Source organism: Microvirga terrae, from assembly GCF_013307435.2.
Lineage (GTDB): Bacteria > Pseudomonadota > Alphaproteobacteria > Rhizobiales > Beijerinckiaceae > Microvirga > Microvirga terrae.
The window spans coordinates 1408769-1520265 of record NZ_CP102845.1 but is presented as its reverse complement, the minus strand read 5'-3'; the positions used below and the strand labels follow the sequence as shown (position 1 = coordinate 1520265).

General features: G+C 65.8%; 108 protein-coding genes and 1 tRNA gene (2 of these 109 running past the window's edge). 61 read left to right on the top strand and 48 right to left on the bottom strand.

All coding sequences use genetic code 11. The annotated features are described in order from the left end of the window. A protein-coding gene (locus tag HPT29_RS07210; RefSeq protein WP_173947836.1) for a DEAD/DEAH box helicase crosses the window boundary here: on the top strand, positions 1-1068 show its 3' portion. Its footprint begins 768 nt before the window's first position; 1068 of the gene's 1836 nt are visible here — the last part of the coding sequence; its start codon lies beyond the left edge, outside the window; its stop codon occupies positions 1066-1068. Positions 1069-1181: 113 nt separating this feature from the next. On the opposite strand, the gene HPT29_RS07205 is transcribed toward HPT29_RS07210, so the two are convergent. Beyond that, on the bottom strand, positions 1182-1307 hold the full coding sequence (locus HPT29_RS07205) for a hypothetical protein (protein ID WP_259060508.1): 126 nt from the start codon (positions 1305-1307) through the stop codon (positions 1182-1184). 333 nt (positions 1308-1640) lie between these two features. Between HPT29_RS07205 and HPT29_RS07200 the strand changes: the two genes are divergently transcribed. Next, a complete protein-coding gene (locus HPT29_RS07200) occupies positions 1641-2855 on the top strand; it encodes an extracellular catalytic domain type 1 short-chain-length polyhydroxyalkanoate depolymerase (RefSeq protein ID WP_173947835.1) in 1215 nt (404 codons plus the stop codon). A 78-nt stretch (positions 2856-2933) separates the two neighbouring features. Here the strand turns inward: HPT29_RS07200 and HPT29_RS07195 are convergent, their stop codons facing one another. Next, positions 2934-3746, bottom strand: a complete 813-nt coding sequence (locus HPT29_RS07195) for a DUF1194 domain-containing protein (RefSeq protein WP_173947834.1) — start codon at positions 3744-3746, stop codon at positions 2934-2936. A 307-nt stretch (positions 3747-4053) separates the two neighbouring features. Between HPT29_RS07195 and HPT29_RS07190 the strand changes: the two genes are divergently transcribed. Next, positions 4054-4281 carry a hypothetical protein gene (locus HPT29_RS07190; protein WP_173947833.1) on the top strand — a complete coding sequence of 76 codons (228 nt, stop codon included), beginning with the start codon at positions 4054-4056 and terminating at the stop codon, positions 4279-4281. Positions 4282-4319: 38 nt separating this feature from the next. On the opposite strand, the gene HPT29_RS07185 is transcribed toward HPT29_RS07190, so the two are convergent. Beyond that, positions 4320-5069 carry an extensin-like domain-containing protein gene (locus tag HPT29_RS07185; protein WP_210272136.1) on the bottom strand — a complete coding sequence of 250 codons (750 nt, stop codon included), beginning with the start codon at positions 5067-5069 and terminating at the stop codon, positions 4320-4322. A gap of 200 nt (positions 5070-5269) precedes the next feature. After that, positions 5270-5575, bottom strand: coding sequence for an HU family DNA-binding protein (locus HPT29_RS07180; RefSeq protein ID WP_490722749.1), 306 nt, complete (start codon positions 5573-5575; stop codon positions 5270-5272). Here HPT29_RS07180 and HPT29_RS07175 point away from each other — a divergent pair. The 4 genes from HPT29_RS07175 to HPT29_RS07160 all read left to right on the top strand — a co-directional run bounded on the left by HPT29_RS07175 (position 5556) and on the right by HPT29_RS07160 (position 9496). After that, positions 5556-6146 carry a hypothetical protein gene (locus tag HPT29_RS07175; RefSeq protein WP_173947832.1) on the top strand — a complete coding sequence of 197 codons (591 nt, stop codon included), beginning with the start codon at positions 5556-5558 and terminating at the stop codon, positions 6144-6146. The two genes, HPT29_RS07180 and HPT29_RS07175, sit on opposite strands and share 20 nt — an antisense overlap. A gap of 64 nt (positions 6147-6210) precedes the next feature. Beyond that, complete coding sequence (locus HPT29_RS07170; RefSeq protein ID WP_285892603.1) at positions 6211-7077, top strand: sugar kinase; 867 nt, start codon at positions 6211-6213, stop codon at positions 7075-7077. Positions 7078-7103: 26 nt separating this feature from the next. Beyond that, entirely contained in the window at positions 7104-7769 is a 666-nt protein-coding gene (gene eda / locus HPT29_RS07165) for a bifunctional 4-hydroxy-2-oxoglutarate aldolase/2-dehydro-3-deoxy-phosphogluconate aldolase (protein ID WP_173947830.1), read from the top strand. An 86-nt stretch (positions 7770-7855) separates the two neighbouring features. Continuing rightward, complete coding sequence (locus HPT29_RS07160; RefSeq protein WP_173947829.1) at positions 7856-9496, top strand: acyl-CoA synthetase; 1641 nt, start codon at positions 7856-7858, stop codon at positions 9494-9496. Positions 9497-9511: 15 nt separating this feature from the next. On the opposite strand, the gene HPT29_RS07155 is transcribed toward HPT29_RS07160, so the two are convergent. Beyond that, positions 9512-10312, bottom strand: a complete 801-nt coding sequence (locus HPT29_RS07155) for an enoyl-CoA hydratase (protein ID WP_173947828.1) — start codon at positions 10310-10312, stop codon at positions 9512-9514. Positions 10313-10436: 124 nt separating this feature from the next. On the opposite strand from HPT29_RS07155, the gene HPT29_RS07150 reads away from it, so the two are divergent. Next, positions 10437-11009 (top strand): peroxidase-related enzyme, encoded by a 573-nt coding sequence (locus tag HPT29_RS07150; RefSeq protein ID WP_173947827.1) that lies wholly within the window; start codon positions 10437-10439, stop codon positions 11007-11009. Positions 11010-11014: 5 nt separating this feature from the next. On the opposite strand, the gene HPT29_RS07145 is transcribed toward HPT29_RS07150, so the two are convergent. Together HPT29_RS07145 and HPT29_RS07140 are read right to left on the bottom strand one after the other, a co-directional pair. Further along, positions 11015-12403, bottom strand: coding sequence for an FAD-binding oxidoreductase (locus HPT29_RS07145; protein WP_173947826.1), 1389 nt, complete (start codon positions 12401-12403; stop codon positions 11015-11017). Positions 12404-12511: 108 nt separating this feature from the next. Continuing rightward, complete coding sequence (locus tag HPT29_RS07140) at positions 12512-13300, bottom strand: SDR family NAD(P)-dependent oxidoreductase (RefSeq protein ID WP_173947825.1); 789 nt, start codon at positions 13298-13300, stop codon at positions 12512-12514. A gap of 417 nt (positions 13301-13717) precedes the next feature. On the opposite strand from HPT29_RS07140, the gene HPT29_RS07135 reads away from it, so the two are divergent. The 9 genes from HPT29_RS07135 (at position 13718) to HPT29_RS07095 (ending at position 22606) form a co-directional block, all read left to right on the top strand. Then, entirely contained in the window at positions 13718-14806 is a 1089-nt protein-coding gene (locus HPT29_RS07135) for an ABC transporter ATP-binding protein (RefSeq protein ID WP_173947824.1), read from the top strand. 10 nt (positions 14807-14816) lie between these two features. Then, positions 14817-15917, top strand: a complete 1101-nt coding sequence (locus HPT29_RS07130) for an ABC transporter ATP-binding protein (RefSeq protein WP_173947823.1) — start codon at positions 14817-14819, stop codon at positions 15915-15917. Beyond that, positions 15914-16810 carry a carbohydrate ABC transporter permease gene (locus HPT29_RS07125; RefSeq protein ID WP_173947822.1) on the top strand — a complete coding sequence of 299 codons (897 nt, stop codon included), beginning with the start codon at positions 15914-15916 and terminating at the stop codon, positions 16808-16810. Before HPT29_RS07130 ends, HPT29_RS07125 begins: the two co-directional genes overlap by 4 nt. Before the next feature lie 104 nt (positions 16811-16914). Then, the gene (locus HPT29_RS07120) at positions 16915-17691 is read left to right on the top strand and encodes a carbohydrate ABC transporter permease (RefSeq protein WP_173947857.1); all 777 of its coding nucleotides are present in this window, start codon (positions 16915-16917) and stop codon (positions 17689-17691) included. A 10-nt stretch (positions 17692-17701) separates the two neighbouring features. Further along, positions 17702-17983, top strand: a complete 282-nt coding sequence (locus HPT29_RS07115) for a DUF2160 domain-containing protein (RefSeq protein WP_173947821.1) — start codon at positions 17702-17704, stop codon at positions 17981-17983. Positions 17984-18137: 154 nt separating this feature from the next. Continuing rightward, entirely contained in the window at positions 18138-19841 is a 1704-nt protein-coding gene (locus tag HPT29_RS07110; RefSeq protein ID WP_432807298.1) for an ABC transporter substrate-binding protein, read from the top strand. A gap of 130 nt (positions 19842-19971) precedes the next feature. Further along, positions 19972-20892, top strand: coding sequence for a S1C family serine protease (locus tag HPT29_RS07105; RefSeq protein ID WP_173947819.1), 921 nt, complete (start codon positions 19972-19974; stop codon positions 20890-20892). A gap of 277 nt (positions 20893-21169) precedes the next feature. After that, on the top strand, positions 21170-21466 hold the full coding sequence (locus HPT29_RS28805; RefSeq protein WP_173947856.1) for a response regulator transcription factor: 297 nt from the start codon (positions 21170-21172) through the stop codon (positions 21464-21466). 114 nt (positions 21467-21580) lie between these two features. After that, positions 21581-22606 (top strand): S1C family serine protease, encoded by a 1026-nt coding sequence (locus tag HPT29_RS07095; RefSeq protein WP_173947818.1) that lies wholly within the window; start codon positions 21581-21583, stop codon positions 22604-22606. A 35-nt stretch (positions 22607-22641) separates the two neighbouring features. Here HPT29_RS07095 and HPT29_RS07090 read toward each other — a convergent pair whose 3' ends face one another. The 4 genes from HPT29_RS07090 to HPT29_RS07075 form a co-directional block, all read right to left on the bottom strand. Continuing rightward, positions 22642-23892: an adenylate/guanylate cyclase domain-containing protein gene (locus HPT29_RS07090; RefSeq protein ID WP_173947817.1), complete on the bottom strand. Its 1251-nt coding sequence runs from the start codon at positions 23890-23892 to the stop codon at positions 22642-22644. A 98-nt stretch (positions 23893-23990) separates the two neighbouring features. Further along, positions 23991-27173 carry an efflux RND transporter permease subunit gene (locus HPT29_RS07085; RefSeq protein WP_173947816.1) on the bottom strand — a complete coding sequence of 1061 codons (3183 nt, stop codon included), beginning with the start codon at positions 27171-27173 and terminating at the stop codon, positions 23991-23993. Between the two features lie 23 nt (positions 27174-27196). Further along, complete coding sequence (locus HPT29_RS07080) at positions 27197-28351, bottom strand: efflux RND transporter periplasmic adaptor subunit (protein ID WP_173947815.1); 1155 nt, start codon at positions 28349-28351, stop codon at positions 27197-27199. Positions 28352-28633: 282 nt separating this feature from the next. Further along, positions 28634-29698, bottom strand: a complete 1065-nt coding sequence (locus HPT29_RS07075; protein WP_173947814.1) for a patatin-like phospholipase family protein — start codon at positions 29696-29698, stop codon at positions 28634-28636. A 182-nt stretch (positions 29699-29880) separates the two neighbouring features. Between HPT29_RS07075 and HPT29_RS07070 the strand changes: the two genes are divergently transcribed. Next, positions 29881-30498: a MarC family protein gene (locus tag HPT29_RS07070; RefSeq protein ID WP_173947813.1), complete on the top strand. Its 618-nt coding sequence runs from the start codon at positions 29881-29883 to the stop codon at positions 30496-30498. Positions 30499-30550: 52 nt separating this feature from the next. Here the strand turns inward: HPT29_RS07070 and HPT29_RS07065 are convergent. Beyond that, positions 30551-30626 (bottom strand) — tRNA-Ile (locus HPT29_RS07065). Between the two features lie 316 nt (positions 30627-30942). On the opposite strand from HPT29_RS07065, the gene HPT29_RS07060 reads away from it, so the two are divergent. Then, entirely contained in the window at positions 30943-31929 is a 987-nt protein-coding gene (locus HPT29_RS07060) for a glutathione S-transferase family protein (RefSeq protein ID WP_173947812.1), read from the top strand. Here the strand turns inward: HPT29_RS07060 and HPT29_RS07055 are convergent. Further along, on the bottom strand, positions 31917-33092 hold the full coding sequence (locus HPT29_RS07055; protein ID WP_247654259.1) for an adenylate/guanylate cyclase domain-containing protein: 1176 nt from the start codon (positions 33090-33092) through the stop codon (positions 31917-31919). The two genes, HPT29_RS07060 and HPT29_RS07055, sit on opposite strands and share 13 nt — an antisense overlap. Before the next feature lie 177 nt (positions 33093-33269). Here HPT29_RS07055 and HPT29_RS07050 point away from each other — a divergent pair, with 177 nt between their 5' ends. Next, complete coding sequence (locus tag HPT29_RS07050) at positions 33270-33890, top strand: TIGR02466 family protein (protein ID WP_173947811.1); 621 nt, start codon at positions 33270-33272, stop codon at positions 33888-33890. Positions 33891-34084: 194 nt separating this feature from the next. On the opposite strand, the gene HPT29_RS07045 is transcribed toward HPT29_RS07050, so the two are convergent. Beyond that, complete coding sequence (locus HPT29_RS07045; RefSeq protein ID WP_173947810.1) at positions 34085-34744, bottom strand: Fe2+-dependent dioxygenase; 660 nt, start codon at positions 34742-34744, stop codon at positions 34085-34087. 120 nt (positions 34745-34864) lie between these two features. Between HPT29_RS07045 and HPT29_RS07040 the strand changes: the two genes are divergently transcribed. From HPT29_RS07040 to HPT29_RS07025, 4 genes are all read left to right on the top strand, one after another. Next, on the top strand, positions 34865-35722 hold the full coding sequence (locus tag HPT29_RS07040; protein ID WP_173947809.1) for a 4-helix bundle domain-containing protein: 858 nt from the start codon (positions 34865-34867) through the stop codon (positions 35720-35722). A gap of 100 nt (positions 35723-35822) precedes the next feature. After that, positions 35823-37151: a cytochrome c peroxidase gene (locus HPT29_RS07035; RefSeq protein ID WP_173947808.1), complete on the top strand. Its 1329-nt coding sequence runs from the start codon at positions 35823-35825 to the stop codon at positions 37149-37151. An 82-nt stretch (positions 37152-37233) separates the two neighbouring features. Continuing rightward, complete coding sequence (locus tag HPT29_RS07030; RefSeq protein ID WP_173947854.1) at positions 37234-38298, top strand: bifunctional transcriptional activator/DNA repair enzyme AdaA; 1065 nt, start codon at positions 37234-37236, stop codon at positions 38296-38298. Beyond that, the gene (locus HPT29_RS07025) at positions 38295-39056 is read left to right on the top strand and encodes an isocitrate lyase/PEP mutase family protein (RefSeq protein ID WP_173947807.1); all 762 of its coding nucleotides are present in this window, start codon (positions 38295-38297) and stop codon (positions 39054-39056) included. Before HPT29_RS07030 ends, HPT29_RS07025 begins: the two co-directional genes overlap by 4 nt. Positions 39057-39211: 155 nt before the next feature. On the opposite strand, the gene HPT29_RS07020 is transcribed toward HPT29_RS07025, so the two are convergent. Continuing rightward, on the bottom strand, positions 39212-40432 hold the full coding sequence (locus HPT29_RS07020) for an MFS transporter (protein WP_173947806.1): 1221 nt from the start codon (positions 40430-40432) through the stop codon (positions 39212-39214). A 278-nt stretch (positions 40433-40710) separates the two neighbouring features. On the opposite strand from HPT29_RS07020, the gene HPT29_RS07015 reads away from it, so the two are divergent. Continuing rightward, positions 40711-41925, top strand: a complete 1215-nt coding sequence (locus tag HPT29_RS07015) for a CAP domain-containing protein (protein WP_173947805.1) — start codon at positions 40711-40713, stop codon at positions 41923-41925. 40 nt (positions 41926-41965) lie between these two features. Here the strand turns inward: HPT29_RS07015 and HPT29_RS07010 are convergent, their stop codons facing one another. Next, the gene (locus HPT29_RS07010) at positions 41966-42925 is read right to left on the bottom strand and encodes a cation diffusion facilitator family transporter (protein ID WP_173947804.1); all 960 of its coding nucleotides are present in this window, start codon (positions 42923-42925) and stop codon (positions 41966-41968) included. A 100-nt stretch (positions 42926-43025) separates the two neighbouring features. Then, complete coding sequence (locus HPT29_RS07005) at positions 43026-44300, bottom strand: dicarboxylate/amino acid:cation symporter (protein WP_173947803.1); 1275 nt, start codon at positions 44298-44300, stop codon at positions 43026-43028. Positions 44301-44497: 197 nt separating this feature from the next. Between HPT29_RS07005 and HPT29_RS07000 the strand changes: the two genes are divergently transcribed. After that, the gene (locus tag HPT29_RS07000) at positions 44498-45604 is read left to right on the top strand and encodes a serine hydrolase domain-containing protein (protein ID WP_173947802.1); all 1107 of its coding nucleotides are present in this window, start codon (positions 44498-44500) and stop codon (positions 45602-45604) included. A gap of 159 nt (positions 45605-45763) precedes the next feature. On the opposite strand, the gene HPT29_RS06995 is transcribed toward HPT29_RS07000, so the two are convergent. From HPT29_RS06995 to dnaG, 5 genes are all read right to left on the bottom strand, one after another. Further along, positions 45764-46207 carry a DUF1801 domain-containing protein gene (locus HPT29_RS06995; RefSeq protein ID WP_173947801.1) on the bottom strand — a complete coding sequence of 148 codons (444 nt, stop codon included), beginning with the start codon at positions 46205-46207 and terminating at the stop codon, positions 45764-45766. A gap of 59 nt (positions 46208-46266) precedes the next feature. Beyond that, positions 46267-46989, bottom strand: a complete 723-nt coding sequence (locus HPT29_RS06990) for an LrgB family protein (RefSeq protein ID WP_173947800.1) — start codon at positions 46987-46989, stop codon at positions 46267-46269. Beyond that, complete coding sequence (locus HPT29_RS06985) at positions 46986-47393, bottom strand: CidA/LrgA family protein (RefSeq protein WP_173947853.1); 408 nt, start codon at positions 47391-47393, stop codon at positions 46986-46988. The genes HPT29_RS06990 and HPT29_RS06985 overlap by 4 nt, the downstream gene beginning before the upstream one ends. 56 nt (positions 47394-47449) lie before the next feature. Beyond that, positions 47450-49444 carry an RNA polymerase sigma factor RpoD gene (gene rpoD / locus HPT29_RS06980; RefSeq protein WP_173947799.1) on the bottom strand — a complete coding sequence of 665 codons (1995 nt, stop codon included), beginning with the start codon at positions 49442-49444 and terminating at the stop codon, positions 47450-47452. 195 nt (positions 49445-49639) lie between these two features. After that, the gene (gene dnaG / locus HPT29_RS06975; RefSeq protein WP_173947798.1) at positions 49640-51532 is read right to left on the bottom strand and encodes a DNA primase; all 1893 of its coding nucleotides are present in this window, start codon (positions 51530-51532) and stop codon (positions 49640-49642) included. 224 nt (positions 51533-51756) lie between these two features. On the opposite strand from dnaG, the gene HPT29_RS06970 reads away from it, so the two are divergent. Next, positions 51757-52095, top strand: a complete 339-nt coding sequence (locus HPT29_RS06970; RefSeq protein WP_173947797.1) for a hypothetical protein — start codon at positions 51757-51759, stop codon at positions 52093-52095. 105 nt (positions 52096-52200) lie between these two features. On the opposite strand, the gene HPT29_RS06965 is transcribed toward HPT29_RS06970, so the two are convergent. After that, entirely contained in the window at positions 52201-52422 is a 222-nt protein-coding gene (locus tag HPT29_RS06965) for a hypothetical protein (RefSeq protein ID WP_173947796.1), read from the bottom strand. A 156-nt stretch (positions 52423-52578) separates the two neighbouring features. Here HPT29_RS06965 and HPT29_RS06960 point away from each other — a divergent pair, with 156 nt between their 5' ends. Further along, positions 52579-52983: a VOC family protein gene (locus HPT29_RS06960; RefSeq protein ID WP_173947795.1), complete on the top strand. Its 405-nt coding sequence runs from the start codon at positions 52579-52581 to the stop codon at positions 52981-52983. Positions 52984-53012: 29 nt separating this feature from the next. Here the strand turns inward: HPT29_RS06960 and HPT29_RS06955 are convergent, their stop codons facing one another. The 3 genes from HPT29_RS06955 to HPT29_RS06945 form a co-directional block, all read right to left on the bottom strand. Next, on the bottom strand, positions 53013-53441 hold the full coding sequence (locus tag HPT29_RS06955) for a low affinity iron permease family protein (RefSeq protein WP_173947794.1): 429 nt from the start codon (positions 53439-53441) through the stop codon (positions 53013-53015). A 75-nt stretch (positions 53442-53516) separates the two neighbouring features. Then, complete coding sequence (locus tag HPT29_RS06950) at positions 53517-54140, bottom strand: LysE family translocator (protein ID WP_173947793.1); 624 nt, start codon at positions 54138-54140, stop codon at positions 53517-53519. A gap of 892 nt (positions 54141-55032) precedes the next feature. Then, positions 55033-55491, bottom strand: coding sequence for a GatB/YqeY domain-containing protein (locus HPT29_RS06945; RefSeq protein WP_173945626.1), 459 nt, complete (start codon positions 55489-55491; stop codon positions 55033-55035). A gap of 142 nt (positions 55492-55633) precedes the next feature. Between HPT29_RS06945 and carA the strand changes: the two genes are divergently transcribed. From carA to HPT29_RS06930, 3 genes are all read left to right on the top strand, one after another. After that, on the top strand, positions 55634-56845 hold the full coding sequence (carA, locus tag HPT29_RS06940) for a glutamine-hydrolyzing carbamoyl-phosphate synthase small subunit (protein ID WP_173945627.1): 1212 nt from the start codon (positions 55634-55636) through the stop codon (positions 56843-56845). Between the two features lie 121 nt (positions 56846-56966). Next, complete coding sequence (locus HPT29_RS06935) at positions 56967-57341, top strand: hypothetical protein (RefSeq protein WP_173945628.1); 375 nt, start codon at positions 56967-56969, stop codon at positions 57339-57341. 81 nt (positions 57342-57422) lie between these two features. After that, the gene (locus HPT29_RS06930) at positions 57423-57971 is read left to right on the top strand and encodes a cupin domain-containing protein (protein ID WP_173945629.1); all 549 of its coding nucleotides are present in this window, start codon (positions 57423-57425) and stop codon (positions 57969-57971) included. 64 nt (positions 57972-58035) lie between these two features. Here HPT29_RS06930 and HPT29_RS06925 read toward each other — a convergent pair whose 3' ends face one another. Beyond that, positions 58036-58455 carry an organic hydroperoxide resistance protein gene (locus HPT29_RS06925; RefSeq protein ID WP_173945630.1) on the bottom strand — a complete coding sequence of 140 codons (420 nt, stop codon included), beginning with the start codon at positions 58453-58455 and terminating at the stop codon, positions 58036-58038. A 151-nt stretch (positions 58456-58606) separates the two neighbouring features. Between HPT29_RS06925 and HPT29_RS06920 the strand changes: the two genes are divergently transcribed. Both HPT29_RS06920 and HPT29_RS06915 read left to right on the top strand, forming a co-directional pair. Further along, positions 58607-59068 carry a MarR family winged helix-turn-helix transcriptional regulator gene (locus HPT29_RS06920; RefSeq protein WP_173945631.1) on the top strand — a complete coding sequence of 154 codons (462 nt, stop codon included), beginning with the start codon at positions 58607-58609 and terminating at the stop codon, positions 59066-59068. A gap of 23 nt (positions 59069-59091) precedes the next feature. Continuing rightward, positions 59092-59814, top strand: a complete 723-nt coding sequence (locus tag HPT29_RS06915) for a class I SAM-dependent methyltransferase (protein ID WP_173945632.1) — start codon at positions 59092-59094, stop codon at positions 59812-59814. Here HPT29_RS06915 and HPT29_RS06910 read toward each other — a convergent pair. After that, a complete protein-coding gene (locus HPT29_RS06910; protein ID WP_371823142.1) occupies positions 59778-61016 on the bottom strand; it encodes an MFS transporter in 1239 nt (412 codons plus the stop codon). The two genes, HPT29_RS06915 and HPT29_RS06910, sit on opposite strands and share 37 nt — an antisense overlap. A gap of 221 nt (positions 61017-61237) precedes the next feature. Between HPT29_RS06910 and HPT29_RS06905 the strand changes: the two genes are divergently transcribed. Continuing rightward, positions 61238-62113, top strand: coding sequence for a formate/nitrite transporter family protein (locus tag HPT29_RS06905; RefSeq protein ID WP_173945634.1), 876 nt, complete (start codon positions 61238-61240; stop codon positions 62111-62113). Between the two features lie 10 nt (positions 62114-62123). Here the strand turns inward: HPT29_RS06905 and HPT29_RS06900 are convergent, their stop codons facing one another. Both HPT29_RS06900 and HPT29_RS06895 read right to left on the bottom strand, forming a co-directional pair. Continuing rightward, positions 62124-62519 carry a GtrA family protein gene (locus HPT29_RS06900; RefSeq protein ID WP_259060506.1) on the bottom strand — a complete coding sequence of 132 codons (396 nt, stop codon included), beginning with the start codon at positions 62517-62519 and terminating at the stop codon, positions 62124-62126. Positions 62520-62550: 31 nt separating this feature from the next. Next, entirely contained in the window at positions 62551-63342 is a 792-nt protein-coding gene (locus tag HPT29_RS06895) for an SDR family NAD(P)-dependent oxidoreductase (protein WP_259060505.1), read from the bottom strand. A gap of 200 nt (positions 63343-63542) precedes the next feature. Between HPT29_RS06895 and carB the strand changes: the two genes are divergently transcribed. The 3 genes from carB (at position 63543) to HPT29_RS06880 (ending at position 68139) form a co-directional block, all read left to right on the top strand. Next, a complete protein-coding gene (carB, locus tag HPT29_RS06890) occupies positions 63543-67013 on the top strand; it encodes a carbamoyl-phosphate synthase large subunit (protein ID WP_173945636.1) in 3471 nt (1156 codons plus the stop codon). A gap of 106 nt (positions 67014-67119) precedes the next feature. Beyond that, positions 67120-67596 carry a transcription elongation factor GreA gene (gene greA / locus HPT29_RS06885; protein ID WP_173945637.1) on the top strand — a complete coding sequence of 159 codons (477 nt, stop codon included), beginning with the start codon at positions 67120-67122 and terminating at the stop codon, positions 67594-67596. A gap of 48 nt (positions 67597-67644) precedes the next feature. Then, the gene (locus HPT29_RS06880; protein WP_173945638.1) at positions 67645-68139 is read left to right on the top strand and encodes a hypothetical protein; all 495 of its coding nucleotides are present in this window, start codon (positions 67645-67647) and stop codon (positions 68137-68139) included. Between the two features lie 43 nt (positions 68140-68182). On the opposite strand, the gene HPT29_RS06875 is transcribed toward HPT29_RS06880, so the two are convergent. Continuing rightward, positions 68183-68668, bottom strand: coding sequence for an Lrp/AsnC family transcriptional regulator (locus tag HPT29_RS06875; protein ID WP_173945639.1), 486 nt, complete (start codon positions 68666-68668; stop codon positions 68183-68185). A gap of 174 nt (positions 68669-68842) precedes the next feature. On the opposite strand from HPT29_RS06875, the gene HPT29_RS06870 reads away from it, so the two are divergent. The 3 genes from HPT29_RS06870 to HPT29_RS06860 all read left to right on the top strand — a co-directional run bounded on the left by HPT29_RS06870 (position 68843) and on the right by HPT29_RS06860 (position 71824). Beyond that, positions 68843-69856 carry a mitochondrial fission ELM1 family protein gene (locus HPT29_RS06870; protein ID WP_173945640.1) on the top strand — a complete coding sequence of 338 codons (1014 nt, stop codon included), beginning with the start codon at positions 68843-68845 and terminating at the stop codon, positions 69854-69856. Further along, entirely contained in the window at positions 69856-70818 is a 963-nt protein-coding gene (gene trxB / locus HPT29_RS06865; protein WP_173945641.1) for a thioredoxin-disulfide reductase, read from the top strand. Before HPT29_RS06870 ends, trxB begins: the two co-directional genes overlap by 1 nt. Before the next feature lie 115 nt (positions 70819-70933). Continuing rightward, the gene (locus HPT29_RS06860) at positions 70934-71824 is read left to right on the top strand and encodes a LysR family transcriptional regulator (RefSeq protein WP_114945399.1); all 891 of its coding nucleotides are present in this window, start codon (positions 70934-70936) and stop codon (positions 71822-71824) included. A 275-nt stretch (positions 71825-72099) separates the two neighbouring features. On the opposite strand, the gene HPT29_RS06855 is transcribed toward HPT29_RS06860, so the two are convergent. From HPT29_RS06855 to HPT29_RS06845, 3 genes are all read right to left on the bottom strand, one after another. After that, a complete protein-coding gene (locus tag HPT29_RS06855; protein ID WP_173945646.1) occupies positions 72100-73836 on the bottom strand; it encodes an AMP-binding protein in 1737 nt (578 codons plus the stop codon). A gap of 199 nt (positions 73837-74035) precedes the next feature. After that, positions 74036-76075 carry an elongation factor G gene (locus HPT29_RS06850; RefSeq protein WP_173945642.1) on the bottom strand — a complete coding sequence of 680 codons (2040 nt, stop codon included), beginning with the start codon at positions 76073-76075 and terminating at the stop codon, positions 74036-74038. Between the two features lie 281 nt (positions 76076-76356). Beyond that, positions 76357-76830: a DUF992 domain-containing protein gene (locus tag HPT29_RS06845; protein ID WP_173945643.1), complete on the bottom strand. Its 474-nt coding sequence runs from the start codon at positions 76828-76830 to the stop codon at positions 76357-76359. Positions 76831-77378: 548 nt separating this feature from the next. Between HPT29_RS06845 and HPT29_RS06840 the strand changes: the two genes are divergently transcribed. After that, positions 77379-79871: a hypothetical protein gene (locus tag HPT29_RS06840; protein ID WP_259060504.1), complete on the top strand. Its 2493-nt coding sequence runs from the start codon at positions 77379-77381 to the stop codon at positions 79869-79871. 335 nt (positions 79872-80206) lie between these two features. Here HPT29_RS06840 and HPT29_RS06835 read toward each other — a convergent pair whose 3' ends face one another. Together HPT29_RS06835 and HPT29_RS06830 are read right to left on the bottom strand one after the other, a co-directional pair. Continuing rightward, the gene (locus HPT29_RS06835; RefSeq protein WP_173945074.1) at positions 80207-80482 is read right to left on the bottom strand and encodes a cyclase; all 276 of its coding nucleotides are present in this window, start codon (positions 80480-80482) and stop codon (positions 80207-80209) included. A gap of 172 nt (positions 80483-80654) precedes the next feature. Beyond that, positions 80655-81857, bottom strand: a complete 1203-nt coding sequence (locus tag HPT29_RS06830) for a pyridoxal phosphate-dependent aminotransferase (RefSeq protein ID WP_173945073.1) — start codon at positions 81855-81857, stop codon at positions 80655-80657. A gap of 249 nt (positions 81858-82106) precedes the next feature. Between HPT29_RS06830 and HPT29_RS06825 the strand changes: the two genes are divergently transcribed. From HPT29_RS06825 to HPT29_RS06805, 5 genes are all read left to right on the top strand, one after another. Then, positions 82107-83087, top strand: coding sequence for a Bug family tripartite tricarboxylate transporter substrate binding protein (locus HPT29_RS06825; RefSeq protein WP_173945072.1), 981 nt, complete (start codon positions 82107-82109; stop codon positions 83085-83087). Between the two features lie 121 nt (positions 83088-83208). After that, positions 83209-83616 (top strand): VOC family protein, encoded by a 408-nt coding sequence (locus HPT29_RS06820; protein ID WP_173945071.1) that lies wholly within the window; start codon positions 83209-83211, stop codon positions 83614-83616. 147 nt (positions 83617-83763) lie between these two features. Continuing rightward, entirely contained in the window at positions 83764-83955 is a 192-nt protein-coding gene (locus HPT29_RS06815; RefSeq protein ID WP_173945070.1) for a hypothetical protein, read from the top strand. Positions 83956-84038: 83 nt separating this feature from the next. Continuing rightward, positions 84039-85181, top strand: a complete 1143-nt coding sequence (locus tag HPT29_RS06810) for a PQQ-dependent sugar dehydrogenase (protein ID WP_173945069.1) — start codon at positions 84039-84041, stop codon at positions 85179-85181. Positions 85182-85452: 271 nt separating this feature from the next. After that, a complete protein-coding gene (locus tag HPT29_RS06805) occupies positions 85453-87708 on the top strand; it encodes a hypothetical protein (RefSeq protein WP_259060503.1) in 2256 nt (751 codons plus the stop codon). Positions 87709-88032: 324 nt separating this feature from the next. Here HPT29_RS06805 and HPT29_RS06800 read toward each other — a convergent pair whose 3' ends face one another. After that, complete coding sequence (locus HPT29_RS06800; protein ID WP_173946186.1) at positions 88033-88374, bottom strand: DMT family protein; 342 nt, start codon at positions 88372-88374, stop codon at positions 88033-88035. 291 nt (positions 88375-88665) lie between these two features. Beyond that, complete coding sequence (locus tag HPT29_RS06795; RefSeq protein WP_173946185.1) at positions 88666-89418, bottom strand: C13 family peptidase; 753 nt, start codon at positions 89416-89418, stop codon at positions 88666-88668. Positions 89419-89563: 145 nt separating this feature from the next. Between HPT29_RS06795 and HPT29_RS06790 the strand changes: the two genes are divergently transcribed. The 3 genes from HPT29_RS06790 (at position 89564) to HPT29_RS06780 (ending at position 94201) form a co-directional block, all read left to right on the top strand. Next, entirely contained in the window at positions 89564-89953 is a 390-nt protein-coding gene (locus tag HPT29_RS06790; RefSeq protein ID WP_173946184.1) for a DUF3775 domain-containing protein, read from the top strand. A 164-nt stretch (positions 89954-90117) separates the two neighbouring features. Continuing rightward, entirely contained in the window at positions 90118-90348 is a 231-nt protein-coding gene (locus HPT29_RS06785; protein ID WP_173946183.1) for a hypothetical protein, read from the top strand. A 319-nt stretch (positions 90349-90667) separates the two neighbouring features. Further along, a complete protein-coding gene (locus tag HPT29_RS06780) occupies positions 90668-94201 on the top strand; it encodes a class I SAM-dependent DNA methyltransferase (protein WP_173946182.1) in 3534 nt (1177 codons plus the stop codon). Between the two features lie 84 nt (positions 94202-94285). Here the strand turns inward: HPT29_RS06780 and HPT29_RS06775 are convergent, their stop codons facing one another. Then, the gene (locus HPT29_RS06775; RefSeq protein WP_173946181.1) at positions 94286-96466 is read right to left on the bottom strand and encodes an esterase-like activity of phytase family protein; all 2181 of its coding nucleotides are present in this window, start codon (positions 96464-96466) and stop codon (positions 94286-94288) included. Positions 96467-96668: 202 nt separating this feature from the next. Between HPT29_RS06775 and HPT29_RS06770 the strand changes: the two genes are divergently transcribed. Both HPT29_RS06770 and uvrB read left to right on the top strand, forming a co-directional pair. Beyond that, positions 96669-97721 carry a DUF808 domain-containing protein gene (locus tag HPT29_RS06770; RefSeq protein ID WP_173946180.1) on the top strand — a complete coding sequence of 351 codons (1053 nt, stop codon included), beginning with the start codon at positions 96669-96671 and terminating at the stop codon, positions 97719-97721. Positions 97722-97768: 47 nt separating this feature from the next. Then, entirely contained in the window at positions 97769-100474 is a 2706-nt protein-coding gene (gene uvrB / locus HPT29_RS06765) for an excinuclease ABC subunit UvrB (RefSeq protein WP_173946179.1), read from the top strand. 111 nt (positions 100475-100585) lie between these two features. Here the strand turns inward: uvrB and HPT29_RS06760 are convergent, their stop codons facing one another. Together HPT29_RS06760 and HPT29_RS06755 are read right to left on the bottom strand one after the other, a co-directional pair. Next, complete coding sequence (locus tag HPT29_RS06760; RefSeq protein ID WP_173946178.1) at positions 100586-100870, bottom strand: hypothetical protein; 285 nt, start codon at positions 100868-100870, stop codon at positions 100586-100588. Positions 100871-100955: 85 nt separating this feature from the next. After that, positions 100956-101765, bottom strand: coding sequence for a nickel-binding protein (locus HPT29_RS06755; protein WP_173946177.1), 810 nt, complete (start codon positions 101763-101765; stop codon positions 100956-100958). A 284-nt stretch (positions 101766-102049) separates the two neighbouring features. Here HPT29_RS06755 and HPT29_RS06750 point away from each other — a divergent pair, with 284 nt between their 5' ends. Next, a complete protein-coding gene (locus tag HPT29_RS06750; RefSeq protein WP_173946176.1) occupies positions 102050-102415 on the top strand; it encodes an ArsR/SmtB family transcription factor in 366 nt (121 codons plus the stop codon). Continuing rightward, positions 102412-102960 carry an SRPBCC family protein gene (locus tag HPT29_RS06745; protein WP_173946175.1) on the top strand — a complete coding sequence of 183 codons (549 nt, stop codon included), beginning with the start codon at positions 102412-102414 and terminating at the stop codon, positions 102958-102960. The genes HPT29_RS06750 and HPT29_RS06745 overlap by 4 nt, the downstream gene beginning before the upstream one ends. Positions 102961-103111: 151 nt before the next feature. Here the strand turns inward: HPT29_RS06745 and HPT29_RS06740 are convergent, their stop codons facing one another. Both HPT29_RS06740 and HPT29_RS06735 read right to left on the bottom strand, forming a co-directional pair. Beyond that, entirely contained in the window at positions 103112-103879 is a 768-nt protein-coding gene (locus HPT29_RS06740; protein ID WP_173946174.1) for a ZIP family metal transporter, read from the bottom strand. 254 nt (positions 103880-104133) lie between these two features. Next, on the bottom strand, positions 104134-104394 hold the full coding sequence (locus HPT29_RS06735) for a hypothetical protein (RefSeq protein ID WP_173946173.1): 261 nt from the start codon (positions 104392-104394) through the stop codon (positions 104134-104136). A 305-nt stretch (positions 104395-104699) separates the two neighbouring features. On the opposite strand from HPT29_RS06735, the gene HPT29_RS06730 reads away from it, so the two are divergent. Beyond that, entirely contained in the window at positions 104700-104984 is a 285-nt protein-coding gene (locus HPT29_RS06730; protein ID WP_173946172.1) for a hypothetical protein, read from the top strand. Positions 104985-105206: 222 nt separating this feature from the next. Here the strand turns inward: HPT29_RS06730 and HPT29_RS06725 are convergent, their stop codons facing one another. Continuing rightward, entirely contained in the window at positions 105207-105365 is a 159-nt protein-coding gene (locus HPT29_RS06725; protein ID WP_173946171.1) for a DUF3309 family protein, read from the bottom strand. 229 nt (positions 105366-105594) lie between these two features. Between HPT29_RS06725 and HPT29_RS06720 the strand changes: the two genes are divergently transcribed. Next, positions 105595-105822: a NepR family anti-sigma factor gene (locus HPT29_RS06720; RefSeq protein WP_173946170.1), complete on the top strand. Its 228-nt coding sequence runs from the start codon at positions 105595-105597 to the stop codon at positions 105820-105822. Next, positions 105819-106367 carry a sigma-70 family RNA polymerase sigma factor gene (locus HPT29_RS06715; protein ID WP_173946169.1) on the top strand — a complete coding sequence of 183 codons (549 nt, stop codon included), beginning with the start codon at positions 105819-105821 and terminating at the stop codon, positions 106365-106367. Before HPT29_RS06720 ends, HPT29_RS06715 begins: the two co-directional genes overlap by 4 nt. Positions 106368-106432: 65 nt before the next feature. Here HPT29_RS06715 and infA read toward each other — a convergent pair whose 3' ends face one another. The 3 genes from infA to HPT29_RS06700 form a co-directional block, all read right to left on the bottom strand. Next, positions 106433-106714 (bottom strand): translation initiation factor IF-1, encoded by a 282-nt coding sequence (gene infA / locus HPT29_RS06710; protein WP_009494617.1) that lies wholly within the window; start codon positions 106712-106714, stop codon positions 106433-106435. Between the two features lie 91 nt (positions 106715-106805). Beyond that, on the bottom strand, positions 106806-107015 hold the full coding sequence (locus tag HPT29_RS06705) for a cold-shock protein (protein ID WP_009494616.1): 210 nt from the start codon (positions 107013-107015) through the stop codon (positions 106806-106808). A gap of 234 nt (positions 107016-107249) precedes the next feature. Continuing rightward, entirely contained in the window at positions 107250-107504 is a 255-nt protein-coding gene (locus tag HPT29_RS06700; RefSeq protein WP_173946168.1) for a hypothetical protein, read from the bottom strand. Between the two features lie 227 nt (positions 107505-107731). On the opposite strand from HPT29_RS06700, the gene HPT29_RS06695 reads away from it, so the two are divergent. From HPT29_RS06695 to HPT29_RS06680, 4 genes are all read left to right on the top strand, one after another. Further along, positions 107732-108607, top strand: a complete 876-nt coding sequence (locus HPT29_RS06695) for a BON domain-containing protein (RefSeq protein WP_173946167.1) — start codon at positions 107732-107734, stop codon at positions 108605-108607. Positions 108608-108743: 136 nt separating this feature from the next. Then, positions 108744-109118 (top strand): hypothetical protein, encoded by a 375-nt coding sequence (locus HPT29_RS06690; protein ID WP_173946166.1) that lies wholly within the window; start codon positions 108744-108746, stop codon positions 109116-109118. A gap of 169 nt (positions 109119-109287) precedes the next feature. After that, positions 109288-110103 (top strand): nucleotidyltransferase family protein, encoded by an 816-nt coding sequence (locus HPT29_RS06685; protein ID WP_247654352.1) that lies wholly within the window; start codon positions 109288-109290, stop codon positions 110101-110103. Further along, complete coding sequence (locus HPT29_RS06680; RefSeq protein ID WP_173946165.1) at positions 110096-110821, top strand: metallophosphoesterase family protein; 726 nt, start codon at positions 110096-110098, stop codon at positions 110819-110821. The genes HPT29_RS06685 and HPT29_RS06680 overlap by 8 nt, the downstream gene beginning before the upstream one ends. Before the next feature lie 49 nt (positions 110822-110870). Here the strand turns inward: HPT29_RS06680 and HPT29_RS06675 are convergent, their stop codons facing one another. After that, complete coding sequence (locus HPT29_RS06675) at positions 110871-111092, bottom strand: hypothetical protein (RefSeq protein WP_173946164.1); 222 nt, start codon at positions 111090-111092, stop codon at positions 110871-110873. Between the two features lie 138 nt (positions 111093-111230). Between HPT29_RS06675 and HPT29_RS06670 the strand changes: the two genes are divergently transcribed. Then, positions 111231-111497: the start of a type 1 glutamine amidotransferase domain-containing protein gene (locus HPT29_RS06670; protein WP_173946163.1), read on the top strand. The gene runs 315 nt beyond the window's last position; the window shows 267 of its 582 coding nt (coding positions 1-267); the start codon lies at positions 111231-111233; its stop codon lies off the right edge, out of view.

Below are 111497 nucleotides of genomic sequence, written 5' to 3'. Positions count from 1 at the left end.
CGGCATCTGCACGCCAGCCTGATCGAGCGCGGTTTCGCGGCCGTTGCCATTTCCGGCGAACTGACCCAGAACGAGCGCAGCAATGCCCTTCAGTCCCTGCGCGACGGGCGGGCCCGGGTCTGTGTCGCCACCGACGTGGCGGCGCGCGGGATCGACCTTCCGGATCTCGGCCTCGTGATCCATTTCGATCTGCCCAACGATCACGAGACGCTTCTGCACCGCAGCGGCCGCACGGGCCGTGCAGGCCGCAAGGGCGTCTGCGTCATGCTCGTGCCCTACACCCGCCGCCGCAAGGCGGAGCGCCTCGTGGACATGGCGGGCGTCGACGTGACCTGGGCCGGTCCGCCCTCGGCCGACGAGATCCGCCTGCGGGACCGGGACCGGCTGATGCAGGATCCGATCTTCGCTGAAGAGGTGACGGAAGACGATCTCGCCATGGCGCAGGCGCTGCTCGCTCAACGGTCGGCGGAGGAGATCGCGAACGCTCTGGTTCGTTTCCATCGCGCGCGTCTGCCCGCACCGGAAGAGATCGTCGATACGGGTCCGGACCGCGAACCCCGCCAGCGCAAGGACAAGCGCGAGCGGCAGGAAGAACGCCTGCGCGGCTTCAAGGACAAAGGACGGGATTCGTCCGAAGGAGGCTTCGAGCGCTCCTCCGAGGACATGGTATGGTTCCGCATGAGTGTCGGGCGGCGCAACAACGCCGATCCCCGCTGGCTGCTGCCGATCATCTGCCGCCTCGGCCATGTGACGAAGAAGGAGATCGGCTCGATCAAGATCTTCGACCGCGAGACCAAATTCGAGATCGTCAAGTCACACGCGCCGAAATTCGCGTCCGCCGTGCGCAAGACGAACGACGAGGATATCCGCATCGAGCCGGCCGATGCCGGCCCAGGCAAACTCCGCGACACGAAGGCACGCGACGGCAAGCCGTGGGACCGCCCGAAGGGCAACGGTCCCAAGGACAAGGGCGGCCCTCCCGCGCACAAGAAGCAGAAGGACAGCCGGGGCCCCAAGGACGGAAAGCGCGCGAAGTCCAAGGAACGCTCGTCGGACAAGCGCCCCTGATGACCGGAAGAGGCCGGGGCATCCCATGTCCCGGCCTGTTGCAGGAGAGCCGCGGCAAGGAGACACGCGTCGGACTTCTCCACCCCCCGGATGGGATACCGTCTGTCGTGGTTTCAGGCTCTCGCCATCAGCCGTCCGAGGGCGACGCCTACCACGAATGCTGCCGAGGCGGGCGCCAGCCGATATTCCCGCACGAAATCGTCGACGCTGCCCGGGTGATCGGACAGTCTCTTTCCCAAGTCGCGCAGGTGCTCTTCCGATGAACTCCTGGCTGCGGAATGAACCGGGTGCTGGACCCCTTCATGAGCAGAGTTAAATCGATCGACGGGTCTTGCGCAGGCCTGCATCGTCTGGATCCTCGCTAGGGCGTCCTATCCCAGGGTTAGGACAGATCCCCTCTAGCCGGAGCCGATCCTCCCAGCATTGATCTCCCTCAAGAACGGCCAAGCTTTTGCCTTGGCCGGACCGACATGCGATCGGCGATGCTGCATTGCAATAAAGGTATTGTGCGACGCAACATGAGCCCCATATGGAGAGTTGGTTTCAGGACAACTCCTTACCCGGAAGGGCCCATGACTACGCAACGTTTAGGGAAAATGATTCGGCAGCTGGCCCATTACCGCCGCCAGTGGGAAACCGTCATGAAGGCATCGAACGCCGCCGCTACCGCGTTCGATGCCACACCGGCGCCAAGCCGGCTGGCCGAGACCACGGGCTTCGGGTCCAATCCCGGCAATCTCCGCATGTTGACTTACGTTCCGGACTATACCCCCGCCTCCCCGGCTCTCGTGGTCGTCCTGCACGGATGCACGCAGACCGCAGCCGGATACGATCACGGGTCGGGATGGTCGGCACTCGCGGATCGCTATGGCTTCATTCTGCTATACGCCGAACAACAGGACGCCAATAACCCGAAGCGCTGCTTCAACTGGTTTCAGGCTGGCGACATCGAGCGCGACCGCGGCGAAGCCCTGTCGATCCGCCAGATGGTCGAGCATGCCGTTCGACAGCATGGGGTGGATCGCGGCCGCATTTTCGTCACCGGTCTCTCGGCTGGCGGCGCAATGACCTCGACCATGCTTGCGGCTTACCCGGATGTCTTCGCCGGCGGAGCCATCATCGCGGGACTTCCCTATCGCTGCGCGACCAGCGTGCCGGAAGCCTTCGAGTGCATGTTCCAGGGTCAGACGCGCTCGGCAACCGAGTGGGGCGACCTCGTGCGCGGCGCTTCATCCCACCGGGGGCCTTGGCCCAAAGTCTCGGTGTGGCACGGCAGTGCCGACGCGACGGTCAAGCCGATGAATGCAGGCGAGATCATCAAGCAGTGGACGAACGTCCACGGCGTGCCGCCCGCCCCCGGCCGCAGCGATACAGTGGATGGATACCCGCGACGCGCCTGGACGGATGCGGCCGGGAACGAGGTCGTCGAAGAATACGTCATCACCGGCATGGCGCATGGAACGCCCCTGGCCGTCGGCACCGACGAGAACAGCTATGGAGCGGCCGGTCCGTTCCTTCTCGACGTGGGTATTTCCTCGAGTTACCGGATCGCGGCCTTCTGGGGATTGACGGAGCCTTCCGAGAGAAAGGCCGGGATCCGACCCGAACTCCGAGAGATCCCGAAGACCTCGGAAGCGGCTCCCCGACCGTTCCTGGCTGCCCCGGAAGCCCCGGAACCAAAGAGGGCCGCGCACGAGTCGCAGCAGGACCGACAATCGGCTTCCTCGCCCCTGGACGTCGGCGCGGTCATTACGAAGGCCTTGAGGGCGGCAGGTCTCATGAAGTGACCCGTTGGAGGTCTCGAAAAGGGTCGCGGCTTCGTTGAGCCACGGCCTCCTTGGCGGGCTTGCTTGCACGCGTGCCCGTCAAGGCTTCTTCTCCTGGCTCAGCAGGTCCTCCTGCTTGCGTCTTTCGCCCGTGATGCAGTTCATGCTGCCTTGCTGAGCCGGGATGATCAGCGGCCTTCCGTCACCGATCCCGGCAATTTCACGCATGATCTTCGTCCGGATGACCATGGCGAACTGCTCGGGGTCGTGCAGGGGCAGCACGAACGAGCCGACGCCACCGATGACGCACTCTCTGAAGTACAGGTCGAGATCTTCCATCTCCGGAGTACCGGCAGCCCGCCTGAACATGATCGGCAAGCCGTTGATGATGATGCCGTCTGCAACGGCCTCGTCCCGTGCGTAGGTCACGTGGCGGCCGTCGTTGTTGGGGCCGTCGCCGGACACGTCGACGACGCGGCGAACAGGAGCTCCGCCCAGCTGCTCGAAGAGCTTGCGGCTGTAGTCGATGACTCCCGAAATGGACGTCATCCCCGCTTGGCGAAGGGGTTGATAGGCAAGCTGATTGGAAAAGGACACCGCTCTCTCGGGACTGTCGATCAGCGTCCAGGGCATGATGACCCGTTGATCCTTCACGCCGGACCACTCGACATAGGTCACGGCGATGCGTCCATTGACGCCGTTCTCGATGGCCTCGTGGACGAGGGACGAGCGGAAGGCATCGATGAAGCCCTCGCGCTGCAGCCCCTGCTCCTCGCTTTCCATGGAGGACGATACGTCGACCGCGATGACGAGAGCAACGTCGAGTTGGGCTTCCGAGAGGCTGGGGCCGGCTGCAAGAACGTCACTGGCCAGCAGGCAAAACGCGAGAGTACTCAGGAGCCTATTGACCATGACCACCTCCGCTCCAAGGTCCTCATCCGCCGACGGCTGCCACGATTGCTGTCTGTCAACGCTTCAGCCGGGGTTTTGGTACGCAAGCGTGGCCGATAAATCGGCGCGGCTCCCGTCCCAGGCGGACGATCCAGGCACCTCGTGAGAGTGCTGGCCGGGCCGCCTCCAGGCCCTCCTGCGGGGCCCTGCCGATCGGGCCTTCAGTAGACGTAACAAAATCCACTCTCTATACGCAGAGCAGACAGGGGTCCGGTCTTTCGGTAATGATTTCTTACGCTACGCAAGGGGCACAGCCATGAAACCGGATATGGATCTGATCGGCGCACTCACCAGCTTCTCCGTCGGCACCCTCGATGGCTGCGACGCAATGATGATGATCGAACTCGCGACCACACCAGAAGAATATGAGAGCGGCATCCGCCGTCAGATGCCGATCGCAATGACGCCGGAGCATGCGCGCGAACTCGGCCAAGCGCTGCTGCTCGCCGCCAGGGCCGCCGAGATGGGCGACTCCCCGAGCTACGCCTTCAACTGATTCCCGCGGACGGTTGAAGGAGGCGAGCCAGCCTTCTCTCATCGACATGCCCGGTGAGAGCCCATGTCGAAATGGAAATGATCGTGGTGCACCTCGTTGTAGTCGGGGCTGAGCACGACATCGAACACGTTGCAGGCTCCATTCCTGAGCGCGCGGAGAAACGCAGACCGCCGTGAATTGCCGCCGACCCAATCGGCCTGCACGGTAACCTGCTGCCCATCCGCCAGCACGAACCCTGCCACGTCGATGGCATTGGCCGTCGCATGTTCGCTCCGACGGCCCTGGGCGCGATGATTGATGTTGCGGCAGGCATACGTCCCGAGATGCACGACCCGCACCACGTCCTGCCCGAACTGCTCGCGGGCCACCGGGCGCAACACATGCGTCTCGAACAACGACCAGGCGACCGCGAGCGGACAGGTCGCCGTGAACTCGCGGTTCAAGCCGATTGAAGATCGCGACACCTCGACGGCGTCGGACAAACCGCATCCCTTGTCCAAGGGGCGATCGGCCACCGATCGGTGCACGACCGGTGCATCCGCCAGAACCGCGCGGCATTGCTCCCTGTCCCGCTCAAGACGGGAGAGCTTGAGCCGCGTCAACCAGTTGACGTCGTCGGCGACGCGCAACGGCGTGAAAGGGTTGAGCCGGTTGGGGATGGCAACGACGTCGCCTAGGATCAGCCCGGCGACGATCCCGAGGCCCAGCAGAAGCGACAGGGCCAGCCGTCCAAGGATGACGCGAACAAGTCTGGAGCGGCGAGACGGCCGGGGCTGATCGGTCTGCACGATTCTATTCTAGAGCCCGTTCGCCACCAAACCAGTCGAGGGTTGATCAAGGCGCATCCAATTGGAGGCTGTTCATCGCCGATAACGGGCGCTGCCTCCATACAAAAAGAGCAAGGCCGATTTGATCGGCCTTGCTCTTTGCCCTGAAGGGCTGCCGGCTCACCCGCGAGCGGACGAGCGCGGCCTCATGGGCTGGACGATCAGATGGCTTCCTTGAGGTCCTTGGCCGCGCGGAAGGCGATCTTCTTCGATGCCTTGATCTTCACCGGCTCGCCGGTTTGAGGATTGCGACCCATGCGGGCGGCGCGCTTGCGGACTTGCAGGATGCCGAGGCCGGTCAGGCGGATCTTGTCGCCCTTCTTCAGGCTCTTGGCGATCATGTCGACGACCTGGGTGAGCATCTCGTTGGCCTGACGCTTCGGGAGCTCGTGCAGTTCGGAGAGCTTCTCCGCGATGTGGCGCAGCGTCAGGATCGGCGAGGACGTCGTGGAGGAAGCCTTCGCCACCTTCTTCACAGACGTTTTCTTCGCCGGGGCCTTGGATGCAGCCGCCTTGGACGCGGCAGCCTTGGAGGCTGCAGCCTTGCTGGCGGCCTTTGCAGGCGCCTTGGCGGCCTTCGACGATGCCTTTGCTGCAGCCTTAGGCGCCGCAGCCTTCTTGGCCGGGGCCTTCTTTGAAACTTTGGTTGCAGTCTTGGCCATCAGAAACTCCTTTGTAGATGGTGAATGCATAAGACAGCAGACTCTCAATAACGCTTTCAGCCAAGAATTAAAGATGCGATCGCTCGCTTTCCGCACAATAGTAACGGTTACTTGTCGATTTCTCGTCAATGGCCGGCCGAATGCTCGCCGCGCGGTCCCTCGAGCCCGCCGCGCGTTCGGGCCGGAGGTGGGCGGCAAGCAGCCTGAAATTCGATACAGGGCGCTGGCCATGCTGGTTTCGGTGATCGTCCGCGGAATCCAGCGGGGCAAGATCTTTTCCGGCTGTCTTTGTACGGGGCGCCGATGGATGATCGGATGGCACTTTCCCTGTCGCAAAATCGCAGTATTGACGGTATTGGATCGACAAAGAGCTTGAGCTCACCATATTCGGGAAGCGCCACGGTGAAAGCATGACACGGGTTGCCTGCATCGGAGAATGCATGATCGAGCTGAGGGAGGAGGCCGACGGCCGCCTGTCCCGCGGCTATGGCGGCGATACGTTCAACACCGCCGTCTATCTCTCCCGCCTGGGAACGGACACGGATTACATCACCGCCCTCGGAGACGACAGCTGGAGCGACGAGCTGATCGAGGCCTGGACCAAGGAAGGTGTTGGGACGCAACGGGTGCTGCGCCTGCCCGGGCGTCTCCCGGGTCTCTACATCATCCAGACGGACCCGAAGGGCGAGCGCCGGTTCTCCTACTGGCGCGAAACCGCCGCCGCGCGCCTTCTGTTTCAGGCGCCGGAGGCGGAGACCGTCATCGACGCCATTGCCGCCTATGATCTGATCTATCTGTCGGGGATCTCTCTTTCCCTCTACGGGGAGAAAGGACGCGAACGCCTGTTCGCCGTGCTCCAGGACGCACGGGCCAAAGGCAGGCGCGTGGCCTTCGACACGAATTTCCGTCCGCGGGGCTGGACCGATCCGGAGATCGCGCGGGCCGCCTTCCGTCAGGCTTTCGCATGTGCCGATATCATCCTCGCTTCGACGGAGGATCTCGACCTGCTGTTCGGCGCTGGCGGCGTGGACCAATTGCTGGCCTTTTCGGACCGGGCCGAGATCGTCCTCAAGCACCCGGATCTGACATGCCGCGTCCTCTCGCAAGGTGAGGACATCGTCGTGCCCGGCACGCCCGTTGACGACGTTGTCGACACCACCGCTGCGGGCGACAGCTTTGCGGCCGCTTACCTCCATGCGCGACTATCCGGCGAGGGGCCCCGTTCCGCCGCGGCGGCGGGGCATCGCCTGGCCGGACAGGTGGTGCGCTATCGCGGCGCGATCATTCCGCGCGACGCGATGCCATAATCGATGCCATCCAAGGAACTCCTCCCATGCCCCAAGACCTGAAGGATCTCGCCAACTCCCGCAGCAAGAAGCTGGCCGACATCCTCCGCGCCGGCCCGATCGTTCCGGTGATCACGCTGGAACGTGTGGAGGATGCGGTTCCCCTCGCCCGGGCCCTCGTTGCGGGCGGGTTGCGCCTGCTCGAGATCACCCTGCGCACGCCTGCCGCCGCAGATTCCGCAGCGGCCATCATCCAGGATGTGCCCGAGGCGATCGTCGGCATCGGGACCGTTCTGACGCCGAAGGATCTGGAGCGTGCTCGGGCCCTCGGCGCACGCTACGCCCTGAGCCCCGGCGCCACGCCCGACCTGCTTGAGGCCGCGAGCGGGGGCGAGTTGCCTTTCATTCCGGGCATCGCGACCGCGTCCGAACTCATGGCGGCGCTTGCCCATGGCTTTCCCGTCGTCAAATTCTTTCCGGCGGTTGCCGCCGGCGGCATTCCCGCCATGAAGGCCCTTGCAGGCCCGTTTCCGCAGGCGCGTTTCTGCCCGACCGGCGGCATCGACGAAAAGAACGCCCGGGACTGGCTTGCGCTGTCGAACGTGGTGGCCGTGGGTGGATCCTGGGTATGCCAGACCTCCGACATCCGGGCCCAGGCTTGGGGCGAGATCACCGCGAAGGCACAGCGCGCCGTTATGTCGGTGAAGGAATGACCGCATTGCGGCCTGGCCGCCGATAGGTCGGAGGGTTGTCAGCCCGCCCTCCCCTAGCGATACTCGACGCCAGGGGAGGAACGACAGTGGCTTCGACGATCTACGACACCGACCTCGACAAGAATCAGGCGAATTACCAGCCGCTGACGCCGCTCTCGTTCCTGGAGCGCGCCGCCCGCGTCCACCCGGACCGCCCGGCGCTCATTCATGGCTCCCTGACCCGCAGCTACCGCGACTTCTATGCCCGATCCCGGCGTCTCGCCTCCGCCCTTGCCCGGCGAGGCATCGGGCGTGGCGACACCGTTTCGGTGATGCTCCCCAATACGCCCGCCATGCTGGAATGCCATTACGGCGTGCCCATGGCCGGCGCGGTGCTCAACACCCTGAATACCCGCCTCGACGCCAAGATCATCGCCTTCTGCCTGGAACACAGCGAAGCCAAGGTGCTGATCACCGACCGGGAGTACTCGGCCACCCTCAGGGCAGCGCTCGAACTGACCTCCGCCAAGCCGCTCGTCATCGACTACGACGACCCGGAATTCACAGGATCCGGCGAGCGGCTGGGATCCATGGAATACGAGGAGTTCCTGGCGACAGGCGATCCGGATTTCGCCTGCAGCCTGCCCCAGGACGAATGGGACGCGATCACCCTGAACTACACCTCCGGCACTACGGGCGATCCCAAAGGCGTGGTTTATCATCATCGCGGCGCCTACCTGCTCGCCATGGGCAACATCCTCACCGCCGGGATGGGGCAGCACCCGGTCTACCTGTGGACGCTGCCCATGTTCCACTGCAACGGCTGGTGCTTTCCCTGGTCGCTCTCCCTCGTGGCGGGAACCCATGTCTGCCTGCGGGCCGTCCGGGCGAAGCCCATGTATGATGCGCTCGCCGACCAGAAGGTCACGCATCTGTGCGGCGCGCCCATCGTCATGTCGACCCTGCTCAATGCCCCTGCTTTGGAAAAGCGCCCCCTGCCCCATACGGTCAAATTCATGACGGCCGCCGCGCCGCCGCCGGAAGCGGTGCTCGCTGCCATGAAGACGGCAGGTTTCGACGTGACGCATCTCTACGGCCTGACGGAGGTCTACGGCCCGGCGGTGGTCAACGAATGGCATGAGGAATGGGATGCGCTCGACCCGGGCGGTTATGCCGCGAAGAAGGCCCGGCAAGGTGTGCGCTACCCCGTGCTGGAGGATCTCGACGTGCTCGATCCGGAATCCATGCAGCCGGTGCCGGCCGATGGAAAAACCCTCGGCGAGGTCATGTTCCGCGGCAATGTGGTCATGAAGGGTTATCTCAAGAACCCAGCCGGAACGGCCAAGGCCTTCGAAGGCGGCTGGTTCCATTCGGGGGATCTCGGGGTCAAGTACCCCGACGGCTATGTGCAACTCAAGGACCGCTCCAAGGACATCATCATTTCCGGCGGCGAGAACATCTCGTCCATCGAAGTGGAGGATGCCCTCTACAAGCATCCGGCCATTCAGGCGGCAGCCGTCGTGGCGATGCCGGACGAGAAGTGGGGCGAAACGCCTTGTGCCTTCGTGGAGCTTAAACCGGATCAATCGGCATCCGCCGACGATATCATCGCGTGGTGCCGGCAGCAGCTTGCGTCCTACAAATGCCCGCGCACCGTCATCTTCACGGAACTCCCGAAAACATCCACGGGCAAGATCCAGAAGTTCCAGCTGCGCGAGATGGCGCGGGCCCGGAAGGCGGGAGCTTGATGGAAGAGCGCTCGATCAGCGCGCCTTCCACTCCGGCTTGCGCTTCTCGATGAAGGCATCGATGCCCTCGGCGGCATCCTCCGCCATCATGTTGCAGGCCATGACGTTGCCCGCATAGGCATAGGCCTCCTCCAGGCTCATCGAGCGCTGGCGGCCGAACATGGCCTTGCCCATGCGGATCGCCACCGGGCTTTTGGCGCGGATATCGGCCGTCAGCCCGGCGACGGCCCGGTCGAGCTCCGCATCCGGCGCCACACGGTTGACGAGACCGAAAGACAGGGCCTCAGTGGATGAGATGAAACGTCCCGTCACCAGCATGTCGAAGGCCCGCTTGGGCGAGACGTTGCGGGAGAGCGCCACGGCGGGGGTGGAGCAGAACAGCCCGACATTGATGCCGGACACGGCAAAGGTGGCACTTTCCGCAGCAACGGCCAGATCGCAGGACGCGACGAGCTGACATCCCGCCGCCGTGGCCATGCCATGGACCCGGGCGATCACCGGAACCGGCAGGTTCACGATGCCCTGCATGACCCGGCTGCATTGCGCGAACAGCCTCTCGTAGTAATCCTGACGTGGATTGGCCCGCATCTGCTTGAGATCGTGCCCGGCGCAGAATGCCTTGCCGGCGGCGGCGAGAACGACGCAGCGCACGGCCTCGTCCTCCTTCAGATCGTCGAGCGCTGCCTGGAGGGCTGCTAGCATCTCTTCGGACAGGGCATTGAACTGGGCCGGGCGGTTGAGGGTGAGCGTCGCCACGCCGTCGCGATCCTCGCGAAGCAGAACCTTGTCTTCGGCAAGGGCGTTCTGGGCATCCATGGGACCTGTCCTCCGCACTGCTTCTTCCTCGTTGTTTGCAGGATCCAACCCGAATAAGCTCGATCTGGCAATACGGCCCTGAAGGAACGCCGCCTCCGGGGTCGGACAGGAAGAGGTGCCTCTCGTGACCAAGCCGCCGATCAGCCGATTTCCCGTGCCCGAGATTTCCGACCTGCCGGAGGACATCCGCGCGCGCATTCTCGGGGTTCAGGAGAAGTCGGGCTTCGTGCCGAACGTGTTCCTGGTGCTGGCGCATCGGCCGGACGAGTTCCGCGCCTTCTTCGCCTATCACGATGCCTTGATGGAAAAGCCCGGCAGCCTCACCAAGGCCGAACGCGAGATGATCGTGGTGGCGACGAGCAACGCCAATCAGTGCCAGTATTGCGTCATCGCCCACGGGGCGATCCTGCGGATCCGGGCCAAGAACCCGCTGATCGCCGATCAGATCGCGATCAACTACCGCAAGGCCGACATCACGCCACGCCAGAAGGCGATGCTCGATTTCGCCATGACGGTGGCTCTCGAGGCCTACGCGGTCGGCGATGCGGACATCGCGGCGTTGAGCGCTCATGGATTCACGGAAGACGACGTCTGGGACATCGCGGCGATTGCCGCGTTTTTTGCCATGTCGAACCGTCTCGCCAATGTCACCAGCATGCGGCCGAACGACGAGTTTTATACGCTCGGCCGAGGCTGAGCTCCTCAGGTCAGGAGCACCTTGCCCGGATTGAGGCGGTTGTCCGGGTCGAGGGCGCGCTTGAGCGCGCGGGCGAGCTCCATCTCGGAGGCCGCGCGGTAGCGCGCCAGCTCGCCCACCCGGTATTGACCGATACCGTGCTCCGCCGAGATGCTGCCGCCGAAGGCCGCCACCACGTCGTGCACGATGCGGTTCACGAGAGAAGCGTCGTGATCCGCATCCACGAGCACGTTGTAGTGGATGTTGCCGTCGCCCAGATGCCCGAAAGCGTTCACGCGGGTGCCCGGGGCTCCGGCCGCCAGCGCCTCTCCGGCCTCCGTGAGAAAGCGCGGAACCTCGGTCAACGGCACGGAGACATCGTGCTTGACGCTCTTGCCTTCCCGGGCTTCGGATTCCGTCACATGCTCGCGCAGGGCCCAGAGCTGGGCCGCCTGAGCGCCGGATTCGGCAATGACGCCGTCGAGAGCGAGCTCCTGTTCGAAAGCCGAGCCCAGCATCGCCTCCGCCGCCTCCCGCAGGCCCGCCAGGCTGGAGGCCGCTTCGATCAGGACGAACCATTCGCCCTCGGCGATCGGAGCCTTCAGGCCGGCATGTTTGGCGACGAGCTGCATGGACATTGCGGAGATCAGCTCAAAGGTCGAAATCTGGTCGCCGAGCTCGTCCTGGGCGAGCTCGAGCAGCCGGAGGGCTGCTGCCGGGTCAACCACCGAAAGCAGGGCGGTCACGGAGTGCTTGGGCCTCGGCAGCAGCCTCAGGACGGCGGCCGTGACGATCCCGAGGGTCCCCTCGCTGCCGATGAACAGCTGCTTCCAGTCGTAGCCCGCATTGTCCTTTCGCAGCTTCCGCAGACCGTTGATAATGGTTCCGTCCGGCAGGACCACCTCCAGCCCGAGCACGAGGCTGCGGGTCATGCCGTAGCGCAGCACGTTCACCCCGCCCGCATTGGCCGCCACCACGCCGCCGATGGTGGCGGAGCCTTCGGCCGCGAGGCTGATCGGCAGCAGGCGCCCGACCGCAGCCGCGGCATCCTGCGCCACCTTGAGGATGCACCCGGACTCGGCCTCGATGGTCAAGCCGACAGGGTCGACGCTGCGGATGGCCGCCATCCGGTTGAAGGACAGGACAACCTGCGTCCCGGACGGATCCGGCACCGCTCCGCCGGCCAGTCCCGTATTGCCGCCCTGCGGGACGATGGCCGCACCGGCCTCGCGACAGATCTGCACGATCCGGGAGACCTGGTCGGTCGAGGACGGGCGGACGACGCAAGCCGGCCGCCCTGGAAAGAGCCTGCGCCAGTCGACGGCGTAAGGCTCGAGATCTGAGCCTTCCGTGACGACGGCCGAAGGACCGAGGAGGCTCGTCAGGCGCTGCTGCAGATCGGTCGGCTTGGTCATCGCAAAGTCCCTCGCGGTTTCGACCCTCGCTCCTGACCGATCAGCAGACGATCGTCAACGCGACATCCGCGGGGAACTCGTTTGCAACGAAATGCAGCAAAGTTGCGATCAGCGCTTGCCCGATCCGGGCTCGGCCATCTTGCGGTGCTGTTCGGCGAGCATGCCAGCCGGCGTCACGTTGGCCAGGATGGTGGTGAACTTGTTCTTCCAGCCACTGACAACGTCGCCCTCGCCGTTCATCATGGCGTCGAAGCCCACCTTCGCCACGAAGGCGGGGTCGTCCTTCTTGTCCTGGCCGACCTTGGTATCCTCCATGCCGGCCCGCTCGAAGAATTCGGTCTCGGTGGCGCCGGGCATGAGGCAGGTCACCGTGATATTGGTGTCCTTTAACTCGTTCCGGAGAGCGAAGGAGAAGGAGTCGATGAAGGCCTTCGTGCCGTTGTAGACGGCCTGGAACGTGCCCGGCATGAACCCGGCGATCGACCCGGTGATGAGGATGCGCCCCTCGTTCCTGGCACGCATGTCACGGCCGACCTTCTGAATCAGGTAGAGCGTGCCGGTGATGTTGGTGTCGATCACATGACGTGCATCCCGAAACTCCTGATCCAGAAAAGCATGGCCGAGCCCATGGCCGGCATTGGCCAGGAGCGCTCCGACGGACCTGCCTTTGGCCGCCGCGTAGAGCTTGTCGACGCCTTCGAGGGTGGCAAGATCGGCCTCGACCGCCTCGACATCGGCTCCGAGCGTCCGAAATTCCTTGGCTGCATCGTGGATCGCCGTCTGATCGGCGGCGATCAGCAGATCGTAGCCGTTCTGGGCGCAGAGTTTCGCGAGTTCATAGCCGATGCCGGACGAGGCGCCGGTCACGATGGCAAGAGGTTTTGCAGTGTCAGTCATGGCTTTCTCCCAACGGGCGAGCGGAGTGAGCCGGCGACGGGTGAAAGGACAGCAAGACCGGCACGTGGTGCTTGAACTCGCGAAGCGCGCTTCAGTTCAAAATTCTTCTGGCCAGCAGTAACAGCGCACCTGTTCAGTCCAGTCGAAGACCAGTGTCGCGCCGATGCCGGGCAGTTGCTTTCGCCCTGGGGGCAAGATACCTTCACCATAACGACATAAGAAAGCTCAGGCCCCCAAGGGTCTGCAGCCGGGAGAAGCGCTCTTGAGTCCGCAAGAATCGGCGACGTTCAGCGTCGCGGTGAGTGGTAGCGCATACGGGCGTGGTATCGCTCGAAACGTGGCGGGAACTGGCGCCACGATCATCGCGACATATTCTGTCTTGACCGCCGGCCCTGTCCGACGCCGGGGGTGTGGTCGATGACTCTCGCTCTCGAAGGCGTTTCAAAGAAGGTCGGAGCAGCGGTTCATGTGGACGACGTCCATCTGACCCTGGAGCGCGGCTCCCTCAATGTGCTGCTCGGGGCGACTCTGGCCGGCAAGACGTCGCTCATGCGCCTCATGGCCGGGCTCGATGCGCCGACAAGCGGACGGGTTCTCGTCAACGGGCAGGATGTGACCGGCTGGCCCGTCCAGCGCCGCAGCGTGGCCATGGTGTACCAGCAATTCATCAACTATCCCTCGCTCGATGTTTACGAGAACATCGCCTCGCCCCTGCGCGTGTCCGGCCTTCCGAAGAACGAGATCGATGCCCGGGTGCGCGATGCCGCCAAGCTCCTGAAGCTCGAACCCTATCTTGACCGCAAGCCCCTGAATCTCTCCGGCGGCCAGCAGCAGCGCACCGCGATCGCCCGGGCCCTCGTCAAGCGGGCGGATCTCGTCCTGCTCGACGAGCCCCTGGCCAACCTCGATTACAAGCTCCGGGAGGAACTGCGCGAGGAGTTGCCGCGGGTCTTCGCGGCCTCGGGGGCTATTTTCGTCTACGCCACGACGGAGCCGTCCGAGGCTCTGCTTCTCGGCGGCAACACGGCGACCTTGTTCGAAGGTCGGGTGACCCAGTTCGGACCGACGCCGCAGGTATATCGCCGCCCCCGCGATCTGACCACCGCCCGTGTCTTCTCCGACCCTCCGCTCAACACCCTCAAGGTCCGCAGAACCGGTGGCAGCGCGACCCTGAGCACCGGCGGCGAGATCCGGGCCACCGGCCCTCTCGCGTCGGTTCCCGACGGGGATTACACGATCGGCTTCCGGGCCCACCACCTCGGCCTTGAGCCCGGCGGAGCGGATGAGATCACGATCCCGGCCGTGGTGTCCGTGTCCGAGATCACCGGTTCGGAAAGTTACGTCCATCTCGATGCCCAGGAGCACCGGCTCATCGCGCTGGTCCCGGGCGTGCGGCGGCTGGAGCCGAAATCGGTCGTCACGGCCTCGATCAATCCAAAGCATCTGTTCCTGTTCGATGCGGAAGGCCGTCTTGCCGCTGCCGATCCCGCGCAGAAGGCGGCGTGAGGAGAGACGGATGGCCCGCATCACCCTCGATCATCTTGCCCATGCCTACAAGGCTGATCCCCGGAAGCCGGATGATTACGCTCTCAAGGAAATCAATCATGTCTGGAGCCAGGGTGGCGCCTATGCGCTGCTGGGCCCATCGGGCTGCGGCAAGACCACCCTGCTCAACATCATTTCCGGCCTGGTGCGCCCCACCCGCGGGCGCGTCCTCTTCGATGACCTCGATGTGACGGATCTACCGACGGAAGCACGCAACATCGCCCAGGTGTTCCAGTTCCCCGTGGTCTACGACACCATGAGCGTGCGGGAGAACCTGGCCTTTCCGCTCAAGAACCGGCACGTGCCGCGTGACAGGACGGCTCAGCGGGTGGAGGAGATCGCAAGGCTCCTCGACCTCACGCGCGTGCTCGACCGCAAGGCCAGCAACCTCACGGCGGACATGAAGCAGAAGATCTCCCTCGGGCGCGGCCTCGTCCGCCCCGACGTGGCGGCGATCCTGTTCGACGAGCCGCTCACCGTGATCGATCCGCATCTGAAGTGGCAGCTGCGCTCCACCCTGAAGGAGATTCACCGCGCTCTCGACATCACGATGATCTACGTCACGCACGACCAGACCGAGGCGCTCACCTTCGCCGATAAGGTCGTGGTCATGCACGACGGCGCCGTGGTGCAGACGGGAACGCCGGACGAGCTGTTCGAGCGTCCCGCGCACACCTTCGTGGGACATTTCATCGGATCGCCGGGCATGAACATCCTGCCCTGCAAGGTCGAAGGCGCGACGGCTTTCGTCGGCAATGAAGCCATCCGCTTGGAGAGGATCTACCGCCCCCTGGCCGATGGGGAGCGCGTGGAGCTCGGGATCCGCCCTGAATTCGTGCGCCTTCAGCCGAAAGGCTCCGGACTGCCCGTGAGCGTGCGGCGCATCGACGATATCGGCCGTGCCCGGATCGCCAGGGTCGAGATGGGCGGGCGGCCCCTCGCCGCCAGCGTTCCCGACGGGCTTTCGATCGAAGGGAGCGAGGCTGCGCTCGCGCTCGACCCACGCCACATCCACATCTATGCCGACGGGCATCTCGTCTCGGGTGAGCTGATCGAAGGACACAGGGCATGACGAAGACCGTCAACAACAGAGCCTGGCTCTTCGTTCTGCCGGTTTTCGCCATCGTGGCCTTCTCGGCCGTCCTGCCGCTCATGACCGTCGTGAACTACTCGGTCCAGGACACCTTCGGCAACAACCAGTTCTTCTGGAACGGGATCGGGTGGTTCCAGGAGTTGCTCGATCCGTCGACGGAACTCGGCGGACGCTTCTTCGACGCCTTGTGGCGGACGCTCCTCTTCTCGGCGATCATCCTCATGATCGAGGTGCCGCTCGGTATCGCGGTGGCCCTCTCGATGCCGAGAGAGGGTTGGCCGGTGGCCCTCTGCCTCGTCCTGATGGCCCTGCCGCTTCTCATCCCGTGGAACGTGGTCGGAACGATCTGGCAGGTCTTCGCCCGCGGCGACATCGGTTTGCTCGGCTGGATCGTCAATCATCTCGGCATCGATTACAACTACACCAACGACTCTCTCGACGCATGGATCACCCTCATCGTCATGGACGTGTGGCATTGGACAAGCCTCGTCGCCCTCCTGTGCTATGCCGGCCTCAAATCGATCCCGGATGCCTATTATCAGGCAGCCCGGATCGACGGCGCCTCGCGCTGGGCGATCTTCCGCACGATCCAGCTGCCGAAGATGCGCCGAGTGTTGCTGATCGCGGTCCTGCTGCGCTTCATGGATTCGTTCATGATCTACACCGAGCCTTTCGTGATCACCGGGGGCGGACCGGGCAACGCCACGACCTTCCTGTCCATCGATCTGGTGAAGCTGGCGCTCGGCCAGTTCGATCTCGGCAAAGCGGCTGCCATGTCGCTGGTCTACAACCTGATCATCCTCGCCATCTGCTGGGTCTTCTATACCGTCATGACCAATGTTGACGCCGAACGCGAGAGGGTCGAAGCATGACCGGAACCATCGTCGTCGGCGGATCCGACACGAAGCCGCTTGCAGCCCCGCTGGCCGCGAACCGCGCCCTGTCCGGGCCGCGGGTGAGCGGGCGGGTCGTGGTGATGACGCTCTACCTCGTGTTTCTGATGCTGCCCATCTACTGGCTCGTCAACATGAGCCTGAAGACGAACATGGAGATCACGTCGGGTCTGACGCTCTGGCCGAGGGAGATCACCTTCGACAACTACGTCAAGATCTTCACCGATGCGAGCTGGTACTCAGGGTACATCAATTCGCTGACCTACGTGGTGATCAACACGGTGCTGTCGATCTCCTTCGCGCTTCCAGCGGCCTACGCCTTCTCCCGCTACAGGTTCCTGGGCGACAAGCACCTGTTCTTCTGGCTGCTGACCAACCGCATGGCGCCGCCCGCGGTCTTCGCCCTGCCGTTCTTCAACCTTTACTCGGCCATCGGCCTCTTCGATACGCCCTGGGCCGTGGCCCTGGCACACTGCCTGTTCAACGTGCCCCTGGCGGTGTGGATTCTGGAGGGTTTCATGTCCGGCGTGCCCCGGGAGATCGACGAGACGGCCGCCATCGACGGGTATCCGTTTCCGCGGTTCTTCGTGAAGATCTTCATGCCGCTGATTGCGTCCGGCATCGGGGTCGCGGCCTTCTTCTGCTTCATGTTCTCGTGGGTCGAGCTGCTGCTGGCACGCACTCTGACGTCGGTCAACGCCAAGCCCATTGCCGCCACCATGACGCGCACGATCTCGGCCGCCGGCATGGACTGGGGCCTGCTCGCCGCCGCCGGCGTGCTCACCATCGTGCCGGGCGCACTCGTGATCTGGTTCGTCCGCAACTACATCGCCAAGGGCTTCGCCCTGGGCCGGGTCTGAGGAGCCTCGCATGCCCGATCTCGCCTGGATGGCCTGGACATGGCAGACCGGCTTATTCTTCGCAGCCGTCGCGAGCCTCTTGCTCGTGATGACCGTGCTGGCGATCTACCGTCCGGAGACGGAACGTGTCGGCGTGCTGCGCATCCCGACCACCCGGGGCGACCGCCTCTTCATCTCGCTACTTGGTGCGGCCTTCATCCACCTCGCCTGGCTGGGCTTCGTCGGCCCGGACCTGTGGTGGGCGTCCGGCCTTTCCCTGCTCTTCGCAGCCGTCGTGTTCCGCTACGTCTAGGAGGGAATGGCTCAACAATGCCCTGCGGTTTGCCCGGACCGGAGGGAACAAGACCAGCGCACAAGCCGGCCAGGGCACACACTGGGAGGAACCAATGAAACTCACCCAATCTCACCGGCACCTGAAACTGTTCATCTCGACGAGCGTCATCGCCATGGCGCTCGGCTCAAGCGTCGCTCTCGCCGGGATGGAAGAAGCCCGTCGCTGGATCGACAGCGAATTCCAGCCGTCGACCCTCTCCAAGGACGAGCAGCTGAAGGAGATGGAATGGTTCGTGAACGCGGCCAAGCCCTTCGCCGGCCAGGAAATCAACGTGGTGTCCGAGACCATTACGACCCATGAATACGAGGCCAGGACCCTGGCCAAAGCCTTCTCCGAGATCACCGGCATCAAGCTCACCCACGACCTGATCCAGGAAGGCGACGTGGTGGAGAAGATCCAGACGCAGATGCAGTCGGGGCGTAACATCTACGACGCCTGGGTCAACGATTCCGACCTGATCGGAACCCACTTCCGCTACAAGCAGGCCATCCCGCTCGACGACTGGATGGCGGGCGAAGGCAAGGACGTGACCTCGCCGACCCTGGACATCAACGACTTCATCGGCAAGTCCTTCACGACGGCGCCGGACGGCAAGATGTACCAGTTGCCGGACCAGCAATTCGCCAACGTGTACTGGTTCCGATACGACTGGTTCCAGCGTCCGGAGTTCAAGGAGAAGTTCAAGGCCAAATACGGTTACGATCTCGGCGTGCCGGTCAACTGGTCGGCCTATGAGGACATCGCCGAGTTCTTCACCAACGACGTGAAGGAGGTCGACGGCGTCAAGGTCTACGGTCACATGGATTACGGCCGCAAGGATCCGTCGCTCGGCTGGCGCTTCACCGACGCGTGGCTGTCCATGGCGGGCAACGGAGACAAGGGCATCCCGAACGGACTGCCGGTCGATGAATGGGGCATTCGCATGGAAGGCTGCCGCCCGGTCGGCTCCTCGGTCGAGCGCGGCGGCGACACCAACGGACCGGCGGCCGTCTATGCGATCACCAAGTATCTCGACTGGATGAAGAAATATGCCCCTCCGCAGGCGCAGGGCATGAACTTCTCCGAGTCGGGACCGGTGCCGGCGCAGGGCAACATCGCCCAGCAGATCTTCTGGTACACGGCCTTCACGGCCGACATGGTGAAGCCTGGGCTTCCTGTCGTGAATGCCGACGGCACGCCGAAATGGCGCATGGCACCCTCGCCCCATGGCTCGTACTGGAAGGACGGGATGAAGCTCGGCTACCAGGATGCAGGATCCTGGACGCTCCTGAAGTCCACCCCCGCGGAGCGCCGCAAGGCGGCCTGGCTCTATGCGCAGTTCGTCACCTCCAAGACGGTCTCGCTGAAGAAGAGCCATGTGGGGCTCACCTTCATCCGCGAGAGCGACATCTGGGACAAGAGCATGACCGAACGCGCGCCCAAGCTCGGCGGTCTCGTCGAGTTCTACCGCTCGCCGGCCCGCGTGCAATGGACCCCGACCGGCAACAACGTGCCGGATTATCCGAAGCTCGCCCAGCTCTGGTGGCAGAACATCGGCGACGCGGCCTCCGGCACCAAGACGCCTCAGGAAGCCATGACTTCGCTGGCCAATGCCCAGGACGAGGTGCTTGGACGCCTCGAGCGCGCCAATGTGCAGGGTGAATGCGGCCCGAAGCTGAACCCGAAGACCTCTGCCGAGGAGTGGTTCAAGAAGGCGGAAGCCGCCGGCACCATCGCGCCTCAGCGCAAGCTCGCGAACGAGAAGCCCAAGGGCGAGACGGTGGATTACGACACGCTCATCAAGAGCTGGCCCGCTTCGCCGCCGAAGCGCAGCTGACGAAGTCCGGCCCCGCCCGCAAGGCGGGGCCTTTCCTTCTGAGGTCACTGGCGCACCTAGCCTCCCGGTCAGTATCGAAGAACGCCGTTTGCGGACAGGATCGTCCGGACGATGACCGAGGAGGCTTGTCATGCCAGATCCCGCCGCCGCCTTTTCGCTTGAAACGTTTTCGGATCGTACCGCCGACCTGCTCGATGGCATCGCTCCGCATCTCGTGACGATCCATGGGCGCAGGCGAGGAACATCGACCGGCTTCCTCTGGCGCCCCGGGCTCGTGATCACCGCCGAGGAGGCGCTGGAAGCCGACGAGGACGTCCCGGTCACGCGGCCTGATGGAAGCCAGATCTCGGCGAGCCTTGTCGGACGGGACCCGAGCACGGACATCGCCCTCCTCCGGGTCGAGGAGCAGCCTCTGGCCGACATGACCTTCGATCCGTCCGACCGGCTTCGGGCCGGTCATCTCGTGCTCGCCGCGGGACGCCAGCCGGACGGTCTGAGCGCCGCCATGGGCATCGTGGCCCTTGCAGGCGGGCCCTGGAGAAGCCTGCGCGGCGGGCATATCGACCGCAGGATCCATCTCGACCTCAGGCTCGACTTTCAATCGGAAGGCGGCATTGCCCTGGACACGGGCGGGCGGATCCTGGGCATGACCGTGCTCGGTCCGCGCGGGCGCGTGCTCGTCATCCCGTCGGAAACCATCGCGCGGGTGGCCCCGCAGCTCCTCGAAAAGGGCCATGTGGCCCGCGGCTATCTGGGCCTCGGGCTTCAGCCGGTCCGGATCGACAAAGCCGCAGCCGACGCGGCCGGGCTCGCGCAGCCGCGCGGCCTGATCGTGATCAGCGTGGATCAGGACGGCCCTGGGCAGAAGGCGGGAATCCGCCAGGGCGACATCCTCATGAGGTGGAACGACGCCCCCGTTCCGTCCGTCCGCGACGTGTACAGGCTTCTCGGTCCCGAGAGCGTGGGCCAGTCGGTCGACCTGGGAATCGTGAGGGCGGGTGAACATATGACACTAGCCGTCGAGGTCAGGGAGCGTCCGAAGCCTCGATAGACGCTGGCGCCGATGGGGTGAGACTTTGCGCAAGGTGGCTCTTCACATCGACGATGCGGCCCTCCTCGACCGCATCGCCACGATCCTGGCCGACGAAGCCGACATCGGCACCCCGCACCACGCGCGGCCCGACGTGATGATCACCGATCATTGGCCCTCGCCGGGACCGGCCCCGGCGATCCTCCTGAGCGACACGCCGGATGGAGCGTCGGCGATCAGGGCCGGGGCGGCTGGACTTCTCCCGCCGGATGTCGACGCTCCGGATCTCCAGCTGGCCATGGAGGCCGTGAGCCGGGGCTTCGTCATCATGCCGCGCGGTGCGGCCGGAAGCGGCCGGGATGCAGCCCCGCCCGTTCCGTCGGATCCGCCGCGAGACGATCTGCTCACGGCGCGGGAGCTCGAAGTCCTGCGCCTGCTCGCGGAAGGCGCCTCGAACAAGCTGATCGCCCGCAGGCTCGGAATTTCGTTCCACACCGCGAAGTTCCACGTCGCGTCAATCGCCGCAAAGCTCGACGCGACGGGACGGACGGATGCGGTCGCGCAGGCCGTCCGTCTCGGTCTCATCCTCCTGTGAGACTTGGAGACTTGGAAACTTCGTAACTTGAAGACTTGGCAACGTGCTCAGGCTCTTGGTTCCCGCGCCGCGCATCACCACATGATGTGAAATAGCGTTATCCTGGAGGGCTCCATGCTCGATCGCACTCCAACCTTTCTCCTTCACTCCCAGAGTTCCGCAGTACCATCGCCAGCGGCATCCGACGAACGCAACGATGCGGCGCTGCTTGATTCCTACTCCCATGCCGTCACCAGCGTCGTGGACCGCATCGGTCCCGCGGTCGTGCGGGTCGAGCCGCAGATCTCGGGCCGAGCGGCCGGGATGGGTTCGGGCGTCATCATCTCGCCCGACGGCCTTCTGCTCACCAACAGCCATGTCATGCAGGGCGCACGGGAAGCGCAGCTCACCGGCTCCGATGGACGCACCATCGCGGCGCGGGTCATCGGCGACGATCCGGATACGGATCTGGCCCTGCTGCACGCCCACGCCGACCGGCTGCCCTTCGCCACCTTGGGCGATTCCAAGCGCCTGAAGCGCGGTCAGATCGCGATCGCCATCGGCAACCCGCTCGGATTCGAATCGACCGTGACGGCCGGCGTGGTCTCGGCTCTCGGACGAAGCCTGCGGGCGAAGTCCGGGCGCCTCATCGACGACGTGATCCAGACGGACGCGGCCCTGAACCCGGGCAATTCCGGAGGGCCGCTGGTCGCCAGCACCGGAGAGGTGATCGGCATCAACACCGCTGTCATCATGGGCGCGCAGGGTATCTGCTTTGCCGTCGCGAGCAACACGGCGAGTTTCGTCGTCTCGGAACTGATCCGCCACGGGCGGGTCCGGCGGGCCTCGATCGGCATCGCCGGACAGACGGTGCCGGTCCCGCGGCGCGTCAGCTATGCGGCCGGGCTGGCGGGAACATTCGGCGTGGTGATCGCAGCCGTCGAACCGGGCAGCCCCGCGGAGGAGGCGCGGCTCGAACAGGGAGACGTCATTCTCTCCCTGGACGGGGAGCCGGTCGGCGGCGTCGACGACCTCGTGCGCCTGCTGAACGGCGGGCGGATCGGGCGCGTCGTCGAACTCGTCCTCCTCAAGAAGGGCGAAATGCACGCTGTGGCGATCACGCCTGTCGAGCGCAGAACCAAAGCCGCTCGTTCGGAGTGACCGCAGTTCAAATGTCTCTGGCGCAGCCCGGCTGTCTATTCCGTGCCCGCTCGAAGATCTTCCGGTTCCAGCCAGGAAGGGTCGAGCGTGAACAGGTCCTGCGGCCGGGCGACGCCTCTCAGGGCGTAACGGCCGACTGACACGAGGCATCTCCGATCATCCTCGGAGGCGGTTGAGAAGAAGGCCGATGACACGAGGACATCCCGCTCGACGGATCGGCACAAGGCGCCGATCCGGCTGACCTCGTTCACGGCCGGTCCCACGACGGTGAAATCAAGGCGATCCTGGCTGCCGATATTGCCATAGAAGACCTCGCCGATGTGGAGGCCGAGATAGGCGCTCGTGACCGGCAGGCCGCAGGACAGGCGCTCTTCGTTCAAAGCCCGGATCCGGGATTGCATCAGACGCTCGGCCTTCAGCGCGCACCGGCAGGCATCGCTCGGATCCTCCTCCTTGAAGATGGCGAGCGTCCCGTCCCCGATCAGCTTCAGGACATCGCCTCCGGCCTCGTAAATGGACGAGATGATCGCCTCGGCATAATCGTTCAGGAACGGAATGATCTGCTCGGGATCCGCGGTCTCGGTGATATGGGTGGATCCGTGCAGATCGCTGAACCACAGGACGGCTTGAATCCGGTCGGTGACCCCGCGGGCGATGCGGCCGTTGAGGACGAGCCGGCCCGCATCGCGGCCGAGATAGGTTTCGACGAGCGTCTTGGCGATGCGCGCGAGGGACGCGCATTTCAGGGCCAGCATCAGCGGCGCCGCCAACTCGCGCAAAAACGCGATCTCGTCGTCGCTGAAGCCCGAAGGCGCGTCGGTCATCCAGGACGAGTAGAACGAATCCATCTCGCCGATGGCGCCCTCCGCCGCAAAGCGATGGATCATCGCGAGATAATCGGTCTGGCCCTCGGCGCGCAGGTCCTTGAGGATGGAAAAGTCATCGGGATGGCCCGGCCCGAGCCGCCGCCGCAGGAAGTCCTCGCCGCTGACGTGAAGGTGATAATAGGTGCTCCGGCGCCAATTCTCGGCAGCCTGACCCTCCACGTTGGTGCGGCCGTATTCCACAACGGGGGCAAGTCCTTCCCGATCATCGCGGCGCCAGCGGAACACCCGCCCCTCATGAATCGGGTGCAGCGTGTCGATGACGATGTTCACGGCCGAAACGGGCATGCCTCCCGCGATCAGGCGATCGCAGAAGCCATTCAGGAGCTCGAGCTCCGACATGCCGGTCAGCCCGGCCTCGGTGACCCACTTCGCGATACGTCCTGCCCCGGCTGAGTCCATAGGGATCCTCTCACGGCGAGTTTGCCTGCCATCCATGACAGCATATCGGGTGGCCGGTCAAAGTCGGGTGCCCATCGGCGATGGGCCTAGCCCGCCAGCTATTCGGCCGGCGACGGGTGAGCCCCCGTCGCCGCAGCGGCTTTCGCGGCCCGGCGCTTGAACATCCGCAGGACAGCCATCCGGACGGCCACATAGAAGACCGGCGTCAGGAACAGTCCGAACACGGTCACGCCGAGCATGCCGGCGAACACGGCCGTCCCGAGCGCCTGCCTCATCTCGGCTCCCGGTCCGGTCGCGATGGCAAGAGGCAGAACGCCCAGGATGAACGCAAACGCGGTCATGAGAATGGGGCGCAGTCGGAGCCGGCAGGCTTCGACGACCGCCTCGACGGGAGTTTTTCCGTCGAACTCCGCCTGCCGGGCGAACTCCACGATCAGGATGGCGTTCTTGGCCGCCAGACCGACGAGAACCACGAGGCCGATCTGGGTCAGGATGTTGTTGTCCTGCCCCCGGATCATCACGCCGATCAGCGCGGAGAGAACGCTCATCGGGACGATCAGGATGATCGCGATCGGCAAGGACCAGCTTTCATACTGCGCCGCCAGCACGAGGAACACGAACAGCACCGACAGGGCGAAGATGAACACGGCCGTGTTGCCGGTCTGGCGCTCCTGGAACGCCAGTTCCGTCCACTCGAAGCCCATGCCGGGTGACAGGCTCTGCCGGATCAGCGCCTCCATGGCGTCGAGCGCGGCGCCCGACGAGACGCCCGGCGCGGAATCCCCCTGCAGGGCCACCGAGGTGAACATGTTGTAGCGCTGGATCAGGTCGGGCCCCGACACCTCCCGCATCTCGACGAGCGTGCCGAGCGGCACGAGAGCACCCGTCGAGGAGCGGACGCGCAGCCGGTTGATGTCCTCCTGGTCGATTCGGAAGCGCTGATCGGCCTGAGCGCGAACCTGGTAGACGCGGCCGAACGCATTGAAGTCATTGACGTAGGCCGTGCCGAGATTGATGCGAAGCGTCTCGAAGATATTCGGGATCGGCACGTTCAGGATGCTCGCCTTCTGCCGGTCGATCTCCAGATAGACCTGCGGCGAGTTGGCCGAGAAGGTGGTGAAGACGCCGGCCAGATTCGGGTTCTGCCGCGCCTGCCCCATCAGCTGGTAGGCCGTCGCGAGGATCCCGCGCACGTCGTCGCCGGTCCGGTTCTGAAGCTGGACCTTGAACCCGCCCGAATTGCCGAGGCCGCGCACCGGCGGTGGTGGAATGGCGATGATGAACGCCTCCTCGATCTGCTGCATGCGGGCGAAGAGATCCCCGATGATCTTCGTCCCCGATTCCCCGGCCTCGATGCGCTCGTCGAAGGGCTTGAACGCCGCGAAGATCGCCGCAGAATTGGTTGCATTCGTGAAGGTCGCACCCGAGAAGCCCGCGAAGGCCACGGCATTCCTCACGCCGGGCGTTTCCTGGATGATCTTGGAGGCTCTCTGGACCACTGCATCGGTGCGCGACAGGGACGAGCCGTCCGGCAGCTGGATCACCACGATGGCATAGCCTTGATCGAGCATCGGAATGAAGCCGCGCGGCACGTGATTGGCGATCCACACGGTGCCGGCTAAAAGCCCCACATAGATCGGCAGCACGATCAGCTTGTGACGTGCGAAGGCTCCGACCGCCCTGGCATAGCCGTTGGATGTCACGTCGAACCCGCGGTTGAACCCGTTGGCCAGCGATCGCCCGAACCGGGCCACCGGATTCCTTGAGTGCTCCGGGTTGTGCGGCTTCAGGAGAAAAGCCGCCAAAGCCGGCGACAAGGTCAGCGAGTTGAAGGCGGAGATCACCGTCGACACGGCGATGGTCAGAGCGAACTGCCGGTAGAACTGACCGGAAATGCCCGGGATGAAGGCCGTCGGCACGAACACTGCCACAAGGACCAGCGCGATAGCCACGAGCGCGGTGCCGACCTCGTCCATGGTCGTGTGCGCGGCATCCCGCGGCGACATGCCGAGCGCGATGTTCCTCTCCACGTTTTCCACCACGACGATCGCGTCGTCGACCACGATGCCGATGGCCAGAACCATGCCGAACAGGGTCAGCGTGTTGATCGAGAAGCCGAGGGCCGCCATGAACGCGAAGGTTCCGATCAGCGAAACCGGAATCGCCACGATGGGAATGATCGCCGTACGCCAGCTCTGCAGGAACACGAAGACCACGATCACGACGAGGGCCGTGGCCTCGAACAGGGTCTTGTAGACCTCGTTCACGCTGTCGGCGATGAATTCCGTGGGGTTGTAGACGATCTCGTAGGCGATGCCAGGAGGGAAATTCGCCTTGAGCTCTTCCATGGTCCGGATGATCTGCTCCGACGCGCCGAGCGCATTGGTGCCAGGACGCTGAAAAATTCCCAGGGCAACGGCAGGCCTGCCATTGAGATAGGAATTCGTCACGTAATCCTGGGCTCCGAGCTCGATGCGGGCCACATCCTGCAGGCGCACGAGGCGCCCGTCGCGGGCCTGGACGATGATCTGCCGGAACTGGCGCGGATCCTCGAAGCGCCCCTGCGTGGTCACCGTCAGCTGGAAGGCCGCATCGGTTGGCGTCGGCTCCTGCCCCAGGGCGCCGCCCGAGACCTGAACGTTCTGCTCCTGAATCGCGCGCACCACCTCGCTCGACGTCATGCCATAGGAGGCGAGCTTCTCAGGATCGAGCCAGATCCGCAGGGAGTATTGCCTCTCTCCGAAGATGATGAGATCGCCCACGCCATCGAGCCGCAGCAGGATGTCGCGCACGTAGTTGCGGGCATAGTTCGAGACGTAGAGCTGATCGTACGAGCCGTCAGGGGAGAGCATGTGCACGACCATCATCAGGTCCGGCGAGCTCTTGAGGGTCGTGACGCCAAGGCGTCGCACCTCCTCGGGCAGGCGCGGCGTCGCAATCGCCACCCGGTTCTGGACGAGCACCTGCGCCTTGTCGAGATCGGTGCCGAGCTTGAACGTGATCGTCAGCGCCATGGCACCGTCGCCGGTGGAATAGGAGGACATGTACAGCATGTCCTCGACACCGTTGACCTGCTGTTCGAGCGGCGTGGCGACCGTTGCCGCGACCGTCTGCGCATCGGCTCCCGGATAACTCGCACGCACGACGACGGTTGGCGGCGCAATCTCGGGGTATTGCGCGACCGGCAGGGTCGAGTAGGCGATCCCGCCGATGATCAGGAAGAGCGCCGACAGGACTGTCGCGAAGATGGGACGGTCGACGAAGAAATGGGCAAAGCGCATGGAAGCGCCCTCCTCGCGTAAGATCAGCTGCCGTTTCGTTCCCGGGTCGGGGGAAGGGTCGTCATCTGGGGCGTGATCGGCGCACCGGGCCGGACCCGGACGAGGCCGTTCACGACCACCGTCTCGTTGCCGGTCAGTCCGTCACGGATGACCCTGTAGCCGTCGATCCGCGGACCGATCCGCACGGGCTTGAGATTGACGATGTTGTTCTCGCCCACCACGTAGACCACCCGCCGGTCCTGGTCGCTGCCGATCGCCTCGTCGGGCAGGAGGATCCCCTGATACGGATCAGAAGCGCCGACCGTCACGCGGCCGAATAGCCCGGGGGTGAGGAACATGTCCTTGTTCTCGAACACGGCGCGCAGGCGGATCGTACCGCTGGCCGCGTCGAGCCGGTTGTCCACGAAGTCGAGCAGTCCCTTGCGCTGTCCGAGCCGCTCGTCCGTCAGCGTGAGCACGACTTCGTTCGTCTCGCCGTTGGCGGATGTCTTGGTCCCGCCCTGCGCCTGGCGTGAATAGGCAAGATACGAACGCTCGTCGACATCGAAATAGAACTGAATCGGATCGAGCGAGAGGACGTTCGTCAGGATCGTCTCGTTGGCATTGACCAAATTGCCCTCGGAGACGAGCTTGCGCGAAATGCGTCCCGACAGGGGTGATTTGATCTGAGTGAACTCCACGTCGAGCTGGGCCTGCCGCAGGGCCGCCTGGGATCGGTCCAGTTCCGCCTTGGCGGTCAGAAAGGCTTGCCGGCGCTGGTCGAAAAGCTGGTCGGCGATGTTGCCGGTCCGACGCAGCTGCTCGGCGCGATCCAGATCGCTCTGCGCGAATTCGAGGCGGACCTGCGAAGAGGTGACGGCCGATTGCGCCTGCTCGAGCGTGTTGCGGTAGGGACGCGGATCGATGGTGAAGAGGAGATCGCCCGCCTTGACGAAGGTGCCGTCCTGGAAGTGGACCTTGTCGAGGTACCCGGACACACGCGACCTGATGTCGACCTGATCGATGGCCTCGAACCGTCCGATGAAATCGGTTCGCTCGACGATATCCTTCACGACGGGCTTCGCGACCGTCACCGGCGGTGGGGGTTGCGCGGGGCCACCCTGAGCCAGGGCCAGGTTCGCCGATGCAATCCACGAGAACAAAACGCTGGAAACAACCAAGGACCGAGGAAAGCGCATGCGTAACCTCCTGAACGGCATTATCGACGCAGCACCGGACTTTCGAATGTCGGCTTATGACCCTGTCCGCGATGGCGCGCGGGAGAGCTTCTGTTCTTGTTGCGATGCAATACTAGGCATCGTTGCGCGCCTGACAAGATGCGCAACATTGATACGGGAGGGTTGCAAAGCCTGCCTGCGCTGGACGGGTCGACACCATATCCGTGAGAACCGAGAGAGGAACCGAGGCCTAATGATGGGAAGACCCCGGGTCCGTGACCACCTAGCCGGTTGGCTAGGTGGTCAGGTATAGGCGTCGCGCAGGTCGAGGGTGCTTTTCCGCCCGATGTGACGGTAATTGTCGGAAAGCCATGTGCGGGCGGCCCTTCTGCCGAGATCCTTCAACTCCTTGAAGAAGCTCCATTGGGCGCTGAGCCGCGACGCGGCGGTGAATTCGTCGAGATTTTCACCTCCGTGGATCCGGTGCATGAAGACCCGCTTGTAGTCATTGGTCGAAAGCTTTCCCTCGTCGATGAGCCGGGTCACGAACTCGATCGACCTGAACTGCTGCAACAGGTTGGCGTTGAAGGTGACCTCGGTCAGGCGGTTCTGGATCTCCTGCACGGTCCTCGGGGTCGAGCGGCGCTCGATCGGATTGATCTGGACCAGGAGGATGTCGTCCGACATCGTTTCGTAGAAGAGCGGAAAAAGCGCCGGATTGCCCGTATAGCCGCCATCCCAGTATGGCACCCCGTCGATCTCGACGGCCCTGAAGATCATCGGCAGGCAGGCCGATGCCAGCACGTGGTCGACGGTCAGCTCCGGGCCTTTGAAGATCCGGATCTTCCCGGACCAGACATTGGTTGCCGCGATGAACAGCTTCGCATCCTTGCAGGCTCTGACCCGCTCGAAATCGATCAGGCTGTTCAGGGCGTCGCGCAAAGGATTGATGTCGAGAGGATTCAGATCGTAGGGGCTTGCGACCCGCGACCATGCATCGAACCAGAGATGGGAGGATTCGCTCACGCTCCAGTAGCTCAGCAGACGGTCGAACAGGGAACGCTGGAGCGGCGAGAGCACGCCGTCGAGGCTCACCCGCTTCCAGAACGTGCGCAGCTGCTCGCGCGCGCCGTCCCGTCCCCCTTCGAGCCATCCCTCGAAGAGCACGACGGCGTTCATGGAGCCGGCGCTCGCCCCCGTGATCGCCTCGATGGTGAGCCGCCCGTCCTCGAGAAGGTAGTCGAGCACACCCCAGGTGAAGGCCCCGTGCGCGCCGCCGCCCTGGAGCGCCAGCGATATCGACTTCTCGGCATTGGGGCACTGAAGCCCACGCACAGGGCTTCTGTGGCTTTCCGCTCGACCCGTCATTGGATGCTCCTGTCGTCGACCGGGAGATTACCACGACGGGCGATCCCGAACGCAAGTCCGGGCCGTTCGCATCGAACGCAGCATGACACGGGGCTCTGCCAACGCGACGCGCCGTTCCGACGAGCTTGGCTTTGCGCCCCTGGCGGGCTTTATTGATTCGTCACCATCGAGGACGCGTGCCGATGAGCCAGTTTTTCACCGACCTGATCACCCTGTGGGTCGTCATCGACCCGATCGGAACTCTTCCGGTGTTTCTGGCCGTCACGGCCGGCATGAGTGCCGCGGCCGCCCGGCGAACGGCTCTGCGGGCCACGGTGGCGGCCTTCTTCGTCCTCCTGTTCTTCGTGGTCGCCGGCCAGGTGCTGCTTCAGGCCATGGACATCAATCTCGACGCCTTCCAGATCGCGGGCAGCATCGTCCTTTTCCTGTTTGCCCTGACGATGATCTTCGGGGAGCCGAAAGCGGAGTCCGAGGAGAAGGATATCGCCACCTCGGATGTCGATCGGTCGATCTACCCGCTGGCCATTCCCTCCATCGCCGGTCCGGGCGCCATGCTGGCGGTCGTGTCGCTCACGGACAACAGCAAATTCGATCTCTCCGAACAGGCCGAGACGGTCGCCCAGATGGCGCTCGTCCTGCTCGTCACTGTGGCGCTCATGCTGATGGCGTCCCGGATCATCAAGTTCATCGGCGACGCAGGCGCCAGCGTCATCAGCCGGGTCATGGGGCTCATTCTCGCCAGCGTGGCCGTGAACGGGATCGTCCTGGGCATCAAGCAGGCGTTCAACCTTGCTCCCTAGGGCATCGTCCGCAGGCTGATTTCATCGAGAAGACAGAGCCTCGGCGAGGAGGTGGTGGGCCCGGCAGGACTCGAACCTGCAACCAGACCGTTATGAGCGGCCGGCTCTAACCATTGAGCTACAGGCCCTTCCGAGGAAGGCAAGGGAACCTCTAAGGGAGAGGAAGCCTTCCGTCACCCCTTGCATGGCGGAAGGCGTGGCTCTCGTCCGAACCTGGGGTCCCGACGAGAGGAGCGGCCCCGCAAGGGGACCGACCATGTTCCTGTAATACATCTCAAAAGCCGTCAAGTCGGTTTCGCCAGTGCCTGTCCGGGCCGGCTGTCGCATGGCCCTCCGACGACCCTTGAAACCCGTAGCCCCTCTTGACCCCTGCCGGGTTCGACCATCTGTCTGCTTTCACGGCCGAATCGGATCGCCTGGGTCAGGCCGGACAGGGAGGACAGGATGGGGCTGCTGATCGACGGCGTCTGGCAGGACCAATGGTACGACACCAAGAGCACCGGCGGACGCTTCGTGCGCAAGGCATCGGCCTTCCGGAACTGGGTCACCTCCGACGGCTCGCCGGGTCCGACCGGGGACGGCGGCTTCAAGGCGGAGGCCGGACGCTATCATCTCTACGTGTCGCTCGCCTGCCCATGGGCCCATCGCACCCTGATCATGCGCAGGCTCAAGGGCCTCGAGGGGATGATCGGCCTTTCCGTCGTGCACTGGCGCATGCTGGAGCACGGCTGGACCTTCGACGAGGGCCCAGGCGTCGTTCCGGACCCGATCAACCGGGCGCGGTATCTCCACCAGGTCTACACGGCCGCGCAGGCCGACTACACCGGCCGCGTGACGGTGCCGGTGCTGTGGGACAAGGCGACCGGGAGCATCGTGAACAACGAATCCGCCGAGATCATCCGCATGATGAACTCGGCCTTCGACGGGATCGGCGCCACGCCGGGCGATTACTGCCCGCGGGACCGGAAGGAGGAGATCGACAGCCTCAACGCCCGCATCTACGACACCGTCAACAACGGCGTCTACAAGGCGGGCTTCGCGACCACGCAACAGGCCTACGAGGAGGCGGTTCGCCCGCTCTTCGAGACCCTGGACTGGCTCGACGAGCGCCTGTCCTCCCGCCGCTATCTCTGCGGCGACAGGCTGACCGAGGCCGACATCAGGCTGTTCACGACCCTGGTGCGCTTCGACCCGGTCTATGTCGGGCACTTCAAGTGCAACCTGCGCCGCATCGCGGACTATCCCAATCTTTCAGGCTACCTGCGCGACATCTACCAGACGGACGGCATCGCCGAGACGGTGAACATGGCGCACATCAAGGGGCATTATTACGAGAGCCACAGGACCATCAATCCCACGGGCATCGTGCCGATGGGACCGATCCTCGCTCTCGACGCGCCGCACGGGCGCGGCAACTCTCAAGGTTTGTAGACTTCGACCGCCTCCGCAAAACCTTCGACCGCGTGGGCGCCGAGCGGCGAGGGATTGCCCCAGAGATGCTCGACGAAGGGCTTGGACATGAGGAGCGGCTCGCCGAGACTCTTGTTCAGCTCCGCGATGCGGCTGGCGAGGTTCACGTCGCGCCCGATCACCGTGAAATCCAGGCGCTGGCCGGACCCCACATTGCCGTAGGCCGCGTCGCCGTGGTGGAGCGCGAAGCCCACATTGATCGGCACCGGGAAGCGGCCTTCGTTGTTGGCCGCCTCGACGCGGCGCAGCGCCTTCGTGGCCGCGGTGAGCGCCGATTGCGCGGCCCCGCCCGTGTCGTCGCCCTTGTCGCGAACGATGGCGAGAAGCCCGTCTCCCAGATATTTCAGCACCTCGCCGCCCTCGTCCTCGATGGGCGGCACGAGGCAGTCGAAATAGTTGTTCAGGAGATCGACCGCGCTCTCGGGGCTCAGGGTCGAGGAGATATGCGTGTAGTCGCGCATGTCGGCGAACAGGATGGCCGAGCGGATTCGCGTCACCTGCCCGCGCTGGATGGCGCCCGACAGGATCGCCTTGTGAGGATCGTCCCCCACGTAGATGCGCAGCACCTCGTCGAGCCGGTTGCTCGTCGCGCGCAGTTCGGTCACGAGGGCGAAGGACGGGATCACCATGCGCAGGATCGTCAGCTCCCGCGTACCGAAGCCCTGCGACGATCGCGTGGCGAGCGAGATCGCGTTCTCGGCCCCGTTGGTGAAGCGGATCGGGATGGTCACGTAGTGACGGTAGCCGGCCTCCTTCAGCTCCGGGATGATCGGGAACAGGTCGTCCGGGGTGTTCGCGAGATCCAGGACGAGCCACTCGCCCGTCCGGTTCACGTGGGCGAACGGGCTCGTCTGGTAGACGGTCTCGCGGCGGTCTCCATGGGGCAGGTAGCGGACGACGGTCCCCTCCTCCCGGGTCCAGAAGCGTCCGATGCCCGCATATTCCGAATGCAGCGTCTCGATGGCCGAGACCGCCCGGTCGACCGGGAGGCCGAGCTCGATCAGACGATCGAGGAAGCCCGACAGCACCTCGTTGGGATCCTCCATCTGACCCGCGACCGTGATCAGCCAGTCCCGCAGGGCGATGACGCGCGCGAGGCTTTCTGCGTCGAGGCTTCGCGCCATCGTCAGCAGGTCATCCGAAGAGATCGGAGCGAGGGAGGGTGACATCATATGGCCAAGGTGTGTTGCCCCCGCGGATCCTTCAAGCCGCGGGAAAACTTTCCATCATCAAAGCTGGGATGCCCGGCCCGAAAGGGCAATGGCTTTGACAGAAGCCGGCCGCCGGAATAGAGCCAAGCCATGGCAAGCATCGATACGCTTTTCGTCACCAAAGTCTACCGCGCCGAGATGACGGGCGCCAAGGCCGAGAGCCGCAACGCGGAGCTGGAGGCCGCCTGCCTGTCCATCGCCGAGGACGACGAGGCCGGCCAGCGCTGGTGCGACAAGCACGGCTATCCGGGCTACACCTCCTACGCGTCCCTGAACGATCTGCCATGGCGGGTGCCCGTCTTCGGCGAGCTCCTGAAGGACCTCGACAAGCACGTGGCGGCCTTCGCCAAGGAGCTCGAATTCGATCTCCAGGGCCGTAAGCTCGTGCTCGACAGCCTGTGGATCAACATTCTTCCTCCCGGCGGCATCCACACCTCGCACATCCACCCGCATTCGGTGATCAGCGGAACCTATTATGTGACGATCCCGGAAGGCGCGAGCGCGCTCAAGCTCGAGGATCCGCGCCTCGGCTTCATGATGGCGGCCCCGCCGCGCAAAGCCAAGGCCCGTCCGGAGAACCGGCAATTCGCCTATATGAAGCCGATCCCCGGGACGGTCCTGCTCTGGGAAAGCTGGCTGCGCCACGAGGTGCCCTTGAACGAGGCCGAGAGCGAGCGCATCAGCGTGAGCTTCAACTATTCGTGGCAGTAGGGGCTGTCCGTTCGCGCGACTTGCCCTTTCGCGAGCCGCCGCGCGTCATGGCCGGCCTTGTGCCGGCCATCTCGATCCGGTGAAGCGCGGCGCTTCAACAACTGGGATCACCGGGACAAGCCCGGTAATGACGTGGGTGGGGAATTCCCGGTTGGGCGCCGGGTCATGGTTCGGAGAACTCCCTCGGGCGGCCCTCAAACCTCCGCCCACATTCGGAACAGGTTGGCGCTGCTCTTCGCCAAGAGGTCGAATTCCGGTGTTTTCCCGGATTGCGCGAACAGGTTGCGCTTGGCCGTCTCCAGATCGAACAGGAGCTCGCGCCGGGCGCTGTCGCGCACATAGCTCTGGGCCCAGCCCACGGCCACGACCCGCTCGCCGCGGGTGACGGGCGCGACCCGGTGCAGGCTCGTCGAATCATAGGCGACGAGGTGGCCTGCCGGCAGCTTCACCTCCTCCTCGCCGGAGACCGATTCGATCACGAGCTCTCCGCCGTCATAGGATTCCGGATCGGCCAGGAAGAGCGTGAAGGACACATCGGTGCGGATGCCGTTCATCAGCGGATTGTCCACATGCGAGCCATAGGCTCTGCCCTCGCCGTATCGGGCGAAGGTCAGCGGCGTCAGGACCTTGGGGCGCACGGCGAGGCTGAAGACGTCATTGCCGAGAATCGCTGCCGAGACCTTCTCGCGGAGCAGCGTGAGCGCGGCGCCTTCACGGGCCTGCTCGTTATCCTTGACGAGCCTCGCGCTCCATCCGGCCGTCGCACGGCCGTCCTCGAAACGCATGGCGCCCAAGGTTACCCGGACCTCCTCGAGGTCGGCCGGGGGGAGGACATCCGCAATCGTGATGAGCATGAATGGGCACCTCCGGGCTTGCCAGAAAACCCCATATTCGGTAGCTAAATCCTTGTAAAGACACATAGTTTTTAGTCGTTCTAAACTAGCTGTCGGCGCCTGCCGCGGCGAGGGGAAACCATGAAGAAACGGAAGATTTGGGCGGGCCTGAGCTCCGCCGTCCTGGTTGCTGCGCCGGCCGTCGCGCAGGCGACGGCCCTGCCCGTTCAGCCTCAGGCCGGGATCGAGGCCAAGGCCGATCGGGCTCTGCTCCACCTCGCCCAGCACCAGGGTCACGCGGCGCCGGCCGCGACCGCGGGCGGCGAGGGTGAAGGAGGCGAAGGAGGCGGCGCCGCTCAGCTGCCACCGCCCATCCACGTCTATCGCGGCGTCGAGATGATCCGGGGCCATCTCCTGGTCGGCGCCGAGCTGATCGAGGCCGGCCGCTGGGCCGACGCCCTGCCCCACTTCCTTCACCCGGAGGAGGAAATCTACGGCAGCATCCGCGACCAGCTGAAGACCTTCAACATCGCTCCCTTCCAGGCGGCCCTGAAGTCCCTGTCACAGACCGTGAAGGCGAAGAACAAGGAGGCCTATGCCCGTGCCCGCGCCGTCATCGACGAGCGTCTGGCCGCCGCCGAGACCGCCGTGAGGGCCAAGGAGGAGAACGGCACCTACTTCGTGCTCGAAACCGCTCTCGAAGTTCTGCAGCAGGCCGCCGACGAATATGAAGAGGCCGTCGAGAAGGGCCGCATCGCCAATGTGGTCGAATACCAGGACGCCCGCGGCTTCGTGATGGAGGTGGACCGCCTCGTCGGAACGGTCGCGCAGGCGGCCTCCGCCAAGAACGCCGATGCGGTCAAGGCCTTGCAGGCGAGCCTCGCCGACCTGAAGGCCACCTTCCCGGCCGTGACGCCGCCCAAGCAGGCCGTCAAGGACACCAGCCAGTTCCTGAGCGACGTCTCGAAGTTCGAGCTGCAGCTCGGAAACTTCCACTAGCGCATCGTTCGGAAAAGTGGGTCCGGTTTTCCGTGGGGGCGATGCGCCAGCTGAGAGAAAAAGCACCGGTCCCCAAAATGGGTCCGATGCTTTGACATCCATGCTGCGCAAAGGGCTCTCCCGCACCGGCCGGGTGCTTGCAGGCCTTGCGCTCGCGGCTCTCGTCGGCGGAGCGGCAGACACGCCCGCTCCGCTCGACATCGCCCATTGGCGCCAGGTCTTCGCGCGTCCGGACCACACGCCGACACCGGGCGACAATCCGGCCACGCCGGAGAAGGTGGCGCTCGGCGCGAAGCTGTTCGAGGATGCCCGCCTGTCGGGCGCCGGCGACGTCGCCTGCGCGAGCTGCCACCAGGCCGAGCTGTCCTTCTCCGACGGCGTCGACCGTCATGTCGGCCACGACGGACAGCCTCTCGACCGGCGCACGCCCCCTCTCTGGAACCTGGCCTGGGGCCTGTCCTTCTTTTGGGACGGTCGGGCACCGAGCCTGGAGACGCAGGCCATGGTGCCCATCGAGAACGCGCGGGAGATGGCCGGCAACCTTCAGACGGCCCTGCGCGCGCTGTCCGCCGATCCGCAGATGCGTCAAGAATTCGCGCGGGCTTTCCCGGACGATCCCGCCGTGACTCAGGCCAATCTGGCCAAGGCCCTCTCGGCCTTCCAGCGTACGCTCGTCTCGCCGGAAACCCGGTTCGACCGCTGGGTGAAGGGCGACGACACGGCCCTGGAGCCCGACGAGCTGGCAGGCTTCTCCCTCTTCGTCGGCAAGGCTGGATGCGTGGCCTGCCATCAGGGTTGGCGCTTCACCGATGAAGCCTTTCACGACATCGGCCTGACGAGCGGGGACAAGGGCCGCGGACCCGTTCTCGGCGTCGGTGCGGCGGATCACGCCTTCAAGACGCCGAGCCTGCGCGAGCGCGTCTGGTCGGCTCCCTACATGCATGACGGCTCGCTCACCACGTTCGAGGATGTGGTCGACCATTACGCCGACCGCGTGGTTCAGCGCTCCACCCTCTCGGCCGATCTTCCACGGAGGATCGCGCTCAGCGCGGGCGAACGGGCGCAGCTCGTCGCGTTCCTCAACACCCTGTCCAGCGACGATCCTCCCCGCCCGGCGAGCCTGCCGGCGCGGACGATGGCCCTGGGAGCGGTTGCCGATGCGGTCTCGGCCTCCACGATCAGCCAGAAGGACCGGCGCTTCACGCCCGGCGCCGTCATCCTGAAGGCGGGCGACGCCCTGCGCATCCTCAACGACGATACCCGCGTTCACAACGTGCGCCTCGACGGGCCGGGCAAGAGCTTCAGCTCCGACGCCCAGAACCCGGGCGACACCGTCACCATCGGTTTCGATCAGCCCGGCCATTACGACGTGATCTGCGGCATCCACCCGGAGATGCGCCTGAGCGTGGACGTGGCCCAGGCCCGCTGAGGACGCAGCGACGGAAAGGAAAATACACGCCTCGTTTCCGGCGACACGGCCCCGGCGGCTGCGCTAGAACAAGGTCATGCCCATGCTCCGCGACGACGACACTCTCTTTGCCGCCCTGATCGCCCGCGATCCGTCCTATGACGGGTTCGCCTATGTGGGCGTGAAGACGACCGGCATCTTCTGCCGCCTGACCTGCCCGGCCCGGAAGCCGAAGCGCCAGAACGTGGTATTCTTCTCCTGCCGGGACGCCGCCCGGGACGCGGGCTTTCGCCCGTGCCTGCGCTGCAGGCCCCTCGACCTCAAGCGCCCGACGAGCGGCGCGCTCGATGCCGTGCGGGACAGGATCAGGGCCGAGCCGGAGCGGCGGTGGAGCGCCGAGGATCTGCGGGCGCTCGGCTACGACCCCTCCACCGTGCGCCGCGCGTTCCAGCGTGAATACGGCGTGACGTTCGTGCAATATGCGCGCTCGCAGCGGCTGGGGCTCGCGGTGAACACGTTGCGGCAGGGAGGCTCGGTGATGGAGGCTCAACTCGATGCCGGGTACGAGTCCGGCAGCGGGTTTCGCGACGCGATCAGCCGTCTCATCGGCGATGCTCCGATCCGCATGCCGACCCGGCAGATCCTGACCGCGCAATGGATCGACACGCCTATCGGGGCCATGCTGGCCGTGGCTGACGATGCCGGCGTGCACCTGCTCGAATTCGCCGAGCGCAAGGCGCTTCCGACCGAGATCGACCGCCTGCGCAAGCGCGTCGGGCCGATCTCGTTCGGGCGGCACCCGATGCTCGATGCGCTGGCGGAGCAGATGGAGCAGTATTTTGCCGGGCGCTCCGCGTGCTTCACCGTGCCGATCGCTCAGACGGGCACGGCGTTCGAAGCCACGGTCTGGGAGGCGCTGCGCCAGATCCCCGCCGGGCACACGCGCAGCTACGGCGAGATCGCCCGCTTCATTGATCGTCCCGATGCGCCCCGCGCGGTGGCGCGGGCGAACGGCGCCAACCAAGTGGCGATCATCGTTCCTTGCCATCGCGTGATCGGGGCCGATGGATCGCTGACGGGGTACGGCGGCAGGATCTGGCGCAAGCAATGGCTGCTCGAACACGAGCGGCGTTTCGCATCGGCGATTTTTCAAGGGGCAAGGACATGACGGACCAACTCGCAAAGGCTAAAGCATTCAAGGCTCTTCACATTCCGGGAAAGCCGATCGTCCTGTTCAACGTCTGGGATGCGGGCAGCGCCAAGGCGGTGGCCGCAGGCGGCGCGACGGCGCTTGCGACCGGCAGCTGGTCGGTTGCGGCCGCGCATGGCTTCGACGACGGCGAGCACATGCCGTTCGCCCTCGCCGTCGCCAATCTGGAGCGTATCGTGGCGGCGGCCGATCTTCCGGTCACCATCGATCTGGAGAGCGGCTACGGGGCTGATCCCGAGGAGGTCGGGGCCAACGTCGCCCGCGCCGTGCAGGCCGGCGCGATCGGCTGCAATCTCGAGGACGGGTTCCGTGAATCGACCCTGCGCGACGCCGCCGATCAGGCGGCCCGGCTCAAGGGCGCCAGAGCTGCCGCCGACAGGCTCCGGATCCCGGCTTTTCTGAATGCGCGCACGGACGTGTTCCTGATCGCGCCTGCGGATCAGCACGAGGGTCTCGTCGTCACGGCCCTGGAGCGTGCCCGCGCCTATGCGGATGCCGGTGCAGACGGGTTCTTCGTACCGGGGCTCGCCGACGACAGGCTGATCGCCCGCATCGTCGAAGGGACGACCCTGCCGGTCAACATCATGGTGAGCGCCAGGACACCGGCGGCCGCGCGGCTCGCGGAACTCGGCGTCGCCCGCATCAGCCACGGACCCGGCCCCTATCGCATGGCCATGAAGGCCCTTGAGGACGCCGCGCGGGCCGCGCTGATCTGACGGAGCATGGCCGGCGACAGCCTTATCACCCATCTGGTCATGGCCAGGCTTGTCCCGGCCATCCCGATCCGGAAAAACGCGACGCGCTTCACATCGGGATCACCGGCACAAGGCCGGTGATGACGTGGAGAGCGATGACGTCCGACGAGCGAAACTCAGAGGCGCTTCTTCTCGATCTTCGGCAGGAAATAGGCCAGGAGGCCGATGGCCGGCAGGAACGAGCAGACCCGGTAGACGGTCTCGATGCTCGTCGCGTCGGCCAGCTGCCCCAGGAGCGCGGCGCCCAGGCCCGCCATGCCGAAGGACAGGCCGAAGAACAGGCCCGCGATGGTGCCGACGCGGCCGGGCACGAGCTCCGTCGCGTAGACGAGGATCGACGAGAAGGCCGAGGCGAGAACGAGCCCGATGGTGACGCTCAGGACGGCCGTCCAGAACAGGTTGGCGTAGGGCATGGCAAGCGTGAACGGCAGGACACCGAGGATCGAGCCCCAGATCACGTAGCGCCGGCCGATCCTGTCGCCGACGGCCCCGCCGAGAACCGTACCGACGGCGAGCGAGCCGAGGAAGACAAAGAGGTAGATCTGCGCGTCCTGCACGGAGACCTGGAACTTCGAGATCAGGTAGAAGGTGAAGTAGTTGGTCAGGCTCGCGACGTAGAAATCCTTCGAGAAGACCAGCAGGATCAGGATCGCCAGGGAGGCGGCGATGCGCCGCCGCGAGACCAGGGATCCGGCCTCGGCCGCACGCGGCCTGGCGCGCATGTCGGCGAGCTTGGCCTGATACCAGCGTCCGATGGCGAACAGGATCAGCATGGCGAGGAGCGCCACCACGGAAAACCACGCGATGCTCGGCTGGCCGAACGGGACCACGATGAAGGCCGCGAGCAGCGGCCCCAGGGCCGTTCCGGCATTGCCGCCGACCTGGAACACCGACTGCGCCAGGCCATGCCGTCCGCCCGATGCGAGGCGGGCCACCCGGGAGGATTCCGGGTGGAATACCGAGGAGCCCATGCCCACGAGGGCGGCAGCCAGCAGCAGGACCGGATAGGAGCCCGCCCGCGAGAGCGTGAGCAGGCCGACGAGGGTGAAGCCCATGCCGAGGACTAGGGAGTACGGCTGCGGCCGCCGATCCGTGAAATTGCCCACGAGGGGCTGAAGGAGCGATGCCGTGAGCTGAAACATGAGCGTGAGAAGCCCGATCTGACCGAAATCGAGATGAAAGCTGCTCTTGAGGATCGGGTAGATCGCCGGCAGCAGCGACTGGATGAGATCGTTCAGCATGTGGGAGACGCTGATCGCCGCCAAGATCGGAACGGCGACACGCTCCACGGGCACGGGCCGGGGCGCAGCGGACAGGGCGGACGTCTGATGGGTCATCGTGTTGTCTTCGTGATGCCGTCAAGCTTGCCGCAAGTCCGGCCTAAGGCGTTTCCAGCCTCCGCTATACCCCAGAATACGCCCTCGATCTCCCTCTCATGGCGCAGGTCAGGGTTACGGCGCCGGTAGGGCAACGTTCCTCGCGAATGGGACCGATCGGCCCATTGCGAAACAAAGTTGCATGTGAGCCACAACTTTTTCCCATTTGGCCTCTAAGCCGCAGGCTCAAAGACATAAGCCCGGTCACGGGACTATTCATAAGCCACAAGGGGTTTTTCATGGCGCAGGCAACGGCTTACGAGCAATTGATGCTCGAACTGGTGAACCGGGAACGGGCGACGACAGGCGCTCAGCCGCTGGCCTTCAACGGCGATCTCAACGAATCGGCCGATGCGCACAGCAGCTGGATGATCGCCACAGACACGTTCTCCCATACCGGATCGGGCGGCTCGACGCCGACCCTGCGGATGACGCAGGCGGGCTACGCCTTCGCCGGGTCCTGGGCGTCCGCGGAAAACATCGCCTGGGCCAGCATCCGGGCTCCCGAAGGTCTTCAGGACGAGGTGGAGCTGCTGCACACGAATCTGATGAACAGCCCGGGTCACAAGGCCAACATCCTCAACGGGACGTTCCGCGAGGTCGGCATCGGCTTCGACACCGGCCCCTACCAGACCTGGGACGGAGCCTTCGTGACGGAGAACTTCGCCCTGTCCGGCACCTCCGTGTTCCTCACAGGGGTCAGCTTCGACGACCGGGACGGCGACCGCTTCTACGACATCGGCGAGGGTCTCGGCGGGCTCACGGTGACCGCCGTCGGCGCAGGCGGCGCTCAGTACAGCACCACCACGGCAAGCGCCGGCGGCTACAGCCTGGCGCTTGCGGCCGGCACGTATTCGGTCACCTTCTCGGGTGGCGGCGTCGCCTCCGTGACCCGGCAGGTGACCATCGGCGCCTCCAACGTGAAGCTCGATCTCGTCGACCCGGCAACCGGCACGTCGCCCACCCCTGGCTCGACCCCGATCAGCGGCACCGCGGGCAACAACACCCTCAAGGGCACGTCCGCGGCCAACACCATCCTGGGCGACGGCGGCAACGACAAGATCTTCGGCAATGGAGGCAACGACAGGCTCTACGGCGGAACCGGCAACGATGCGCTCACGGGCAATGCCGGCAACGACCGCCTCTACGGCGAGAGCGGCAGGGACACCCTGAACGGCAGCAGCGGTAACGACATCCTCACCGGCGGCGCGCATGCGGACACGTTCCGCTTCTCGGGCCAGTGGGGCAAGGACAAGATCACCGACTTTCGGGACGGCAGCGACCGCATCGACCTGCGCGGCAACGATCTGAGCTTCCGGGAACTCACCATCAGCAAGTTCAACGCCGACGGCGACGGCAAGGCCGACGACGTGCTGATCAAGGCCGACGGCCAGTCGATCACCCTGCTCAACGTGAAGCTCGCGCTGGTCGGCGCGTCCGACTTCCTGTTCTGAGCGAGAACCGGCCCATCGACGGCGGGCTTTCGAGCCCGCCTCAGGGGCCGCCCGACGCCTCGACCATGGCCTGGCGCCGTTGCCGGTAGGTGCCGGTGGTCTGCGGCTTGATGAAGAGCATCGTGATCTCCGGATGGAGGGCTTTGATCTTCGCCTCCAGGCGGGTGACACATGTTTCGATGTCGGCCGTCGTGAGGTCGTCGACGAAATCCGCACTCAGGGCGGCGACCACCTGCTGCGGGCCGAGATGCACGGTGATGACGCCATTGGCCTGCTCGACGGCCGGATCGGCCTGAGCAGCCGCGAGGATCGATCGCTGCACGTCGGAGTGCGCCGGCTCCCCGATCAGCAGCCCCTTCGTTTCCCGTGCGAGCATCAGGGCGGTCAGGGCCAGAACAAGGCCGATGCCGATCGAGGCGAGCCCATCGAGTTCCGGCATCTCGAGAGCATGCGCGGCGAAGATGCCTGCAAACGCGATGGCGAGTCCGATGAGCGCCGCACTGTCTTCGAACAGCACCGTGAAGGTCGTCGGGTCCTTGCTTTCCCGGACGGCCTGGAGGTAGCCGAGCGATCCCTTCGCCCGGCGGAACTCCTTCACGGCCACCCACCAGGATCCGCTCTCGAACACGAAGGAGAGCGCCAGCACCCCATAATTGACGGTCGGGTCCTCCATCGCGGAGGGATTGCGCATGTGGCGAAGGCCCTCGTAGAAGGACACGCCCGCGCCGAGAGCGAAGACGAGCAGCGCGACGATGAAGGTCCAGAAATAGATCTCGCGGCCGTATCCGAAGGGATGGGCCAGATCGGGCGGCCGGGAGGCGCGCCGCAGGCCATGGAGCAGCAGCAACTCGTTGCCCGTGTCGACCAGGGAATGCACGCCCTCGCTGAGCATGGCGGAGCTTCCCGTCCAGGCGGCCGCGGCGAACTTCGTGACGGCGATCAGCAGATTGCCTGCCAGCGCCGCATAGACGACTTTCTTGGACGAGTGCTGGGACGCCATGCCGCCGATGCTCCGATGGGAGCAGAACGACGGAGCATGGCTTCTGTTTCACGGGACGTGAAACCGGCCGGAACGGCTCGCTCCGGCCGGTTGTGTATCCTTACTCGGCGGCGACGAGCACCGCCTCGCGGGCCGGGACAGGCGTCTCGACGGCGCCGTCATAGACGGCCTGGTCGAGAACCCGCTCCTCCTTGGCGACGATCACCGGTACGAGGATCTGGCCTGTCACGTTGGTCATCGTGCGCATCATGTCGACGACGCGGTCGATGGCGATGATGTAGCCGATGCCTTCCAGCGGCAGGCCGGCGGTGCTCAGGGTCAGGGTGAGCATGACGATGGAGGTGCCGGGCACGCCCGCGGTGCCGAGCGAGCCCAGAACCGCCGTCAAGCCGATGAGCACGTACTGGGTCAGCGACAGATCGAGGCCGAAATACTGCGCGATGAAGATCGACGCGATGGCCGGATAGATCGCCCCGCAGCCGTCCATCTTCACGTTGGCGCCGAGCGGCACGGCGAAGCTCGCATAGCTCTGCGGCACGCCGAGCTTCTCGACGGCGACGCGCAGGGACATGGGCAGGGTCGCAAGGCTCGACGAGGTGGCGAAGGCCATCTGCATGGCCGGCGCCGCGCCGCGGAAGAAGCGCCCGACCTTGAGCCCGTGCAGCTTCAACAGGCCGCCATACACCACGACGATGTGGAACAGGCAGGCGAGGTACATGGCGGCGATGAACTTGCCGAGCGGCAGGAGCGAGGCCAGGCCGTAGCGCCCGACCACCCAGGCGATGAGGCCGAAGGTGCCGATGGGCGTAAGCTGCAGCACCCAGCGCGTGATGCGGAACACCAGCGTGGCGCCCTGGTCGACCAGAGCGCGGATGCCGGCGGTCTTCTCGCCCAGCGACACGAGCGCCGCGCCGACCATGCCGGCGAAGAACAGAACCTGCAGCACGTTGGTGTCGGCCATGGCTTTGATCGGGTTCGTCGGCACGATGCCGATCAGCACCTCGAGCGGGGTCGGGATCGTGCGCGGCTTCACCTCGCCGAGAGGCAGGTTGGACAGGCCTAGACCGGGATCGATGAGATGGCCGAACGCGATGCCCACCAGAACGGCGATCGTCGAGGTGGCGACGAACCAGAACAGGGTGCGCAGGCCCAGGCGTGCCACGTTGCCCGCCTCGGCGAGCTTCGCCACACTGGACGTGATGGTGAAGAACACGAGCGGGATCACGATCATCCGAACGAGGTTCAGGTAGAGATCCCCGAGCGGCTTGAACCAGACGGCGGCCTGCTCGCCCGCCAGCACGCCGGCCAGAATGCCGAGGGCAAAGCCCACGGCGACCCGCTGCCAGAGCGGGCGCGTAAACCACGATTTCAACATGTGGATTGCCTTGTATTTACGAATTCAAATGCAAATAAGCCGCGGCCGAACAAAGCACAAATGCCGCCCGCGCAGGGCTGGGGGCGGAATGCCGCATGGAGGGCTGGCGCTCACGATGACGTGTGAGCCTGTTGCCTCTCACGGATGGCCTTCCATCTCGGATCTCGTTCGCCGGCCAAAGGATTTCAGACGGTTTCATGAGCATCTTCTCACGCTTCGCCCGACAGAAGGCCGCCTTGACGCTGTTCGCCCTGCTGGCCGGCGCCGGCGCAACGGCCCAGCCGGCCTCCCCGCCCCCGGCGCCCACACCGGATTCCGGTCGCATCGAGGAGTCGGTCGAACGGGCCGGTGAGCTTGCGAACCTGCGGGCGCTGATCGTGTCCCATAACGGCCGCGTCCTGGCCGAGCGGACCTTCGGCGGCGCGCGGCTCGACCGGCCGGCCAACATCAAGTCCGCCTCGAAGACCGTCATGTCGGCCCTCGTCGGCATCGCCATCGAGCGCGGGGTCCTGCAGGGCGTCGACCAGCCGGTGGCATCGATCCTGGGCCCGAGCATTCCCGCCGATGCCGATTCCCGGATCCGGCAGGTCACCATCGGGCACCTGCTGTCCATGCAGGCCGGGCTGGAGCGCACCTCGGGCCGCAATTACGGAGCCTGGATCAGCAGCGGCAACTGGGTCCGCTACGTTCTCTCGCGGCCCTTCGTGGACGAGCCCGGCGGGCGCATGCTCTATTCCACCGGCAGCACGCATCTTCTCTCCGCGGCGCTCACGCGCGCCTCGAAGCGCAGCACCCTGGACTTGGCCCGCGACTGGCTCGGCGAGCCGCTCGACATCACCGTCGCGCCCTGGACGCGCGATCCGCAGGGCATCTATCTCGGCGGCAACGAGATGGCGCTCTCGCCGCGTGCGCTCCTGCGCTTCGGCGAAATGTACCGGCAGGGTGGAACGATCGACGGCCGGCGCGTCGTGTCGGAGAACTGGATCCGGGAATCGTGGACGCCGCGCACCGCCTCGCCTTTCACCGGCGATGCCTACGGGTACGGCTGGTTCATGCGCGACATGCACGGGCACAGGGTCCATTACGCCTGGGGCTTCGGCGGGCAGATGCTCTACGTCATCCCGAGCCTCGGCGTGACCGTCGTCATGACGTCGGACGCGACCGAGCCATCGCGGGAGGACAACTATATCGGGCAGCTTCACGCCCTCGTGGCGGACGGCATCGTGCAGGCCTTCCTGCCGAAACCCGGCGATGCGACGGGCAGCGTGGGATCGAACGAGCCGCAGCCGGAAAAACAGCTCTAGGCCGGGTGTATTTTGCTGTGAGCCTGCGGGTGTCTGGCCGGGCTTGTCCCGGCCATCCTGATACGGTGAGACGCGGCGCTTCAGGCAATCGAGATCACCGGGACAAGCCCGGTGATGACGGGGGAGGCTCCCGGCACGCGACCGGAATGATGGGCGGCTTTACGAGTCAGCCGTCCGGCGCCCGGAGCGAGCGCTCGCCTTCTTCGATCCATTCAACGCGACCGCCGCGCGAACGAGCGCCTTCAGGGCCTCCTCGTCGATCCTGTCGCCCTCGCGGAGATCGATGGCGCGCCGGGTATTGCCCTCGAGGCTCGCGTTGAAGAGGCCCGACGGATCCTCCAGCGAAGCGCCCTTGGCGAAGGTCATCTTCACGACGCTCTTGTAGGTCTCGCCGGTGCAGATGATCCCGCCCTGCGACCAGACCGGGACGCCCCGCCACTTCACCTCCTCGACCACGTCGGGAACGGCCTGCCGGATGAGCATCCGGACCCGGGCGAGCGTCTCGCCGCGCCAATCGCCCAGACCCTCGATCCTTTCATCGATCAGCCGGGACGCGGAGGCTTCTCCGTTCGCGTCCTGCGCAGCGCTTGTCATCGTCGTCATGGTTGCTCCCGCTCGCCCGTCACCGAAAGGCGGCGCTCGGGCGCAGCCTTGAGGCAAGCCTAGTCGAGCAGCAGCTTGAGCACCAGCGGCAGAAGCAGCGCCGTCACCAGGGCGTTGAGGCCCATGGCGATGCCCGCGAAGGTGCCGGCCAGCGAATGGACCTGAAAGGCCCGCGCGGTTCCGATGCCGTGCGACGCGAGCCCGACCGCGAAGCCGCGGGCGCGCCAGTCCTTCATGCGCAGCGCGTTCATCAGGGGCGTAACCATGATCGACCCGATGACGCCGGTGAGCATGATCAGGATGGCGGTGAGCGCCGCATCGCCGCCCAGGGCCTCCGTGATGCCCATGCCCACGGGGGCGGTGACGGATTTCGGCGCGAGCGAGATGAGGATCGGGGTCGGCATGCCGAACAGCTTCGCGACGCCGACGGCCGACACGATCGCCGTCACGGAGCCGACGACCAGCGCCGCCACCATGGGCACGATGGCGCGCAGGACGACGCGCCTGTTCTCGTAGAGCGGAACGGCCAGCGCGACGGTCGCCGGCCCGAGCAGGAAGTGGACGAATTTCGCGCCCTCGAAATAAACCGGGTACGACGTGCGGGTCGCCCACAGCACGAGGCCGACCGCGACGACCGAGATCAGCACCGGATTGCACAGGGGATGCCGCCGGAAGGCCTGCGAGATCCGATCGGCGATCACGTAGGCGCCCAGCGTCACCACGAGCCAGAGCAGCGGCGTCTGCGAGAGGTAGACCCAGAGGGAAAATGCCTGGTCGCTCATGGCTTCCTCCCGGCCCTGGCGTCGTCCGTCGCCTCCATGGTCGAACCGCTCAGGCGCGACACGACCACGAAGGTCACCACCGTCACGACGAGCGTCACGAAGGTCGAGACCACCAGCGCCACGATAAGCCCGACGCCGTATTCCGCCAGCACGTCGAGCCTCTGCACGACGCCGACGCTCGCCGGGATGAACAGGAGCGAGAGATGGGCGAGCAGACCCTTGCCGGTCGAATCGAGGGCTCGGCCGAATTCCGGCACCCGCGTCCGGATCCGGTCGCGCAGCATCAGGAACGCCAGCAGGAACAGCATCCCGAGCACCGGACCGGGCACCGGCCACCCGAACCCCCGCGCGATCACCTCGCCGAGGAGCTGGCACAGGAGAATGATGGTGAGGCTGATGATCATGACGATCGGTGACGAACGAAAAAGGCGGGCTCCGAGGCCCGCCATTTCCATTTCGCTCAGTTGTCCAGGAAGCTCCGGAGCTTGCGGCTCCGGGAGGGGTGCTTGAGCTTGCGCAGGGCCTTCGCCTCGATCTGACGGATGCGCTCGCGGGTCACCGAGAACTGCTGGCCGACCTCCTCGAGGGTGTGGTCGGTGTTCATGCCGATGCCGAAGCGCATGCGCAGCACGCGCTCCTCGCGCGGCGTGAGCGAGGCGAGGACGCGGGTCGTGGTTTCGCGCAGGTTCGACTGGATCGCCGCGTCGATGGGCAGGATCGCGTTCTTGTCCTCGATGAAGTCGCCGAGATGCGAATCCTCCTCGTCGCCGATCGGCGTCTCGAGGGAGATCGGCTCCTTGGCGATCTTGAGGACCTTGCGCACCTTCTCCAGCGGCATGGCGAGCTTCTCGGCCAGCTCCTCCGGGGTCGGCTCGCGGCCGATCTCGTGCAGCATCTGGCGCGAGGTGCGCACGATCTTGTTGATCGTCTCGATCATGTGCACCGGGATGCGGATCGTCCGGGCCTGGTCGGCGATCGACCGGGTGATCGCCTGCCGGATCCACCAGGTGGCGTAGGTCGAGAACTTGTAGCCGCGCCGGTACTCGAACTTGTCCACCGCCTTCATGAGGCCGATATTGCCCTCCTGGATCAGGTCCAGGAACTGCAGGCCACGGTTCGTGTACTTCTTGGCGATGGAGATCACGAGGCGCAGGTTGGCCTCGATCATCTCCTTCTTCGCCTGCCGGGCCTCGCGCTCGCCCTTCTGCACCATCATGACGATGCGGCGGAACTCCTGGATCTCCAGGCCGGTCTCGCTCGCCAGGTTGTGGATGTTCTCGCGCAGGTCGTGGATGCCGTCCTTCGCCTTGGCGACGAAGTCCTTCCAGCCCCGGCCGCCGAGCTTGGAGACCCGCAGCACCCATTTCGGGTCGAGTTCCCAGCCCTGGTAGTGCTTGAGGAACTCCTCGCGGGCCACGCCGTGGCTCTCGGCCAGGCGCATCAGGCGGCCCTCATGGGAGATGAGGCGCTTGTTGATGTCGTAGAGCTGCTCGACCAGGGCCTCGATGCGGTTGTTGTTCAGCGACAGCGACTTCACCGCCGCCACGATGTCCGCCTTGAGCTCCTTGTACTTGCGCTCCTGGGCCGGGGTCAGCTGCTTGTTCTGCATGCGCTGCTCCACATGCTCGACCTGCAGGCGGCGCAGCTTCTTGTAGTTGTCGGCGATCGAATCGAAGGTCTCGAGGACGCGCGGCTTCAGCTCGGCCTCCATGGCCGAGAGCGACACGTTGTTCTCCATGTCGTCGTCGTCGAGCTCGCCCTCGGGCGGGGTCATGCCCTCCTCGGTCTCGGCAGGCTCTTCCTCGCCCTCCGCCTCGCCCAGGGCGTCCACCTTGGGGGCGCCCTTGCCGTCGGGGCCCGCATAGGTGGCCTCGAGATCGATGATGTCGCGCAGGAGCACCCGGCCCTCGACGAGCTCGTCGCGCCAGATGATGATGGCCTGGAAGGTCAGCGGGCTCTCGCAGAGCCCGGCGATCATCGCCTCGCGGCCGGCCTCGATGCGCTTGGCGATCGCGATCTCGCCCTCGCGGGAGAGAAGCTCGACCGAGCCCATCTCGCGCAGGTACATGCGCACCGGGTCGTCCGTGCGGTCGGTCGGCTCCTTGGCCGTCTCGCGCACCACGACGGCGCGGGTCTGGGCCGCCTCCACGAGGTCGCCGCCCTCGGCCTCCTCCTCGTCGGCCTCCGGCTGGGCGTTCTCGTCGGTCTCTTCGGACTCGACGACGTTGATGCCCATCTCGGAGAGCTGACCGAGAACGTCCTCGATCTGCTCCGAGGAGAACTCCTCGGGAGGCAGGACCTCGTTCAGTTCGTCGTAAGTGACGTACCCGCGCTTCTTCGCGAGCTTGATCATCCGCTTGACGGCGGCATCGCTCAGGTCGAGCAGAGGCCCGTCGGTCTGCTGCTCGGTCGTCGTCGTATCGCCTTCGTCGCCGCCGGTTGTCTTCGTCGCCATGCTTTGCTCAACTCCAGCGCCCGCCCATCCCCCCTACAGGACCGGCGATGCGCGCATGGGTGGCCGAGGCCCGAGGCTCCGCCACCTGAAATTCATTTCAATCCATAAACAGTCAATCGCTTGACTAACCGTTAACCATCCCCCGTCCAGAGAGCCGCAGCCGCCACGCCTGCCGCCCTCCCGTCGTGCGAGACATCAGTGGCCCCCGGGGAGCCCTCCGCTGTCGCTGTCGGCCTCGGCACCCTCGACGGAGGACAGCTGGTTCTGGACCTCTCGCAGCCAGGCGAGATTGGCCTCGTTGTCCTCTTCGGCAAGGGCGCGCTCGGCAGCCCGAAGTTCGCTATGTAACGTGCGTGCGCGGCGATGCAAGGTGATGGCTTGCCTCAATGCGTCCTCAAGCCGCAAGGGATCCGCATGTGGATCCAGCATCCACCGGTCACCGGGACGGACCAGAGCCGTCAGCCTGTCCTCCGCCTGCGCCAGTCCGGCCCGCTCCAGGCGGGCCTTCATGACGGCCGGATCGGCAGGTTCGCCGCTCGCCGCTCCATCGAGCAGGAGACTGCGCACCATTTGGGTGGACCGGCTCTCAAGTTCAAGATCTGCAAGGGTTTCTGCATGATTTTGAACGAGTTCCGGATGGATCAGGAAGGTGCAGAGGATCATCGCCTCCCGCGGACTTTCGGCGGCTCCCCCGGCAAAAAGCGGGCTCCGGGCGAGGAGCGGCGACACGCTCAGCCGGGCGCTCGGCGTCATGGGCTGGGGCTTCTGGAAGTCTCGCCGCCCGCCCCCGCCCTGGCGGTTGAACCGGGCCGGCCGGGGATCGGGATTCAAGGCCGCGAGGCGCCCCTGGATCTCCTCCCGGTAGTATTTCTTGAGCGTTTCGTCGCGAATCAGGGCGAGTGATTCGCGCAGGCGCCGGTCCATGGCGGCCCGGCGCTCGGGGGTGTCGAGAGGTCCGGCCTCCAGCTCCCGGGTCCAGAGCACGTCCACCAGCGGCCGGGCCGAGGCGAGCACGCGCTCCACGGCGGCGCTTCCACCAGCGCGGGCGAGGTCGTCCGGGTCCTGCCCTTCGGGCAGCATGGCGAAACGCAGGGACTTGCCCGGCATCAGGTTGGGCAGGGCGACGTCGAGCGCCCGGTAGGCCGCCCGCTGTCCGGCCTTGTCGCCGTCGAAGCAGAGGATCGGCTCCTCGGCGAGGCGCCAGAGCAGGGTGAGCTGGTCCTCGGTCAGGGCGGTGCCGAGCGGCGCGACCGCATGGGGAAAACCCGCCACGGAGAGCGAGATCACGTCCACGTAGCCTTCCACGGCGATCACCGTGCCGCGGTCATGGGCCGGCTGGCGGGCGAGATGGTAGTTGTAGAGGAGCCGCCCCTTGTTGAAGAGCGGCGTGTCGGGCGAGTTGAGGTACTTGGCCGGCACATCGGCGCTCATGGCGCGGCCGCCGAAGGCGATGACCCGGCCGCGCACGTCGCAGATCGGGAACATGACCCGGTCGCGGAACCGGTCGGCCGGGATCTTCCCCTCCTCGCCCGCATGGACAAGTCCTGCCTCCACCATCATCTCGACAAGCACCCCCTTGCCGGCGAGATGGTCGCGCAGAGCGTAGCGTTCGGACGGCGCGTAGCCGATCCGGAAGCGGGTTTGGGCCTCCCTGCTCAGGGCCCGGCCGGCGAGATAGTCCCGCGCCTTGGCGCCGGAGCGCCCCTGGAGCGCGGCCTCGAAGAACTCGGCCGCCAGTTCCATGACGTCGTGAAGGTTCTTGCGCTTGACCTCCTCCTGCCGGTCCTCCCGGGAGAGCTGGGGCAGCGGCACCCCGGCCTCGCCGGCAAGCCGCTCCACCGCCTCGGGGAATGACAACCCCTCGGTCTCCATGAGAAAGGTGAAGATGTCCCCGTGCTTGCCGGACGAGAAGCAATGATAGAACTGCTTCTGGTCGTTCACGTAGAAGGACGGCGTCTTCTCGGCGTTGAAGGGCGACAGACCTTTCCATTCCCGCCCGGCCTTCTTCAGGCGCACGCGCTTGCCCACGACCGCCGACGTCGGCAGCCGGGCGCGGATCTCTTCGAGAATTTGGGGCGGGTAGCGCACGAGGCGGAGGTCTCCAAACCTGCTCCATAAACTAGAGCGGTGGCGGCAAAGTTAAAAACCCAAAAGCCAAGCTTTTCTGTGCCCGCAATCCACAGGGATGGCTCCGATGTCCTGCCGCGGAACCTGGGCCATGAAAGCTTCCGGCGGAACCGCAGCGCGCGGCCGCGTTTGTCAGGATGGAAGCCATTTCCTGGCAAAGGATCTGGCAGGTATCGGATGAATCCATGCCGCTCACTCAGAACCCCATCGTCGAATGGCCGAAGGAATTTCAGCATCTTCTGACGGAAATCCAGATCGCGACCTGCGAGGAAGGCAAGCGCACCGGTCACGTCGACATCGACATCGATCCGGAAACCCTGTTCCTCCTCAATGACTTCGAAGCGCGGGTGCGGCACCGCCAGGTGCGGCTCCGATCGGAGGGCGGCGAGTGCCTCGTGGGCGAGATGAACACCCTCGTCGGCCTCGGGGCGGCGGCCGATCCGAACCATCATGCCGGCCGGGTCCGGATCAGCTTTCACGACCTCCTGGACGACGACTGCGTCGATCGCGGCCCGCCACGATAGGATCGTTCAGGAGTAGCTGATGGCGTCCTGTCCAGGCGGGACGGGATGACCACAAGCCGGGTCCATGCCGTTCGCGGCCGCCCTTCCCGGGGCCGTTCGAAGGGATCATCGGCCGTCGATAGCCTGGAGGATGTTCCGCCGGTGTGCATGCCAGGCCTCGAGGGTCTCCTCGAAGGTCCGGAGCAGCCTCTCGGCCATGATCGTATCCTGCCCATTCCGGGCCATCGTCTCGACGAGCTTCGTCTGATTGGCCACCCGTCGCCTGCCCTCGATGATGTGCCGATCCGCCAGGGCCAGATGGTTCCGTTCCTGTTGCAGATTGGTCATGAGGCGCCTCCTCGACCCTGCAGGCGGGAGCACACGTCTCTCTCGGCCACCAGCGCCTACGGGTTCGGATCGGCTGGTGATAGGTCGAGAATACACTTTCGTGGATGGCCCGGCCAGCGCATGTTCGAGCCCGTTCGGTCCAGGGAGCCAGGCTGCGTGACCCAGAGCATCGCCCACATCGCCCTCGTCGTCCGCGATTACGACGAGGCGATCGCCTTCTATGTCGGCAAGCTCGGGTTCGAGCTGGTCGAGGACACGGATCAGCCGGAGCAGGACAAGCGCTGGGTCGTGGTCCGGCCGCGGGGCCATGGCGGCACGTCGCTGCTCCTGGCCCGCGCCTCCTCGGCCCGGCAGGAGACCTTCATCGGCGACCAGGCTGGCGGCCGTGTCTTCCTGTTCCTGCAGACCGATGATTTTTGGCGCGATCAGGCCGCCCTGGCCGAGGCCGGGATCACGTTCGTCCGCGAGCCGAAGCATGCGCCCTACGGCATCGTGGCCGTGTTCGAGGACCTCTACGGCAATCTGTGGGATCTCGTTCAGTTCACCGACGGGCGTCCGTGACGGGCGCTCCGTCTCGGGCCTGGGTGGGCTCAGGCGCTGAGCCGCCCTGAGCCCTTGCGCTGCGCCCGTTTCGCACGCTCGGCCTTGGTCTTCTCCAGAGCCGCATGGCTTTGCCTCGCCATCTGCTCGCATTGCTCGTGAAGAGCCTCCAGCTCCCGGTCGGTCAGCTTCTCGATCCCCATGAACGTATCGTCCGCATTGGATGTCCGGATCAGCTCGTCGAGCTTGGTCTGGAGGGCGGCGCCGTCGCGGTTCTGCGTGTTCTGGATCAGGAAGACCATCAGGAAGGTCACGATGGTGGTTCCCGTGTTGATCACGAGCTGCCAGTCCTCCGAGAAACCGAAGAACGGGCCGGAGAACGCCCAGGCCAGCACGACGACGACGCAGACCAGGAACGTCGTCGGGCTTCCCGCAACGCGGGCCGTGGCATTGGCGAACCGGGCGAAGACTCTGTCCATTGCGCGTCCGGCAGGGTTTGTAGAAGGACAACGGCCGCGCTGCCTTTTCGTTCACCGGCAGGGCTTGGGCGCCTGTCAGCGGCTCGCCGTCGTCAGCGCCGCACCGATGCCCACGAAGGTCGCACCGGCCAGGCGGTTGAACCACCGTCCATGTCGGGTCAGCCACGGGGCGATCCGCTGGGCCATCACGGCGAGAAGAAGCTCGTAGACGATCTCGACGATCACGAACGTGCCGCCGAACAAGGCAAGCTGAACCGGGAAGGAAACGCCCGGGACCATGAATTGCGGCAGGAACGCCGCGAAGAAGATCAGCGCCTTCGGGTTCGACACGGCCACGAGGAAGCCCTGGTTGAACATCCAGAGCGGCCTGGCCCGGCGCGGCTCGGCGTCCGGCCGGGCGACATCGAGGACGGAGGCGGGCGAGCGCCAGATGCGCAGGCCGAGATAGACCAGGTAGGCGGCGCCGATCCACTTGGCGATCGTGAAGGCCCGCTCCGAGGCGGCAAGCAGCGCTCCCATGCCGGCGAGCGAGGCTGCGATCAGGACGAAGAACCCGAGCGCGCCGCCCAGCACCGTGTAGATCGTGGGCCGGAACCCGTAGCAGACGCCGTGCGTCAGCGACAGCAGGCCGTTCGGGCCGGGCGTCAGCGACAGGCCGATCGCGGCCATCAGATAGATCAGCCAGAGTTCAAGGGTCATGGGGCACCGATGCTCATTCGTGGGGTGCATCGTCGGATGCAGCCGCAGGCATCATGCTTAGCACGACGGATCGTCCATGCCCGAGCAGAATGTTGCTCCGGCCGCCCTCCCCGCGTCCACCTTCCCGCCGCCGTTCCGTCGCCCTCTGCTCGTGCTAGCCACCCTCCGCCTATGTCGGCCACCCACCCCAGCATGGCTCCCCACCGCCCGTCATTCCACCCACCACGTCACGGCCGCCCTCCGTCCGTCCTGACACCCACCCCGTCATGGCCGGGCCTGTCCCGGCCATCCCGCTGCGGTGAGGCGCGGCGCTTCCCGGATCGGGATCACCGGCACAAGGCCGGTGATGACGTGGGAGCGTCTGCGCAACGATGTGTTCTCACTTTGTTCTTGACAACCGGTGCAAGCTAAGCTATATCGTTGTTCAGATCGGTTCCTTCGAGGGGCGCGCTCGCGAGGCGTCGCAAGTGTGGGAGCCGGCACGGTCCTGCGACAGGCCTCGCACCCCTGGGCGCGCAGGAGGCCGACCTTGGGCTCCGTCCAGCTGGTCCACCTGAAAAGAACCGTGCGCGACGAGCAGCTTGGCTCTCGCTTATCACCTCAGACATCGAGCCGGGCTGCCACTCGCGCCACCCTCGATCATCCTGAAGGCTCGCAGCGCAAGCTGCGGGCCCACAGGTGCTGCTCTTTGACAGCGCACAGATCACAAACCCGCACCGCAGCGCGACGCTCCCCCGTCACCCGACCCTGCCCCGTCATGGCCGGCCCTGTGCCGGCCATCCCGATCCGGAAGAGCGCCGCACCTCAAGCAATCGAGATCACCGTGACAAGCCCGGTGATGACGGCGCAGAGCGTCAGGAGCCCCTATGCCCGTCAGGACAGGCGCCGCGCCTCACCCCTTCGGCAGCATGTCCTTCACGAGACCGCTCGCCTTGGCGAAGTCCATGCGGCCGGCGTATTTGGCGCGGAGAGACCCCACGACCTTGCCCATATCCTTCATGGAGGCGGCGCCGGTCTCCGCGATGGCGGCCTCAATGGCGGCCCTGGTTTCGGCCTCGTCCATCTGCTGGGGCAGATAGGAGGAGATCACCGCGACCTCGTTCCTCTCCTGATCGGCGAGCTCGGTGCGGCCGCCCTGCTCGTACATGGCGATCGATTCCTGACGCTGCTTCACCATCCTCTGCAGGAGGGCCAGGATCTCCTCGTCGGACAGGGGCTCCTTGCCGTTGCCGCGCGCCTCAATGTCCTTGTCCTTGAGGGCGGCCTGAATGAGCCGGATGGCGCCAAGCCGGCCCTTGTCGCCGGCCTTCATGGCTTCCTTCATCTCGGCGGTGAAACGTTCGCGCAGCATGGAGTTCTCCTTGGTTTTAAGACGCTTGAGCGTTGACGGAACGCGAACGGCCCCTTAAGTCACGGGGGTAGTTCAAGGACGGCCCGGGTACGGCCTGCTCAAGCACGGCCTGTTGGCCCCGGACTTACAAGAGATCATGACGATGCTGCAAGACAAAGACACCACCGGGTCCTCCTCGGGTGGCTGGGCCGAGCCGCGCGCGACTGCGGTTCTCGTGCTCCAGGACGGAACGGTTCTCGAAGGCTTCGGCATCGGGGCCGTCGGCGAAGCGACCGGCGAGGTCTGCTTCAACACCGCCATGACGGGCTACCAGGAGATCCTGACGGATCCGTCCTATGCCGGCCAGATCATCACCTTCACGTTTCCGCATATCGGCAACGTGGGCACCAACGAGGAAGACATCGAGAGCGTCAACGCCGCCTCGTCGTCGGGGGTGCGCGGCGTGGTGCTGGCGGCGACCATCACCGAGCCGTCCAACTGGCGCGCCTCCCGCGACCTCGATGCCTGGCTGAAAGCCCGCAGCATCGTCGGCCTCTCGGGCATCGATACCCGGGCGCTCACCGCGCTCATCCGCGACAGGGGCATGCCGAACGCGGTCATCGCCCACGATCCGGAGGGTCGGTTCGACCTCGACGCCCTGAAGGCCAGGGCCGCCGCCCTGCCCTCCATGGATGGCCAGGACCTGGTGCCTCTCGTGACCAGCGCCCAGCGCTACGACTGGGACGAGACCACCTGGACCCGCGGCGAGGGCTACGGCCACCAGGACGGCGAATTGAGGCACCACGTGGTCGCCATCGATTACGGGGTGAAGCGCAACATCCTGCGCCTTCTCGCCCGCGCGGGCTGCAAGGTCACGGTGGTGCCCGCGACCGCCTCGGCCGAGGACGTTCTGGCGCTCAAGCCCGACGGCGTATTCCTGTCCAACGGTCCCGGCGATCCGGCGGCCACCGGCGAATACGCCGTGCCGGTGATCCGCAAGGTGCTCGACGAGCAGATCCCGACCTTCGGCATCTGCCTCGGCCATCAGATGCTGAGCCTCGCCGTCGGCGCCAAGACCAAGAAGATGCACCAGGGCCACCATGGGGCGAACCATCCGGTGAAGGACAAGACCACCGGCAAGGTCGAGATCACCTCCATGAACCACGGCTTCGCCGTGGATCCGGAGACCCTGCCGCAGAACGCGGTCGAGACCCACGTGTCCCTGTTCGACGGCTCCAATTGCGGCATCTCGCTCACCGACCGCCCGGCCTTCTCGGTGCAGTACCACCCGGAAGCCTCGCCTGGTCCGCAGGACAGCCATTACCTGTTCGACCGGTTCGTCGAGCTGATGGAGCGGAAGAAGGCCCAGGCCTGACAGGATCATGAAAGCTGGCGCCGCGACAAACGCGTCCGTTGCGCCAGCAGCCCAAATCACGGTAACCGATCATTAACCATAACGACAAAATGATTCCGGGCCTTGTTTTGGGGGTGTTTCCATGGATTTCGATGACGATTCCGGCGAATTCAGCCGGCTGCACAACCTCTTCACGTTTCATCTCGGCATCGCCGTCACGCTGGCTTGGCTGACGTCGCTCTACGCCGCCCTCTACGCGCCCTGGGTGCGCAACATCCGTCCGCTGATCGATCCTGCCCATGCGGGCCCGGTCGAAAGCACTTGGTCGTATCTCTTCATTTTCCCCGTGGTGCTCACGACCGCCTGGCTGATCTCGATCTTCGGCCAGAACCTCTTCGCCCAGTTCCGCATCTTCAAGAACCAGATCGTCGAGTTCGCCATCGCGGCCGCCGTGGCGTTCGGAATGTTCTACCTGTCCATCGACCGTGCCGTCGCGGCCATGCTCATCGGCATGTGAGACCCGACGGGGATTTGCACGGCCTCGCTCGATCTTTCGCCTGAACCGCGCGTTCCCTCCCGGATTCGAAGGGAGAGAAGCATGGCTCAGGCGAAAGGATACGGCGATCCGCAGGGTTACAATACGCCGCTCGGCACGGAGACCTACGTGTTCCGCAGCAACGGCATCGTCCCGAATTCGTCCCTGCCGCTGATCGTTCGGCGCGGGGCGATTTCCCCCTCCGAGCACGACGCCGTCAGGACCTTCAAGACCACCTTCGCCAAGAACGGCTGGACCAACGCCTGGCTCGACGGCATCCACGACTACCATCACTACCACCCGAACACCCACGAGGTGCTGGGCGTCGTGTCCGGCTCGGCCCAGGTCCGCTTCGGCGGCGAGGACGGCGATCTCGTGGCCGTCAGCGCCGGCGACGTGGTGGTGATCCCGGCGGGCGTCGCCCATGCCTGCATCAATGCGAGCGACGATTTCTCCGTCGTAGGCGCCTATCCGGGTGGGGTCGATTATGACACCATCCGGGACGATCCCAACGCCCTCGCGGCGTCGCAGCAGCGCATCGCGCAGGTCCCCCTGCCGGATGCCGACCCGGTCGACGGACCTGACGGACCGCTCGTGAAGCTGTGGACCTGAACGCGAAAAGGCCCCCTGCCCCGAAAGGCAGGAGGCCCTTGCCCCTACGGCTTATCGTTATGTATTAGACCGACAGCGTGACCTGCACGTTGCCGCGGATCGCGTGCGAATACGGGCAGACCACGTCGGCCTTGTGCACAAGATCGGTCGCCTGCTCTTGGGTCAGGCCCGGCAGGTTCGCCTTCAGCTCGACCACTAGGCCGAAGCCTGCCCCGTCGTCGCGCTTGCCGATCCCGACCTTGGCCTCGATCGAAGCGTCAGATGGCAGAGCGACCTTGTTCTGCGAGGCGACGAATTTCAGCGCGCCGAGGAAGCAGGCCGAGTAGCCGGCCGCGAAAAGCTGCTCCGGGTTCGTCCCCTCACCGCCCCCGCCGCCGAGTTCCTTCGGGGTGGACAGGCGAACCTCCAGCCGTCCGTCATCGGATGCGGCAACGCCTTCGCGGCCGCCGCGGGCTGAAGCATAGGCAGTGTAGAGAGGGGTCATCGGAACGCTCCTTGAGGCGTCAGGCCCTGTGGCCTGATCGGTTATTCGACCGCATACGATCTAATTGCGTGCGATCTAAATCTGTCTATACGATCGAAATGAATTGTGTGCAACCGAAATTTTCCATAGGGTGTCCGAAGTGGAGGCGAGGATGACGAAGAAGCCTGAGATGCTAGCGCTCGACAATCAGCTCTGTTTTGCCTTCTATTCCGTGTCGCACGCTTTCAGCCGCGCCTATCGCCGGTTCCTCGACCCGCTCGGCCTAACCTACCCGCAATATGTCGTCCTGCTGGTGCTCTGGGAGCAGGATGATCTCACGGTCAAGGAGATCGGCGACCGGCTGTTTCTCGACTCCGGCACCCTCACCCCGCTGCTCAAGCGTCTCGAGAGTGCGGGGCACATCCGGCGCACCCGCGACAGCAAGGACGAGCGGCAGGTCAGAATTTCCCTCACCGAGACCGGCCGCTCCCTGCGGGAGAAGGCGGAGGAGATCCCCAAACAGGTCGGCTGCGTGCTTGGCCTATCCTTCGACGAGGTCCGCACGCTCACCCAGGAGGTTGCGAAACTGCGCGGCAGGCTCCATGACTCGGCGGCAGTTTCGGCGAAGTCCTGAGCCGAGGGGAGATGTCTATTCCAATGAACTGGCGCGACTACTGGAACCAGGACACGCCGATCTATGCGAGCGAGCGGCACAAGCTTCTGCACTACCGCCTGATCGCCGACGACATCATCGGCCTCGTCCCGTCTCCCGAAGCCACCGTGCTGGACTACGGCTGCGGCGAGGCGCTATTCGCCGACAAGGTGGCGGCCAAATGCGGCCGGCTCTATCTGAGCGATGCCGCACCGCTTGTTCGGGAACGTCTGAACGGGCGCTTTAGCGACAACAGGCAGATCACCGTCCTGTCGACCGACCACGTGACCGAGCTTCCGGACGCTTCGCTCGACCTGATCGTGGTGAATTCGCTCGTTCAGTATCTCTCCCTCGACGAGTTTCGCAGCCTCCTGAGGCTCATGCACGGGAAATTGCGAGCCGACGGCACGTTGATCCTGGGCGACGTCATACCGCCGGACATCAGCCCGATCACCGACGCGAAAGCTCTGCTCTCCTTCGCCTGGCGGGGCGGCTTCCTGCGATCGGCCGTTGCCAGCCTCGCCCGCACCGCCTTTTCGGAGTATCGCACGATCCGCGAGGAGATCGGCTTGGCGCAGTACAGCGACGAGGAGATCATCGACCTCCTCGAGGATGCCGGGTTTGTGCCGGAACGGTTCCAACGGAACCTTGGGCACAACCAGGCCCGCATGACCTATCTGGCAAGGCCGGCTCAGGCCCGCGAGACGGACGACCTCACGGAGCGCTGATCGCTTATCAGTGACAGGCCGAACACGCCGAGCCCGGCCATAGCCAGGACCGCGCCGACCCAGCCGGTCGAGGCAAAGCCGTAGCCGGCCGCGATCGCAAGACCGCCAAGCCAGGCGCCGAGCGCATTGGCGATGTTGAAGGCCGAGTGATTGAGGGCCGCCGCGAGGGTCTGGGCGTCTGCCGCCACGTCCATCAGGCGGGTCTGGAGTGCGGGCCCGATGGCGACGCTGCAGCCGACGAGGAAGACGCAGGCCGAGAGCAGGTAAGGGTTCTCGGCCGTCAGCCAGAGAACGGTCATCACCACGGCGCTGGAGGCCAGCACGCCCCCGATGGTCGCCATCAGGTTCCGGTCTGCGAACCAGGCCCCGACGAGATTGCCGACGATCATGCCGGAGCCGAACAGGGCCATCATGACCGGAACGGCGTTGTCGGGCATCCCGGCGACCTCCGTGGCCGTGGAGGCGATGTAGGAGAAGACGGAGAACAGGCCGCCGAAGCCCACGGCGCCGATTCCGAGAGTGAACCAGACCTGCTTGCGCCGGAAGGCCCCGAGCTCCCGCATCGGGCTCGCTCCCTCCTGAACCCTGTCCTTCGGCAGGAAGAGCCAGATCAGCAGCACCGTCAGCGCCCCCATGAAGCCGACGGCCCCAAAGGCGATCCGCCAGGTCAGGATCTGCCCGAACCAGGTGGCCACCGGGGTTCCGAGCAGGGTCGCGACCGTGAGCCCCATCATGACGCGGGCTACAGCCTGAGTGCGCTTGTTCGGCGGAACCAGGGAGGCTGCCACGAGGGCGGCCACGCCGAAATAGGCGCCATGCGGCAGGCCCGTGAGAAAGCGCAGGAGCACGAAGGACTCGAAGCTCGGCGCAAGAGCGCTGACCGCGTTGCCGACGGCGAAGATCGCCATCATAAGGAGGAGCAGTGTCTGGCGCGCCAGCTTTGCCGCCATCACGGCGATGATGGGCGCTCCCACGACGACCCCGAGCGCATATGCGCTGATCGCGTAGCCGGCCTCCGGTGTCGTGACGTTGAATTCCTGGGCGACGTTGGGCAGCAATCCCATGATGGCGAACTCGCCCGTTCCGATGCCGAAGCTGCCGACTGCGAGCGCCAGCTCGATCAGCGCAACGGCCAAGCGGGAGCGCGGGACGGCGGGAGCCTTATTCGTCGGCACAACGCCGGCGTTCTCAACAATGGCCATGTCGGACATGGAGCCCCCAAGCTGCTCAAGTCATTTATTGGATCGGAAACGCCGAGACAGCCGTCGGCAACTCTGCGGTCCGTCATATTGCAATGCAAAAAAGATTCGGGGAGAGGCAGGGACGCAGGTCAGGAATGCGCTGCGGGATGATCCCGCTCGGGAACCCGGAACAAGCATCGGGTGAGCGCCTTATCAGCAGACCCGAACCGCAAGGCAGCCTCATGACCGACGCCTCACCGGACAGGCCCGCTGAACCGAAGCAACGTGACAGCTTCAACCCCGCCGAAAAAACCCCGGACTTGTCCTCCAAGGAAAGAAAGACCATCGAGGCCCAGAGCCGGCCGAACGCGGCGCTCATCCACGAGACGATCCGGGCCGAAGGCGAAAGCGAGCTCGACCGAACCGCATCGGCGCTCCTCCTCTCCGGACTGGCCGCCGGCCTGTCCATGGGGTTTTCCCTGACGGTAGAAGGATTGCTGCACGCGCATCTGCCGGACGCATCCTGGAAACCCCTGGTGAGCAGCTTCGGCTACACGATCGGCTTCCTGATCGTCGTGCTCGGCCGTCAGCAGCTCTTCACCGAGAATACCCTCACGCCCATCCTGCCCCTCCTGCACAACCGGGACGGACGCACGCTGCTGCGGGTGGTCAAGCTGTGGGCCATCGTTCTGGTGGCCAACATCGTGGCGACCTGGATCTTCGCGGCTGTCATTGCGCATACCTCCCTCTTCGCGCCTGAGGTCAAGCAGGCTTTCGGGGAGATCAGCCACAAGGTCGTGGCCTCGCCCTTCGGAACCACCGTGCTGAAGGCCATCTTCGCTGGCTGGCTTATCGCCCTGATGGTCTGGCTTCTGCCGGGAGCCGATTCCGCACGCCTTCTTGTGATCCTCATCATCACCTACGTGGTGGCCATCGGCGGCTTCTCGCACCTGATCGCGGGATCGGTCGACGGGTTCTACCTGGTGGAAACGGGTCAGGCCACGTGGACGGAATACGTCGTGCGCTTCTTCCTGCCGACCCTCGTCGGCAATGTTCTGGGCGGCGTGGCTCTCGTGGCCGCGCTCAATTTCGGGCAGGTCGTTCCCGAACTCCAATAGCGGTGGTTTCTCATGCGAATGTCCACCTTTTGTGCGCCAGGAAGCTCCAGAGCATCACGACGCCCGTGGTGATGACCTGGGACGGGAGATACGGTCCGCCGAGCCACACTGTGAAAGCGTGCATGAGAAACCAGGTCACGAGAAATCCAACGAAGGCCACCAGGGCAAAGCGCCACGTGGCCTCCCGGTGGGGCCGGTCGCTCTCGTAAGTATGCTTGCGGTTGAGCAGGTAGGACACGAGCCCTCCCGCCACATATCCGGCGAGCGTCGCAGGAACGGGGTGGGCTGCTCCTCCTTCGACCAGGGCGATGAGAAGGCCGTAATGAGCCACGGCAGCCGCAAGGCCCACTCCGAAGAAGGCGGTGAACTGACGGATCAGGCGCTGAAGGGGGCGAGAGGTGATCACGCCCCCTCGATAGCTGCTTCCCATGAGCCCGTCACCTCATCCCCTGCAGAAGTCCGGCGATCCTGCGCGAGAGAAAGCGCGGGGCGAACTTCGCCCCGATCGCACCGACCCGGTTCCGGGCCCCGGCCACAACGATCGCTCGCCTGGCCTCATAGCCGTCCACTCCGATGCGCGCGACATCCGCCGAGGACATGACCCCCGATCGGAAGAGGCGCGAATCCTTCAGGCCCGCCGTGTCGGAGAATTCGCTCTCGGTCGGCCCCGGACAGAGGGCCGTGACCGTGACTCCATGGAGCCTGGCTTCGTCGTGTAGGGCTTCGGAGAGAGACAGGACGAAGGCTTTCGTCGCGTAATAAACCGCCATGTAGGGCCCGGCCTGGAAGGCCGCGAGGGACGCGACGTTCAGGATGCCTCCCCGCCGTCGCTCGATCATTCCCGGCAGCATGAGACGGCTGAGAGAGGTGAGCGCCATGACGTTGAGGTCGATCATGGCGAGCTGCTTCTCGTGCGGAAGGGACGCGAAGTAACCGCGCAGCCCAAAGCCGGCGTTGTTGACCAGGGTATGGACCGCTATTCCCCGCTCCCGAAGCATCTCATGGAGATCCTGCGGCGCCTCCCGGTCCTCGAGATCGATCGCCAGGATCTCGACCGGCACGTCATGGGTCCGGCGGATCTCCGCGGCCAGCACTTCCAGCCGCTCGTGCCGCCGGGCCGCCAGGACGAGGGAATATTCCCGCCCCGCAAAGACGCGCGCCAGATCCGCACCGATCCCGCTGGATGCTCCCGTGATCAGCGTCCAGCGCGGCTCTTCCATCGTGGCCATCTTTTCCCACCTTCCCCTTGCCGCGGCATCCGATGGACCATAGCGCATAGGCATTGGCTGTCGAAATCATGGCTCGGCCCTTTGAATTTGCTCAAGGTGCGTGTAAGAGCCTCTCTCAACCTACAATCCGATCACATCCCGGCTGCGCTTGAAGCGCCGTAGCATTACGGCCGCGCGGCTGGACACGCCTGGGTGGCCCAATGCCAAAGCGGACAGACATCTCCTCCATCCTCATCGTCGGCGCCGGACCGATCATCATCGGCCAGGCCGTGGAGTTCGATTACTCGGGCACCCAGGCCGTGAAGGCCCTGAAGGAGGAAGGCTACCGCATCATCCTGGTGAACTCGAATCCCGCGACGATCATGACCGATCCCGATCTCGCGGACGCCACCTATGTGGAGCCGATCACTCCCGAGATCGTGGCCAAGATCATCGAGAAGGAGCGCCCCGACGCAATCCTGCCGACCATGGGCGGCCAGACGGCCTTGAATTGTGCCCTGTCGCTCAAGAAAATGGGCGTTCTCGACCGCTTCAACGTGGAGATGATCGGCGCGACGGCGGAGGCCATCGACAAGGCCGAGGACCGGCAGCTCTTCCGCGAGGCCATGACCAAGATCGGCCTCGACACCCCGAAATCGCGCCTTGCCAACGCGTCGGCCCTCAAGAAGGCCGACCGGGACGCCTACCTGGCCGAACTCGCCCGCATGGAAGCCCTCGACATTCACCCGGGCGACAAGAAGCGGATGATCGCCGCCTACAAGCTCAAGTGGGATGCCGCCGAGAACGAGCGGCGCAAGCGTTACCAGGAGCACGCCATGGGCGAGGCTCTGCTGGCTTTGGCAGAGGTGGGTCTTCCGGCCATCCTCCGCCCGTCCTTCACCATGGGCGGGACCGGCGGCGGCATCGCGTACAACCGCGAGGAGTTCCTCGACATCGTCGAGCGGGGCCTCGACGCCTCGCCGACCAACGAGGTGCTGATCGAGGAGAGCGTGCTCGGCTGGAAGGAGTACGAGATGGAGGTCGTCCGCGACAGGGCGGACAACTGCATCATCATCTGCTCCATCGAGAACTTCGACCCGATGGGGGTGCATACGGGCGACTCGATCACAGTGGCGCCGGCGCTCACGCTCACCGACAAGGAATACCAGATCATGCGCGACGCCTCCTTGGCGGTCCTGCGCGAGATCGGCGTCGAGACCGGCGGATCGAACGTGCAGTTCGCGATCAACCCGGAAAACGGGCGCATGATCGTGATCGAGATGAACCCGCGCGTGTCGCGCTCCTCGGCACTGGCCTCGAAAGCCACGGGCTTCCCCATCGCCAAGGTGGCGGCGAAGCTCGCCGTCGGCTACACCCTCGACGAGATCGCCAACGACATCACGGGGGGCGCGACGCCCGCCTCCTTCGAGCCGACCATCGACTACGTGGTCACCAAGATCCCCCGCTTCGCCTTCGAGAAGTTCCCCGGCGCCGAGCCCACCCTCACCACGGCGATGAAGTCGGTCGGCGAGGCCATGGCGATCGGCCGCTCCTTCCCGGAATCGCTTCAGAAGGCCCTGCGCTCCCTCGAAACCGGGCTCACCGGCCTCGACGAGATCGAGATCGAAGGTCTCGGCAAAGGCGACGACAAGAATGCCATCAAGGCCGCCATCGGTACGCCGACCCCGGACCGGATCCTCAAGGTGGTTCAGGCCCTGCGCCTCGGCGTCAGCCATGACGAGGTCTATGCCTCCTGCAAGATAGACCCCTGGTTCCTGGAGCAGCTTCAGGGCATCGTCGACATGGAAGCGAAGGTCAAAGCGCATGGTCTGCCGCAGACCGCCGGCGCCTTCCGCCAGCTGAAGGCTCTTGGCTTCTCGGACGCACGCCTGGCGGTGCTCGCCCACAAGACCGAGGCCGAGGTGCGCGAGTTGCGCCGCTCGCTCTCCGTCCGACCGGTCTACAAGCGGATCGACACCTGCGCGGCCGAGTTCGCCTCGCCGACCGCTTACATGTATTCGACCTATGCGGCGCCCTTCGCCGGGGCGCCTGTGGACGAATCCAACCCGTCCGACGCCAAGAAGGTCATCATCCTGGGCGGCGGACCGAACCGCATCGGCCAGGGCATCGAGTTCGATTATTGCTGCTGTCATGCCTGCTTCGCGCTCAAAGATGCGGGCTATGAGACCATCATGATCAACTGCAACCCGGAGACGGTCTCGACCGACTACGACACCTCCGACCGGCTCTATTTCGAGCCGCTGACGCAGGAGGATGTGCTGGAGATCATCGAAACCGAGCGTTCCAAGGGCACGCTCCACGGCGTCATCGTGCAGTTCGGCGGCCAGACGCCGCTCAAGCTCGCTCGTGCCCTCGAGGAGGCCGACGTGCCGATCCTCGGCACCTCGCCGGATGCCATCGATCTCGCCGAGGATCGCGACCGGTTCAAGCGCCTGCTCGACAAGCTCCACCTGAAGCAGCCGAAGAACGGCATCGCCTATTCGGTGGAGCAGGCCCGGCTGATCGCCGCCGATCTGGGCCTCCCCTTCGTGGTGCGGCCCTCCTACGTGCTCGGCGGCCGGGCCATGGCCATCATCCGCGACGAGGCTCAGTTCGAGGATTACCTGCTTGGCACCCTGCCGAGCCTGATCCCCTCGGACATCAAGGCCCGTTACCCCAACGACAAGACTGGCCAGATCAACACGGTGCTGGGCAAGAACCCCCTGCTCTTCGACCGCTATCTCTCGGATGCCGTGGAAGTGGACGTCGACTGCCTCTGCGATGGGAAGGACAGCTTCATCGCGGGAATCATGGAGCATATCGAGGAGGCGGGCATCCACTCGGGCGATTCGGCTTGCTCCCTGCCGCCGCGCTCCTTGTCTCCGGAGATCATCGCCGAGCTGGAGCGCCAGACGAAGGCCCTTGCCCTGGCTCTTGAAGTCGGCGGTCTGATGAACGTCCAGTACGCCATCAAGGACGGCACGATCTACGTGCTGGAGGTCAATCCCCGGGCCTCACGGACGGTCCCGTTCGTGGCCAAGGTCATCGGCGAGCCCATCGCCAAGATCGCCGCTCGGATCATGGCAGGAGAAAGCCTGGCGAAGTTCGGCCTGACCCCGAAGGTGCTGCCGCATATCGGCGTCAAGGAAGCCGTCTTCCCCTTCAACCGCTTCCCGGGGGTCGACGTGCTGCTCGGACCGGAAATGCGCTCGACCGGCGAGGTCATCGGCTTGGATCGCGGCTTCGGCGTAGCCTTCGCCAAGAGCCAGCTCGGCGCCGGCAGCCAGTTGCCCAAGACCGGCACCCTGTTCGTGTCCGTGCGCGACTCGGATAAGGAACGGATCCTGCCGGCGGTGCGGATGCTGGAGGAGGTCGGATTCCAGATCCTGGCGACCGCCGGGACCCAGAAGTACCTCGAAACCCAGGGCGTCAAAGCCCGGCGGATCAACAAGGTGCTGGAAGGCCGCCCGCACGTGGTCGACGCCATGAAGAACGGCGACATCCAACTCGTCTTCAATACCACCGAAGGAGCGGGCGCTCTCTCGGATTCCCGTTCACTACGACAAGCTGCCCTCTTGCATAAGATACCTTACTACACCACTCTTGCAGGAGCGGTCGCCGCGGCCGAGGGCATCAAGGCATACCTCAGCGGCGATCTGGAAGTCCGGGCGCTTCAGGAATACTTTGCCTGAGGCATCCGGCCTCACATTGGAACTGCGAAGCTTCTGGTAAGTTTTCGTTGACATGCGAGGGCGCTGGCAACAGCGGCCTCGTACCTCTTTTTGGACGAGACACACGATGGACAAGGTCCCTCTGACGATCAAGGGTTTTGCGGCGCTCGAGGAAGAACTCAAGCAACGGCAGCAGGTTGAACGCCCCCGGATCATCCAGGCGATCGCGGAAGCCCGCGCGCTTGGCGACCTGTCGGAAAACGCCGAATACCATGCCGCCAAGGAAGCCCAATCCCTCAACGAAGGCCGGATCCTTGAGCTCGAAAGCCTGATCTCCCGCGCCGAAGTCATCGATATCGCCAAACTGTCCGGCGATCGCATCAAGTTCGGCGCGACGGTGAAGCTCGTCGACGAAGACACCGAGGAAGAGAAAACCTACCAGATCGTCGGTGAGCCCGAGGCGGATGTCCGCTCGGGGCGGGTCTCGGTCGCCTCTCCGATCGCCCGCGCGCTGATGGGCAAGACCATCGGCGATACCGTCGAGGTCTCGACCCCCGGCGGCGGCAAGTCCTATGAGGTCGTCGGCGTCCAGTTCGGCGCCTGACAACGGAAAAAGGGGGCACGAACGATGAGAAATCCCATGATGTCCCCCATGTCCCGTCGCACCCTCCTGAACGCGTTCGCCTGGGCCGGCCTAGCCGGCGCAGGTCTTGCCGTGCCGGCTCGGGCCCAGAGCTTCCCGCAGGCCTTCTCGTCCTTCTCGGTCGATGTGAGCGCCCTGAAGGACAAGGGCCTGGGTCCCTTCGCCGATCTCGTGGGCGCGGCCGCCCTCGACGAGTTGCGGCGCTCCTTCGCCGATCGGGTCGATCCTCGCGGCCCCCGTCTCGTCCTTCGCCTGACGAGCGTCACCATGACGGCCTTCCCGGACAACAGCAGCGGATACAAAGGCCGAGGCGGCGGGGGCAACAGCGGGCACGATGCCCTGGAGGGCGAGGCCCTGGCCATCGGCCGCCGGGGCGAAGTTCTGGCAGGCCACCCCATGCTGGCCGTGCTCGACGTCAACACGAGCCCCCTCACGCCGAACGAGCAGGGCCGCGCCGTCGCGGTGGCTCAGCATTACGTGCGCTGGCTCAGGCGGCAGATCTGACCGCAGAGGCGGCCGAGGCCTCTTGCCCGGGTGACCGCCGGGGCTAGCCCTCGGCTTCGGCCACGTCCTCGATCGGCACCAGGGGCTCGTCCTTGATGAGGTCGAGGGTCAGGGCGGTTCGGACGTTGCGCACGTTCGGCAGGGAGGTGAGCTCCGACACGAGGCCCTGGAACGATGAAAGGTTCGGAGCCACGCATTTCATGATGAAGTCGATATCGCCCGACAGGGTCCAGCACTCGCGGACCATGGACCAGTCCTTCACCCGCTGCTGGAATTCCTGCAGCTCCTTCTTACCCTGGATGTCGAGTTGCACCATGGCGAAGCAAACGATCTCGAAGCCGAGATTCTTCGGGTCGAGGATGGCTCGGTAGGCCTTGATGATTCCGGCGCTTTCCAGCGCCCGCACCCGGCGCAGGCACGGCGGAGCCGACAGCCCGACCCGGCGGGCGAGCTCCACATTGGTGATGCTGCCGTCGGCCTGCAGTTCCTTCAGAATGGCCCAGTCGATGGAATCGAGGCGTCCGCGCACGGTAACTCCGCTCATGCATGACAAGGCCGTGGGAACTGATCGGTCAGCCTCGTCATGCGGCATCAGGTCAAAAAATCTCGTCTTGGCTGACTAGACCGTATAAGGGTTCCGCACAAGGAGGACGGGCGATTAAGTCGCAACGAACTTCATGAACTCCACAGGCTCGTTGATCGAATGTTGCGCACGGATACCGGCCTTATCACCTGGGCGCTGACCGACGGCAAGGCCGGGGACGAGCTGCAGGTCCTGAGCATTACCGACGCGCTCGGCTTGACGCCCGAAATCCGCCGCGTCCGGCCGAAGGCGCCCTTCAGCTGGTTCATGCCCTGGGGGCCCATCGATCCGCGGGAGCGTCCGGGCTCTCCTCACAGCCCCCTAGCTCCACCATTCCCCGACCTCGTCATCGCGTCCGGTCGTCGCGCCGTCGCCTATCTGCGCCACCTGAAGAAAGCCACGGGCGGGCGGGCATACACGGTATTCCTGAAGGACCCCCGTACGGGACCGACGGCCGCCGACTTCATCTGGTCTCCGACCTATGACCGTCTGCGCGGCCCGAACGTCCTCAATACCCTGACCCCGCCCCACCGGGTGTCCGCCCGACGGCTCGAGGAGGCGCGGGCCCGGCCCGATCCTCGCCTGTCTGTCCTCCCCGGCCCACGCATTGCCGTGTTGGCGGGCGGCAACAGCCGCCATCACCGGTTCTCGGACGAGGATGTCGCCCGCTTCGTCGGGCACCTGAGCGCGGTCGCCAGAACCGGGGCCGGTCTCATGGTCACGGTGTCGCGCCGCACGCCGCCCGCCTTGAGGCAGGCTCTGACGGCTCTCACGGCGGAACAGGGCGGATTCCTGTGGGAGGGCACGGGGGACAATCCCTATGTGGACCTCCTCGCCCTGGCCGACTACATCGTGGCGACGGCGGATTCCTTCAACATGATGGGCGAGGCGGCCGTGACCGGCAGGCCAATCCTGGTCTTCGAACCCTCGGGGGGACACCCGAAACTGGATGTTTACTTGCAGGCCCTTAAGGACCATGGAGTTGTGCATCCGTTCGAGGGCCGTCTTGAAGGACAGCCCTATGAACCCCTAAATTCAACACCCAAGGTCGCGGAGGCCATAGCCGAGGGCTTGAGCCGCCACCGCCGCGCTCTCGGCCTGCCGGATATCGCCCTGTCACTGGAGACCCCCTGATGGCTCATTCTCACGCCAAGCTCATCATCATCGGCTCGGGACCGGCCGGCTACACGGCAGCGATCTATGCGGCCCGCGCCCTGCTCGAGCCCGTGATGATCTCCGGTTTCCAGCCCGGCGGGCAGCTCATGATCACCACGGACGTGGAGAACTACCCGGGCTTCGCCGACGTGATCCAGGGCCCCTGGCTCATGGAGCAGATGCGCATGCAGGCAGAGCATGTGGGAACCCACATGATCTCCGACCACATCACCAAGGTGGATCTGAAGCAGCGTCCCTTCCGGCTGGAGGGCGATTCCGGCGCGACCTATACCTGCGATGCGCTGATCGTCGCGACGGGCGCCCAGGCCAAATGGCTGGGCCTTCCCTCGGAGGGCCAGTTCCAGGGCTTCGGCGTGTCGGCCTGCGCCACCTGCGACGGCTTCTTCTATCGGGCTAAGGAGGTCGTGGTGGTGGGCGGCGGCAACACCGCCGTCGAGGAGGCGCTCTACCTCGCAAACCTCGCGTCCAAGGTCACGCTCGTTCATCGCCGGGATAGCCTGCGCGCCGAGCGCATCCTGCAGGATCGCCTGTTCAAGCACCCCAAGATCGAGGTGATCTGGAACTCGGCCGTCGAGGAGATCTGCGGCAGCGAGAACCCCTCCTCCGTCACGCATGTGCGGCTGAAGAACATGGTTTCGGGCGAAACCTCCGACTTCAGGACCGATGGCGTCTTCATCGCCATCGGCCACAAGCCGTCGACCGAGCTGTTCACCGGCCAGCTGGACATGAAGTCCGGCGGCTACCTGCTGACGAAACCCGGCTCGACCGAGACGAACGTCCCGGGCGTGTTCGCGGCCGGCGACGTGACGGATGACATCTACCGGCAGGCGGTCACCTCGGCAGGCATGGGCTGCATGGCGGCGTTGGACGCCGAGCGCTATCTCGCGGCGCTCGAAGCCACCCAGGAAGCTGCCGAATAAAGTTTATTAACAACTGGTTAGTCCTCAGGCCGATTTCCTGTTGCGTCGGACCCTCGGCTCATAAGAGATAAGAGTTGCCTTGCGTCAGGAGCATGCGAGGCATGAGGGGAATGCCGTGGACTGGGACAAGATCCGGATTTTCTATACGGTCGCAGAGGCGGGAAGCTTCACGCGGGCCGGAGATGATCTGGGCTTGAGTCAGTCCGCCGTCAGCCGCCAGATCAGCGCGCTCGAGCGCGAGTTGAAGGCTCCGCTCTTCCACCGCCATGCCCGCGGTCTGATCCTCACCGAGCAGGGCGACCTGCTCTTCCGGGCGGCCCGCGACATGCGCATGCGGCTCGAAACCACCAAGGCCCGGCTCGTCGAGACGAGCGAACGCCCTTCGGGCGAGCTGAAGGTGACGACGACGGTCGGCCTCGGGTCCATTTGGCTCGCCCAGCGCATCGCCGAATTCCTCGATCTCTATCCCGACGTCCGGGTCGAGCTGATCCTGTCCAACGAGGAGCTCGACCTCGCCATGCGCGAGGCCGACGTGGCCATCCGTTTGCGCCGACCGGCTCAGCCCGACTTGATCCAGCGCCGCCTGTTCACCGTGCACTTCCACGTCTATGCCTCGGCGGACTACCTCAAGCGGTTTGGTGAGCCGAAGACCCTGGAAGACCTGGACGAGCACCGGATCGTCTCCTTCGGGGGCGATCAGCCCTCCTATCTTATGGCCGTCCACTGGCTCTCGACGGCCGGACGCGAGGGCCGCGAGCCACGCCAGTACCACTACGTGGTCAACAACATCACGGCGCTCAAACTGGCCGTCGAGACGGGCGCGGGCATTGCCGTGCTGCCGGACTATGCAGTCGTCGGCAATCCGGACCTGATCCAGATCCTGCGCGATGTGGAAATGCCCTCCCTCGACAGCTATCTCGTCTATGCCGAGGAGATGCGTTCCGTGGCCCGGGTCCAGGCCTTCCGGGACTTCCTGATTTCCAAGGCACAGCGCTGGACGTTCTGACTCCGAATCCCCTGCCAAGCTTGTTGCTTTCGGAATCGTGTCCTTCGCGTGACAAAGCCATGCGCCTAGCGCAGCCCTTTTATGAGGCATGCTGCATTGCAAATAAGCGCTTTGCGGCCGATATCACCAGTGGCTGATTTCAACGCGGCACCGCTTTCTTCCTCCCGGCGCTGCCGTGTCGGCCGTTCCCTCTGGAAGGTTTTGACTTTTGTCGGACCTCTACTTTAGCCGGGCCCTGTGCCCGGCTTTTTTCTTTTCAGGCCCTGAGATGTCGCTCAGCGAGCGTGGGACTGCTCGACCTCTTCCTTGAGCGCCCGGCGCAGGACCTTGCCCACATTGGTCTTCGGCAGGGTTTGTCTGAACTCGATCCGGCGAGGCACCTTGTAGCCCGTCAGGTTCTCCCGGCAGAACTGGCGCAACTCGTCGACGGTGAGCGCCTCATCCCTCCGGACCACATAGGCCACCACGACCTCGCCCGAATGCTCGTCTGGCAAGCCGATGACAGCTGCTTCCATGACTCCTGGATGTTTGACGATCACGTCTTCCACTTCGTTCGGATAGACGTTGAATCCGGACACCAGGACCATGTCTTTCATCCGGTCGACGATCTTGACCTGCCCGTCGGGAAGGATCACCGCCACGTCGCCGGTCCGGAACCAGCCGTCCGGAGTCATGACCTTGGCGGTCTCGTCGGGCCGCTGCCAGTAGCCCGCCATCACCTGCGGTCCCTTCACGCAGAGTTCGCCCCGTTCGCCGGGAGGCAGGATGGACCCGTCATTCGCGCGCACGGACACGTCGGTCGACGGCAGCGGGTAGCCGATGGTGCCGGTGAAGGCCTCGATGTCGAGACGGTTCGCACAGACCACGGGCGAGGTCTCGGACAGGCCGTAGCCCTCCACGATGGGCTGGCCGGTCACCTCCTTCCACTTCTTCGCGACGGCCTCCTGGGTGGCCATGCCGCCCGACACGGCGAAGACCATCTGCGAGAAATCGACCTTCTCGATGCCGGGCGCGTTGGCCAGGGCGTTGTAGAGGGTGTTGAGGCCGGACATCAGCGTGATGCGGCTCTTCTGGAGCGTCTTGACGAAGCCCGGAATGTCGCGCGGATTGGCGATGAGAAGCTGGCAGCCGCCGATCCGGGTCATCAGCATGGCGCAGACCGTCAGGGCGAAGATGTGATAGAGCGGCAGGGCCGTGACCATCACGTGGTCCTCGCGGTCGCCGAAGAAGGGCCGCATCCAGGCCTCGCACTGGAGCACGTTGGCCGCCACGTTGCGGTGGAGCAGGGTCGCGCCCTTGGCGACGCCCGTCGTGCCGCCCGTATATTGCAGGAAGGCGATGTCGTCGGGCGAAACTGGGACAGCCTGCGCCTTCTGCCGGGCGCCCTCGGCCGCGACGGCCTTGAAGGCCACGGCCCGCGGCAGGCTGAAGGGCTTCACGGCCTTCTTCACGTGGCGCGAGACCAGGTTGACGATGGCGCCCTTGAGGCCGAGCAGATCGCCCGGCGTGACGAGCACCACCCGGTCCAGGGCGAGGTCCGGCAGGGACTCCTCGACGGTGGCGGCGAAGTTCTCGAGCACGAACAGGAACCGGGCGCCGGAATCCTTCAGCTGGTAGGTCAGCTCCCGCGGGGTGTAGAGCGGGTTGACGTTGACCACCGTGCCGCCGGCGAGCAGCACCCCGAACAGGATCGCCGGGAAGGCCATCACGTTCGGCAGCATGATGGCGACCCGGTCGCCCTTCTTCAGCCCCTGCCCCTGCAGCCAGGACGCGACCGCATCGGCCTGGCGCCCCAGGGCCGCGTAGGTGATGCGCGTGCCGAAGCTCTCGACGGCGGCCCGGTTCGGGTAATCCGCCACGGCCCTGAGAAACATCTCGTTGAGAGTGCCGACCCGGGCCTCGTCGATCGTCTTGGGAACCTGCGCGGGATAGGAGGCGAGCCAGGGGCGGGCGGCGGAAGAGGAAGAGTCCGAAGCGCCTGCCGTGGCCGGCGCCGGGGTCGTGGCATTCATCATCGTCTCCGCTTCGCGGCAGGTTGGCTTCATGGGAGATGGCGTCTCCGTCAAAGCTTAACTTGGCGCGGGCAAGGCCATTTGTCGACGGGAATAGTTTAGACCTGAACGATCGTCTACAGCTCATCGGGTCCGGAGCCCAGGGCCCAAAAGGGAGAATTTCCTCTTGGGCCCTGTCGATCCTGACGTCCCGCGTCGCTCAATGCGCCTTCTGCAGCACCATCTCGGCCGGACGGCCGCTCAGCTCCGCCATGTGGTCGAACCGGGTCGAGAAGGATCCGACGCCGGCCGTCGCGGAGCGCAGCTCGACGATGAGGTCGCCGATCTCCGATTCCGGGATGGTGGCGCTGAGCACCTGCCAGCCCGACCAGCCTGGCCGCTCGTCGTAGCCCAGGATCTGCCCGCGCCGCCCGGTCACCAGGGCGGTCGCCTTGGACAGGGCCTCGGACGGGATCGTGATCTCGACCGACAGCACCGGCTCCAGCAGCACGGGCTTCGCCTTGGGAAGCGCCTCGGCCAGGGCGAGCCGGGCGGCCGCCTGGAAGGCGGCGTCGGACGAATCCACCGTGTGGTAGGACCCGTCGGTGAGCGTCACCGCAAGGTCGACGACCGGGAAGCCGAGGGGCCCTGACTTGAGCGCATCCCGCACACCGGTCTCCACGGACGGGATGTACTGGCGCGGCACCACCCCGCCGGTGATGTGGTCCTGGAACGCGAACCCCTCCCCGCGCGGCAGCGGCTTGATCTCGATCATCACGTCGCCGAACTGGCCATGCCCGCCGGTCTGCTTGCGGTGGCGCCCGCGGGCGGATGCCGGCAGCTTGATCGTCTCGCAATAGGCCACCCTCGGCCTGGCCGTCTCGACCCCGACCTGGAACCGGGAGGCGAGCTTTTCGACGGCGACCCGCAGATGCATCTCGCCCTGGCCATGGAGCCGGATCTCGCCCATTTCAGGCCGGTTCTCGACGGCCAGGGACGGATCCTCCTCGGTGATCTTGGCCAGCGCGCTCGACAGGCGCACGTCGTCCTTGCGGTCCTTCACCTTGAGGGCCAGCACGTAGACGGGCTCGGGCGGCACCGGCGACACGATGGCGTCCGGGCGCGCCTTTCCGGCCGCGAAGGCATCCCCGGTGGCGATGCCCTCCAGGCGGCCGAATCCGACCGTCTCGCCGGCCGCGGCCTCGCCCTTGCGGTTCATGGTCGAGCCGACCAGGGTGGCGAGGCTGCCGATCCGCGCCTCCGCGCCGCGGGCCCCGACCACGGTATCGCCCTCGCGGAAGGCGCCGCGCATGATCCGCGCGACGGTGAGCTTGCCGCCCTGGCCCATGTGCAGGGTCTTCATGGCCTGGGCGAGCGGCGCCCCTTCCTCGGACAGGCCGAGGCGCGCGCGGGTCTGCGTGAGGCCGGGCGCCTCATGGCGCAGGGCCTTGAGCAGCCGCGTGATGCCGTTGCCGCGCTCGGCGGAGCCGATCAGGGCCGGCACCACGTGCCGCTCCCGCAGCTCCTTCGACAGGTCGTCGAAGATCTGGTCGCGCGGCGGCTCGATCTCGGAGATCAGCTCCTCCATGAGCGCGTCGTCGTAATCGGCCAGGCGCTCGAGCATGGCGAAGCGCGCCTCCTTCTCCCGGGGCAGCTCGCCCTCGGGCAGGTCGACGATCTCGCTCGGCGCATGTTCGCGGTAGATGAAGGCGCGCTCCAGGGCGAGGTCGATGAAGCCGATCGCGATGCCGTCCTTCCAGAGCGGGATCTGGCGCAGGAGCAGCGGCGTGCGCGAGGCCTGCTGCAGCAGCGCCAGGGTCTCGCGGATGCGCTGGGTCGCCGTGTCGATCTTGTTGATGAACAGGAAGCGCGGGATGTCCGCCTCCTCCAGTTCCCGGAGGATGACCTCAAGGGCCGGGATCTTGCGCTCGTCCGCCTCGCAGACGACGACCGCCGCGTCGCAGACCGGCGTGACGTTGCGCATCTCGTGCAGGAATTCCGTCGAGCCGGGGCAGTCCACGAAGGTCATGCTCTCGCCGAGGAACTCGACGGTGGCCACGTTGGGCTCGATGCTCATGGCGTGGGCGCGGGCTTCCGCGCTCGCATCGCCGATGCTGTCCCCGTTGGACACGCGGCCCGCCCGCGAGATCGCACCGGTGCGCTCCAGGATCGCTTCCAGGAGCGTGGTCTTGCCGCTCTGAAACGGGCCGACGATTGCGATGCATCGCGGGCCCGAACCTAGTCTGCCGTTGGGTGCCATAGGGTGTCATCCTCCCTGCCCCCACTTCCGACGCTCTCTTCACGGACGCGTTACCGTGAATGCTCTGCCTCGGATGGTGAGTTGGCAAGAGGTCTTTTGAGGGCGCCGATGGGGCAGGAAGGGGCACGCTCGCGTTCGGCCGTTCCGCGCATCCGCGCCGGATACACGCGACGTTGTCGCCGGCCTTGTGCTGGTGATCCCGATGGATTAAAGCGCCGAGCCTCACCAGGTCGAGATGGCCGGGACAAGCCCGGCCATGACATGGATGCAGGAGTGCCCGCCTACCGGGCCCGGCGCAGCTCGAAATCCGCGACCCCGAGGGCGAAGTTGACGCCGGTCTGGCCGCCGACCGAGAGGGGCTGGAGCGAGATGCTCCGGTTCGAGCCGCCGACCAGCACGTTCGCCCCGACGCCGGCGCCCGCCGTGGCCTCGGCGGCTCCGCCCACATAGCTGCCGGCGAGCGACCCCGGCGCCACGCTGCCCCGGGAGAGCACCGCCCAGGTGAGGACGCCGCCACGGGTCGCCCCGATGTCGAGCCCGAACCGTCGGATCGTCCCCACATAGCGCTCGTTGGGCCCGCGCCGCGGATTGAAGGTGCAGAGCGTGGTCCTCTGCGACGTGACGATGAGCCCGATCCCGCCCGACACGCTGCAGGACAGGACACCCGCACGCCCCCGGTTCTGGGCCTGGGCATCCGTGGTCCCCAGGCAGGCGACGGCGGCGAGAGCGGCAACGGACAGAGCAACGCGGCGCATGGTGATCTCCTCAGCATGGTCAAGCTTAGCGATCAACGGCCCAGGCGCGGAGCCGTTCCACGGGCGCGTTGGCGATCCCGGATGAGGCATCGGGGCGACGCGGCCCGCATTACCCATTCCTCCACGTCATGGCCGGCCTCGTGCCGGCCATCCCGATACGGTGAGGCACGGCGCTTTTCATGATCGGGATCACCGGGACGAGCCCGGTGATGACGTGGAGGTTCGGGTGTGCCGGCTCGCATTCGCTCGACGTCACGGCCCTCCCCGAACTTGACCTGGGGATCGGTCCCGGCTGTCCCACCGCCATTCCGTCACGCTCTGCCTGTCCCGGCCATCCGATCAGACGAGCGCTGCCCCTCACACGATCGGGATCACCGGCACAGGGCCGGTGATGATGTCGAAGGTGGAGGCACCACACGGCCAACCTCTCCCTCTCACGTCCTCCACGCCCTCCGTTCGGAGAGTAGCCCAAGGGAAGAATTGATTCTATATAGTGTCACATTGAAGGCGGCTGGGGGGCCGCTTTTTTATTGATTGAAGGGCCGACTATGTTCCTGAATGTGCAATCCGTCTTCAAGCCGACGAGCGACCTGATTCAGAAACGCGTCTCGACCAGGGCCGATGGCACGGAGGGATTGGGCGAGAGCACCGATGCCCAGTTCAGCCCGGACGGGCGCTTTGTGGTGTTCACAAGCGACGCCCCCGATCTCGTCCCCGGCGGCACGAACGGAAAATATCACGTCTTCCTCAAGGAACTGAGCACCGGCGCCGTCACCCTCCTCTCGGCTGCGGGCAACACCCAGGCAAACGGCCCGAGCAACGCCCCCAAGTTCAGCCACGACGGGCGTTATGTCGTGTTCCACAGCGAGGCCAACAACCTGGTGACCGGCGACGGCAATGGGGCGAGGGATGTCTTCCGCAAGGACCTGACCACGGGAGCCATCACCCGCATCTCCACCACGTCGAATGGAACAGAGTTGAACGGCAGCAGCTCTGGAGGTGAGTTGAGCCCAGACGGGAACTTCCTGGTTTTCAGGAGCGACGCTGCAAATTTGGGCGTCAGCAGCGTGATTTCCCCGGAGATTTTCCTCAAGAACCTGACCACCGGGGCCGTCACCCGCATCACGGTTGCCGCAGACGGAACATCGGCAAGCGTCAGCGGCATCAACGCCCATTTCAGCCCGGACGGCCGCTTCCTGATATTCGAAAGCAGCTCGTCCAAGCTGGTTGACGGCGACACAAACAATGCCACTGACATTTTCCGCAAAGAGTTGAATACCGATAAAGCTATCGCCCGCATCTCCACCACTGCAGACGGTACAGAGGCAATCGGCGGCTATAGCCGCCTCGCTCAGTTCAGCCCCGACGGGCATTCCATCGTGTTCGAAAGCGCTGCCTCCAATCTGGTCGCCGGCGATGACAACGGCGTAGCAGACATCTTCCTCAAGAACCTGGACACCGGTGCCATCACCCGCCTTTCCACTGCCGCAGATGGGACACAGGCGGACAACTCCAGCAATGAGCCTCGGTTCAGCCCGGACGGGCGTTACGTGGTGTTCGAGAGCGATGCCACAAACCTCGTCGCCGGCGACAACATTGGCAAACGTGACGTCTTCCTCAAGGACCTGGTGACGGGCGGGATCACCCGTCTCTCGACCAAGGTCGATGGCACGGACGTGAACTCCGACAGCTATACTGCTCAGTTCAGTCCCGATGGGCGCTTCGTCACGTTCGAAAGCGAGGCACCCAACCTGGTGGCCAACGACGGCAACAATGCCAGCGACATCTTCCTGGTCGACCTGCTCTACAAGGCCAACGCGGCCGCCATCCTGGACGGCCGCTTCCTCGAGACCACGCTCGGCGTCGGCGGCGCCTCGAGCGTCAGCATCGCCTGGGGCGACGGCACCACGTCCGCGGCCACGCCCGTGGCCGGCACGGTCAGCCTGCACCACGCCTATGCGACCCCCGGCCGCCAGAGTACCGTCGTCACCCTGGTCGAGGGCGCGCTCACCTGGGCCGTCGCCCACAGCATCGATCTCGCGGCCGGCACGATGGCGCGCAACACTGCCGTGTTCGACACCCTCTCCGGCAGCGCCGGCGACGACACCCTCTCGGGCGACGCCTTCGCCAACATCCTCAACGGCGGCGCCGGCCACGACCGGCTCGACGGCGGCGCCGGCGCCGACGTGCTCAGCGGCGGGGCCGGCGACGACACCTATGTGACGGATGGGGCGGACACGATCATCGAAGCACCGGGCGGCGGCACCGACACGGTGATCGCCGGCGCCAGCTTCTCGCTGGAAGCCCTGGCCCAGGTCGAGAACCTCACGGCGAGCGGCAGCGCCGGCGTGAGCCTCACCGGCAACGCGCTCGCCAACACGCTCACCGGCAACGCCGGCGCGAACCGCCTCGATGGCGGCGCCGGCGCGGACGTGCTCAGCGGCGGGGCCGGCGACGACACCTATGTCACCGACGGGGCGGACACCATCGTCGAGCTGGCCCATGGCGGCCTCGACACGGTGATCGCGAGCGCCAGCCTGTCGCTGGCGGCGCTTGGCGAGGTGGAGAACCTCACGGCGGCCGCCGGCACGGCGCGGCTGGCGCTCACCGGCAACGCGCTCGCCAATGCGCTCATCGGCAATGCCGGGGCGAACCGGCTCTCGGGCGGGGCGGGCGCCGACCGGCTGATCGGCGGGCTCGGCCAGGACAGCCTCACGGGCGGCTCCGGGCGCGACGTGTTCGCCTTCGACGACCGCGACACGGCTGCGTCGACGCGCCGGGCCGACACCATCCTCGACTTCTCGGGCCGGCAGGGCGACCGGCTCGACCTGAAGGCGATCGACGCCAACACGCGGAAAAGCGGCGACCAGGCGTTCGCGTTCATCGGCACGAAGGCGTTCAGCCGGGCCGGCGAGCTGCGCTACGAGAAGACGAAGGGCGCCACTTACGTCTATCTCAACACCGACCGCGACAAGGCGGCCGAGGCGGTGATCAAGCTCAAGGGCGCGCTCGACCTGCACAAGGGCTGGTTCGTGCTCTGAGGGCGGCTCATCGCCTCCTGGTCAGGGCCGGCCCCGGACCTGGTCCGGGGATCAGTCCCGGCCATCGCGACGGGACGAGCGCCGCGCGTCTACAATCGGGATCACCGGGACAAGCCCGGTGATGACGTGGCAGGATGGTACGGGGCGCCGGGTTCACCCTCACCCTGTCATGGCCGGGCCTGTCCCGGCCATCCCGATACGATAAAGCGCAGTGCTTCAAGCCATCGGGATCACCGGCACAAGGCCGGTGATGACGAAGGACGGTGATGACGGCGAGCAGGGAGCGAGGAAGGTGACCGGCCTGCATCGGCCCGTCGCCGGACCGGGAGCGCCCGTCACCCGTCCTGATGCTCGCCGCGCCGCACGATGCGCATGGCCGTGATCGTCACCGGGCCGGCGCGCAGGAGGTTCATGGCCGAGACGATCATCTCGGCCAGCCGCTCGGGCGTGACGCTGTCGCCCGCGATGTCGAGGAGGAAATCCTTCGCCTCCACGTGGCCGCCATTGGTGAAGTCGACGCGGGCGTCGAACTTCACGCGATGCGTGGAGGCGGGATCGGCCCGATAGGGCTGCGCCGCAGGATCCGGATGGAAGGTCCGTGGCAGGTCCATCAGCGCATTCCCCGGCGGTCGCTCATCACAGTCTCACCTCGGCAACCAATGGCCCGTCCCTCTCCCGTCATCACCGGCCTTGTGCCGGTGATCCCGACCGGGAGAGCGTTGCGCTTCACCGCATCGGGATGGCCGGCACGAGGTCGGCCATGACGACGCGGGGTCCGATGCGTCATCGCAGGCTTCCGCAGAAGCGCTGGATGCGGTGGCAGGCATCTTCCAGCGCCGCGTTGGACGTCGCGTAGGAGATGCGGAAGTTGGGGCCGAGGCCGAAGGCCGAGCCGTGCACGGCCGCGACGCCCTCGGCTTCCAGCAGCTCGGACACGAAGTCCTCGTCGGTCTCCAGCACCTTGCCCGACGGCGCGGTCTTGCCCATCGCGTCGGCGCAGGACGGATAGACGTAGAACGCGCCTTCCGGCATCGGGCACTTGAGGTATTTCGACTGGTTGAGCATGGACACCACGAGGTCGCGGCGCTCCTGGAACGCCTTCCTGAACACCGTGAGGTGATCCTGCGGCCCGTCGAGCGCCTCCACGGCGGCCCATTGCGAGATCGAGGCGGCGCCCGACGTCTGCTGGCCCTGCACGAAGTCCATCGCGTTGATCAGGTGCTGCGGACCGGCCGCGTAGCCGATGCGCCAGCCGGTCATGGCATAGGCCTTCGACACGCCGTTCATGGTGAGCGTGCGCTCGTAGAGGTTCGGCTCGACCTGGGCGGGCGTGACGAACTCGAAATCCCCGTAGGTCAGGTGCTCGTACATGTCGTCGGTGAGCACCCACACGTGCGGATGGCGCATGAGCACGTCGGTGATCGCCTTCATCTCCGCGCGCGAATAGGCCGCGCCGGTCGGGTTCGACGGCGAGTTGAGGATGATCCACTTGGTCTTCGGCGTGATGGCGCGCTCGAGCGGCTCGGGCTGGAGCTTGAAGTTGTGCTCCATGGTGCAGTCGACGAAAACCGGCTTGCCGCCGCACAGGCCGACCATCTCCGGATACGACACCCAGTAGGGCGCCGGGATGATGACCTCGTCGCCCGGGTTCAGGGTGGCGAGCAGCGCGTTGTAGATCACCTGCTTGCCGCCCGTGGACACGATGGTCTGCGAGGGCTTGTAGTCGAGGCCGTTCTCGCGCTTGAACTTGCGGGCGATGGCCTCGCGCAGGGGCACGATGCCGGAGACCGGCGTGTACTTGGTCTCGCCCCGGCGGATCGCCGCGATGGCCGCTTCCTTGATGGTGTCGGGCGTGTCGAAATCCGGCTCGCCGACGGAAAGGCTGATCACGTCCCGCCCCTGAGCTTTCAGATCCCGCGCTTTCTGCGTGATGACGATGGTGGCAGACGGCTTGATGCGGGAAAGGGCGTCAGACAAAAAGCCCATGGGAATCCTCCGATCGGGGCGTTAGATAGGGACCGTGACGGCGGCGGACCCTAATGCATCGGACCCAAAAGTGGAATCCACTTTTAGGATCCAATCCGATGCTTTATTCCAGAATGAGAGCATCGTTGATGCGGAAAACCGGATCCACTTTTCCGCACGATGCTCTAAAGCGGCCAAGCCGCCCAAGCAAGCAAAACAGCAAGCAGAACCGGCCTATCCCGGCCCGTTTTCGAGGAGCCGCCTTTTCCGATGAGCACATCCCTCACCCGCCGCCTCGCGCTCGGCCTCGTCGCCGGCGCGGCCCTCTTCGCCGGCGCCGCCGCCGCCCAGGATTTCCCGACCCGCGTCATCAAGATGGTGGTGCCCTACCCGGCCGGCGGGCCGACCGACGTGATCGCCCGCATCGTGGCCGAGGAGATGGGCAAGTCGCTGGGCCAGAACGTGATCGTCGAGAACCTCGCCGGCGCCTCGGGGGCGGTCGGCACCCGGGCGGTCGCCAAGGCCGAGCCCGACGGCTACACGATCGTGTTCGGCAACAACCAGACCCACGGGAACAACATGTTCCTGCTCAAGGAGCCGGGCTACGACGCCGTGAAGGACTTCGCCCCGCTCGCGGGCGCGGGCGCCTTCGAGCACGTCTTCGTGGTGAGGAACGACCTGCCGGCCAAGACCATCCCGGAGCTGATCGCGCTCGCCAAGCAGGATCCCGGCAAGCTGAACTACGGCTCGACGGGCGTCGGCTCCGGCTCGCACCTCGCGACCGAGCTGTTCATGACCCGCACGGGCACCAAGATGACCCACGTGCCGTTCCGGGGCGCCGCCCCGCTGGTGACGGAGATCATGGCGGGCCGCATCGACGTGTCGAACTCGACCCTGCCCAGCGTGCTCGCCCAGTTCCAGGCCGGGCAGATGCGCGCCATCGGCATCGCGAGCCCGCAGCGCAACCCGCAGGCGCCCGACGTGCCGACCCTGCGCGAGCAGGGCATCACCGATGCGGACGCGGAATCCTGGGCCGCCTTCTTCGCCCCGGTGAACACCCCCAAGCCGGTCCTCGACAAGCTGTCCGGCACGATCATCGCGATCCTCAACAAGCCCGACGTCAAGGAGCGCATCACCAAGCTCGGCTTCACCCTGAACGTGCGCGACCCGGAGGCGTTCAAGCCCTATCTCGCCAAGGAGATCCAGACCTGGGCCGAGATCATCAAGGCGGCCGGCATCAAGGCCGAGTGATCGGCATTTCCCCGAGATGGCCGGGACAGGCCCGGCCATCTCGATACGAAGGGCGCGGCGTTTCACACAATCGGGATCACCGGGACGAGCCCGGTGATGACATCGAGGGGGAGCAGAACCCATGCAGCGTCACCAGGGCCGCCTGATCGACCACATCCACCTGCGGGTCTCGGACCTCGAGGCGAGCCGGCGCTTCTACCGGGCCGTCCTGGAGGCGGTCGGCCGCACGTTCACCTCGGAGAGCCCGGAGCATTTCGCCTGCGACGAATTGTGGGTCGACCGGGCGGACGGGCCGGTGTCGCGGGTCCATCTCGCGTTCCAGGCCCGGGATCGGGAGGCGGTCCACGCCTTCCATGCGGCGGCCCTCGCGGCCGGCGGGCGCGACAACGGCGGGCCCGGAGAACGCTCCTATCACCCAGGCTATTATGCCGCGTTTGTCCACGACCCCGACGGCCACAATATCGAGGCGGTTCATCATGGGCCGGCCGAGCGCACTGCGGAATCCGTGATCGTCACGCCGAAACCATGAGCCCGCGCTGCCACAATCGTTAATAATTAGTTAACGCCGACACTTAGCCGAGAAACCGGATGCGACACTTTCGGATAGGGCTGGAACTTTCTTGAATCGCACAGGTTTTTCTCCCGTAGCCTCCTTTGGTTGCTGGGACCTGGACCAATGAAAACTTTCCGGCCAAGAAACGCCTATCATGTTTCCTCCCGCGCCCACCGCCTGGACCCGCGTCAGGAAAGCCGCCGCTCGCTTGCCCTCGTCATGCTGCTGGGCCTCGCGACGCTCTCCGTGATGGCCACCACCCAGACCCTGTCGGCCCAGGACCCGAAAACCGTCCACGTGTATTCTCCGCGATAACGCGTGAGTGAACGGCGGCACGGTTGACGGCCCGTCTCAGGAGTTTAGCTCTCCGGCATCGTGAAAGGCGGAGAGAATCCCAGATGCTGAGCCCCCGTATCGCCCTGACCTGCGCGCTTGCTTTCGGCGCCCCCCTCTCCTCCGCCCTCGCCCAGGACACCCAGCGCTTTCGCACCGACAAGATCGAGGTGATCGTCGAGACGGTGGCGCGCAATCTCGAAAATCCCTGGGGCCTCGCGTTTCTCCCCGACAATCGCCTGCTGGTGACGGAACGGTCCGGCCGCCTGCGCATCGTCGATGCCGGCGGCAACCCATCCGAGCCGATCAAGGGCCTTCCGCGTCTGTCCGTCCGCGGCCAGGGCGGGCTCCTCGATGTGGCGCTCGATCCCGCCTTCGCGCAGAACCGCCTGGTCTATCTGAGCTTCGCCGAGGACCGCGGCGAAGGCCGCAACGGCACGAGCGTGGCGCGGGGGCGCCTCAGCCAGGATGGCACGGCTCTCGAGGGCACCGAGGTGATCTTCCGCCAGGAACCGTCCTATGCCGGCACCCACCATTTCGGATCGCGCCTGGTCTTCGGCCGGGATGGCAATCTCTTCGTGACGCTCGGCGAGCGCAACGACCTGCGCGACAAGGCCCAGAACCTCAACAACCACCTGGGCAAGATCGTGCGCATCAAACCCACGGGCGGCGCCGCACCCGACAATCCCTTCCTCGATCGCGAGGATACCCGCCCGGAGATCTGGTCGTCCGGCCATCGCAACGTGCAGTCGGCGGCCCTTCACCCGACCACCGGCGAACTCTGGACCGTGGAGCACGGGGCGCGGGGCGGCGACGAGGTCAACATCCCGCAGAAGGGCCGGAACTACGGCTGGCCGGTGATCTCCTACGGGGTGCATTACTCGGGCCAGAAGATCGGCGAAGGCACGAAGAAAACCGGCCTGGAGCAGCCGGTCTATTTCTGGGACCCGTCCATCGCGCCCTCCGGCATGGCCTTCTACACGGGCGACCAGTTCCCGGCGTGGCGCGGCAGCATCCTGGTCGGGGCGCTGGCCGGCAAGCTCGTCACGCGGCTTGAGACCAACGGCAACCGGGTGACCGGCGAGGAGCGCATGCTGCAGCAGCTCGGCGAGCGCATCCGCGACGTGCGCCAGGGCCCGGACGGCCTCGTCTATCTCCTGACGGATTCCCGCAACGGCCGCATCCTGCGCATGAAGCCCGCGACATAATGATCCGCGGGCGGGTCTCCGGGCGCGCCATCCGGGCCTGGATGATCCCGGCCCCGCAGCCGGTGCATCGTGCGGACCCGGAGGGCCGCGTCAGCGGAACCTGGACCCGGTTCTCCGCCACGACGATGCTCACATCCATGACGAAGCATGGGATCCGATGCTTGAGAGGCCCTCTGTTCGGAGAGTAGCCCAAGGGAATGATCGCCTGTTAAGCAATGTCGTTCGCGCGCGGCTGGGGGGCTGCGTGTCTTGATTGCTTGAGAGCCCGACCATGTTCCTGTCCGTGCAATCCGTTGTCCGTCCGACGAGTGCCGATACCCTGAGGCGGGTGTCGACGGCCGCCGACGGAATGGAGAGACTGGGCAACAGCTCCGACGCCCAGTTCAGCCCGGACGGACGCTCCATCGTATTCGCGTCCGACGCTCCCCTGGTCGCCGGCGACGACAATCACAAGGCCGATATCTATATCAAGGATCTGATCACGGGCGCGATTACTCGTGTCTCAACGGCAGGCACCACGCAGGCAAACGAATTCAGCACCAATGCCCGGTTCAGCCCGGACGGGCGCTTCGTGCTGTTCGAGAGCCTCGCAGACAACTTGGTCGCCGGCGACAACAACCACAGCGCCGACATTTTCATGAAGGAGCTGAGCACCGGCGTGATTACGCGCCTGTCGGTGGATCAGAACAAGCTCGATGCAAACAACGGCAGCTATGACGCGCGGTTCAGCCCGGATGGGCGTTTCATCGTGTTCGAGAGCGACGCCTCCAATCTCGTGGCCGGTGATCCCGACAACCAAGCGACCGACATCTTCCGCCTGGAGCTGAGCACCGGCGTCGTCGAATGCGTTTCGACCGTCAACGGGATCTTCGGAAATCATTACAGCTATGGCGCTCGGTTCGGTCCGGACGGGCGCTCCGTCGTGTTCACCAGCGATGCCGACAATCTGGTCGCCGGCGACAACAACGGCAAAGCCGACATCTTCCTCAAGAACCTGGACACCAAGGAAGTCACGCGCATCTCCGTCGCAAAGAACGGCGCCGAGGCGAACAACGGCAGCTACAATGCCCAGGTCAGCCCTGACGGGCGTTCCATCATGTTCGAAAGCGTTGCCTCCAACCTCACTGCCGATGGGACTGAAGCCGAAGACGGCTACTCGGATATCTTCGTCAAGGACATGACAGCTCCGAACGGCGATGTCGTTTGCGTCTCCAAGGCCCAGAACGGAACGAAGGCCAACGGCGACAGCTACAACGCCCGGTTCAGCCCGGACGGACGTTACGTGGTATTCGAAAGCTATGCCGACAATCTGGTTGCCGGCGACGACAACGGCGTAGCCGACATCTTCCTCAAGAACCTGGACACCAAGGAGGTCACGCGCATCTCCATCGCGACCAGCGGCATGGAGACGACCTTCGGCAGCTTCGATGCTCAGTTCAGTCCCGATGGGCGCTTCGTCACGTTCGAAAGCGAGGCACCCAACCTGGTGGCCAACGACGGCAACAATGCCAGCGACATCTTCCTGGTCGACCTGCTCTACAAGGCCAATGCCGCTGCCATCCTGGACGGCCGCTTCCTCGAGACCACGCTCGGCGTCGGCGGCGCCTCGAGCGTCAGCATCGCCTGGGGCGACGGCACCACCTCCGCGGCCACGCCCGTGGCCGGCACGGTCAGCCTGCACCACGCCTATGCGACCCCCGGCCGCCAGAGTGCGGTCGTCACCCTGGTCGAGGGCGCGCTCACCTGGGCCGTCGCCCACAGCATCGATCTCGCGGCCGGCACCATGGCGCGCAACACTGCCGTGTTCGACACCCTCTCCGGCAGCGCCGGCGACGACACCCTCTCGGGCGACGCCTTCGCCAACATCCTCAACGGCGGCGCCGGCCACGACCGCCTCGACGGCGGCGCCGGCGCCGACGTGCTCAGCGGCGGGGCCGGCGACGACACCTATGTGACCGACGGGGCGGACACCATCGTCGAGCTGGCCCTTGGCGGCACCGACACGGTGCTCACGAGCGCCAGCCTGTCGCTGGCGGCGCTTGGCGAGGTGGAGAACCTCACGGCGGCGGCCGGCACGGCGCGGCTGGCCCTCACCGGCAATGCGCTTGCCAACATGCTCATCGGCAATGTCGGGGCGAACCGGCTCTCGGGCGGGGCGGGCGCCGACCGGCTGATCGGCGGGCTCGGCCAGGACAGCCTCACGGGCGGCTCCGGGCGCGACGTGTTCGCCTTCGACGACCGCGACACGGCTGCGTCGACGCGCCGGGCCGACACCATCCTCGACTTCTCGGGCCGGCAGGGCGACCGGCTCGACCTGAAGGCGATCGACGCCAACACGCGGAAAAGCGGCGACCAGGCGTTCGCGTTCATCGGCACGAAGGCGTTCAGCCGGGCCGGCGAGCTGCGCTACGAGAAAGCGAAGGGCGCCACTTACGTCTATCTCAACACCGACCGCGACAAGGCGGCCGAGGCGGTGATCAAGCTCAAGAGCGCGCTCGACCTGCACAAGGGCTGGTTCGTGCTCTGAGGGCGGCTCATCGCCTCCTGGTCAGGGCCGGCCCCGGACCTGGTCCGGGGATCAGTCCCGGCCATCGCGACGGGACGAGCGCCGCGCGTCTACAATCGGGATCACCGGGACAAGCCCGGTGATGACGTGGCAGGATGGTACGGGGCGCCGGGTTCACCCTCACCCTGTCATGGCCGGGCCTGTCCCGGCCATCCCGATACGATAAAGCGCAGTGCTTCAAGCCATCGGGATCACCGGCACAAGGCCGGTGATGACGAAGGACGGTGATGACGGCGAGCAGGGAGCGAGGAAGGTGACCGGCCTGCATCGGCCGTCGAAGCTCCGTCAGCGTCCCTGGAAGATGAAGAAGGCGCCCGACGCGATGAGGGCGAAGCCGATGAGGTGGTTCCAGCCCAGCGGCTCCTTCAGGTAGAGCACCGAGAAGATCGCGAAGACCACCAGGGTGATGACCTCCTGCATGGTCTTGAGCTCGGCCGCCGAATAGACCTCCGAGCCGATCCGGTTGGCCGGAACGGCGAACCAGTACTCCACGAAGGCGATGGCCCAGCTGGCCATGACGGCGATCCAAAGGGGCGACGTCTTGAACTTCAAATGCCCGTACCAGGCGAAGGTCATGAAGACGTTCGATGCGATCAGCATCAGGACGGGCGTCGTATGGGGGCTCATGGAAGGGACCGGCACGTGAGGGAAAGGTGCCCCTGCCCTATTCCTTCGGGACGACGTGTCAAGCGTCCCGATGGACGCGTCTCTCTAAGGACGGCTCATCGGACCCATGCCTTATGGTGAGCCCCTTCCGTCGTGGCCGGCCCTGTGCCGGCTATCCCGATCTCTTCGAATGCCGCGCCTCATCGCATTGAGATCACCGGCACAAGGCCGGTGATGACGTGGGAGGATGTCAGGACCCGCCATCCCGACACGGATCCGGTTTTTGCATTGCCTTCGCTGCCATCCCCCGCGCTACCGCGCGCCGAGACGCTGCAGCACCTGAGAGCCGCCCGCGATCTGCGGGTTGGACGGGTCGAAGCCTTCCCGCCGCTCCCGATCCGTCACGAGGCCGCGGGCCCGCTCGAAGGCGACGTCCAGGCGGCGCTCGCCGCGCAGGGCCCGGTTGAAGAAGGCATCGCCGAAATAGGTCCAGGTCGCCCCGTCGCGGCAGCCGAAGGACGGCCTGTCGGCCGCGGCCGCCGTGATGACGAGGGTGCGGGCGTCGGCCAGCTCCCGGGCGAAGATGCCCGAATAGCAGGCCGAGACGATCAGGACCCGGTGCTGCGCCCGGGTCCGGTCGAGGAGCTGCCGCACATCGCCCGGCGTGACGAGGCGCGCGTCGCGCCCGGACACCAGCCCGATGCCGTCGGGGCCGCCATGGGACGTGAGGACGAGCACCACGACGTCCTCGGCCGGATCGAGAACCTGCCCGGCCGCCGCTGCGGCCGCCATCAGGAATTGCGGCGTCGCCCCGGCCCGGCGCTTGGTGTTGGAGCGGACGACGGAGCGTCCCTTCGCGTCGAACTGCGCTTCGAGGATCCGCGCCGCCCCCCGGGCCTCGCTCTCGAATACGCTCTGCGGGCCCCATAGCCCGAAGGAGAGGACGTAGACGTCCGTCCGGCCCGGACGCTGCTGCGCCAGACCGGCCGTCTGCCCGAGGGACGGCGCGGCCCCGCCGAGCGCGACGAGGAGCCCGAGCATGCAGGAAGCGATCAACCGACGCATGAAACCACCCCAGATCCTCCCCAGCTTAGGCGCAACATCCTTTCGGCGCCAGAGGCGCCTGATCCGGCTGAACCGAATGCCGTCTTCCGGGTTTCTCTGTCAGTCCGTCAAGATTCATCTCCGGATTCATCACAACGAGGGTTTTATGGATATCGCGCTCGACAAGGTTTGCGAACTCATTCTCCGGGTCAGGGCCATCGACGTGAAGGAAGGCATCACCGATCCGGCGTCGGGCTCGAACCCTATCGACGACGGCAGCATCGATTCCCTCACCGCCTCGCCGGACGACGCCACCGAGGACGAGCTGCGCGACGTGATCGCGGGCCTCAACGACGACGAGCGCGCCGACCTGATCGCCCTCGTGTATATCGGCCGCGGCGACATGGAGCCCGAGGAATGGGGCGCCGCCGTGCGGCTCGCCCGGGAGCGCGAGGAAGCGAGCTCGCTCTCCACCGCCGACTGGCTCATCGGCATCCCGAATCTCGCCGACCTCCTGGACGAGGGCCTCAACGCCATGGGGCGCAGCTGCGTCTGAGGCCCCGCGCCTGAGGCGCCGGGCATCAACTCTCCGCGAGGCTGCCCGGAGCTGGCATCGGACGGGATATTTCCCTGTGAATCGGCGTCGCCCGCACGGCGACGGCGCCCTAATTGTGACATGGATCGGGCTAATACTCCGGCCTAATCCCAAAGGAGGATCCCATGACTCCGCGCCTGCCCCCGGAGAACCCGGACAATGACGAGCAGAGCGAGCTGCTTCAGGCCGTGCACCGGGCCCTGAACGATCTCGCGCCGGTCAACGATCCGGTCGAGCCCCTGCCCGTCGCCCCGGCGAAACCCGACCTGCACGCGGCTCCGTCGCCGGACGAGACCGAGGTCGAGATCGACCGCATCGAAGCCTATCTGAGGGGTCCGACGGCGTTCACCGCCTGACCCCACCCCGTCCGCCCTGCGTCCGGCCCTCACGCAGGGCGAGGACCTTGCAGGCGAACCCTTCCGCCTCCTGGCCGGAGGCCCCTCTTCCCCAAGCCCGACAGCCCGACCCTCTGCCTCACCGGCGCGATGCTTGATGTCGTCTCGGCGACAGGACAGAGCGGTCCGGGCGGCGCCTCACGCGCGAGGTAAAAGCCAGCCTGCGGCAAAGCCCCGGTCCATCGGGAAGTCAATCTTACCTTAGGGTATTCTTCTAAAAGACAATTGCGCCGAGGTTTCTCACGCGGTGGTTGTGCTACGTTATCAAGAAACGTAGCCGATGCCCTCTTCCGCGATCTCCTCCCACGCCGTCGACGCCTTCATCGCCCGATGGACCGCTTGCGAGGGCGGCGCCGAACGGGCCAATTACCAGATGTTCCTGTCGGAGCTCTGCGACGTCATCGGCGTGCCGCGCCCCGAGCCGTCCGGCCAGGCGCGGGAGCGGAACGACTACGTGTTCGAGCGCGCCGTCCGCCCGCGCGACAGCGATGCGACCGCGGCGCCCAAGCGCATCGATCTCTACAGGAAGAACGCCTTCATCCTCGAGGCCAAGCAGTCGCGGCTGCCTGACGGAAGAAAGGTGGAACGAGGCGAACTCGCACCTGTGACTGACGAGCCGGCCGACCTGGGCCGCCGCAGCATCAGCCGCGGTTGGGACGTCATGATGAAGAACGCGCGCCGGCAGGCGGAGTCTTATGTGTTCCTGCTCGATGCGGATCACCCCGCCCCACCCTTCATCATCGTCTGCGACGTGGGCCATTGCCTGGAGCTCTACGCGGATTTCAGCGGCACCGGCCGGGCCTACAGCCACTTCCCGGACCGCAACGGCTTTCGCATCTATCTTCACGACCTGCGTGAGGAGAAGACGCGCGCTCTTCTCGCACGCGTCTGGCAGGAGCCGCACTCGCTCGACCCGTCGAAGGAGGCCGCTCGCGTCACCCGCGACATCGCCAAGCGCCTCGCAGGGGTGAGCAAGGCGCTGGAGGAGCGCGGATGCGACGCGGAGGACGTGGCGCATTTCCTCATGCGCTGCCTCTTCACCATGTTCGCCGAGGATGTGGCGCTCCTGCCACCCGACAGCTTCAAGGCGCTGCTGCAGAAGAGCGTCGACGATCCGACGCATTTCCCGCACCGGCTCAAGGCGCTCTGGGAGCAGATGGACAAGGGCGACGAGTTCAGCCACGTGATCGAGACCCGCGTGCGCCATTTCAACGGCGGCCTGTTCCGGGACACCACGGTGTTTCCACTCGGCCGCGAGGAGATCGGCGAGCTCCTGGCCGCAGCGAATTACTCATGGACCGAGGTCGATCCCGCCATCTTCGGCACGCTTCTCGAACAAGCCCTCGACAAGAAGGAGCGCAGAAAGCTCGGCGCCCATTACACGCCGCGCGCCTATGTGCAGCGCCTCGTGGACGCGACCGTCATGGAGCCCCTGCGCGAGGATTGGCAGAATGCCCTGCGCAAGGCCGAGCACGCCAAGGAGACGGGTGACGAGAAGGCTGCGATCGCCATCGTGCGCGCCTTTCACCGCCAGCTCTGCGCCACGCGGGTGCTCGACCCCGCCTGCGGCACGGGAAACTTCCTCTACGTGTCGCTGGAGCTGATGAAAAAGCTCGAAGGCGAGGTGCTGGAGACCCTGGCGCAGCTCGGCGAGCCCGAGAGCATGGGCCTCGACCGGGAGACCGTCGACCCGCACCAGTTCCTCGGCCTGGAGCTCAACCCGCGCGCCGCCGCCATCGCCGAGCTCGTGGTGTGGATCGGCTATCTGCAGCAGCATTACCGCAACCGCACCGGCCACCCCTCGGAGCCGATCCTGCGCGCCTTCGAGAACATCAATTTCGGCCGGCGCCAGGGCTACGACGCCGTGCTGACCTGGGACGGCTATCCCGTGCCGCATGTGGTGGAGAAGGATGGCAAACGGGTCGAGACCTACCCGACCGCGCGCCGGCCCGCATGGCCGGACGCAGAGTTCATCGTGGGCAATCCGCCGTTCATCGGCGGCAAGGATCTGCGCGCCCGTCTGGGTGACACCTACACGGAAGCGCTCTGGTCCGCGCACAGGCACATGAACGACTCGGCCGATTTCGTCATGTACTGGTGGGACCGCGCGGCGGAATTCCTCACCGCGAAGAACTCACCCCTGCGCCGCTTCGGGTTTGTCACCACCAACTCGATCACGCAGGAATTCTCCCGCCGCGTGATGAAGAAGCGCATGGAGGGCAAGACTCCAGTGTCGCTCGTCATGGCGATCCCGGATCATCCCTGGACGAAAGCAGCCGCGGATTCGGCGGCGGTGCGGATCGCCATGACGGTGGCGGAGAAGGGTGAGCGGGATGGTGTGCTGTACGAGGTGATGCGCGAGAGCGGGCTAGATACGGATGAGCCTGTGGTTGAACTCGTCGAACGTGCCGGGCGGGTCAATGTTGACTTGACGGTAGGTACTGATGTCGGCTCGGTTGCACCGCTTCTCGCCAATGAAGGTCTCTGCTCACGAGGCGTTTCACTTCATGGTTCAGGCTTCATCGTGACACCGGAAGAGGCCGCACATCTCGGCCTTGGAAAAAGATCAGGGCTGGAGAAGCACATTCGCCCTTACCGCAACGGGCGCGACCTAACCGCAACACCACGGGGGGTGATGGTGATTGATCTATTCGGGTTGAAGTCCGAGGAAGTTCGCCAAAGTTACCCCGAAGTGTACCAGCACATACTTTCGGCAGTGAAGCCCGAGAGGGACAGCAACAATCGCGACACGTATCGGCTGAATTGGTGGACTTTCGGCGAGTCCCGCCGCGAATTGCGCCCTGCCTTAGACGGCTTGCCTCGGTACATCGCGACGGTCGAGACTGCGAAGCACCGGATTTTTCAGTTTCTCGATGCATCGATCCTACCAGACAACATGCTTGTCGCCATTGCCTCGTCCGATCCTCTACATCTCGGCTTTCTGTCATCGAAGCTGCATATGAGTTGGGCGCTCGGGCAAGGCGGCACGCTCGAAGATCGACCGCGCTACAATAAGTCCAGTTGCTTCGACCCCTTCCCCTTCCCCGATCCGCCCGAGGCCCTCAGAGCCCAAATCCGCGCCGTCGCGGAGGAACTCGACGCCTTCCGCAAAGCCCGTCAGGCCGAGCACCCGAAACTCACGCTGACGCAGATGTACAACGTGCTGGAGAAGCTGAAGGCGATGGAGGCGGCACCCTCCCCGTCAGGGCTGGGCTCATCCCGATCGAACGAGCACGGCGCCTCGAGCCGTCGGGATCCCCGGCACAAGGCCGGGGATGACGCTGGGACGATTGCCCTCACGCCCGACGAGGAGCGGATCAAGGACGAGGGGCTGATCGGCACGCTCAAGAGCTATCACGGAGACCTCGACCGGCTGGTGTTCCAGGCCTATGGCTGGCCCGACACACTCTCCGACGAGGAGATCCTGGAACGGCTCGTCGCGCTCAATGCCGAGCGGGCCCGGGAGGAGGCGTCGGGCCTCGTGCGCTGGCTCAGGCCCGACTACCAGATCCCGCGCTTCGCCAAGGGCGCGGCGGCCGCGAAGACCGGCGAGCTCGACCTCGGCGCGACCGTGGTGACGATCGACCGTGCCCTGCCGGATTTCCCGAAGGACCGGCACGAGGATTCGCTCGCCGTCGAGCACGCGCTCCTCTCCGCCGGGCGCCCCATGGATGCGGCCGCGCTGGCGCGCGGCTTCAGGCGTGGCGGCAAGCGGATCGAGCCGCGCATCGAGCAGGCGCTCACCACCCTGGTCCGCTACGGCCGCATCACGATGACGGCAGACGGCCGCTATCTCGCCCGCAAGGCGGCCTGACCCCCCGCCCCACCAACGAAAAGGGCCGCGGTTCAGCGGCCCTTCCCTTCACACGCTCTCTTCACACACTCTCTGGGCGAAGCGTCACAGCTTCCCGAGCTTGAGGAACTGCGTCTCGCCGGACGAATTGTCGACGCCGTCGTTGTCGGTCACGATGTAGGCGTCGCCCGCCGCGTCGATGGCGAAGCCCTCGACCTTGTCGAGCACGTAGCCCTTTGCGGCCTTCAGGTCGGGCAGGAGATCGCGCACCAGCGTTTTCTGGACGAGCGGCAGCTCGCCGCCGAGCGCCGCGGGCTTCATGTCGGCGAGGGACACCGCGTAGAGCTTCTTGACCGCCGCCTTCTCGGCGATCTGGTTGTCGCGCTCGATGATGATGACGCGGTCGCCCGCGGCCGTGATCTCCGACAGGCCGATCCAGCCGGCCTGCGCAGCGTCGAGCGGATAGCGCACGGCGCGCCAGCTCTTGTCCGACGGCCTGTAGGCGAGGAGCTTCACGGCGTTCTTGCCGTCGTCCGCCCATTCGCGCTGCACCGCGAGCCACACGGTCTCGTCAGCACCCGAGCCGGTGACCGTCACGCCCTCGAAGCCGTAGTTCTTCGCGCCCTTCTCGAGCTCTGCCGGAACGGTGATCTCCTCCTGGATCGCCCCCTTGGCGTCGACCCGGACGAGGAGGTTCTTCACGCCCTTCTCCAGGTTGCCCTCGGAGGCGAGCCAGAAGCCGTCGCGGGCCACGGCGATGCCCTCGAGATCGAGCTTCTCCGCGGCGGCTCCGCCTCGGGTCACGAGGGTCTCGGCCGTGATGAGCGCGGGCTTCCTTGTGGCGTCGATGGTGAGGATGCGCGGGGCGGCCCCATAGACGCTGTCGGTGACCGCGTAGAGCCGGCCGGCCTCGGTCTTGTCGGCCGCGAGGCCCGAGAGCGCGCCCCAGCCGATCGGCAGGCCGCTGGCGTTCTTGGCGGAGCGGATCGTCGGATAGGCGGGCGCCGCGCGCTCGGCGCGCTGGTAGATCATCACGTGTGGGGCGGGGCCGCCGTCCCCGTGCAGGTCGGTCTCGCTCGTGGCCACGAACAGGTTGCGCGACGGGATGGCGAGCAGACCCTCCGGCCCGATGCCGGTCGGCAGAACCTGCAGGAGTTCCGGCGCGGCGCCCGTGTCGCGGTAGACGCCGACGACCGAGGCACGCTCGGAGCCGACGAAGATCAGAGTGTCGCCGCCGAAGCGGCCGGTCTCGACGCCTTCGATCTCGACACCCTTCTTGTTGCGCTTGTCCGGATAATGGCCGAGCGACACGATCTCGTGCTCCAGGCTCGTGCCGGATTCGTACGCGACGCTGCCGTCCCGGTTGAAGATGGTGAAGCCGCGCGATCCGCCCTTCCAGTCGCCTTCGTTCGCCGTGACGAAGCGGTCGGCGTCGATCCAGTGCACCGCGTCCGGCTCGCGCTCGACCTTGTCCATGGAGCCGGTGAGCTCGATCTTGCCGTCCTTCTTGGTGTCGATGGCCTTGAGGTCCAAGGTGCCGGCGGAGAAATGCGCCTCGACCATGCCGGTCTTCCCATCGACCACGGCGATATGGTTGTTCTCCTGCAGGGTCACGACGACCTTGCCCTCGGCGGACACGTCCACGAAGTCCGGCTCCGGATCCTCACCGGCGACGGCCGCAAGGCCCGTCAGGCTCACGGTCCTCAGCGCCGCGCAATCGACCTGGTCGCCGTTGAGCGAAGCGAGCACCAGCGAACCGGCGGGGAGCTGCGGCAGCGCGCCCTCGTTGACCTCCTCGTTGCGCTCGTTCTCGATGGCGATGGCGAGCACGCCCGCATGGGCCGCGACCGAGTCGGGCTGGCCCGGCAGGGCGCACTCGGCCGCGATCGTCCGGTCGGTGAGGTTGACGGCTACGAGCTTGCCGCTCGGGTTGGTGAAGCTCTCGGAGGTGTTGACCACCACATAGGCCTGTCCGCCTACGACCTTCACGGAGGTGGGCTCGCCGCCCAGCGCCAGGGTGCCGCCGGCCTTGGGCTGCGCCGGATCGGCGATGTCGATGAAGCCGAGCGCCTTGCGCGGGCTGTCCGTGTAGACCAGCAGGCGGCCGTCCTCGCTCGCCGACATGATCTCGGCGACCGTGTCGCCCTTCTGATCCTGGTCCTTTGCCAGGTTCGCCGTGATGGGGAAGCTGGCGATGCGGTCGAAGTATTCCGCCGCCCCGGCGCTTAACGCCGTGCCGGAGAGGAGAGCGGCTGCGAGCGAGCCGGCGATGAGGGAACGGTGCATGGGATCTCCCGCGAGACGGTCAAGGTTAGCCGGATCCTCATGCCCCTGGCCCATGACAGGCGGATGACAGGCGGAACGGCGGCGCAACCCGAGCCGTTGTGCACCGAATCCTCGCGTCGGGCGTTGTCGAGACCGAACCCGCGCGATAGCTGTGGCTCGGCGAGCCGCCGTCGCGCTCGCCCCTCTTTCGACAGGAGCCCTCATGAGCATCGGGCTGATCGCCCTGCTGGACGACGTTGCGGCTTTGGCCAAGGTCGCGGCCGCCTCCCTCGACGACGTGACCGCCCAGGCGGCCAAGGCCGGCGCCAAGGCGGCCGGCGTGGTGATCGACGACGCCGCCGTGACGCCGCGCTACGTGACGGGCTTTTCCGCCGCGCGGGAGCTGCCGATCGTCGGCAGGATCGCCCTGGGGTCCCTCAAGAACAAGCTCATCTACCTGCTGCCGGCCGCCCTCCTCCTCAGCCTGTTCGCCCCCTGGGCGATCACGCCGCTGCTCATGATCGGCGGCGCCTATCTCTGCTACGAGGGCTCGGAGAAGGTGTTCGAGGCGCTGTCCCCGCACGGCGCCCACGAGCACGAGGCCGCGGTCGGGGCCGCGACCCAGCCGGCCCGCAATCTCGAGGACGAGAAGGTCAGCAGCGCGATCAAGACCGACTTCATCCTGTCGGCCGAGATCATGGCAATCACCCTCGCGAGCCTCCCGGCGGGATCGACCTGGATGCAGGCGGTCGTGCTCGCCGTGGTGGGCATCGGCATCACGGCCCTGGTCTATGGCGGCGTCGCCCTGATCGTGAAGGCGGACGATGCCGGCGTGGCGCTCGCCCGCACCGACCGGCCGGTCTCGCGCCTCCTGGGGCGCGAGGGCGGCGCCCCCCTGCACACGGACCGCCTCCTGGCCCCCGTGACGACCGCGTTCGGGCGCGGCCTGGTGAAGGGCATGCCGATCCTGCTGAAGGCTCTGGCGGTCGTCGGCACGGCGGCCATGATCTGGGTCGGCGGCGGCATCATCATCCACGGCCTCGAAGGCTACGGCTTCGCCGGCCTCGGCCACGCCATCCACGATGTCGCGGTGGCGGCCGGCCATGCCGTTCCGGCGCTCGGGGGCCTGGTGGAGTGGCTCGTCTCGGCGGCGGCCTCCGGACTGTTCGGGCTGGTGCTCGGCGCCGTGCTGATCCCGCTGGTCCACTACCTCGTCGTGCCGCTCGTCAGGGCCGTGAGAGGCGGGAGCCGGAAGGCCGAGAGGCCTACAGTATAACCGCCTCTCCTCTTCCATTCCCCGGCCGTTCGTACCATATTCGTTCTATGGCCAAATCACCCAAGAAGCCCAAGCTTTCCACCGGGAAGGCGTCCAAGCCTGAGCTCAAGCCGCTGGATCCGTATCTGGCCGATCTCCTCAATCCGGCGGTCAACCGGGAGCGGGAGGCGGCCGAGGGGTTCGCCGAGCGGGCGCAGGAGACCTTCATCCACGGCGACATCGCCGATGTCGACCCGGCGCTCGCCAAGAAGCTCGGCCTCAAGGGGCCGGATGACGGGCCGGACGTGGCCGAGGAGCTGGGCGAGCTGTCCCCGGGCTCCGGCGTGTCGGCGACCGTCGATGCGCTCTCGAAGCTCCTCACCGAGGGGGACCCGCGCTTCAAGAACGGCACGCTCTGGGTGCCGCACCGCCCGCCTCGGCCCGAGAAGTCGGAAGGCGGCATCCCGTTCAAGATCAAATCCGACTTCACGCCCTCGGGCGACCAGCCGACCGCGATCGCCGAGCTGGTGGACGGCGTGCGCCGGGCCGAGCGTGACCAGGTGCTGCTCGGCGTCACGGGCTCGGGCAAGACCTTCACCATGGCCAAGGTAATCGAGGAGACGCAGCGCCCCGCCCTCATCCTGGCGCCCAACAAAACGCTCGCCGCCCAGCTCTACGGCGAGTTCAAGTCGTTCTTCCCGGACAACGCGGTCGAGTACTTCGTGTCCTATTACGATTACTACCAGCCCGAGGCCTATGTGCCGCGCTCGGACACCTTCATCGAGAAGGAAAGCTCCATCAACGAGCAGATCGACCGGATGCGCCACTCGGCGACCCGCGCGCTGCTCGAGCGCGACGACGTGATCATCGTGGCGTCCGTGTCGTGCATCTACGGTATCGGATCGGTCGAGACCTATACGGCCATGACGTTCTCCGTGAAGGTGGGCGAGCGCATCGAGCAGCGCCAGCTCATCGCGGATCTGGTGGCCCTGCAGTACAAGCGCATCCAGAGCGACTTCGCCCGCGGCACCTTCCGGGTGCGCGGCGACGTGATCGAGCTCTTTCCCGCCCACTTGGAGGACCGCGCCTGGCGCATCGGCCTCTTCGGCGACGAGATCGAGTCCATCGTCGAGTTCGATCCGCTCACCGGCAAGAAGACCAACGACCTGCAATTCGTGAAGGTCTACGCGAACTCGCACTACGTGACGCCGCGCCCGACCCTGCAGCAGGCCGTGAAGGGCATCCAGGACGAGCTGCAGCACCGCCTGCAGGAGCTCGCCCGCATGGGCCGCCTGCTCGAGGCGCAGCGGCTCGAGCAGCGCACGCAGTTCGACCTCGAGATGATCGAGGCCACGGGCGTGTGCAACGGCATCGAGAACTATTCGCGCTATCTCACCGGCCGCAAGCCGGGCGAGCCGCCCCCGACCCTGTTCGAGTACCTGCCCGACAACGCCCTCGTGTTCACCGACGAGAGCCACGTGACCGTGCCGCAGATCGGCGGCATGTACCGGGGCGACTTCCGCCGCAAGGCGACGCTCGCGGAATACGGTTTCCGCCTGCCCTCGTGCCTCGACAACCGCCCCCTGCGTTTCGAGGAATGGGACGCCATGCGGCCGCAATCGGTCCACGTGTCGGCGACGCCGGCCAAGTGGGAGATGGAGCAGACCGGCGGCGTCTTCGTCGAGCAGGTCATCCGCCCCACGGGCCTCGTCGATCCCGTGGTGGAGATCAGGCCGGCGCGAAGCCAGGTCGACGATCTCGTGCACGAGGTGAAGGAGCTCGCAGCGAACGGCTACCGCACCCTCGTGACCACGCTCACCAAGCGCATGGCCGAGGACCTCACCGAGTACATGCACGAGAACGGCATCCGCGTGCGCTACATGCACTCGGACATCGACACGCTGGAGCGCATCGAGATCATCCGGGATCTCAGGCTCGGCGCCTTCGACGTTCTCATCGGCATCAACCTGCTGCGCGAGGGCCTCGACATTCCCGAATGCGCCCTGGTGGCCATTCTCGACGCGGACAAGGAAGGCTTCCTGCGCTCGGAAACGTCGCTGGTGCAGACCATCGGCCGCGCGGCCCGTAACGTGGAAGGCAAGGCGATCCTCTACGCGGACAAGATCACCGGCTCCATGGAGCGCGCCATCGCGGAGACCAACCGCCGCCGCGAGAAGCAGCTCGCCTACAACGCCGAGCACGGCATCACGCCGCAATCGGTGAAGAAGAACATCGCGGACATCCTGGAGAGCGTCTACGAGCGCGACCACGTGTCGGTCGACACAGGCCTCGCCGACAGGACCGTGGGCCACAACCTCAAGGCCGTCATCGCCGACATGGAAAAGCGCATGCGCGAGTCCGCGGCGAACCTGGAATTCGAGGAGGCGGCCCGCCTGCGCGACGAGCTCAAGCGCCTGCAGGCGACCGAGCTCGCCATCAGCGACGACCCGATGGCGCGCCAGAGCGACGTGGAGAAGGAAGCGGGCCGGTACGGCGGCTCGCGCAAGTACGGCCGCAGCGCCAACCTGCCGCCGAAGGGTCTGCCGCCCTCGCCCGACGGCGCCACGGCGGGGGACGAGGAATCCGACGCCTACGGGCCAACCGGCAAGGGGCGGTCCGACGAGGGCACCCGGGTGCGCAAGCCCGGCCTCGACGAGATGGGCCCGGGCACGGACCGGGAGGTGCCGCTCAACTACCGCGAACGCCCGGCCGCGCGCTCGACGCAGGGCTTCGCGGGCCAGAAGCCGAAATACAAGGGACGCAAGGGGCGGTAAGGCGGCGCGCCTTGCGCATCGTACGGACCCAAGGGGCCGCACGATGCGCCACTTCATGGAATGACCATCGGATCCGATCCCAAAAGTGGGTCCACTTTTGGGTCCGATGCTTTATCCCGGCATGGCGTTAACGATACCGGTCACCACGGACCCGATGCTGGCGGCCAGGATGGCGGCCGTGGCGGCCGCCTTCGGCAGGAGCAGGCCGGCCCGGCGCGCATCCGCGTACCAGCCGCCCGCGATCGTACGCCACTGCCAGTAGGGCGAGAGCGTCCAGGCCGGCGGATAGGGCCGCCTCTCGCGCCGGCACACGTCCCAGACGATCCGGTCGTTCACCCGGTAGAACGCCACCGACGCGGCCCCGAACAGCACGAACCAGACCAGTCCCCTGACCATCACCCGACGCTCCGCGCCCGTCCTCCCGTGGACAACGCCGTCATGACGGCGTTTGTGGCGGCGCCGGGACCATGCGGCCCTTCCCTCACCGCCACGCCACCTCGTAGGCGGCGACCGGCTGCGCGAAGCCCTTCAGGCTCCGGCTTCCGAGATCCACGAGGCGCAGGCGGGTGGGAAGCGAACCGGTGACCGTCCCGGACACCACGATGGTGTCGGGCTCGGCGCTCTGGCACAGGCGGGCCGCCATCTGGACGGTGGCGCCGAACAGGTCGTTGTGGTCGGCCACCGGCTCGCCCGCATCGAGGCCGATGCGCACCCTGAGCTTCTCGCGGCTCGCCATGTTGAAGGCCTCGAAGGCCCGCTGGATGGCGCGCGCCGCGTCCACGGCGGCGGTCGCGTCGGCGAAGGCCGCCATGATCCCGTCGCCCGTATGCTTGACCTCGCGCCCGCCGTTGTCGTGCAGGGCGCGGCGGACCATGGCGTCGTGCGCCCGCACCATCTCGACCGCGCGGGCATCGCCCAGGCGCTCGGTCATGGCGGTGGACTCGACGATGTCCGTGAACATGATGGTGCGCAGGGCCGGATCGATCGCCCCCGGCGAGGCCCCGGCCGGGTGCGGATCGGAGATGCGGCCCAGAAACGCCTCGACGGCCGAGAGATCGACCTCGATCACGTCGCGGGCGATGTTCCCATGGGCCTCGTCATGCACCCGCCCGGCCGTCTCGATGTCGGGCGCGTCGATGAGGCAGAACGCGGTGCCGCGGGTCTCGTCGAACCAGTAGGTCAGGAACCGCACCCCGTAGCGCCCCTGAACGTCCAGGTCCTTGCGATGGGCCTCGGCGATGTCGGCCGCGGTCAGGCCCTTCAGGTCGTGCCGGTCCAGGAATATGGGCATCGAATCCTCTCTGCATCCTCCCACTGACCCCTTCTTCCCTAACGTAATGTACAGGGTTTGGCACGAGGCCGGAATGCTCGGGACGCTTCATGCGTCTGGAGAGAAGATGACACCTCCAGCCCGTCATGGCCTGCCTCGTGCCGGCCATCCCAATCCGGAAAAACTCGGCGCTTCCCGGATTGAGATCACCGGGACAAGCCCGGTGATGACGTGGGAGATGTCGACGGGCATATCATTCAACCAACCGGTTGACTATCTCGTTTGACCCCTCTATATTCAACCACATGGTTGAATTACAGGCTCCTCAGCTCGACACCGTCTTCCACGCTCTCGGCGACGCGACCCGGCGCCGGATGCTGCGGGATCTCGCCGACGGCGAGCGCACGGTGAGCCAGCTGGCCGAACCCTTCTCGATCTCGCTCGCGGCCGCCTCGAAGCACATCAAGGTGCTCGAACATGCCGGCCTCCTGCGGCGCGAGATCCGCGGCCGCACCCATGTCTGCCGCCTCGATCCCGGGCCGCTCGCGAGCGCCCATGAGTGGCTCGGCATCTACGAACGCTTCTGGACCGACCGTCTGGACGTGCTGGAACGGCTCCTCCGCGAGGAGGACGCCCGGACACCCGAAACCCCCGAAGGAGACAAACCATGAGCGACCTTGCGACCACGGATCTTGCGGAGCGCAGCCCCTACGGGGTGCTGACCGACCCGGCTACCCTGACGATCCAGCGTCTGCTGCCCGGGCCCATCGAGCGGATCTGGGACTATCTCACCAAGAGCGACCTGCGCCGGCAATGGCTCGCGGCGGGCGAGATGGAGCTCAAGGTCGGCGCGCCGGTCGAGTTCGTCTGGCGCAACCACGAGCTCACCAACCCGCCCGGCGAGCGCCCGCCGGGCTTCTCCGAGGAGCACCGGATGGAGAGCCGCATCACCGAGCTCGACCCGCCCCACCGCCTCGCCATCACCTGGGGGTCGACCGGCGGCGTCTCCTTCGAGCTGGAGCGCAAGGGCTCCGAGGTGCTGCTGACCCTGGTCCACCGCCGCGTGCCCGACCGGGCGACCCTGCTCAATGTCAGCTCCGGCTGGCACGCCCATCTCGACATCCTGGCCGCCCGCGCGGCCGGCATCGAGCCAAGGCCGTTCTGGGAGACCTGGAGCCGCCTGAAGGAGGACTACACCCGGCGGATCCCCGAGTAAGGACCCGGCCGCCTCCCGGCCCGACCCTCCCCGTCATCACCGGGCTCGTCCCGGTGATCTCGAGAATCTGGAACGCCGCGCCTCAAAGCATCGGGATGGCCGGGACAGGCCCGGCCATGACGTGGAGAGGGCGCCCCCAAGGGCGGCGTCCCTACCCGCCCAGCACCCGCGACAGCGTGAAGGCCGCGAGAAAACCCGCCACCGTGATCAGCCCGGCGAATTCGTGCGCGGTCTCGAAGGCTTCCGGCACCATGGTGTCGGCCAGCATGGCCAGGATCGCCCCGGCCGCCACGGCGGTGACGAACGCGATGGTGGCGGGGCCCGTCTCGGCGAACACCGCGTAGCCCAGGAGGGCCGCGACCCCGGAAGCGAGCGCGATGCCGCCCCAGATGCCGAAGATATAGGCCCGGGAGCGCCCGGCCCGGCGCATGCCGGCGGCGCTCGAGAGCCCCTCGGGCAGGTTCGACAGGAACACCGCCGCCACGGCCACGAGGCTCACCCCCTCGCCGGCGAGCAGGCTCACCCCGATCACGATGGATTCCGGAATGCCGTCGAGGAGCGCGCCGAGCGCGATGGCGAGCCCGCTGCCCTCCTGGCTGCTGTGGGCCTGGCGCGCATCCTCCGCATGGCCGGAGCGCTTGCGGTGCTTGGCGCCGCGCCGCGTCACGACGATGTTCGCCCCCGTATAGACGGCCGCGCCGGCGAGAAAGCCAAGCGCAGTCGAGACGATGCCGCCCGTCCGGTACGCCTCGTCCATGAGGTCGAAGGACAGCGCCGAGATCAGCACCCCGGCCCCGAACGCCATCACGGCCGCGATGACCCGCTGCGGCAGCCTGACGAAGGTCCCGATCAGCGCCCCCAGCACGAGGGCGGACCCGCTGAGCAGACCCCACAGACCGGCCTGGATGACCATGGGCATAGACAGTTCTCCGGTGGATGGGGAGAACGTGGCAGGAGGGGGTGGGGTTCGGCTAAGCGCGGGACCAGCTTGCAACCGCTAAACTGTAAATGCGAGCGACATGTGCCCGATGTCCCGCGCATCCGGCTGAGGATGGCACCCGCCTGCCGCTTCGTCAGCCAAAGCTTGCATGGAACGAGGCATGCAACGAGCCATGCAACCGGGCGGCGGGCGCGCCGTGCCGGCCACGGCTTCCATGGAACAGGCTGCCCGTCTCACGGGGTCTCGTCGGTGAGGATCCGCTCAACCCAGGCGCCCGCCTCGTCGGGGGTGGCGAACAGGGGGGCGCCGCCGATGTCGCATTTGCCGAAGCCGGCCTCCAGGTGCCAGAGGCCCTTGTATTCGGGTTCGTGGGCGTCGCCGTCGAGGCGCACGATCACGGCGGCGAGCTGCCCGCCGGCCAGGACGAGACGGCCCTCGCTGTCGTGGCCGTCGATCAAAACCCCGATGGGCTGGTACGAGATGTCGAGGGGCATGACGCTCCCCCTGGTTGCCGGCGGGGGCCCTTAATCTCCCTCAGCCGCCGGCGCCCGGAGATCCCTGCCGGCGATGCGCCATTGTAGGCCGTTCGGGAGCGGCCCGCCAGAGCGTTCGCGCCCGGCTGCCGGCTCATCCGCAGGCCTGCCCGCCGGCGCGGCCCTCGCAAAAAAATCGAAGAATTTTTCAGGTGTGAAGCGCTTCACAGCAGCATTCCGCAACGTCAGGCACAGTCCAATCATCGCCAACGGAGAGAGCATCTCAGGCGGTCTTGAGAGCAACGCTTAACGAAGAGGATCCCACCATGGAAAACTACCAGTTCTCCGACAACGACATCTTCCAGGACGCCTACAACACCGCTTTCGGCGGCAGCGCCACCTCGGCGCAGGTCGGCAACATCGTCGACGCGGACGCCCTGCTCGACAGCAGCCACGACTATTTCGGCGGCGTCAACGTGCAGGATTCCTACAACACCATCGACCAGGTGGCGACGAACACCGCCGTGTTCGGCAACGCGACCTCGGCCCAGGTGGCCGGCATCGTCGACAGCGACACGCTCGTCGACAACAGCCACCCGATCTACTACTGAGCCTGAGCCTCCCGGAGCGCCCTGGCCCGACGGGTCCGGGCGCTCCTTTTTCCGTTTTCCCGTTCCGCCGTGAAGCGCCGGCCGGCCCCTGTCCCCCACCGCAACGGGCCGGACGGCAGCCCCGTGGCGACCACGAGCCCCACGGGAGCCTCCCACGTCTGACGACGCAAAAGGGCGGCCTTCGCGGCCGCCCTCTTCACGTTCCGACCGGAATCCGAAGCGTCAGAGCCGCCCCATCAGCAGCAGGATGATGAGGATGAGCAGGACCACGCCCAGGAGCCCGCTCGGGCCATAGCCCCAGCCTCGGCTGTAAGGCCAGGCCGGCACCGCGCCGATGAGCAGCAGGATGACGAGAATGAGCAGGATGGTGCTGATTGCCATGGAGATACTCCCTCTACACTGATCCACCGCACGGAGGCGGCGTTCATCGAGGGAAACTTGGCCGTAAGAGAAAAAGTTCCCGCTTCTTTTGCCTGTGGATGAGCGCCGACGGGGTAGGTTCCGGGGCGGAACGATCACAAGGGCTTGACGTTAGCTCCACGGCGATGGGGTGCCGCCGTCAGCGCGTCCCCTGCGGGAGGTCGCCGCTTCGATGGACCAGGACAGCCCAATGCAGAAAAAGAACCCGAACGCGATGCCTCACGACATTCCAGAACCGATCCCTGGCCTCCGAAAATCCGAATCCCCAGCCTTGAGCCCCTCGGTTCAGGCCCAGATCGGCCAGCGCCTGCGCCAGTTCTACGATGCCCTGGCGCTGGGCGAGCAGCCTGTGCCGGACCGTTTCATCGAGATCATCAACCGGCTCGACGGCGTGAAGGGAGAGAAGCAGCAGTCATGAGTATCGACATCGATTTGCGCGACTCCATGCTCAAGGCGACCCCGAACCTGCGCGCCTTCGCCATTTCCCTCACCAACAACGTGGACCGCGCCGACGACCTCGTCCAGGAAACCCTGATGCGGGCGATCGCCAACATCGATCGCTTCCAGCCCGGCACGAACATGCAGGCCTGGCTCTTCACCATCCTGCGCAACCTGTTCCATTCCGAATACCGCAAGCGCCGCCGCGAGGTCGAGGATGCGGACGGCAAGTATGCGGCCGCCCTCTCGGTGCAGCCGGACCAGCTGCCCCATCTCGATTTCGAGGATCTGCAGAAGGCTCTCGCCCGCCTGCCCCACGACCAGCGCGAGGCGCTGCTGCTGGTGGGAGCCTCGGGCTTCTCCTACGAGCAGGCGGCAGAGATCTGCGGTTGCGCGGTCGGCACCATCAAGAGCCGGGTCAACCGCGCGCGCAACCGGCTGGCCGAGTTGATGCACTTCACCGACATGGAGGAGGATCTCGGCCCCGACCGCGTCACCCTGTCGGTGATGCACGCGGTCGCGTGACGGACCTTGGGCCGTCAGGACTTTCTCGATATCGACAGGCGCGCCGGTTCGGGGCGCCTGCCGTCTTAGCGACGCCGGAACTGCTGGTTGCCGCGCTGCGGCGGACGCGGACCGGAAGAGGCACCCGAATCCTTGTGACGGAAGATGAGCCGGCCCTTCTCGAGGTCGTAGGGCGACATCTCGACGGTCACGCGGTCGCCGGCCAGGGTCTTGATGCGGTTCTTCTTCATCTTGCCGGCCGTGTAGGCGATGACCTCGTGCCCGTTGTCGAGCTGCACGCGGTAGCGCGCGTCGGGCAGAATTTCGGTCACAAGTCCTTCAAAGGTGATCAGTTCTTCCTTTGCCATGCAAAGCCTTCCTCATAACAAAAAAGCCGCCCCTGAACCGGAACGGCCATATGCAAGAGGACGTGCAGGGCACGTCCTCCGGCATCAAACCTTACGCGTTCTGCAGGTTCACTGCAGACTGGCGGCCGGTGCGCTGGTCGGTCTGAAGCTCGTAAGAGATCTTCTGACCTTCGCGCAAGCCACGCATGCCGGCGCGCTCAAGCGCCGTGGCATGAACGAAGACATCCTTGCCGCCGTTATCGGGCTGGATGAAACCATATCCCTTGGTTTCGTTGTACCACTTCACGGTTCCCTGTTCCATGGGAAATCCTTTTCACTGTCGATTGCACGTGGATGAGGGCCAAGGCCAGTCACCCGCTAGTCGATAGATGGTAGAGAAGGAACGTGCGCCCGGCAGTGCCAAAGCGGGAAGCCCAGTCGTCCGGCCAAATGTCGATGGCCTGTACCTAAGGCACGGATGGGGCAATTACAAGGCAAAGGCCCTTTTGGAGCCGAAACGCAATCTGGTTGGAATTCCGGCGATTTCCGGGCCGCTCTAGCGGCTGCCCCGGATGCCGCCCAGGATGTCCCGCAGGGCTTCCTCGCCGGCCGGCGTGAAGACGATCTCCCGGCCGTCCGCCTTGATGAGGCCGCGGCCGTCGAGTTCGTCTACGGCCGCATCGCTCGCCCTGTGGCCGGCGCCGTCCTTCTGGACCACGCTGCGGACCCGCTGGCCGCTCGACAGTTCGTGATAGGCCGCGAAGGCGAAAACCGCCAGGGCTTCGTCGCTCAATCCGGACAGATCGGCCATCGTTCAACCTCGGTTCGTTGGAAAATCCCGTTCCGGTCAATGCAAAGCCCGCGCAACCGTTCAATGGCAGCGGTCAAAAACGCCGGCGGGCGACGATCCGGGCTTGAAGGGAAACTCGCAGGAACACTCGCAGGAACACTCGCAGGAACACTCGCCCGCGCCTTCACGTTGGTGGCTCGAAACCAACAGCCGGTGGCCTCGGGCCACCCACGATGAGGAGCGCTCTCATGGCCAACGAACGCCGTTACAGCAATCCGGATTTTGACCAGCGCGACCGCGAGGACGACGGCTACATCGCCCGCCGCGGCTTCGGCAACCGACGCGCGGGATATGACAGCGGCTCCCGTTCCGGCGGGGACGACGGCTGGCGCCTGGAACGGGATGTTCGCGAGCGCGATTATGGCGATTCGGCCGGCTACGGCACCGGCGGCTCGGCGCTCGACTGGCATGACGTGGTGGGCGACGACCGCGGCGGTTCCGAGCGCCGGGTCTTCGGCTCCGACCGCCGCCGCGACCCGGATCAGTTCGGGCAGGACCGCTACGGCCGCGATCGCTCCGGCCAGGATCGCTATGGTCAGGAGAGCTTCGGGCGCGGCTCGCGCGATTACAACGAGGATCGCAGCTTCTTCGAACGGGCCGGCGACGAAGTCCGGTCCTGGTTCGGCGACGAGGACGCGGAGCGCCGCCGCGACAGGGACATGCGCGAGGCCGGCCAGCATCGCGGCCGCGGCCCGAAGGGCTATCAGCGCTCCGATGCCCGCATCCTGGAGGATGTGAACGACCGGCTCACCGAGGATCCGCATCTCGATGCCTCCGAGATCGAGGTGCGGGTGGAGAACCGGGAGGTCACCCTCACGGGCACGGTGAACAGCCGCTTCGAGAAGCGCCATGCGGAGGACCTGGCCGAGTCGATCTCCGGGGTGTCCCACGTGCAGAACAACCTGCGCATCCAGCAGCAAACGGATGCGGGCATCGCCGGCACCATGATGTCGGGGCCGGGCGCCGCCGGCGCCGGCAGCGTGGGACTGCCGGAAACGGCCGGCGCCGGCACGGTCGGCACCACCCGCCGGCGCACGGGCGGGTCCTCGGGCGGCGGCACCTGACGCCGAGGCTCATACCGCCAGTTTACCAGGATGCGCTTCTTCCCTTGGGGGCGAGGCGCATCTGTCGTACCAAGGCCTTTGCCTTTCCCTCGAAGCAGGTGCTCCCCATATGGGGACGGGAAAGACGAGGACGCTCATGGCAGGTATTTCCGTCACGCTCGAAGGCGACAACATTCAGCTGGCATTCCAGAAGGGCGAGCAATCGACCGCCGTGGTCATGGACCCCCACGCCGCGCGCTCGCTAGTCAGGGCCGTGAGCCAGCTGCTCGCCGCCATCGGCGAGACCTCCGAGGACAGTGACGAGATGCCGGAGGAGATGGTCGACGTGACGTCCCAGACGATCGATGTCGGCATGGACGAGAACGGCATGGCCGTCGTGGCCCTCCAGGCCGGGATGTTGCCCCCTTTCCTGCTGCGCCTGAAAGACGACGAAGCCCGGCACATCGCCCAGAGCCTGCTCGAGATCCTCAATTCTCCGCGAGATGTCCGGGTCTCGCACGGAGATCATTGAGCCGGAGCAGGCCGGACCGGGGCCCTCCGTCCTCCACGAAAGCGCAGGACCGGAGCCGATTCGAGCGGCACCCGCGCCTTTCCGCCATTAAGCTGGGCCGGCAAGGAACTTCATTACGGCCATTCTGTTGTCGAACGCGGGGCATTCTCGGCCGCGCTTGGACAAGGCCATGGCAGTTCACGATCCCGATCTCATTTCCGGAGCTCATCCGGGCGTTCCGATGATGGACGCCAAGGCGGAGCCCACCCTCAAATATCCGGAATCCGAAGCGTTCTATGCCGAAGCGCTTCGGGAGCTGAACCACCTCGGATTGCCCTTCCTGCTGGCCGGCACCTATGCGCTATCCGCCTATACGGGCATCACCCGTCCGACCAAGGATCTCGACATCTTCTGCAAGGCCGGCGACTACACGCGCGTCCTGTCCCACTTCAAGAGCATCGGCTATTCCGTCGAAATCGAGGACGACCGCTGGCTCGGCAAGGTCTTCAAGGGCCAGTACTTCTTCGACGTGATCTTCGCCTCGTCGAACGGCACCATGCCGATCGGCGACCAGTGGTTCGAGCGCGCACGCCAGATCGAGGTCTTCGGCTCGCCCGTGCGCATCGTCGGACCGACCGAGCTCGTCTGGTCGAAATGCTTCATCCAGCTGCGCCACCGCTATGACGGCGCCGACGTGGCGCACACGATCCTGAAGGCGCACGACCAAATCGACTGGCACGCCCTGCTCGCCTACATGGAAGTGCATTGGGAGGTGCTGCTCATGCACCTGCTCAACTTCCGCTGGATCTACCCGTCCGAGCGCGACAAGGTTCCGCGCTGGGTCATGGACGAGCTTCTCGACAGGCTCGCCAAGCAGCTCGATCTTCCGCCGCCGCAGATGAAGGTCTGCCGCGGACGGATGTTCTCCCGCATCGATTACGAGATCGATGTCAAGCAATGGGGCTTCGCCGATGTGGGCGGCGAAGGTGAATGGCGGAATGAGTGACGAACCAGAGCAGACCATGAAGGTCGCCGCCATGGGCGACCTTCACGTCCGTGAAGACAATGCCGAATCCTACCGCGAGCTCTTCGGGGAAATCTCCCGGGAGGCGGATGTGCTGGTGCTCGCCGGCGATCTGACCGATCTCGGCAAGCCCAAGGAGGCGGAGCTTCTCGCGCAGGATCTGAAAGCCTGCTCGATCCCGGTCGTCGGCGTGCTCGGCAACCACGATTACGAATGCGGCGCGCACGAAGAGGTGGCGCAGATCCTGCGCGATGCCGGCATGAAGCTGCTCGACGGGCAATCGATCGAGATCGACGGCGTCGGCTTCGTGGGCGTCAAGGGTTTCGCCGGCGGCTTCGGGCGGCGCATGCTGGGCTATTTCGGCGAGCCGGCCATGAAGCAGTTCGTCAACGAGACCATGAACGAGACCCTGCGGCTCGAAAACGCCATGCGCCATGTCCGCGCCAAGCGCTCCATGGTGATCCTGCACTATGCGCCCATCGCCGAGACGATCGAAAGCGAGCCGCTGGAGATCTATCCGTTCCTGGGCTCGTCGCGACTGGCCGAGACCATCGACCGCTTCAAGGTCAACGCCATCGTGCACGGACACGCCCATCGTGGCCGCTTCGAAGGCCGCACGCCCGGCGGGCAGCCGGTCTACAACGTCGCCAAGCATATCGAGAAGCCGACCGGAAAGCCCTACGCGATCATCGAGATCTGAGCCGGCGGGCACAGCGCCGCCGGCTCGTGATGGATCGGGATCCTCCGCCTCAGAACCGCGTGCCGGGATCGGTGGGATTGCCCGGCAGGTAATCCGGCTCGGAACCGGGTCCCTTCGGATCGGTGATGCCCGGGTCGTTGACCGGATAAGGCGTCCGCGGTCCGGTCGGACCGATATCCGGTTCCTCGTCGGGCACGGAGCCGGGCGGCACCTCGCTCGGAATGTTGCCGCCGGGCACGGGATCGTTCGTCGGCACACCTGGATTGACCATCGCGTCTTCCTCGTTTGTTGGCATCATTGATCGGGTCAACAGGACCGCGCCGTCAGGGTTCCACGTCGTCGCATGTCGGAACCGCCGCCTGTCCCGTCCGTTCTCAGAGGGATTTCCCCCTCAACGACGGAGACAACCATGCCTGACATCAAACAGGCCAAAATCCTCATCATGGCCACCGACGGCTTCGAGGAGTCGGAGCTGACGGTCCCGCAGGAGAAGCTGTCGGACGCGGGAGCGACGGTCGAAGTGGCCGCTCCGAAATCGCGCATGAAATCCGGCAAGATCTACGGCTGGGACAAGACGGATTGGGGCAAGACCGTGTCGGTGGACAAGGACATCGACGACGTGAACCCTGCCGAGTACGACGCGCTCGTCCTCCCCGGCGGCCAGATCAACCCCGAC

What these genes read in the sequence shown, in the direction of transcription:
- HPT29_RS06985 (WP_173947853.1), bottom strand. Translation starts at nt 47,393, where the DNA reads ATGATCATCAGCCTCACCATCATTCTCCTGTGCCAGCTCCTCGGCGAG.
- HPT29_RS07015 (WP_173947805.1), top strand. Translation starts at nt 40,711, where the DNA reads ATGGCGCAGGCAACGGCTTACGAGCAATTGATGCTCGAACTGGTGAAC.
- HPT29_RS06990 (WP_173947800.1), bottom strand. Translation starts at nt 46,989, where the DNA reads ATGAGCGACCAGGCATTTTCCCTCTGGGTCTACCTCTCGCAGACGCCG.
- HPT29_RS06720 (WP_173946170.1), top strand. Translation starts at nt 105,595, where the DNA reads ATGCAGAAAAAGAACCCGAACGCGATGCCTCACGACATTCCAGAACCG.
- HPT29_RS06930 (WP_173945629.1), top strand. Translation starts at nt 57,423, where the DNA reads ATGGCTCAGGCGAAAGGATACGGCGATCCGCAGGGTTACAATACGCCG.
- HPT29_RS07130 (WP_173947823.1), top strand. Translation starts at nt 14,817, where the DNA reads ATGGCCCGCATCACCCTCGATCATCTTGCCCATGCCTACAAGGCTGAT.
- carB (WP_173945636.1), top strand. Translation starts at nt 63,543, where the DNA reads ATGCCAAAGCGGACAGACATCTCCTCCATCCTCATCGTCGGCGCCGGA.
- HPT29_RS06695 (WP_173946167.1), top strand. Translation starts at nt 107,732, where the DNA reads ATGGCCAACGAACGCCGTTACAGCAATCCGGATTTTGACCAGCGCGAC.
- HPT29_RS06775 (WP_173946181.1), bottom strand. Translation starts at nt 96,466, where the DNA reads ATGCACCGTTCCCTCATCGCCGGCTCGCTCGCAGCCGCTCTCCTCTCC.
- HPT29_RS07145 (WP_173947826.1), bottom strand. Translation starts at nt 12,403, where the DNA reads ATGACCAAGCCGACCGATCTGCAGCAGCGCCTGACGAGCCTCCTCGGT.
- HPT29_RS07170 (WP_285892603.1), top strand. Translation starts at nt 6,211, where the DNA reads ATGATCGAGCTGAGGGAGGAGGCCGACGGCCGCCTGTCCCGCGGCTAT.
- HPT29_RS07045 (WP_173947810.1), bottom strand. Translation starts at nt 34,744, where the DNA reads ATGCTCATCACGATTGCGGATGTCCTCCCCCCGGCCGACCTCGAGGAG.
- greA (WP_173945637.1), top strand. Translation starts at nt 67,120, where the DNA reads ATGGACAAGGTCCCTCTGACGATCAAGGGTTTTGCGGCGCTCGAGGAA.
- HPT29_RS06680 (WP_173946165.1), top strand. Translation starts at nt 110,096, where the DNA reads ATGAGTGACGAACCAGAGCAGACCATGAAGGTCGCCGCCATGGGCGAC.
- HPT29_RS07190 (WP_173947833.1), top strand. Translation starts at nt 4,054, where the DNA reads ATGGATCTGATCGGCGCACTCACCAGCTTCTCCGTCGGCACCCTCGAT.
- HPT29_RS06705 (WP_009494616.1), bottom strand. Translation starts at nt 107,015, where the DNA reads ATGGAACAGGGAACCGTGAAGTGGTACAACGAAACCAAGGGATATGGT.
- HPT29_RS06690 (WP_173946166.1), top strand. Translation starts at nt 108,744, where the DNA reads ATGGCAGGTATTTCCGTCACGCTCGAAGGCGACAACATTCAGCTGGCA.
- HPT29_RS06730 (WP_173946172.1), top strand. Translation starts at nt 104,700, where the DNA reads ATGGAAAACTACCAGTTCTCCGACAACGACATCTTCCAGGACGCCTAC.
- HPT29_RS07040 (WP_173947809.1), top strand. Translation starts at nt 34,865, where the DNA reads ATGAAGAAACGGAAGATTTGGGCGGGCCTGAGCTCCGCCGTCCTGGTT.
- HPT29_RS06725 (WP_173946171.1), bottom strand. Translation starts at nt 105,365, where the DNA reads ATGGCAATCAGCACCATCCTGCTCATTCTCGTCATCCTGCTGCTCATC.
- HPT29_RS06895 (WP_259060505.1), bottom strand. Translation starts at nt 63,342, where the DNA reads ATGGCCACGATGGAAGAGCCGCGCTGGACGCTGATCACGGGAGCATCC.
- HPT29_RS06800 (WP_173946186.1), bottom strand. Translation starts at nt 88,374, where the DNA reads ATGAGCCCCCATACGACGCCCGTCCTGATGCTGATCGCATCGAACGTC.
- carA (WP_173945627.1), top strand. Translation starts at nt 55,634, where the DNA reads ATGCTGCAAGACAAAGACACCACCGGGTCCTCCTCGGGTGGCTGGGCC.
- HPT29_RS06750 (WP_173946176.1), top strand. Translation starts at nt 102,050, where the DNA reads ATGGTTGAATTACAGGCTCCTCAGCTCGACACCGTCTTCCACGCTCTC.
- HPT29_RS06715 (WP_173946169.1), top strand. Translation starts at nt 105,819, where the DNA reads ATGAGTATCGACATCGATTTGCGCGACTCCATGCTCAAGGCGACCCCG.
- HPT29_RS06755 (WP_173946177.1), bottom strand. Translation starts at nt 101,765, where the DNA reads ATGCCCATATTCCTGGACCGGCACGACCTGAAGGGCCTGACCGCGGCC.
- HPT29_RS06855 (WP_173945646.1), bottom strand. Translation starts at nt 73,836, where the DNA reads ATGAATGCCACGACCCCGGCGCCGGCCACGGCAGGCGCTTCGGACTCT.
- HPT29_RS28805 (WP_173947856.1), top strand. Translation starts at nt 21,170, where the DNA reads ATGGAGGCCGTGAGCCGGGGCTTCGTCATCATGCCGCGCGGTGCGGCC.
- HPT29_RS07125 (WP_173947822.1), top strand. Translation starts at nt 15,914, where the DNA reads ATGACGAAGACCGTCAACAACAGAGCCTGGCTCTTCGTTCTGCCGGTT.
- HPT29_RS06825 (WP_173945072.1), top strand. Translation starts at nt 82,107, where the DNA reads ATGAGCACATCCCTCACCCGCCGCCTCGCGCTCGGCCTCGTCGCCGGC.
- HPT29_RS06945 (WP_173945626.1), bottom strand. Translation starts at nt 55,491, where the DNA reads ATGCTGCGCGAACGTTTCACCGCCGAGATGAAGGAAGCCATGAAGGCC.
- infA (WP_009494617.1), bottom strand. Translation starts at nt 106,714, where the DNA reads ATGGCAAAGGAAGAACTGATCACCTTTGAAGGACTTGTGACCGAAATT.
- HPT29_RS07075 (WP_173947814.1), bottom strand. Translation starts at nt 29,698, where the DNA reads ATGACGGGTCGAGCGGAAAGCCACAGAAGCCCTGTGCGTGGGCTTCAG.
- HPT29_RS06850 (WP_173945642.1), bottom strand. Translation starts at nt 76,075, where the DNA reads ATGGCACCCAACGGCAGACTAGGTTCGGGCCCGCGATGCATCGCAATC.
- HPT29_RS07060 (WP_173947812.1), top strand. Translation starts at nt 30,943, where the DNA reads ATGGGGCTGCTGATCGACGGCGTCTGGCAGGACCAATGGTACGACACC.
- HPT29_RS06805 (WP_259060503.1), top strand. Translation starts at nt 85,453, where the DNA reads ATGTTCCTGTCCGTGCAATCCGTTGTCCGTCCGACGAGTGCCGATACC.
- HPT29_RS07200 (WP_173947835.1), top strand. Translation starts at nt 1,641, where the DNA reads ATGACTACGCAACGTTTAGGGAAAATGATTCGGCAGCTGGCCCATTAC.
- HPT29_RS07195 (WP_173947834.1), bottom strand. Translation starts at nt 3,746, where the DNA reads ATGGTCAATAGGCTCCTGAGTACTCTCGCGTTTTGCCTGCTGGCCAGT.
- HPT29_RS06995 (WP_173947801.1), bottom strand. Translation starts at nt 46,207, where the DNA reads ATGACGACGATGACAAGCGCTGCGCAGGACGCGAACGGAGAAGCCTCC.
- HPT29_RS07035 (WP_173947808.1), top strand. Translation starts at nt 35,823, where the DNA reads ATGCTGCGCAAAGGGCTCTCCCGCACCGGCCGGGTGCTTGCAGGCCTT.
- HPT29_RS06685 (WP_247654352.1), top strand. Translation starts at nt 109,288, where the DNA reads ATGGCAGTTCACGATCCCGATCTCATTTCCGGAGCTCATCCGGGCGTT.
- HPT29_RS07155 (WP_173947828.1), bottom strand. Translation starts at nt 10,312, where the DNA reads ATGGATGCCCAGAACGCCCTTGCCGAAGACAAGGTTCTGCTTCGCGAG.
- HPT29_RS06770 (WP_173946180.1), top strand. Translation starts at nt 96,669, where the DNA reads ATGAGCATCGGGCTGATCGCCCTGCTGGACGACGTTGCGGCTTTGGCC.
- HPT29_RS06845 (WP_173945643.1), bottom strand. Translation starts at nt 76,830, where the DNA reads ATGCGCCGCGTTGCTCTGTCCGTTGCCGCTCTCGCCGCCGTCGCCTGC.
- HPT29_RS07055 (WP_247654259.1), bottom strand. Translation starts at nt 33,092, where the DNA reads ATGGCGCGAAGCCTCGACGCAGAAAGCCTCGCGCGCGTCATCGCCCTG.
- HPT29_RS07110 (WP_432807298.1), top strand. Translation starts at nt 18,138, where the DNA reads ATGGCGCTCGGCTCAAGCGTCGCTCTCGCCGGGATGGAAGAAGCCCGT.
- HPT29_RS06870 (WP_173945640.1), top strand. Translation starts at nt 68,843, where the DNA reads ATGTTGCGCACGGATACCGGCCTTATCACCTGGGCGCTGACCGACGGC.
- HPT29_RS07025 (WP_173947807.1), top strand. Translation starts at nt 38,295, where the DNA reads ATGACGGACCAACTCGCAAAGGCTAAAGCATTCAAGGCTCTTCACATT.
- HPT29_RS07115 (WP_173947821.1), top strand. Translation starts at nt 17,702, where the DNA reads ATGCCCGATCTCGCCTGGATGGCCTGGACATGGCAGACCGGCTTATTC.
- uvrB (WP_173946179.1), top strand. Translation starts at nt 97,769, where the DNA reads ATGGCCAAATCACCCAAGAAGCCCAAGCTTTCCACCGGGAAGGCGTCC.
- HPT29_RS06745 (WP_173946175.1), top strand. Translation starts at nt 102,412, where the DNA reads ATGAGCGACCTTGCGACCACGGATCTTGCGGAGCGCAGCCCCTACGGG.
- HPT29_RS06815 (WP_173945070.1), top strand. Translation starts at nt 83,764, where the DNA reads ATGAAAACTTTCCGGCCAAGAAACGCCTATCATGTTTCCTCCCGCGCC.
- HPT29_RS06780 (WP_173946182.1), top strand. Translation starts at nt 90,668, where the DNA reads ATGCCCTCTTCCGCGATCTCCTCCCACGCCGTCGACGCCTTCATCGCC.
- HPT29_RS06910 (WP_371823142.1), bottom strand. Translation starts at nt 61,016, where the DNA reads ATGGCCATTGTTGAGAACGCCGGCGTTGTGCCGACGAATAAGGCTCCC.
- HPT29_RS07050 (WP_173947811.1), top strand. Translation starts at nt 33,270, where the DNA reads ATGGCAAGCATCGATACGCTTTTCGTCACCAAAGTCTACCGCGCCGAG.
- HPT29_RS07140 (WP_173947825.1), bottom strand. Translation starts at nt 13,300, where the DNA reads ATGACTGACACTGCAAAACCTCTTGCCATCGTGACCGGCGCCTCGTCC.
- HPT29_RS07085 (WP_173947816.1), bottom strand. Translation starts at nt 27,173, where the DNA reads ATGCGCTTTGCCCATTTCTTCGTCGACCGTCCCATCTTCGCGACAGTC.
- rpoD (WP_173947799.1), bottom strand. Translation starts at nt 49,444, where the DNA reads ATGGCGACGAAGACAACCGGCGGCGACGAAGGCGATACGACGACGACC.
- HPT29_RS06925 (WP_173945630.1), bottom strand. Translation starts at nt 58,455, where the DNA reads ATGACCCCTCTCTACACTGCCTATGCTTCAGCCCGCGGCGGCCGCGAA.
- HPT29_RS07095 (WP_173947818.1), top strand. Translation starts at nt 21,581, where the DNA reads ATGCTCGATCGCACTCCAACCTTTCTCCTTCACTCCCAGAGTTCCGCA.
- HPT29_RS06735 (WP_173946173.1), bottom strand. Translation starts at nt 104,394, where the DNA reads ATGCCCCTCGACATCTCGTACCAGCCCATCGGGGTTTTGATCGACGGC.
- HPT29_RS07000 (WP_173947802.1), top strand. Translation starts at nt 44,498, where the DNA reads ATGAGCATCTTCTCACGCTTCGCCCGACAGAAGGCCGCCTTGACGCTG.
- HPT29_RS07010 (WP_173947804.1), bottom strand. Translation starts at nt 42,925, where the DNA reads ATGGCGTCCCAGCACTCGTCCAAGAAAGTCGTCTATGCGGCGCTGGCA.
- HPT29_RS07070 (WP_173947813.1), top strand. Translation starts at nt 29,881, where the DNA reads ATGAGCCAGTTTTTCACCGACCTGATCACCCTGTGGGTCGTCATCGAC.
- HPT29_RS07020 (WP_173947806.1), bottom strand. Translation starts at nt 40,432, where the DNA reads ATGACCCATCAGACGTCCGCCCTGTCCGCTGCGCCCCGGCCCGTGCCC.
- HPT29_RS06840 (WP_259060504.1), top strand. Translation starts at nt 77,379, where the DNA reads ATGTTCCTGAATGTGCAATCCGTCTTCAAGCCGACGAGCGACCTGATT.
- HPT29_RS07030 (WP_173947854.1), top strand. Translation starts at nt 37,234, where the DNA reads ATGCTCCGCGACGACGACACTCTCTTTGCCGCCCTGATCGCCCGCGAT.
- HPT29_RS06915 (WP_173945632.1), top strand. Translation starts at nt 59,092, where the DNA reads ATGAACTGGCGCGACTACTGGAACCAGGACACGCCGATCTATGCGAGC.
- HPT29_RS06830 (WP_173945073.1), bottom strand. Translation starts at nt 81,857, where the DNA reads ATGGGCTTTTTGTCTGACGCCCTTTCCCGCATCAAGCCGTCTGCCACC.
- HPT29_RS06740 (WP_173946174.1), bottom strand. Translation starts at nt 103,879, where the DNA reads ATGCCCATGGTCATCCAGGCCGGTCTGTGGGGTCTGCTCAGCGGGTCC.
- HPT29_RS07105 (WP_173947819.1), top strand. Translation starts at nt 19,972, where the DNA reads ATGCCAGATCCCGCCGCCGCCTTTTCGCTTGAAACGTTTTCGGATCGT.
- HPT29_RS06970 (WP_173947797.1), top strand. Translation starts at nt 51,757, where the DNA reads ATGCCGCTCACTCAGAACCCCATCGTCGAATGGCCGAAGGAATTTCAG.
- HPT29_RS07090 (WP_173947817.1), bottom strand. Translation starts at nt 23,892, where the DNA reads ATGGACTCAGCCGGGGCAGGACGTATCGCGAAGTGGGTCACCGAGGCC.
- HPT29_RS06760 (WP_173946178.1), bottom strand. Translation starts at nt 100,870, where the DNA reads ATGGTCAGGGGACTGGTCTGGTTCGTGCTGTTCGGGGCCGCGTCGGTG.
- HPT29_RS06920 (WP_173945631.1), top strand. Translation starts at nt 58,607, where the DNA reads ATGACGAAGAAGCCTGAGATGCTAGCGCTCGACAATCAGCTCTGTTTT.
- eda (WP_173947830.1), top strand. Translation starts at nt 7,104, where the DNA reads ATGCCCCAAGACCTGAAGGATCTCGCCAACTCCCGCAGCAAGAAGCTG.
- HPT29_RS06700 (WP_173946168.1), bottom strand. Translation starts at nt 107,504, where the DNA reads ATGGCCGATCTGTCCGGATTGAGCGACGAAGCCCTGGCGGTTTTCGCC.
- HPT29_RS07005 (WP_173947803.1), bottom strand. Translation starts at nt 44,300, where the DNA reads ATGTTGAAATCGTGGTTTACGCGCCCGCTCTGGCAGCGGGTCGCCGTG.
- HPT29_RS06955 (WP_173947794.1), bottom strand. Translation starts at nt 53,441, where the DNA reads ATGGACAGAGTCTTCGCCCGGTTCGCCAATGCCACGGCCCGCGTTGCG.
- HPT29_RS06935 (WP_173945628.1), top strand. Translation starts at nt 56,967, where the DNA reads ATGGATTTCGATGACGATTCCGGCGAATTCAGCCGGCTGCACAACCTC.
- HPT29_RS06790 (WP_173946184.1), top strand. Translation starts at nt 89,564, where the DNA reads ATGGATATCGCGCTCGACAAGGTTTGCGAACTCATTCTCCGGGTCAGG.
- trxB (WP_173945641.1), top strand. Translation starts at nt 69,856, where the DNA reads ATGGCTCATTCTCACGCCAAGCTCATCATCATCGGCTCGGGACCGGCC.
- HPT29_RS06905 (WP_173945634.1), top strand. Translation starts at nt 61,238, where the DNA reads ATGACCGACGCCTCACCGGACAGGCCCGCTGAACCGAAGCAACGTGAC.
- HPT29_RS06810 (WP_173945069.1), top strand. Translation starts at nt 84,039, where the DNA reads ATGCTGAGCCCCCGTATCGCCCTGACCTGCGCGCTTGCTTTCGGCGCC.
- HPT29_RS07120 (WP_173947857.1), top strand. Translation starts at nt 16,915, where the DNA reads ATGACGCTCTACCTCGTGTTTCTGATGCTGCCCATCTACTGGCTCGTC.
- HPT29_RS07135 (WP_173947824.1), top strand. Translation starts at nt 13,718, where the DNA reads ATGACTCTCGCTCTCGAAGGCGTTTCAAAGAAGGTCGGAGCAGCGGTT.
- HPT29_RS06880 (WP_173945638.1), top strand. Translation starts at nt 67,645, where the DNA reads ATGTCCCGTCGCACCCTCCTGAACGCGTTCGCCTGGGCCGGCCTAGCC.
- HPT29_RS06675 (WP_173946164.1), bottom strand. Translation starts at nt 111,092, where the DNA reads ATGGTCAATCCAGGTGTGCCGACGAACGATCCCGTGCCCGGCGGCAAC.
- HPT29_RS06820 (WP_173945071.1), top strand. Translation starts at nt 83,209, where the DNA reads ATGCAGCGTCACCAGGGCCGCCTGATCGACCACATCCACCTGCGGGTC.
- HPT29_RS06950 (WP_173947793.1), bottom strand. Translation starts at nt 54,140, where the DNA reads ATGACCCTTGAACTCTGGCTGATCTATCTGATGGCCGCGATCGGCCTG.
- HPT29_RS06965 (WP_173947796.1), bottom strand. Translation starts at nt 52,422, where the DNA reads ATGACCAATCTGCAACAGGAACGGAACCATCTGGCCCTGGCGGATCGG.
- HPT29_RS06785 (WP_173946183.1), top strand. Translation starts at nt 90,118, where the DNA reads ATGACTCCGCGCCTGCCCCCGGAGAACCCGGACAATGACGAGCAGAGC.
- HPT29_RS06795 (WP_173946185.1), bottom strand. Translation starts at nt 89,418, where the DNA reads ATGCGTCGGTTGATCGCTTCCTGCATGCTCGGGCTCCTCGTCGCGCTC.
- HPT29_RS06835 (WP_173945074.1), bottom strand. Translation starts at nt 80,482, where the DNA reads ATGGACCTGCCACGGACCTTCCATCCGGATCCTGCGGCGCAGCCCTAT.
- HPT29_RS07080 (WP_173947815.1), bottom strand. Translation starts at nt 28,351, where the DNA reads ATGCGCTTTCCTCGGTCCTTGGTTGTTTCCAGCGTTTTGTTCTCGTGG.